The 115,343-nt window shown below is 47.1% G+C and carries 114 protein-coding genes, 2 pseudogenes and 2 other annotated features (2 of these 118 running past the window's edge); of the genes and pseudogenes, 82 read left to right on the top strand and 34 right to left on the bottom strand.

The genetic code is table 11. The annotated features are described in order from the left end of the window. The 5 genes from HAP68_RS14040 to HAP68_RS14020 all read left to right on the top strand — a co-directional run. A protein-coding gene (locus tag HAP68_RS14040; protein ID WP_024085706.1) for a sensor histidine kinase crosses the window boundary here: on the top strand, positions 1-247 show its end. It extends 758 nt beyond the left edge of the window; 247 of the gene's 1,005 nt are visible here — the last part of the coding sequence; its start codon lies beyond the left edge, outside the window; its stop codon occupies positions 245-247. Between the two features lie 102 nt (positions 248-349). Continuing rightward, complete coding sequence (locus HAP68_RS14035) at positions 350-1,105, top strand: ABC transporter ATP-binding protein (RefSeq protein ID WP_015387828.1); 756 nt, start codon at positions 350-352, stop codon at positions 1,103-1,105. Further along, the gene (locus HAP68_RS14030; RefSeq protein ID WP_003152291.1) at positions 1,102-3,042 is read left to right on the top strand and encodes an FtsX-like permease family protein; all 1,941 of its coding nucleotides are present in this window, start codon (positions 1,102-1,104) and stop codon (positions 3,040-3,042) included. The genes HAP68_RS14035 and HAP68_RS14030 overlap by 4 nt, the downstream gene beginning before the upstream one ends. 106 nt (positions 3,043-3,148) lie before the next feature. Further along, positions 3,149-3,859 (top strand): YwaF family protein, encoded by a 711-nt coding sequence (locus tag HAP68_RS14025; RefSeq protein ID WP_015387829.1) that lies wholly within the window; start codon positions 3,149-3,151, stop codon positions 3,857-3,859. Positions 3,860-4,054: 195 nt separating this feature from the next. Continuing rightward, complete coding sequence (locus HAP68_RS14020; RefSeq protein ID WP_014305612.1) at positions 4,055-5,239, top strand: MDR family MFS transporter; 1,185 nt, start codon at positions 4,055-4,057, stop codon at positions 5,237-5,239. 40 nt (positions 5,240-5,279) lie between these two features. On the opposite strand, the gene ytvA is transcribed toward HAP68_RS14020, so the two are convergent. After that, positions 5,280-6,065: a YtvA family blue-light photoreceptor gene (gene ytvA / locus HAP68_RS14015; RefSeq protein ID WP_003152294.1), complete on the bottom strand. Its 786-nt coding sequence runs from the start codon at positions 6,063-6,065 to the stop codon at positions 5,280-5,282. A 389-nt stretch (positions 6,066-6,454) separates the two neighbouring features. Between ytvA and HAP68_RS14010 the strand changes: the two genes are divergently transcribed. From HAP68_RS14010 to HAP68_RS13995, 4 genes are all read left to right on the top strand, one after another. Beyond that, positions 6,455-6,790: a DUF4257 domain-containing protein gene (locus tag HAP68_RS14010; RefSeq protein WP_015418038.1), complete on the top strand. Its 336-nt coding sequence runs from the start codon at positions 6,455-6,457 to the stop codon at positions 6,788-6,790. Between the two features lie 102 nt (positions 6,791-6,892). Then, positions 6,893-7,106: a binding site (T-box leader), on the top strand. 109 nt (positions 7,107-7,215) lie between these two features. After that, positions 7,216-9,630 (top strand): leucine--tRNA ligase, encoded by a 2,415-nt coding sequence (leuS, locus tag HAP68_RS14005; protein ID WP_003152297.1) that lies wholly within the window; start codon positions 7,216-7,218, stop codon positions 9,628-9,630. A 116-nt stretch (positions 9,631-9,746) separates the two neighbouring features. Further along, positions 9,747-10,058, top strand: coding sequence for a rhodanese-like domain-containing protein (locus HAP68_RS14000; RefSeq protein WP_003152299.1), 312 nt, complete (start codon positions 9,747-9,749; stop codon positions 10,056-10,058). Positions 10,059-10,142: 84 nt separating this feature from the next. Further along, positions 10,143-10,619: a GNAT family N-acetyltransferase gene (locus HAP68_RS13995; RefSeq protein ID WP_079005010.1), complete on the top strand. Its 477-nt coding sequence runs from the start codon at positions 10,143-10,145 to the stop codon at positions 10,617-10,619. Between the two features lie 36 nt (positions 10,620-10,655). On the opposite strand, the gene melA is transcribed toward HAP68_RS13995, so the two are convergent. The 5 genes from melA to HAP68_RS13970 are packed head-to-tail and all read right to left on the bottom strand — an operon-like array spanning position 10,656 to position 16,050. After that, complete coding sequence (melA, locus tag HAP68_RS13990) at positions 10,656-11,954, bottom strand: alpha-galactosidase MelA (RefSeq protein ID WP_003152304.1); 1,299 nt, start codon at positions 11,952-11,954, stop codon at positions 10,656-10,658. 22 nt (positions 11,955-11,976) lie between these two features. Then, on the bottom strand, positions 11,977-12,798 hold the full coding sequence (locus HAP68_RS13985; protein WP_003152305.1) for a carbohydrate ABC transporter permease: 822 nt from the start codon (positions 12,796-12,798) through the stop codon (positions 11,977-11,979). Then, entirely contained in the window at positions 12,795-13,709 is a 915-nt protein-coding gene (locus HAP68_RS13980) for a carbohydrate ABC transporter permease (protein WP_003152306.1), read from the bottom strand. Before HAP68_RS13980 ends, HAP68_RS13985 begins: the two co-directional genes overlap by 4 nt. Next, the gene (locus tag HAP68_RS13975; RefSeq protein WP_024085704.1) at positions 13,706-14,983 is read right to left on the bottom strand and encodes an ABC transporter substrate-binding protein; all 1,278 of its coding nucleotides are present in this window, start codon (positions 14,981-14,983) and stop codon (positions 13,706-13,708) included. The genes HAP68_RS13980 and HAP68_RS13975 overlap by 4 nt, the downstream gene beginning before the upstream one ends. Before the next feature lie 41 nt (positions 14,984-15,024). Beyond that, positions 15,025-16,050: a LacI family DNA-binding transcriptional regulator gene (locus HAP68_RS13970; RefSeq protein WP_024085703.1), complete on the bottom strand. Its 1,026-nt coding sequence runs from the start codon at positions 16,048-16,050 to the stop codon at positions 15,025-15,027. Between the two features lie 200 nt (positions 16,051-16,250). On the opposite strand from HAP68_RS13970, the gene HAP68_RS13965 reads away from it, so the two are divergent. Then, positions 16,251-16,433, top strand: a complete 183-nt coding sequence (locus tag HAP68_RS13965; protein ID WP_003152309.1) for a sporulation protein Cse60 — start codon at positions 16,251-16,253, stop codon at positions 16,431-16,433. A 35-nt stretch (positions 16,434-16,468) separates the two neighbouring features. Here the strand turns inward: HAP68_RS13965 and opuD are convergent, their stop codons facing one another. Together opuD and HAP68_RS13955 are read right to left on the bottom strand one after the other, a co-directional pair. Then, positions 16,469-18,004: a glycine betaine transporter OpuD gene (opuD, locus tag HAP68_RS13960; protein ID WP_003152310.1), complete on the bottom strand. Its 1,536-nt coding sequence runs from the start codon at positions 18,002-18,004 to the stop codon at positions 16,469-16,471. Between the two features lie 177 nt (positions 18,005-18,181). Continuing rightward, positions 18,182-19,447 carry a BaiN/RdsA family NAD(P)/FAD-dependent oxidoreductase gene (locus HAP68_RS13955; RefSeq protein WP_003152311.1) on the bottom strand — a complete coding sequence of 422 codons (1,266 nt, stop codon included), beginning with the start codon at positions 19,445-19,447 and terminating at the stop codon, positions 18,182-18,184. A 205-nt stretch (positions 19,448-19,652) separates the two neighbouring features. Here HAP68_RS13955 and HAP68_RS13950 point away from each other — a divergent pair, with 205 nt between their 5' ends. After that, positions 19,653-21,290, top strand: coding sequence for a putative polysaccharide biosynthesis protein (locus tag HAP68_RS13950; protein WP_003152313.1), 1,638 nt, complete (start codon positions 19,653-19,655; stop codon positions 21,288-21,290). A gap of 56 nt (positions 21,291-21,346) precedes the next feature. Continuing rightward, on the top strand, positions 21,347-22,066 hold the full coding sequence (locus HAP68_RS13945) for a pseudouridine synthase (protein WP_024085702.1): 720 nt from the start codon (positions 21,347-21,349) through the stop codon (positions 22,064-22,066). Between the two features lie 127 nt (positions 22,067-22,193). On the opposite strand, the gene HAP68_RS13940 is transcribed toward HAP68_RS13945, so the two are convergent. Next, positions 22,194-22,415, bottom strand: coding sequence for a DeoR family transcriptional regulator (locus tag HAP68_RS13940; protein WP_003152337.1), 222 nt, complete (start codon positions 22,413-22,415; stop codon positions 22,194-22,196). Positions 22,416-22,697: 282 nt separating this feature from the next. Between HAP68_RS13940 and HAP68_RS13935 the strand changes: the two genes are divergently transcribed. Together HAP68_RS13935 and HAP68_RS13930 are read left to right on the top strand one after the other, a co-directional pair. Continuing rightward, on the top strand, positions 22,698-23,402 hold the full coding sequence (locus tag HAP68_RS13935) for an ABC transporter ATP-binding protein (protein ID WP_024085701.1): 705 nt from the start codon (positions 22,698-22,700) through the stop codon (positions 23,400-23,402). Further along, complete coding sequence (locus HAP68_RS13930; protein ID WP_015387835.1) at positions 23,399-24,559, top strand: ABC transporter permease; 1,161 nt, start codon at positions 23,399-23,401, stop codon at positions 24,557-24,559. The genes HAP68_RS13935 and HAP68_RS13930 overlap by 4 nt, the downstream gene beginning before the upstream one ends. A gap of 32 nt (positions 24,560-24,591) precedes the next feature. On the opposite strand, the gene HAP68_RS13925 is transcribed toward HAP68_RS13930, so the two are convergent. After that, positions 24,592-25,896 (bottom strand): NCS2 family permease, encoded by a 1,305-nt coding sequence (locus tag HAP68_RS13925; protein WP_014305604.1) that lies wholly within the window; start codon positions 25,894-25,896, stop codon positions 24,592-24,594. A 95-nt stretch (positions 25,897-25,991) separates the two neighbouring features. On the opposite strand from HAP68_RS13925, the gene pepV reads away from it, so the two are divergent. Next, positions 25,992-27,383, top strand: a complete 1,392-nt coding sequence (gene pepV, locus HAP68_RS13920; protein WP_015387836.1) for a dipeptidase PepV — start codon at positions 25,992-25,994, stop codon at positions 27,381-27,383. 37 nt (positions 27,384-27,420) lie between these two features. Here the strand turns inward: pepV and cysK are convergent, their stop codons facing one another. Further along, complete coding sequence (gene cysK / locus HAP68_RS13915; protein ID WP_020954278.1) at positions 27,421-28,392, bottom strand: cysteine synthase A; 972 nt, start codon at positions 28,390-28,392, stop codon at positions 27,421-27,423. 89 nt (positions 28,393-28,481) lie between these two features. On the opposite strand from cysK, the gene thpR reads away from it, so the two are divergent. The 4 genes from thpR (at position 28,482) to HAP68_RS13895 (ending at position 32,037) form a co-directional block, all read left to right on the top strand. Beyond that, a complete protein-coding gene (gene thpR, locus HAP68_RS13910) occupies positions 28,482-29,033 on the top strand; it encodes an RNA 2',3'-cyclic phosphodiesterase (protein ID WP_003152349.1) in 552 nt (183 codons plus the stop codon). Between the two features lie 26 nt (positions 29,034-29,059). After that, positions 29,060-29,986 carry a hypothetical protein gene (locus tag HAP68_RS13905; protein ID WP_024085700.1) on the top strand — a complete coding sequence of 309 codons (927 nt, stop codon included), beginning with the start codon at positions 29,060-29,062 and terminating at the stop codon, positions 29,984-29,986. 52 nt (positions 29,987-30,038) lie between these two features. Further along, positions 30,039-30,968 (top strand): YegS/Rv2252/BmrU family lipid kinase, encoded by a 930-nt coding sequence (locus tag HAP68_RS13900; protein WP_024085699.1) that lies wholly within the window; start codon positions 30,039-30,041, stop codon positions 30,966-30,968. Positions 30,969-31,239: 271 nt separating this feature from the next. Next, positions 31,240-32,037 carry a phosphotransferase family protein gene (locus HAP68_RS13895; RefSeq protein ID WP_003152355.1) on the top strand — a complete coding sequence of 266 codons (798 nt, stop codon included), beginning with the start codon at positions 31,240-31,242 and terminating at the stop codon, positions 32,035-32,037. Here the strand turns inward: HAP68_RS13895 and HAP68_RS13890 are convergent, their stop codons facing one another. Continuing rightward, positions 32,038-32,316, bottom strand: a complete 279-nt coding sequence (locus HAP68_RS13890) for a YtzH-like family protein (RefSeq protein WP_003152357.1) — start codon at positions 32,314-32,316, stop codon at positions 32,038-32,040. Positions 32,317-32,501: 185 nt separating this feature from the next. Here HAP68_RS13890 and trmB point away from each other — a divergent pair, with 185 nt between their 5' ends. The 3 genes from trmB to HAP68_RS13875 all read left to right on the top strand — a co-directional run bounded on the left by trmB (position 32,502) and on the right by HAP68_RS13875 (position 35,835). Further along, positions 32,502-33,155 carry a tRNA (guanosine(46)-N7)-methyltransferase TrmB gene (gene trmB, locus HAP68_RS13885; protein WP_003152359.1) on the top strand — a complete coding sequence of 218 codons (654 nt, stop codon included), beginning with the start codon at positions 32,502-32,504 and terminating at the stop codon, positions 33,153-33,155. A gap of 58 nt (positions 33,156-33,213) precedes the next feature. After that, the gene (locus tag HAP68_RS13880) at positions 33,214-34,059 is read left to right on the top strand and encodes a YtnP family quorum-quenching lactonase (protein WP_003152361.1); all 846 of its coding nucleotides are present in this window, start codon (positions 33,214-33,216) and stop codon (positions 34,057-34,059) included. A 78-nt stretch (positions 34,060-34,137) separates the two neighbouring features. Next, positions 34,138-35,835 carry an NAD-dependent malic enzyme gene (locus HAP68_RS13875; RefSeq protein WP_024085698.1) on the top strand — a complete coding sequence of 566 codons (1,698 nt, stop codon included), beginning with the start codon at positions 34,138-34,140 and terminating at the stop codon, positions 35,833-35,835. A 55-nt stretch (positions 35,836-35,890) separates the two neighbouring features. Here HAP68_RS13875 and HAP68_RS13870 read toward each other — a convergent pair whose 3' ends face one another. Next, a complete protein-coding gene (locus HAP68_RS13870; RefSeq protein ID WP_003152366.1) occupies positions 35,891-36,208 on the bottom strand; it encodes a PepSY domain-containing protein in 318 nt (105 codons plus the stop codon). A 158-nt stretch (positions 36,209-36,366) separates the two neighbouring features. On the opposite strand from HAP68_RS13870, the gene HAP68_RS13865 reads away from it, so the two are divergent. After that, on the top strand, positions 36,367-37,440 hold the full coding sequence (locus HAP68_RS13865) for a M42 family metallopeptidase (protein WP_003152370.1): 1,074 nt from the start codon (positions 36,367-36,369) through the stop codon (positions 37,438-37,440). Between the two features lie 407 nt (positions 37,441-37,847). Here HAP68_RS13865 and HAP68_RS13860 read toward each other — a convergent pair whose 3' ends face one another. Next, positions 37,848-38,294: a YtoQ family protein gene (locus tag HAP68_RS13860; protein ID WP_003152372.1), complete on the bottom strand. Its 447-nt coding sequence runs from the start codon at positions 38,292-38,294 to the stop codon at positions 37,848-37,850. Positions 38,295-38,490: 196 nt separating this feature from the next. Between HAP68_RS13860 and HAP68_RS13855 the strand changes: the two genes are divergently transcribed. From HAP68_RS13855 to motS, 12 genes are all read left to right on the top strand, one after another. Continuing rightward, complete coding sequence (locus HAP68_RS13855; RefSeq protein ID WP_003152373.1) at positions 38,491-38,814, top strand: thioredoxin family protein; 324 nt, start codon at positions 38,491-38,493, stop codon at positions 38,812-38,814. Between the two features lie 15 nt (positions 38,815-38,829). Continuing rightward, entirely contained in the window at positions 38,830-39,639 is an 810-nt protein-coding gene (locus HAP68_RS13850) for a DUF1444 domain-containing protein (protein ID WP_024085697.1), read from the top strand. A 14-nt stretch (positions 39,640-39,653) separates the two neighbouring features. Next, complete coding sequence (ytpR, locus tag HAP68_RS13845) at positions 39,654-40,259, top strand: YtpR family tRNA-binding protein (RefSeq protein ID WP_024085696.1); 606 nt, start codon at positions 39,654-39,656, stop codon at positions 40,257-40,259. Positions 40,260-40,426: 167 nt separating this feature from the next. Beyond that, on the top strand, positions 40,427-43,027 hold the full coding sequence (locus HAP68_RS13840) for a DNA translocase FtsK (RefSeq protein ID WP_024085695.1): 2,601 nt from the start codon (positions 40,427-40,429) through the stop codon (positions 43,025-43,027). Between the two features lie 240 nt (positions 43,028-43,267). Further along, a complete protein-coding gene (gene murC, locus HAP68_RS13835; RefSeq protein WP_003152377.1) occupies positions 43,268-44,566 on the top strand; it encodes a UDP-N-acetylmuramate--L-alanine ligase in 1,299 nt (432 codons plus the stop codon). Positions 44,567-44,721: 155 nt separating this feature from the next. Continuing rightward, positions 44,722-45,144, top strand: a complete 423-nt coding sequence (locus HAP68_RS13830; protein WP_003152378.1) for a DUF948 domain-containing protein — start codon at positions 44,722-44,724, stop codon at positions 45,142-45,144. A 32-nt stretch (positions 45,145-45,176) separates the two neighbouring features. Beyond that, positions 45,177-45,590 carry a YtxH domain-containing protein gene (locus tag HAP68_RS13825; protein WP_003152380.1) on the top strand — a complete coding sequence of 138 codons (414 nt, stop codon included), beginning with the start codon at positions 45,177-45,179 and terminating at the stop codon, positions 45,588-45,590. Between the two features lie 25 nt (positions 45,591-45,615). After that, positions 45,616-45,942, top strand: a complete 327-nt coding sequence (ytxJ, locus tag HAP68_RS13820) for a bacillithiol system redox-active protein YtxJ (protein WP_003152382.1) — start codon at positions 45,616-45,618, stop codon at positions 45,940-45,942. A gap of 235 nt (positions 45,943-46,177) precedes the next feature. Then, entirely contained in the window at positions 46,178-47,254 is a 1,077-nt protein-coding gene (locus tag HAP68_RS13815; RefSeq protein ID WP_003152383.1) for a bifunctional 3-deoxy-7-phosphoheptulonate synthase/chorismate mutase, read from the top strand. 279 nt (positions 47,255-47,533) lie between these two features. Further along, on the top strand, positions 47,534-48,538 hold the full coding sequence (ccpA, locus tag HAP68_RS13810; RefSeq protein ID WP_003152385.1) for a catabolite control protein A: 1,005 nt from the start codon (positions 47,534-47,536) through the stop codon (positions 48,536-48,538). Between the two features lie 68 nt (positions 48,539-48,606). Then, complete coding sequence (gene motP / locus HAP68_RS13805) at positions 48,607-49,422, top strand: flagellar motor protein MotP (protein WP_003152386.1); 816 nt, start codon at positions 48,607-48,609, stop codon at positions 49,420-49,422. Continuing rightward, complete coding sequence (gene motS / locus HAP68_RS13800) at positions 49,412-50,101, top strand: flagellar motor protein MotS (RefSeq protein ID WP_003152387.1); 690 nt, start codon at positions 49,412-49,414, stop codon at positions 50,099-50,101. Before motP ends, motS begins: the two co-directional genes overlap by 11 nt. A 9-nt stretch (positions 50,102-50,110) precedes the next feature. On the opposite strand, the gene HAP68_RS13795 is transcribed toward motS, so the two are convergent. From HAP68_RS13795 to HAP68_RS13785, 3 genes are read right to left on the bottom strand one after another with little or no spacing between them, the layout of a single operon-like run. Continuing rightward, a complete protein-coding gene (locus HAP68_RS13795; RefSeq protein ID WP_014305595.1) occupies positions 50,111-51,277 on the bottom strand; it encodes an acetoin utilization protein AcuC in 1,167 nt (388 codons plus the stop codon). Further along, positions 51,274-51,918 carry an acetoin utilization AcuB family protein gene (locus tag HAP68_RS13790; protein ID WP_003152389.1) on the bottom strand — a complete coding sequence of 215 codons (645 nt, stop codon included), beginning with the start codon at positions 51,916-51,918 and terminating at the stop codon, positions 51,274-51,276. Before HAP68_RS13790 ends, HAP68_RS13795 begins: the two co-directional genes overlap by 4 nt. 24 nt (positions 51,919-51,942) lie before the next feature. Continuing rightward, positions 51,943-52,575: a GNAT family N-acetyltransferase gene (locus HAP68_RS13785; RefSeq protein WP_003152390.1), complete on the bottom strand. Its 633-nt coding sequence runs from the start codon at positions 52,573-52,575 to the stop codon at positions 51,943-51,945. A gap of 158 nt (positions 52,576-52,733) precedes the next feature. Between HAP68_RS13785 and acsA the strand changes: the two genes are divergently transcribed. From acsA to sr7p, 3 genes are all read left to right on the top strand, one after another. Further along, complete coding sequence (gene acsA / locus HAP68_RS13780) at positions 52,734-54,452, top strand: acetate--CoA ligase (protein WP_003152391.1); 1,719 nt, start codon at positions 52,734-52,736, stop codon at positions 54,450-54,452. Between the two features lie 53 nt (positions 54,453-54,505). After that, positions 54,506-54,738, top strand: a binding site (T-box leader). Between the two features lie 50 nt (positions 54,739-54,788). Then, entirely contained in the window at positions 54,789-56,054 is a 1,266-nt protein-coding gene (gene tyrS, locus HAP68_RS13775; RefSeq protein WP_003152392.1) for a tyrosine--tRNA ligase, read from the top strand. A gap of 119 nt (positions 56,055-56,173) precedes the next feature. Then, positions 56,174-56,293 (top strand): small protein SR7P, encoded by a 120-nt coding sequence (gene sr7p, locus HAP68_RS19825; RefSeq protein WP_003152393.1) that lies wholly within the window; start codon positions 56,174-56,176, stop codon positions 56,291-56,293. Between the two features lie 40 nt (positions 56,294-56,333). Here sr7p and HAP68_RS13770 read toward each other — a convergent pair whose 3' ends face one another. The 3 genes from HAP68_RS13770 to HAP68_RS13760 form a co-directional block, all read right to left on the bottom strand. After that, positions 56,334-56,657 carry an AzlD domain-containing protein gene (locus tag HAP68_RS13770; protein ID WP_003152394.1) on the bottom strand — a complete coding sequence of 108 codons (324 nt, stop codon included), beginning with the start codon at positions 56,655-56,657 and terminating at the stop codon, positions 56,334-56,336. Further along, complete coding sequence (locus tag HAP68_RS13765) at positions 56,654-57,385, bottom strand: AzlC family ABC transporter permease (protein ID WP_003152395.1); 732 nt, start codon at positions 57,383-57,385, stop codon at positions 56,654-56,656. Before HAP68_RS13765 ends, HAP68_RS13770 begins: the two co-directional genes overlap by 4 nt. Before the next feature lie 72 nt (positions 57,386-57,457). After that, positions 57,458-58,264, bottom strand: coding sequence for a TrmB family transcriptional regulator (locus tag HAP68_RS13760; protein WP_024085694.1), 807 nt, complete (start codon positions 58,262-58,264; stop codon positions 57,458-57,460). 222 nt (positions 58,265-58,486) lie between these two features. Between HAP68_RS13760 and HAP68_RS13755 the strand changes: the two genes are divergently transcribed. From HAP68_RS13755 to HAP68_RS13745, 4 genes and pseudogenes are all read left to right on the top strand, one after another. After that, positions 58,487-59,356 carry a cation diffusion facilitator family transporter gene (locus tag HAP68_RS13755; RefSeq protein ID WP_024085693.1) on the top strand — a complete coding sequence of 290 codons (870 nt, stop codon included), beginning with the start codon at positions 58,487-58,489 and terminating at the stop codon, positions 59,354-59,356. A gap of 170 nt (positions 59,357-59,526) precedes the next feature. Beyond that, a pseudogene (locus HAP68_RS19820) lies at positions 59,527-59,577 on the top strand (hypothetical protein); the annotation flags it as partial. 47 nt (positions 59,578-59,624) lie between these two features. Beyond that, positions 59,625-59,870, top strand: a complete 246-nt coding sequence (locus HAP68_RS13750; RefSeq protein ID WP_046341395.1) for a hypothetical protein — start codon at positions 59,625-59,627, stop codon at positions 59,868-59,870. 178 nt (positions 59,871-60,048) lie between these two features. Next, the gene (locus HAP68_RS13745) at positions 60,049-60,801 is read left to right on the top strand and encodes an SGNH/GDSL hydrolase family protein (RefSeq protein WP_024085691.1); all 753 of its coding nucleotides are present in this window, start codon (positions 60,049-60,051) and stop codon (positions 60,799-60,801) included. 15 nt (positions 60,802-60,816) lie between these two features. On the opposite strand, the gene HAP68_RS19660 is transcribed toward HAP68_RS13745, so the two are convergent. From HAP68_RS19660 to HAP68_RS13735, 3 genes are all read right to left on the bottom strand, one after another. Further along, positions 60,817-60,945 (bottom strand): hypothetical protein, encoded by a 129-nt coding sequence (locus HAP68_RS19660; RefSeq protein ID WP_003152400.1) that lies wholly within the window; start codon positions 60,943-60,945, stop codon positions 60,817-60,819. Between the two features lie 146 nt (positions 60,946-61,091). Then, entirely contained in the window at positions 61,092-61,601 is a 510-nt protein-coding gene (locus HAP68_RS13740) for a type 1 glutamine amidotransferase domain-containing protein (RefSeq protein WP_003152401.1), read from the bottom strand. Between the two features lie 154 nt (positions 61,602-61,755). Then, positions 61,756-61,983, bottom strand: a complete 228-nt coding sequence (locus HAP68_RS13735; protein ID WP_003152402.1) for a hypothetical protein — start codon at positions 61,981-61,983, stop codon at positions 61,756-61,758. 236 nt (positions 61,984-62,219) lie between these two features. Here HAP68_RS13735 and hmpA point away from each other — a divergent pair, with 236 nt between their 5' ends. Both hmpA and HAP68_RS13725 read left to right on the top strand, forming a co-directional pair. Beyond that, positions 62,220-63,410 (top strand): NO-inducible flavohemoprotein, encoded by a 1,191-nt coding sequence (hmpA, locus tag HAP68_RS13730; RefSeq protein ID WP_015387849.1) that lies wholly within the window; start codon positions 62,220-62,222, stop codon positions 63,408-63,410. A gap of 255 nt (positions 63,411-63,665) precedes the next feature. Further along, entirely contained in the window at positions 63,666-64,223 is a 558-nt protein-coding gene (locus HAP68_RS13725) for an SMI1/KNR4 family protein (RefSeq protein ID WP_024085690.1), read from the top strand. A 137-nt stretch (positions 64,224-64,360) separates the two neighbouring features. Here HAP68_RS13725 and HAP68_RS13720 read toward each other — a convergent pair whose 3' ends face one another. Further along, complete coding sequence (locus HAP68_RS13720; protein WP_024085689.1) at positions 64,361-65,731, bottom strand: aldehyde dehydrogenase; 1,371 nt, start codon at positions 65,729-65,731, stop codon at positions 64,361-64,363. Positions 65,732-66,070: 339 nt separating this feature from the next. Next, positions 66,071-66,673: a 30S ribosomal protein S4 gene (gene rpsD / locus HAP68_RS13715; RefSeq protein WP_003152406.1), complete on the bottom strand. Its 603-nt coding sequence runs from the start codon at positions 66,671-66,673 to the stop codon at positions 66,071-66,073. Positions 66,674-66,963: 290 nt separating this feature from the next. On the opposite strand from rpsD, the gene HAP68_RS13710 reads away from it, so the two are divergent. Beyond that, on the top strand, positions 66,964-68,712 hold the full coding sequence (locus HAP68_RS13710; RefSeq protein WP_003152407.1) for a sensor domain-containing diguanylate cyclase: 1,749 nt from the start codon (positions 66,964-66,966) through the stop codon (positions 68,710-68,712). 34 nt (positions 68,713-68,746) lie between these two features. On the opposite strand, the gene HAP68_RS13705 is transcribed toward HAP68_RS13710, so the two are convergent. Further along, positions 68,747-69,229 (bottom strand): GAF domain-containing protein, encoded by a 483-nt coding sequence (locus HAP68_RS13705; protein ID WP_003152408.1) that lies wholly within the window; start codon positions 69,227-69,229, stop codon positions 68,747-68,749. 125 nt (positions 69,230-69,354) lie between these two features. Here HAP68_RS13705 and refZ point away from each other — a divergent pair, with 125 nt between their 5' ends. Further along, entirely contained in the window at positions 69,355-69,978 is a 624-nt protein-coding gene (gene refZ, locus HAP68_RS13700; protein ID WP_015387852.1) for a forespore capture DNA-binding protein RefZ, read from the top strand. Here refZ and hisJ read toward each other — a convergent pair. Further along, positions 69,968-70,780 carry a histidinol-phosphatase HisJ gene (hisJ, locus tag HAP68_RS13695; protein WP_014305577.1) on the bottom strand — a complete coding sequence of 271 codons (813 nt, stop codon included), beginning with the start codon at positions 70,778-70,780 and terminating at the stop codon, positions 69,968-69,970. The two genes, refZ and hisJ, sit on opposite strands and share 11 nt — an antisense overlap. A gap of 195 nt (positions 70,781-70,975) precedes the next feature. Here hisJ and ezrA point away from each other — a divergent pair, with 195 nt between their 5' ends. After that, complete coding sequence (gene ezrA, locus HAP68_RS13690) at positions 70,976-72,667, top strand: septation ring formation regulator EzrA (protein WP_003152411.1); 1,692 nt, start codon at positions 70,976-70,978, stop codon at positions 72,665-72,667. 113 nt (positions 72,668-72,780) lie between these two features. Here the strand turns inward: ezrA and brnQ are convergent, their stop codons facing one another. Beyond that, positions 72,781-74,121, bottom strand: coding sequence for a branched-chain amino acid transport system II carrier protein (gene brnQ / locus HAP68_RS13685; protein ID WP_024085687.1), 1,341 nt, complete (start codon positions 74,119-74,121; stop codon positions 72,781-72,783). 194 nt (positions 74,122-74,315) lie between these two features. Here brnQ and HAP68_RS13680 point away from each other — a divergent pair, with 194 nt between their 5' ends. The 5 genes from HAP68_RS13680 (at position 74,316) to HAP68_RS13660 (ending at position 80,326) form a co-directional block, all read left to right on the top strand. Continuing rightward, positions 74,316-75,461 carry a cysteine desulfurase family protein gene (locus HAP68_RS13680; protein WP_024085686.1) on the top strand — a complete coding sequence of 382 codons (1,146 nt, stop codon included), beginning with the start codon at positions 74,316-74,318 and terminating at the stop codon, positions 75,459-75,461. Positions 75,462-75,464: 3 nt separating this feature from the next. Then, the gene (thiI, locus tag HAP68_RS13675; RefSeq protein ID WP_014305575.1) at positions 75,465-76,670 is read left to right on the top strand and encodes a tRNA uracil 4-sulfurtransferase ThiI; all 1,206 of its coding nucleotides are present in this window, start codon (positions 75,465-75,467) and stop codon (positions 76,668-76,670) included. 80 nt (positions 76,671-76,750) lie between these two features. Further along, a complete protein-coding gene (locus HAP68_RS13670; RefSeq protein ID WP_007408043.1) occupies positions 76,751-76,972 on the top strand; it encodes an alpha/beta-type small acid-soluble spore protein in 222 nt (73 codons plus the stop codon). Positions 76,973-77,120: 148 nt separating this feature from the next. After that, positions 77,121-78,707, top strand: coding sequence for an acyl-CoA synthetase MbcS (mbcS, locus tag HAP68_RS13665; RefSeq protein ID WP_015387856.1), 1,587 nt, complete (start codon positions 77,121-77,123; stop codon positions 78,705-78,707). Positions 78,708-78,730: 23 nt separating this feature from the next. After that, the gene (locus HAP68_RS13660; protein WP_024085685.1) at positions 78,731-80,326 is read left to right on the top strand and encodes an amidohydrolase; all 1,596 of its coding nucleotides are present in this window, start codon (positions 78,731-78,733) and stop codon (positions 80,324-80,326) included. Between the two features lie 16 nt (positions 80,327-80,342). On the opposite strand, the gene HAP68_RS13655 is transcribed toward HAP68_RS13660, so the two are convergent. Beyond that, positions 80,343-81,149, bottom strand: coding sequence for an NAD kinase (locus HAP68_RS13655; protein ID WP_003152418.1), 807 nt, complete (start codon positions 81,147-81,149; stop codon positions 80,343-80,345). Between the two features lie 181 nt (positions 81,150-81,330). On the opposite strand from HAP68_RS13655, the gene sppA reads away from it, so the two are divergent. The 14 genes from sppA to HAP68_RS13590 all read left to right on the top strand — a co-directional run bounded on the left by sppA (position 81,331) and on the right by HAP68_RS13590 (position 93,888). Further along, positions 81,331-82,338: a signal peptide peptidase SppA gene (gene sppA / locus HAP68_RS13650; protein ID WP_003152419.1), complete on the top strand. Its 1,008-nt coding sequence runs from the start codon at positions 81,331-81,333 to the stop codon at positions 82,336-82,338. A gap of 13 nt (positions 82,339-82,351) precedes the next feature. Further along, entirely contained in the window at positions 82,352-82,843 is a 492-nt protein-coding gene (locus tag HAP68_RS13645; RefSeq protein ID WP_007408048.1) for an RDD family protein, read from the top strand. 77 nt (positions 82,844-82,920) lie between these two features. Beyond that, positions 82,921-83,610: a DUF2953 domain-containing protein gene (locus tag HAP68_RS13640; RefSeq protein WP_003152422.1), complete on the top strand. Its 690-nt coding sequence runs from the start codon at positions 82,921-82,923 to the stop codon at positions 83,608-83,610. 12 nt (positions 83,611-83,622) lie between these two features. Next, positions 83,623-84,063 (top strand): GerW family sporulation protein, encoded by a 441-nt coding sequence (ytfJ, locus tag HAP68_RS13635; protein WP_003152423.1) that lies wholly within the window; start codon positions 83,623-83,625, stop codon positions 84,061-84,063. A gap of 115 nt (positions 84,064-84,178) precedes the next feature. After that, positions 84,179-84,682, top strand: a complete 504-nt coding sequence (gene tpx, locus HAP68_RS13630) for a thiol peroxidase (protein WP_007408050.1) — start codon at positions 84,179-84,181, stop codon at positions 84,680-84,682. Positions 84,683-84,743: 61 nt separating this feature from the next. After that, positions 84,744-85,718 carry a class I SAM-dependent methyltransferase gene (locus HAP68_RS13625; protein WP_041482378.1) on the top strand — a complete coding sequence of 325 codons (975 nt, stop codon included), beginning with the start codon at positions 84,744-84,746 and terminating at the stop codon, positions 85,716-85,718. Positions 85,719-86,041: 323 nt separating this feature from the next. Then, the gene (locus HAP68_RS13620) at positions 86,042-87,229 is read left to right on the top strand and encodes an acetate kinase (RefSeq protein WP_003152426.1); all 1,188 of its coding nucleotides are present in this window, start codon (positions 86,042-86,044) and stop codon (positions 87,227-87,229) included. Between the two features lie 99 nt (positions 87,230-87,328). Then, on the top strand, positions 87,329-87,841 hold the full coding sequence (locus tag HAP68_RS13615) for a MogA/MoaB family molybdenum cofactor biosynthesis protein (RefSeq protein WP_003152427.1): 513 nt from the start codon (positions 87,329-87,331) through the stop codon (positions 87,839-87,841). A 151-nt stretch (positions 87,842-87,992) separates the two neighbouring features. Further along, positions 87,993-89,204 carry an argininosuccinate synthase gene (locus HAP68_RS13610; RefSeq protein ID WP_003152428.1) on the top strand — a complete coding sequence of 404 codons (1,212 nt, stop codon included), beginning with the start codon at positions 87,993-87,995 and terminating at the stop codon, positions 89,202-89,204. After that, positions 89,201-90,577 (top strand): argininosuccinate lyase, encoded by a 1,377-nt coding sequence (gene argH, locus HAP68_RS13605; RefSeq protein WP_003152429.1) that lies wholly within the window; start codon positions 89,201-89,203, stop codon positions 90,575-90,577. Before HAP68_RS13610 ends, argH begins: the two co-directional genes overlap by 4 nt. 74 nt (positions 90,578-90,651) lie before the next feature. Beyond that, positions 90,652-90,780 carry a hypothetical protein gene (locus tag HAP68_RS19655; RefSeq protein ID WP_003152430.1) on the top strand — a complete coding sequence of 43 codons (129 nt, stop codon included), beginning with the start codon at positions 90,652-90,654 and terminating at the stop codon, positions 90,778-90,780. Positions 90,781-90,917: 137 nt separating this feature from the next. Continuing rightward, complete coding sequence (locus tag HAP68_RS13600; RefSeq protein WP_003152431.1) at positions 90,918-91,685, top strand: SDR family oxidoreductase; 768 nt, start codon at positions 90,918-90,920, stop codon at positions 91,683-91,685. Between the two features lie 60 nt (positions 91,686-91,745). Then, on the top strand, positions 91,746-92,432 hold the full coding sequence (locus HAP68_RS13595) for a metal-dependent hydrolase (RefSeq protein ID WP_003152432.1): 687 nt from the start codon (positions 91,746-91,748) through the stop codon (positions 92,430-92,432). 139 nt (positions 92,433-92,571) lie between these two features. Beyond that, entirely contained in the window at positions 92,572-93,888 is a 1,317-nt protein-coding gene (locus HAP68_RS13590; protein WP_003152433.1) for a CBS domain-containing protein, read from the top strand. Between the two features lie 28 nt (positions 93,889-93,916). On the opposite strand, the gene HAP68_RS13585 is transcribed toward HAP68_RS13590, so the two are convergent. Next, on the bottom strand, positions 93,917-94,219 hold the full coding sequence (locus HAP68_RS13585) for a YtpI family protein (RefSeq protein WP_003152434.1): 303 nt from the start codon (positions 94,217-94,219) through the stop codon (positions 93,917-93,919). 116 nt (positions 94,220-94,335) lie between these two features. On the opposite strand from HAP68_RS13585, the gene HAP68_RS13580 reads away from it, so the two are divergent. Beyond that, positions 94,336-95,277: a DHH family phosphoesterase gene (locus HAP68_RS13580; RefSeq protein ID WP_003152435.1), complete on the top strand. Its 942-nt coding sequence runs from the start codon at positions 94,336-94,338 to the stop codon at positions 95,275-95,277. 17 nt (positions 95,278-95,294) lie between these two features. Here the strand turns inward: HAP68_RS13580 and HAP68_RS13575 are convergent, their stop codons facing one another. The 3 genes from HAP68_RS13575 to ytrH all read right to left on the bottom strand — a co-directional run bounded on the left by HAP68_RS13575 (position 95,295) and on the right by ytrH (position 96,433). Then, a complete protein-coding gene (locus tag HAP68_RS13575; protein WP_003152436.1) occupies positions 95,295-95,486 on the bottom strand; it encodes a YtzJ family protein in 192 nt (63 codons plus the stop codon). Between the two features lie 105 nt (positions 95,487-95,591). Continuing rightward, complete coding sequence (gene ytrI / locus HAP68_RS13570; protein ID WP_003152437.1) at positions 95,592-96,095, bottom strand: sporulation membrane protein YtrI; 504 nt, start codon at positions 96,093-96,095, stop codon at positions 95,592-95,594. Next, on the bottom strand, positions 96,092-96,433 hold the full coding sequence (gene ytrH, locus HAP68_RS13565) for a sporulation membrane protein YtrH (RefSeq protein WP_003152438.1): 342 nt from the start codon (positions 96,431-96,433) through the stop codon (positions 96,092-96,094). Before ytrH ends, ytrI begins: the two co-directional genes overlap by 4 nt. A 142-nt stretch (positions 96,434-96,575) precedes the next feature. On the opposite strand from ytrH, the gene dnaE reads away from it, so the two are divergent. From dnaE to HAP68_RS13530, 7 genes are all read left to right on the top strand, one after another. Then, entirely contained in the window at positions 96,576-99,914 is a 3,339-nt protein-coding gene (dnaE, locus tag HAP68_RS13560; RefSeq protein ID WP_024085684.1) for a DNA polymerase III subunit alpha, read from the top strand. A 138-nt stretch (positions 99,915-100,052) separates the two neighbouring features. Then, the gene (ystJ, locus tag HAP68_RS13555) at positions 100,053-101,285 is read left to right on the top strand and encodes an NADP-dependent malic enzyme (protein ID WP_003152440.1); all 1,233 of its coding nucleotides are present in this window, start codon (positions 100,053-100,055) and stop codon (positions 101,283-101,285) included. 328 nt (positions 101,286-101,613) lie between these two features. Then, positions 101,614-102,486: an acetyl-CoA carboxylase, carboxyltransferase subunit beta gene (accD, locus tag HAP68_RS13550; RefSeq protein WP_003152441.1), complete on the top strand. Its 873-nt coding sequence runs from the start codon at positions 101,614-101,616 to the stop codon at positions 102,484-102,486. After that, positions 102,471-103,448, top strand: coding sequence for an acetyl-CoA carboxylase carboxyl transferase subunit alpha (gene accA, locus HAP68_RS13545; protein WP_003152442.1), 978 nt, complete (start codon positions 102,471-102,473; stop codon positions 103,446-103,448). The genes accD and accA overlap by 16 nt, the downstream gene beginning before the upstream one ends. A 190-nt stretch (positions 103,449-103,638) precedes the next feature. Continuing rightward, positions 103,639-104,598, top strand: coding sequence for a 6-phosphofructokinase (gene pfkA, locus HAP68_RS13540; protein ID WP_003152443.1), 960 nt, complete (start codon positions 103,639-103,641; stop codon positions 104,596-104,598). Between the two features lie 39 nt (positions 104,599-104,637). Beyond that, positions 104,638-106,395, top strand: coding sequence for a pyruvate kinase (gene pyk / locus HAP68_RS13535; protein ID WP_014305569.1), 1,758 nt, complete (start codon positions 104,638-104,640; stop codon positions 106,393-106,395). Between the two features lie 110 nt (positions 106,396-106,505). Continuing rightward, positions 106,506-106,889: an FxsA family protein gene (locus HAP68_RS13530; RefSeq protein WP_012118168.1), complete on the top strand. Its 384-nt coding sequence runs from the start codon at positions 106,506-106,508 to the stop codon at positions 106,887-106,889. Between the two features lie 32 nt (positions 106,890-106,921). On the opposite strand, the gene ytvI is transcribed toward HAP68_RS13530, so the two are convergent. Continuing rightward, positions 106,922-108,037, bottom strand: a complete 1,116-nt coding sequence (gene ytvI / locus HAP68_RS13525) for a sporulation integral membrane protein YtvI (RefSeq protein WP_024085683.1) — start codon at positions 108,035-108,037, stop codon at positions 106,922-106,924. 97 nt (positions 108,038-108,134) lie between these two features. Between ytvI and HAP68_RS13520 the strand changes: the two genes are divergently transcribed. The 8 genes and pseudogenes from HAP68_RS13520 to pnpS all read left to right on the top strand — a co-directional run. Then, the gene (locus HAP68_RS13520) at positions 108,135-108,599 is read left to right on the top strand and encodes a DUF441 domain-containing protein (protein WP_003152447.1); all 465 of its coding nucleotides are present in this window, start codon (positions 108,135-108,137) and stop codon (positions 108,597-108,599) included. Positions 108,600-108,723: 124 nt separating this feature from the next. After that, a pseudogene (locus HAP68_RS19815) lies at positions 108,724-108,860 on the top strand (peptidoglycan-binding domain-containing protein); the annotation flags it as partial. 162 nt (positions 108,861-109,022) lie between these two features. Next, the gene (locus tag HAP68_RS13510; RefSeq protein WP_015387862.1) at positions 109,023-109,433 is read left to right on the top strand and encodes a YjdF family protein; all 411 of its coding nucleotides are present in this window, start codon (positions 109,023-109,025) and stop codon (positions 109,431-109,433) included. Positions 109,434-110,167: 734 nt separating this feature from the next. After that, positions 110,168-111,286: a citrate synthase gene (citZ, locus tag HAP68_RS13505; protein WP_003152453.1), complete on the top strand. Its 1,119-nt coding sequence runs from the start codon at positions 110,168-110,170 to the stop codon at positions 111,284-111,286. A 160-nt stretch (positions 111,287-111,446) separates the two neighbouring features. Next, the gene (gene icd, locus HAP68_RS13500) at positions 111,447-112,718 is read left to right on the top strand and encodes an NADP-dependent isocitrate dehydrogenase (RefSeq protein WP_003152454.1); all 1,272 of its coding nucleotides are present in this window, start codon (positions 111,447-111,449) and stop codon (positions 112,716-112,718) included. 45 nt (positions 112,719-112,763) lie between these two features. Then, on the top strand, positions 112,764-113,702 hold the full coding sequence (gene mdh / locus HAP68_RS13495; RefSeq protein ID WP_003152455.1) for a malate dehydrogenase: 939 nt from the start codon (positions 112,764-112,766) through the stop codon (positions 113,700-113,702). Between the two features lie 215 nt (positions 113,703-113,917). Continuing rightward, a complete protein-coding gene (locus tag HAP68_RS13490; RefSeq protein WP_003152457.1) occupies positions 113,918-114,637 on the top strand; it encodes a response regulator transcription factor in 720 nt (239 codons plus the stop codon). Next, a protein-coding gene (gene pnpS, locus HAP68_RS13485) for a two-component system histidine kinase PnpS (protein ID WP_015387864.1) crosses the window boundary here: on the top strand, positions 114,630-115,343 show its start. It continues 1,026 nt past the right edge of the window; 714 of the gene's 1,740 nt are visible here — the first part of the coding sequence; it begins with the start codon at positions 114,630-114,632; the stop codon falls past the right edge of the window. The genes HAP68_RS13490 and pnpS overlap by 8 nt, the downstream gene beginning before the upstream one ends.

Genomic DNA, 115,343 nt, shown 5'->3' with positions numbered 1-115,343 from the left:
TGTCGATATCGAAGACCGCGGCATCGGCATCGAGCCCAAAGATCTTCCGCGCATTTTTGAAAAAGGATTTACCTCGACGCGAATGAGGCGAGATCACGCGTCAACGGGGATGGGCCTGTATTTGGCTCAAAAAGCCGCGGCTCCGCTTCTCATCCAGATCAGCGTGCGCTCTGAGCCGGAAAGCGGCACGGTTTTTACCTTGGTGTTTCCAAAACAGAACGATGCCGTCAGCATGTTCAGCGTGTGACAAAAGTGTCACATGCTTTTCTCTTTTGTTCGCTTAATCAAACGAAAAAAACGGCTTCTGTTTTTAAAATAAAGATAACCAATGTAAAAGGAGAATCATAACGTGATGATTTTAGAAGCAGGCAATATCCAAAAAAGCTACGGAAACAAGCTGAATAAACAAGAGGTGCTGAAAGGAATTGATCTTCAGATTCACAAAGGGGAATTCGTCAGCATTATGGGCCCGTCAGGATCAGGGAAAACGACCCTTTTGAATGTGCTTTCCTCCATTGATAAAGTGAGCGCGGGCACCATTAAACTGAACGAGACGGAGATTACATCCATGAAAGAAAAACAGCTTGCCGAATTCAGAAAACGGCATCTCGGCTTTATTTTTCAGGATTATAATTTATTGGACACGCTGACCGTGAAGGAAAACATACTCCTGCCGTTATCCATTACGAAAATGTCTAAGAAAGAGGCGGACCTGCGATTTGCCGAGACGGCAGAGGAGCTTGGGATCTATGATTTGAGACATAAGTATCCGAGTGAAATTTCCGGCGGACAAAAACAGCGGACGTCTGCCGCAAGAGCTGTTATTCACGAGCCGGGCATTATTTTTGCTGATGAGCCGACCGGAGCGCTCGATTCAAAGGCTGCCACGGATTTATTGAATAAACTCAGCCGCCTGAATCAAAAACGCCGCGCCACCATTGTGATGGTGACGCATGATCCGGTTGCCGCCAGCTATTCCGGACGTGTGGTTTTCATTAAAGACGGCCGTGTGTATACGCAGCTGAATAAAGGCGGTCAGGATAGACCGGACTTTTTTCAGGATATTATGAAAACGCAAAGTGTATTGGGCGGGGTTCAGGCATGAGTATTCATCATTTGATCTTCCAGAACCTGAAAAAGAATATGAAAAACTATTATCTTTACGTTTTTGCGCTGGTGTTCAGCGCCGCCCTTTATTTCGCGTTTGTCACGATGCAATACGATCCTGCGCTTGATGAAATGAAAAGCTCCATAAAAGGAGCGGCGGCAATCCGGGCCGCCTCTGTACTGCTTGTGGCGATCGTGTCGGTATTTCTTTTATATGCCAACACCATTTTTATTAAACGGCGCGGCCGGGAAATCGGCTTATTCCGATTAATCGGGATGACGAAAATGCACATTTTCCGCATACTCAGCGCAGAAAATTTCATTTTGTATTTCGGATCGATTTGGATCGGTATTTTCGCCGGCTTTTCCCTCTCGAAATTATGTATGATGATGCTGTTTCATACAGTCGGTGTGAAAGCCTCTGTCTCACTGTTTTTTTCAAGCAAGGCGCTCGTTCAGACGTTAATTGTGTTCGGGGCAATTTACGTGCTGATTATGATGATGAATTACTTATTTATTAAACGGCAAAGCATTTTGTCTTTATTTAAAACCGCGTCATCGTCAGAAAGCGGCATAAGACGGCTTTCTTGGGTGCAGATGTTGATCGGCGTTGTCGGTATTGCGGCCATTATCGCCGGCTATGCCGTGTCCGCGGATTTATTCGGAGGCAGTTTTACGAGCATGAATGAACTGTTTTCGGCCATGGTGTTTATTCTCGGCTCGGTCATTATCGGAACCTATCTGTTTTATAAAGGTTCGGTCAGCTTTCTGGCAAATCTCATCCGGAAATCAAAAGGCGGGTATCTGAATGTCAGTGAAGTGCTGTCTTTGTCATCCATCATGTTCCGGATGAAGTCAAACGCCGTATTGCTGACGATTATTACGACTCTTTCGGCGCTGGCAATCGGTTTGCTGTCTTTAAGCTATATCTCGTACTACTCCGCGGAAAAATCGGCTGAGCAAAATACAGCCGCGGACTTTGCGTTTGATAACCAAAAGGAGACTGACTCTTTTACCGCTTTATTGAAGAAAAACGGAATTGAACACAAAGTAAAAACAATCAAGACCATTCAAGCCGGTGTCAATATGAAGAACATTATAAACGGCGACATGAAAAGCTTTCAACAAGACCCGTCCAGCCTGGCGCTGCCGATTATAAGCGAGAAAGATGCAGAAGGGACGGAGCTTTCTGACGGAGAAGCCGTGTTTACCGGATATAATGATATGATGAAAAGATTCCTCGACCTGAAAACGTCGGGTTCCATTGATATAAACGGCAAAACGGATAAAATACCGCTGGCGTATAAGGGCTTGAAGAACGACTTCCTCCTGTCATATACATTTACAAGCGGAGGGTTGCCGACCGTTATCGTCACGCAGCAGGTATTCGACCGGATCGAGAAAGATATCGACCCGTCCATCCAGGGAAAATCAAATCGGTTTTTCGGCATTACACTCAAACGAGAAGAGGACATCCAAAAAGCTGATGGTCTGTTTCAGGCGCAGCACTATTCAGACGGTGCGCTTTCACAATTTGAAACGGCTGACACGCAAAAGAAAAACATGGGGCTGATCATGTTTATTGTCGGCTTTTTGGGATTAACCTTTTTGATCACCTCAGGCTGTATCCTTTATTTTAAACAAATGGGCGAGTGTGAGGATGAGAAGGCTGATTATACGATATTGCGGAAGCTCGGCTTCACAACGGGAGATCTGCTGAAAGGCATCCGCCGGAAGCAGGCGTATCATTTCGGGATTCCGCTCGTTCTCGGGCTGTTCCACAGCTATTTTGCCGTTCAGTCAGGATGGTTTTTATTCGGAACGGAAGTGTGGACGCCGATGATCATCGTCATGGCGCTGTATACGCTGCTGTACTCCATCTTCGGCATGCTGTCGGTGCTGTATTATAAAAAGGTCATTCAATCCGCCTTGTAAAACAATTGAGGAGCCTCCGCATAAGCGGAGGCTTTTTTTGTATGAATAGAAGAAAGCGATTTTTAAAAGAATAGACATACGTCATTTTTTCGCGCGGGGGAGCCTTATGCAGAAGTATTTTCAATTGAAATCTGAAACAGGGGCCTTTCATCTTTTTTCCAAGGAACACATTTTCACATTGTTGATCATCGGATTGCTGGGGGCGGGCGTGATCGTATTCCGGAAAAAGCTCAACCAGAGCCGTATGATCCGCTATGTACTATTCATTCTCCTTGCCGTGTCGCAGATCAGCTATCATATATGGCTGCTTTGTCATCATGCCTGGTCGCTGAAAACAGCTCTGCCGCTGCAGCTGAGCGACCTTTCCGTCTATTTGGCGATGCTGATGGTCATGACAAAAAGCAAAAAGCTATTCGCCTTCCTCTATTTTGCCGGTTTGGGCAGCGCCGTACAGGCGATGGCAACACCTGATTTAGGGGCGTATTCTTTCCCGCATTTTCGGTACATCGTGTTTTTCGTCTCCCACGGCTGTGTTTTTCTTACCTGTCTATTCATGGCCGCTTCAGAAAGGTACAGGCCGTCGGCGCGCGGGCTGTGGGTGTCGGTGCTGATCGTAAATCTGTACGGGGCGTGTGTCTTTTTTATTGATCGTGTGCTGAATGCAAATTATCTATATTTAATGAAAAAACCGAAGACCGCTTCGCTTCTGAATGTTTTCGGACCTTGGCCGTGGTATCTTCTATCAATGGAAGCGGCGGTGATATTGAGCTTCTTCATTCTGTATATTCCGTTTTGGCTGCTGAGGAAAAGAGCATGAAGCCGGCCTGTTTTTGCGAATCCAATCATTTGTAATTTTTTCAACATTCCGGCATTATTTTTTTCAGATTCTGATGTTGAAAAAAGACGTCCGCGGCGATAGAATGAATGTGCTATGATAACGTGATCGATACGGAGCCGCGGCTTGCGGTTTCCGTTTTTTCATGGGGTTTTTTATAGAGAGAGGGGGATCGGTATGCCGCGCGCTTTGAAGATATTAATCATCGGAATGTTTATCAATGTGACGGGCGCATCTTTTTTGTGGCCGCTGAATACGATCTATATTCATAATCATTTAGGGAAATCGCTGACTGTTGCGGGGATTGTTCTGATGCTGAATTCCGGGGCCAGTGTGGCGGGGAATTTATGCGGCGGATTTTTGTTTGATAAAATCGGCGGATTCAAATCCATTATGCTGGGCATTATGATCACATTGGCAAGTCTTCTCGGACTCGTTCTGTTTCACCAATGGCCCGTTTATATTTGGCTGCTCATCATTGTCGGCTTCGGTTCCGGTATCGTGTTTCCGGCCAGTTACGCCATGGCGGGAGCGGTATGGAAAGAAGGCGGGCGGAGAGCTTTTAATGCGATTTATGTAGCTCAGAACGCAGGTGTCGCCGTGGGCTCGGCACTCGGCGGGATGGTTGCGGCGTACTCGTTTACGTACGTGTTTTTAGCCAATGCTTTGCTGTATGTGCTGTTTTTCCTTATCGTATTTTTCGGGTTTCGAAATATCAAAACCGGAAATGCGAGCCAGGTTTCTGTTCTGGACTACGAGCCTGTCAGCAGCAGAACGAAATTTACGGCGCTTCTCATATTGAGCGGCGGGTATGTTCTCGGGTGGATTGCCTATTCGCAGTGGTCCACAACCGTTGCGTCACATACTCAAAGCATCGGTATGCCGCTTTCATTATACAGTGTGCTCTGGACCGTAAACGGAATATTAATTGTCGCCGGACAGCCTCTCATAGGAGCTGTTCTGAAAAAATGGTCAGGCGCGTTAAAAACGCAGATGGTCATCGGCTTTTGTATTTTTATCGTTTCGTTCGGCGTGCTTCTTAGCGCCAAGCAATTTCCGATGTACCTCACCGCAATGGTGATTTTAACCGTCGGAGAAATGCTTGTCTGGCCTGCCGTTCCTACCATTGCCAATCAGCTTGCGCCTAAGGGGAAAGAAGGGTTTTACCAAGGATTCGTCAACAGTGCGGCGACGGGCGGCAGAATGATCGGGCCGCTCCTTGGCGGCGTGCTGGTTGATCAGTACGGCATGAGCGTGCTGCTGTTGATCCTGATGGTGCTTCTTGTTGTCAGCATCGCAGCGACGGTGCTGTACGACAAACGCCTGAAAACCGTTAATAAACAAAACGTCCAAGTGCGATGACGACATAAAAAATCCCGCTGTTTCGGCGGGATTTTTTTGTTTATACGACCGGAAGCACGTTGACGGCGTCCTTAACGTTTAAATACGTCTTTAATGAAGAAAAGCTGGCATCAAGCTGATTCATTCTCATGGCGAGGGAAGGCTTGATCCCGGTGATAATCAGTTCTGTGCCGATTAATTTAAGCAGGTGGTGCAATTTGAAAATCTGGTCTGCCGTCTGTTCGTTTACCTCGGCCAAACCTGATAAGTCTATAATTAAGTAATCATCTTTAGATGCGGTTAATATGTCCGTCAAAGTTGTCACAATTGAATCAAATCGTTCTTCCGTTAAGTTTCCCACTAACGGCAAGGCGGAGATGCCGTTTCGGATCGGAACAATCGGTGTTGACAGCGTCGTGATTTCTGTGAGGGAATCCTCCAGGAGCTTTTCGTATTCTTTCTGCTCTGTAATGTCTTTTTGAAAACCGACAAAATAGAGCTTGTCTTCAACATACAGAGGATCAATGTTGAGTTCATTCCAAAACGGGGTGCCGTCTTTTTTGACATTTTTCAGCCGCACCGTGATCTTTTCTTTCTGGTTTAAGCTCTTTCTTATTTTCGCGACTTGTTGACGGTCGGTTTCTTTGCTTTGCAGAAATCTGCAGTTCTTTCCTAATATCTCTTCGGAAGCGTAGCCTGTCATATCCATAAATCCCTGATTTGTATATATGATGGGATTGTCCTCAAGAGAGGGGTCTGTAATCACCACGCCGATGCGTGCGTGATCAAGCGCCTTTTTGATAAGCTCCAGCTGCTCCAGTTTTCCGGATACATTTGAGTCAGCCATGTAAAACCCCCTTTTGGCCGTAAAGCTGCACGCTTTTTTCAGCCGTTGTTTCTCCCCTTTTTAAATGAATCTACAGTAACCGTAGCATAACATATGTTCTGATTCAAGCAGCCGAAGTTTGCAATTTGTCATTCGGGCTTGTCCTCATATACACTGAATATATAAGGGGAAGGCACATCATCGCTAAGTAAGTGACTAGGTCATTGTCACTGGGTGAAAAATGAATCTAATGCATCAAGCTTACCGATCATGTGTTCACATATAATGGAAGAAACAAGCTTTTTACTTTCCTGCTCAATCGCCGGTATGTAGATATCGAAAATCATCGTATTCGTAAGGGGGCTGGATGGCCTGAAGTCGCTTTACTAAATAAGGGCTTTAGGAAGGTGATGAAGATGCTGCATCAGGTAATAATTGCTTGTGTAATTGGAGGCATCATGGGGGTTCTCGGTCATGTGAAAAAGAGAGGCAGGCTGGAGAAACCCAGAATGACAAAGCGGTTTATCTATCTCGGTTTTTTGGAAGATGGTTTTATCGGAATGGCTGCTTCCATCTTACTTGTCTTATCCGCTGACCCCGATTCAGGAATTCAACTCGTCATCTTATCCATAATCGCAGGCTACGGCGGAGAAGCTGTTCTCAGGAGCTTTGATTTTGTCAGAGAACAAAACAGTGATTCGGCCGAAGCAAAACCACACCAGCAAAAAAATCCTCCATCAAAATAATATCCCCGCTCACGACCCGTTCCGGGTACATTCCCATTGTATACAAACCTGCTTGCACTTATGAACAGAATTCTATAAAATACAGGTAAGATTACGGTAGCGATAAGAACAGTGAAGAGGAGCAGTAAGAAGCAGATTTCGCACTCAGAGAATTGACGGCCGGTGCAAGTCAATCAAGTCTGTTTCCGAACTCGCCTCAGAGTTGCAGCGGCAAAACCGCTGACGCATAACTGCGTTAAAAGTATCAAGTGAGTGCGGCTTAAAACCGCGCTAACGAGGGTGGTACCGCGGGAAACAAAAATCTCTCGTCCCTTTTAGGGATGAGGGAGTTTTTTTTAGTTTTAGAATAATCTGAATATAATCTTCCTCATCCCGTCAATACTTGGACTACATACGCCGTATTCAATCAGAAGGAGGTTTTTACGTTGAGTTTTCAGCACGAAAAAATAGAAAAGAAATGGCAGAATTACTGGTTGGATCATAAAACGTTCGCCGTCAGTGAAGAGAATGACAAGCCGAAGTTTTACGCGCTTGACATGTTTCCGTATCCTTCAGGAGCCGGCCTTCATGTCGGACATCCGGAAGGCTATACGGCAACCGATATCCTTTCTCGCATGAGACGCATGCAAGGGTACAATGTGCTTCATCCGATGGGATGGGACGCGTTCGGGCTTCCTGCCGAGCAATACGCGCTTGACACGGGGAATGATCCGGCTGAGTTCACAAAACAAAATATAGATAATTTCCGCCGCCAGATCCAATCACTCGGATTTTCTTATGATTGGGATCGTGAAATCAATACGACTGATCCGGACTATTACAAGTGGACGCAGTGGATCTTCACCAAGCTGTACGAAAAAGGGCTCGCATACGTAGACGAAGTGCCGGTCAACTGGTGCCCGGCGCTCGGAACGGTGCTTGCGAACGAAGAAGTCATTGACGGCAAAAGCGAGCGGGGCGGCCATCCGGTTGAACGCCGCCCGATGAGACAATGGATGCTGAAAATCACCGCTTATGCAGACAGGCTTCTTGAAGATTTAGAAGAACTTGACTGGCCGGAAAGCATTAAAGACATGCAGCGCAACTGGATCGGACGCTCAGAAGGCGCAAACGTGCATTTCGCGATCGACGGCACTGATGACACGTTTACGGTGTTTACGACAAGACCGGACACGCTGTTCGGCGCGGCTTATGCCGTACTGGCTCCTGAGCATGAGCTTGTGGAGGCCATCACGACGCCTGAACAAAAAGAAGCGGTAGACGCTTATGTTAAAGAAGTTCAGGCGAAAAGTGACCTGGAACGGACGGATCTTGCGAAAACAAAAACGGGCGTCTTCACAGGTGCATATGCCGTAAACCCTGCAAACGGGGAAAAGCTGCCGATCTGGATAGCGGATTATGTCCTCGCCTCTTACGGAACGGGCGCTGTAATGGCCGTGCCGGCGCATGACGAACGTGATTTTGAATTCGCCAAAGTGTTCAGCCTGCCTGTCAAAGAAGTCGTAAAAGGCGGAAACACGGAAGAAGAAGCGTACACGGGAGACGGAGAACATGTCAATTCCGGCTTTCTGAACGGACTGAATAAAGCGGAAGCGATTGAAAAAATGATCGCCTGGCTTGAAGAAACGAAAAACGGTGAGAAAAAAGTGACATACCGTCTGCGTGATTGGCTGTTCAGCCGCCAGCGCTATTGGGGCGAGCCGATTCCGGTCATTCATTGGGAAGACGGCACGTCAACAGCCGTTCCGGCGGAAGAGCTGCCGCTGATTCTGCCGAAAACCGATGAGATCAAACCGAGCGGAACAGGTGAATCACCGCTTGCCAACATTAAAGAGTGGGTGGAAGTCACTGATCCTGAAACGGGCAGAAAAGGCAGAAGAGAAACGAACACGATGCCGCAATGGGCGGGAAGCTGCTGGTATTTCCTCCGCTTTATCGACCCGAAAAATCCGGATCAGCTCGCTTCACCTGAGAAACTGGATAAATGGCTGCCCGTTGATATTTACATCGGAGGAGCGGAGCATGCCGTGCTTCACCTTCTGTACGCTCGTTTCTGGCATAAATTCCTCTATGATATCGGTGTCGTGCCGACGAAAGAACCGTTCCAAAAGCTGTATAACCAAGGGATGATTCTCGGGGAAAACAATGAAAAAATGAGTAAATCCCGCGGAAACGTCGTCAATCCGGATGAAATTGTGGCGTCTCACGGAGCAGATACGCTTCGCCTGTACGAAATGTTTATGGGGCCGCTTGACGCATCTATCGCCTGGTCTGAATCAGGCCTTGACGGAGCGCGCCGCTTCCTTGACCGCGTATGGCGTTTGTTTATCGAGGAAAACGGCGAACTGACGGGTAAAGTGACAGAAGGCGCGGGCGAAACTCTTGAGCGCGTCTATCATGAAACGGTCATGAAAGTGACAGAAAACTTCGAAGCCCTTCGTTTTAACACGGGCATTTCTCAGCTGATGGTGTTCATTAATGAAGCTTACAAAGCGAATGAACTGCCGAGAGAATATATCGAAGGTTTTGTGAAGCTGCTTTCTCCTGTTGCGCCGCATTTGGCGGAAGAACTGTGGGAAAAACTCGGCCACGAAGGTTCGATTGCATACGAGGCTTGGCCTGCTTATGACGAATCAAAACTGGTGGACGATGAAGTGGAAATCGTCGTCCAGCTGAACGGAAAAGTAAAAGCGAAATTAATGGTTCCGGCTGATGCTGATAAAGCAGCGTTAGAACAGCTCGCACAAGCTGACGAAAAAGTAAAAGAGCAGCTTGAAGGAAAAACGATCCGAAAAATTATTGCCGTACCGGGCAAGCTTGTCAATATCGTGGCAAACTGACCGGACGAAGCCCCTCTCCTACAGAGAGGGGCTTTTTTATCAGGCCTCTATCATAGAAATTGCACCGCGGGCTTTGGTATACTTAACACCATAAAGATGAATGGGAGTGTCACACATTGAAAATAAATGAAATCAGCACAGCCGCACTGGAAGAAAAATTAAAAGCGGGAGAAGAGCTGTATCTGATTGATGTCAGAGAAGACGAAGAAGTTGCCGAAGGAATGATTCCGGAGGCCGTTCATATCCGCATGGGGGACATCCCTGAGAAGATGGATGCGTTAGACAAGGACAAGGAATATGTATTTATCTGCCGTTCCGGAAAAAGAAGCATGAACGTTTGTATGTATTTACATGAGCAGGGCTTCCGTACAGTTAATGTTGAAGGCGGCATGCTGGAGTGGGAAGGCGAAACAAAGCCGAAGAAATAACGCTTTGAAGTGAAAGAAGAAAAGGGACGTGCGTCTTTTTCTTCTTTTTTTATAAAAAAACGGGAGGCGAATCAGGTGAAACCGATGATCCGCGCGATGAAAACAAACGATATCAAACAGGTCCGGCAAGTCGCAGAACGCAGCTGGCATCATACGTATGAAGGGATTATTCCCAGACACATTCAGGATCAGTTTCTCGAATCCGCCTATCAGGATGAGATGATGGAACGCCGGCTCTTGCATTCTTTATTCTTTGTGGCGGAAGAAGAGGGGCGAGTGCTCGGTTTTGCAAATGCCACCCCGGTTCAAAAAGACGGAAATGCGGAGCTGACCGCCATCTATATTGATCCGGATTGCCAGGGAAGCGGGATAGGCACGGCACTTCTTAAAGAATGCATCAGGCAGTCCGGCGGGGTAAAAAAGCTTTATGTCCATGCAGAAAAAGAGAACCGCATCGCCTTATCCTTTTATCAAGCGAAAGGGTTTCAAAGGGTATGTGAATTTGAAGAGGATTTTAAAGGACACACCTTACAGACGGTCAAACTGGTGCTGAACATATAAAAGCGTCCGGCCCGCCCGGGACCGGATCGCGAATGATCAGTGATAAGCCGGAAGCCGGTCTTTGTGCGCTTCAAATAAGTCATCGCACAAAGAGATGATGTCATTCATGGAAAGCTCGGCGCTCGTATGCGGATCAAGCATGGCCGCTTGATATACGGCTTCCTTTTTTAGTGTAACGGCCGCTTCGATGGTTAAAAGCTGTGTGTTGATGTTTGTTCTGTTGAGCGCCGCGAGCTGCTCCGGAAGTTCGCCGGAATAGCACGGCATAATTTGGTTTTTAACGGCGGCGCACGGCACTTCAACGACCGCTTTCGCCGGCAGATTCGGTATCAGCCCGGTATTCAGCACATTGCCGCCGAATGTGAACGGACGGCCCGTCTCCATCGCTTCTATAATTCTCGAACCGTATTCTTTCGAGCGTTCATGCGTCAGGTTTTGGTTGTTGATGATCCCGTCTCTCATCGTTTCCCAGTTTTTGATTTGTTCCGCGCATCTCCTCGGATATTCATCAAGCGGAATTTGGAGTTCATCTATCAGCTCCGGATACCGGCTTTTTATAAAATACGGGTGATATTCGGCATTATGCTCAGATGATTCCGTCACGTAGCAGCCGAATTTATCCATCAGCTCAAACCGCACCATGTCCTTATGTTTCGTCTTTTGTTTTTCCCGTGCCCGTCTTTTAATTTCCGGATATAAATCAATTCCGTCTTTTTTAATCTCCAAAAGCCAAGCCATATGGTTGATGCCGGCAATGCGTTCTTCCGTACCTTCGTGATCCATGCCGAGTGAGTCGAACAGATCTTTGGTACAGACCTGGACGCTGTGGCACAGGCCGACCGTTTTGACATTTGTATGTCTGAGCATCGCTCCGGTCAGAGAGGCCATCGGATTTGTATAGTTTAACAGCCACGCATCCGGGCAGACCTCTTCCATGTCTTTTGCGATGTCAAATAAAACGGGGATGGTGCGGAGGGAACGGAAAATGCCGCCTATTCCGACGGTATCGGCAATCGTCTGGCGGAGACCGTACCGTTTCGGGATGTCAAAGTCAATGACCGTCGCGGGTTTATAGCCTCCGACCTGAATGGCGTTTATCACATAGCCGGCGTGTGTAAGCGCCTGTTTTCGGTCATCGTAGGAGATGATGGATATACTCGGATTGTAGCGGTCTCTCATGTTTTCCAGCATGAGCTGAGATTCTTTCAGCCGTACAGCGTCAATATCATAAAGCGCGAATTCAAATCCGTTTAATGCTTCAGTCAGTAAACAGTCCCCCAGTACATTTTTTGCGAAAATCGTGCTCCCCGCTCCGATAAACGTAATTTTCTTCAACAGAAATTCCTCCCTTTTCTTCTCAGCCTTTGACCGCCCCGGAGGACAGCCCTGAGATAAAATATTTTTGAAGCGCCAAAAACAATACGACCATTGGCAGCATCGCCATAATTGCGGCTGCGGCGACTAAGTGAAGATTGTTCGCGTTTTCGCCGAAGAACCCCGCCATGGCCACGGTCAATGTCTGCACCTTTTGATCTTGTAAAAAGAAAATCGCAAATTGGTAATCGTTCCAGATAAACACGCAGGAAATAATGCAGACCGTTGCGGTAATCGGTTTCAACAAAGGAAACACGATTGTATAAAAAGTCCTGATCAATCCCGCGCCGTCCATCCTGGCGGCTTCCTCAAGTTCTTTCGGAATGGAAGAGCGGATAAACCCTGAATATAAGAAAACGGTCAGCGGCATATATGCAGCCGTATTAATGAGAATGGCTGCGGCATGCGTATTGACCAGCCCCGCATCAGCGACCATTTTGTATAAAGGAACCATGGAAGTCAAAGGCGGGATAATCATGATGGAAATCAAAAGGCCGAAGACGATTTTGTTCAGCTTTGTATTTCTTCTAGCGAGCGGGTATGCGGCAAGCGAACCCATGAAAATTAGCAAGGCGGCGGAAACGGCTGTAATAATGATCGTGTTCAGAAAGGATTGCCCGAGAGAGGCACGCTCCCATGCTTCACGAAAATTCTGAAATGAAAAGGCGGAGGGCAGCGACCATTTTGAACTGTAGTCTCCTTTTGCTTTTAATGACGTGGTCAGCAAAATATAAAAGGGGACAATATGAACGCACGAGATAACGGCGGCCAACAGCGTAAAAATCCGCATTCGGGCTGTTTTCATGACATTTCCGTCTCCTTTCGCTTGAAATACACGAGAGCCGAAAAGCTGATGACAAGAATAATGACGGACATAAATACGCCTTGGGCGGCGGCATATCCCGCATCCTGCCGTTTAAAATATAAATCATACATAAACGTCGACATCGATTGAGAGGAATTGCCCGGCCCGCCTGCGGTCAGAGCGAAAATGACATCAAACAGCTTCAGCCCGCCGATGATATTGATGACCATGTTGATGGTGACAGCCGGCATCAATAATGGCAGGGTGATGGTGAAAAACGGCTGAAGACCTCCCGCGCCATCCATTTTTGCGGCTTCATAATAATCTTTCGGAATGCTTTGCAGCCCCGCCAAATATACAATCATCGCAATGCCTGCGTATTGATACGTGTTAATCATGACGATAATCCACGGGTTTGCCGCAGGGCTTGCCAAGGCGTTGACAGGACCGATTCCCAGTGCGCCCAGTACATCATTCAGCGCACCCCCGTCATATGAGAAAATAAAATACCAAATGTATCCCATAATCAGAGGACTGATAATGACGGGCAGGTAGACGATCGTTCTTGTGAGCGCCTTCATTTTTAAGCTCTGATTCAAAAGCAGCGCATATAAAAGTCCGAGCATATTCTGAAAAAAAGTGCTTCCGATGCCGTAAAGCAAAGTGTTTTTCACAATAAGCCACGTGTCCGGATCTGTAAAAAGCCTTTTATATTGAGTGACCCCCACCCATTGATACGTCTGTGAGAAGCCGTTCCAGTTTGTGAATGTGATAAAAGCGCCTTTGACAAAGGGAAAAATCATGAAAATAAAAACCGTGGCAAGAGCGGGAACGTACATCCACCACAGTGACGCGGGTTTTACCGGCTTTTGATGCTGAAATCCTTGGGTTTCTCTTGCAAGATCACTCATTCTTTTTCAGCTCCTTGTGAATCAGATTGAAGACGGAGCCGCTTATATTCCCTGCCGAGTTTCGCCGAAACTTCCGCGGGGGTTAAGATATCGGCCGTCAGCTCCTGCCCGGCTGTCCCCATCACATCCCACATTCCGTTCGGCAAATAAAGGCGGTCAAAATAAGGCTGCACCTTAATATGCTGATAGCGCTTATAGTCATTTGCGTAGAAAATGTCCGTTTGCACATTCACTAATCCGGCCGGAAGCGAGGTCGCTTCGGCAATTGATTTCGCATGCTCGGGACGGGCCATAAATGCGATGAACTGTTTCGCTTCTTCAAGCCGCGGGGAATCCTTGAATGCCGCCAGCGTGTAACGTTCGCCTCCGATCCAAACCGGCGCGTCTCCCTTGTGGACGGCCGGGGTCGGTATGATGCCGACTTTTACCTTCGGATTGATTTGGGCGACGTCTTGGCCGAGGGTGCCGCCCTGCAGCGTAAAGGCGATTTTGTTTTGCGCCATCAGTTCAATGAGCTGGGACCGTTTTGCCGTCACGGCATCTATATTGAGCAGGTTTTCCTTTTGCATCTCTTTCAGTTTGTCAGATAAATAGGTGAAGTGTGTCCAGCGGAAGGTTCCGTTTAACAGCTGTTTTTTGTAACGGTGTGCGGGATCTGTGATGAGAAGCGGTGCGGCGAATTGATCGTAATATTGGGCAAATGAGCTTTTCTCATAGCCGGCAAACCAGAAGGGGGTGACTGTTCCGCCGCTTTTTTCTTTAATCTGTCTCAGTGCCTTCATAAAATCATCCATTGTTTCCGGCGGTTTGATTCTGTATTTTTCCAACATTGTGCGGTTGTAGGCCAGTCCGTCCTTTGCCTGATTCAGAGGGAAGGCGTATATTCTGCCTTTGGCGTCTTTGAGCATGCTGTTTAAATTCGGATCGAGCCGCTTCGTCCAAGACATGCCGCTGAGGTCGGCGGTATATTCTCCGTAGCGGATTTTGGCCCAGCCGTGTGTGTCGAAAAGATCGGGCATGTCACCGGCTGCCATTCTGACCCTCATCATATTTTCGTAGTCATTGCCTGGGAAATGAACGTTTACTTGAATGTCCGGGTGTTCTTTTTGGAATGAATCAGCCAACTTTCTGAATACGGCGCGTTCGCTGTCTGAGGATATTGTGGAATAGACTGTCAATGTTTTCTGCTTTTCTCCGGCGCCGCTCTGTTCTGCCGAGCAGCCGGGTAGTATCATGCAAGTAAAAGAAAGAAACAAAGCCAGTAAGCGTTTCATCTTTTCCTCCTTTAAATATGATATAAACGCTGGGGGACATGTCACCTCCTTTCTTGTGAGCCGCAGCTTTGTCTGACAATCAATGAAGTGGGGAGCGTCACGGCCAGCGGGACGGTTCTGCCGTTTAAACGGTCGAGAAGCAATTTGACACCCGTCCGGCCCATCTCTTCCGTGTATACTTTTACCGTTGATAACGGCGTGCTGGCGTATTCTGCCTCATCAATTCCGTTGAAGCTGACAATTGCCGTATCGCGCGGGACTTGAAGGCCGGCTTCCTGCAAGGCTTTTAAAGCGCCGACAGCCATCGAATCACTTGCGATAAAAAAGGCATCGGGGAGACTTCCGCCTTTGATGGCTTCATTCATCAGCCGGAACCCTTCGTGCATGCTGTATTCGCCGATCAGTACATGCTCCGGCCCGGCGCCGGCCATTTGTAAGAAAGCGGTCAAACGCTTATCCTCAATCGTTTTATTGCTGTTTACACCGTCTATGACGGTATGCTCCCGCTCCCGGCCGCCGATATAACCGAGCCGCTGATAACCGAGCGACAGAAGATGTTCGATCGCCTTTTGCGCTGCGGCATAAAAATCCACGCTGACGGAATCGTAGCGGGCGGGATCGGGGGTGCCGTTAACAAATACCGCGTGCCTGAAAGCGGCGCTGATATTCGTAAGCGCCTCGTCTTGCAGGCTGCCGATTACGATCACGCCGTCCAGATCGTGAAACATATGCTCTTGAAAAGACCCGAGATGGATAGAAGATGTGATAAAAACTTTTTGCCGAAAGCATTCTTCCTCAATGCCTTTTCGGATCGCTGAAAAATAAGGATCCTGCCGTTCTTCTTCCGGTGACAGGCAGCTGACAATGCCGATCAGGGGGGCTGAATCGCTGCGGCTGCGGTTCTTCCGTTTTTTTGCCGACGGCTGATAGCCCAGCTCATCGGCGATCCTCAGAACTTTTTCTCTTGTTTCATCAGTCACGGCCAAAGAGTCATCCTTATTCAAAATTCTCGATACTGTCGCGCTGGATACAGATGCCTGTAAGGCAATATCTTTGAGACGGACCATTTCGCATCTCCTTTTTACTAAATATTTACTAAACAGAAATGACCTGGTTATTGTTAAAATGATATTATCATATGTTAGTAAGCGTTTTCAACACCTATTTTTGGTTACTTTTAGTAAAAATCAGTAAAAAAGAAAATCTGTTTTTCTCTATCATATTTCAATTGAACCGGAATAAATTGATAGAGAAAGGAGAGGGTGATGTGCTGAAGATAGCTGTTTTTGATGAGGAGCATGAAAAGGATCTGCAGACTGAAGTCAATACATTTTTAAAGGGGATTTCTGATGAACAGCTCGTTGATATTAAATATACGGTAGCGGCGGCCTGTGATCCTGAAGGTGAGCAGCTTTATTGTTTTTCCGCTCTCATTTTATACCGAAAATAAAAAAGCCCGGATGAAATACCGGGCTTTTTTATGCATTATGCTTTTTTGACGCGGGGACTTCTCGGTTTTTGGTATTTCTCCGCTTGTTTGATTCCTTTTCTTTCGCTCGCTAATGACTTGTACAGAGACACGATCATCAGAAGGATCACGACTGAAAACGGAACCGCGGCGAGAATGGCCGTGTTTTGCAGTGCGGCCAGACCGCCGGAATATAATAATACAGCTGCCACGGCGGACTGGATGACGCCCCAGATGATTTTCACCCGGTTTGACGGGTCCAAAGAGCCGTAAGACGTTTGCATTCCAAGCACAAATGTCGCTGAATCCGCTGATGTAATAAAAAATACAGCAATCAGAATAAGCGTTAATACGGATGTCACCATTGTCAGCGGATAGTGGCTGAGTGCGCCGAACAGCATCGTATCCGTTGACATTCCCGCGACATTGAATACGCCTTTCTGCTGAAGATCCATCGCGGATACACCGAAAATCGCAAACCATAAGAAAGCCAATATACAAGGTGTCACCAACACCCCGATTAAAAATTCCCGGATCGTCCGGCCCCTTGATACACGGGCGATAAAAATGCCGACAAACGGCGACCAGGATATCCACCAGGCCCAATAGAAAATGGTCCAGCTGTTAATCCATTCGCGTTTTTGGGGATCATTCGGAGACAAGCGAAAGCTCATCTGCACGATATTTTGGATGTATTGGCCGATAGAATCGGTAAATGAGTTCATAATCAGCACTGTCGGGCCTGCAATGAGCATAAAGATCATTAAAATACCCGCGAGCGCCATGTTGGTATTGCTTAAGTATTTAATCCCTTTGCCGATTCCGCTCCACGCAGAAATCAAAAATAACACGGTCACGACAGCGATCAGGATCAGCTGAATGGAAAATGTTTTCGGAATGCCGAATAAATAATGCAGACCGCCGTTGATCTGAGTCGCTCCGAGCCCTAAGCTTGTCGCCACACCGACAACGGTCGCAAACACCGCGATACAGTCAATTGCTTTGCCGATCGGGCCGTTTACTTTATCGCCCAAAAGCGGTGTCAGTGTGCTGCTGATCAAACCGGGCGCGTCTTTTCTGAATTGAAAATAAGCGATACATAAAGCGACGACCGCATAGATGGCCCAAGCGTGCAGCCCCCAGTGGAAAAACGTGTACCGGAGCGCATCACGAAATGCTTGGGGTGTTTCTGTTTCACCTGAGGGAGAGCTGATGGCGTAATGACTGATCGGTTCCGCAGCCCCGTAAAATACCAAACCGATTCCCATGCCCGCGCTGAAAAGCATGGCAAACCATGATAATAAGCCGAATTCCGGTTTTTCCCCGGGTTTTCCGAGTTTTATTGTGCCGATCGGACTCACAATGAGAAAGAGACAGAAACCGACAAATATAGAAACGACCAGCAGATAATACCAGCCGAAAGAATCCGTAATAAATTTTTGTGCCGTATCAGTGACTTGCTGCAGGCTGTCAGGAGAAATGGCCCCCCATAAAACCGCAGCTGCTGTGATGACAATCACAATCCAAAAAACACTGGAGATGTTCTTCTTCAAACGTTCTCACCCTCTGACTATTTTTTTCAATACGCCATTTTTTTAGTATGGTCGCACGATTGCAGATCATTCCTTTCTTCCTGTTCCCTCAATCAGGTGAAACAAAACGCAGAAAACTGTATCATGTTTTTGGTCAATTATCAACGGGGACGCTCAGGTAAATGCGCTTTAAACCATTTACAGCGAGCGTGAGAAACGTCCTGCATTCAAACCGGCGAGACGCCCCGTGACAAAGGCTGAAGTGATATTGTAGCCCCCGGTATAACCGTGAATGTCGAGTATTTCTCCGCAAAAATATAAGCCTTCCATTTTTTTAGACGCCATTTGTTTCGGCTCAATCTCTTTTACGGAAACACCTCCGCCTGTGACAAACGCTTTGTCCAAAGAAAGCGTTCCGTCAGCGGCAACCGTAAATTGTTTGCAGTCTTTGACAAAAGCCCTGAATTGATCCTTCGGCAGTTCCGTAAAGCTTGTCTGCGGATCAAGACCGTTCCGTTCCAGAAGAAAAAGCAGATACCGTTCCTGCATCCACGGCTTCAGTGCGTTTTTGAGCGCTTTTTTCGGTGCGTCTTTCAGTTCCTTGTGCATCTTTTGAAATAACTCTTCCTCGTTGATGCCGGGAAACAGATCGATGCGTAATTTGACATCGGGCTGCTTTTTCAGTTCTTTGACGACAAACTGGCTGCAGCGGAGAATGGCGGGGCCTGACAAGCCGAAATGGGTAAACAGCATGTCCATCACGTGTGTGACAATAGGTTTGCCTTTTTTATTCAGGACGCTGACGGCCGCGTTTCTAAGGGACAGCCCCTGAAGTGTTTTTTGTTTAATAAACGGTTCTGACGACGTAACCGGCACTTCCGTCGGAAAGAGTTCGGTCACGGTATGACCGGCCGCTTCCGCCCATGCATAGCCGTCTCCGGTGCTGCCGGTATGCGGGACTGATTTTCCGCCGACCGCGATAATGACGGCGTCTGCGTTAATGTGTTCGTCATTGTTTGTCGTAATGCCCGCTGTCCTGCCGTTCTCGTACCGCACCTCTTTGATTTTTTCATTTGTGCGGATGGTGACATTCAGTTGTTTTAATCGGTTCAAAAGCGCATCGACAACGCTTTGCGCTTTGTCCGTCACCGGGAACATGCGCCCGTGGTCTTCTTCTTTCAGCTGAATGCCGAGTTTTTCAAAAAAGGCGATGATATCTTCATTATTAAATTCGGAAAACGCGCTGTATAAAAAGCGGCCGTTGCCGGGGATGTGTTTAATGATTTCTTCAACGGGGAGGCGGTTGGTCACGTTGCAGCGCCCGCCGCCGGAAATCGCCAGCTTCCGTCCCAGCTTGTTTCCTTTATCGATTAATAATACGTCCGCCCCTTCTTCGCCTGCCGCAATCGCAGCCATTAAACCGGACGGGCCGCCGCCGATTACAATTACGTCATAATGTTTCATATTTCATCAACAACTTTCTTTTTCACGTATAATAGGCGGAAATGTCCGCTTCCTGCTATTATAGCGAAAGAAGGGGATTCCTTAAACGTATTTTGTTTTTAAGAGCTTTCCCAAAAAGTTTCCCGCTGTAATTATTACCGTCTAATTGCCCAGTTGTGTTAAAATAGAAAAGTTGAATCTTCGTAGAAAATGGTGATGAGGAAACATGTCAAGCAAATTGTTAAGGGGCACGTTCGTGCTGACGCTCGGCACCTATATATCGCGGATTTTAGGGATGATTTATCTGATCCCGTTCGGAGCGATGGTCGGAGCGACGGGCGGAGCTTTGTTTCAATACGGATATAATCAATATACACTGTTTTTAAACATTGCCACGATGGGATTTCCCGCCGCGGTTTCAAAATTTGTCTCGAAATATAACTCCAAAGGAGACTATGAGACGAGCAGGCGGATGCTGAGAGCGGGAATGTCGGTTATGCTCGTAACCGGGATGATCGCTTTTTCAATTCTTTATATTTCGGCGCCGTTTTTTGCGGAAACATCTCTCGGCGGCACGAGTAACAACGGACTTACGATTGACCACGTCGTTTATGTCATCCGGATGGTCAGTCTGGCACTTTTGGTCGTGCCGATTATGAGCCTTGTGCGCGGTTTTTTCCAAGGTCATCAGATGATGGGGCCCACAGCCGTTTCACAGGTTGTGGAGCAGCTTGCCCGGATCATCTTTTTATTGGGCGCAACGTATTTGATTTTAAGAGTGATCAACGGCGGCCTTGTCATCGCAGTCGGATACGCGACTTTCGCGGCGCTGATCGGATCATTCGGAGGGCTTGTCGTCCTTTATATTTACTGGAATAAGCGGAAGGGCGATCTTCTGGCGATGAAGCCGAATCTCGTCCCGTCTGCGAACTTAAGTTATAAAAAAATGTTCATTGAGCTTTTCAGTTATGCCGCTCCTTACGTATTTGTCGGACTGGCGATTCCTTTGTATTCATATATCGATACGAATACGTTTAATAAAGCGATGATTGCGGCGGGCCATAAGGATATCAGCCAGGACATGCTTGCGATTGTCACCCTTTATGTGCCGAAGCTTGTGATGATCCCGGTTTCTCTGGCGACCGCTTTCGGTCTGACGCTGATTCCGACGATTACTGAATCGTTTACGAGCAGGAATTATAAGCTTTTGAATCAGCAGATTAACCAGACGATGCAAATTATTCTGTTTTTGGTTATTCCCGCCGTTGTCGGGATGTCCGTGTTATCGGGTCCGGCCTATACGTTCTTCTACGGCTCTGAAAGTCTTCGCCCGGATATCGGACAGGATATATTGTTCTGGTACGCGCCTGTCGCGATTCTGTTTTCTCTGTTTACCGTAAACGCCGCGATCCTGCAAGGGATTAATAAGCAGAAATTTGCTGTCGTGAGCCTTTTCATCGGCGTCATTATAAAAGTGGTGCTGAACGTGCCGCTGATCAAGCTGTTTCAGGGAGACGGGGCCATCTTGGCAACGGCGCTCGGTTATATCGCTTCTCTTCTGTACGGTTTTATCATGATTAAGCGCCATGCGGGCTATTCGTATACGGTACTTATAAAACGGGTCATTTTAATCGCAGTCCTGTCCGTCGTGATGGGAGTCGCGGTCAAGCTGACTCAATGGCTGCTCAGTTTCTTTGTAACATACCAAAGCGGCCAGGTGCATGCGGCGATTGTCGTCTTTGTCTGCGCCGCTGTCGGCGGTGCGGTGTACATGTTTGCCGCGTACCGAATCGGATTTTTACAGAAAATGTTTGGAAACCGTCTGCCCCGCGTTTTGAGGAGAGGCAGGCATTCCGCCCATTGAGAAATAATGAATAGTCCGCTTATCGCGGGCTTTTCTTTTTAAAGGAGAGGATCAGGATGAGACTTGATAAGCTGCTTGCCAACAGCGGATTCGGCTCAAGAAAAGATGTGAAAAAAATCGTCAAGGCCGGGGCTGTCATGATTGACGGAGAGCCGGCGAAAGATGTGAAAACCCATGTCGATCCGGAAAAACAGGACATCACGGTATACGGAGAGCCGGCAGACTATCGTGAATTTATTTATGTCATGATGAATAAGCCGCAAGGAGTGCTGTCCGCTACAGAAGACAGCCGCCAGCAAACGGTGGTTGATCTGCTGACGCCTGAAGAACAGCGATTTGAACCGTTTCCGGCGGGACGTCTTGATAAGGATACGGAAGGCTTTTTGCTTCTCACCAATGACGGGCAGCTCGCTCATCGCCTGCTTTCTCCGAAAAAGCATGTGCCTAAAACATATGAGGTCCGGTTAAATTCACCTCTGTCACCGGAAGACATCGTTCATCTGGAAAGAGGCGTCGTCATTGAAGGAGGCTATAAGACGAAGCCGGCAGCCGTTGAAATCATTACAGAAAGCCCGGATGAAACGGTGATTCACTTGACCATTACAGAAGGCAAATATCACCAGGTGAAGCTGATGGCAAAGGCTGTCGGAAATGAAGTGGCTTATTTGAAGCGGCTTTCGATGGGGGCTGTTTCTCTTGACCCGGATCTTAAACCGGGAGAATTCCGCGAGCTGACTGAAGAGGAGCTCGAAACGCTGAGAGGCGCTGAAGTGTAATCGATATCAGAAAAGCCCAAAACAGATTTGTTTTGGGCTTTTTATATAGAGGAACAAAAAACAAGGCAAAGACGCTGCTTTGCCTTGCAGCATGTCAGGCCGAAAAGGACCTTATGTAATTGTTCGCTTAAGATGTAATTTTCACTTTTTTTCGTGTTGTCTCCCACTTGCCTCGGCTAGGACTATGAACAAGATCATTGTATGCTAACACATTTAAGTCTCGCTGAATGGTTCTAGGTGTAATGCCGAATTCATCAACCAGTTCCTGTGTTGTCACAAGGCCTTTTTCCTGGATGAACATGTAAACTGATTTAATCCGAGTCAGCATACGATTTGTTGAAGGTTTCAAAAAACCACTCCCTATCATAAGATCGGATGGACTTGATATACCACAACTTTCGACTCTAAAACTTCGTACGAATAAGCAACAAAGGATGACATTCTGTTTTTTTTCTCTTTTAACTGCCTCCATTATACACGATATGGACGACATGAATCTAGGAATAAGCGCAGATAATTTTTTCCAAATGGGTGCAGCCTTGGTGCATTACTATGTCCGGCCCGCTTTTAATATTATGGAAACTGAAACTTTTTTTATACATGTCCGTATGAAAGCGGGGGAGTGAGAAGTTTGGGAGAATTATTGAATGCAAACATTGTCTGCGCCGGTTATGCTGACAGGCCGAAGGTGATTTCTGATGTATCTCTGTCAGTCAACGCTGGTGAAATTGCCGGTTTAATCGGAGCGAACGGCGCGGGGAAAAGTACAGTGATAAAGGCGGTTCTCGGGCTGTCCCGGGATATTGAAGGCGGTATTGAGTGGCATGATTCGTCTTATGCTTACATACCGGAGCGTCCGAGTTTTTACGATGAACTGACGCTTTGGGAGCACCTCGAGCTGACCGGATCATTGCGGGGTATAGAAGGGGAAGAGTGCCGTGAGCGGGCAGGGCGGCTGCTTGAAGAGTTTTCGCTGACGTCTGTAAAACATGATTTGCCTTCCGGTTTTTCAAAAGGGATGCAGCAAAAGCTGATGCTCATACAGGCATTTTTGGCGAAGCCGGATATTTACATCATTGATGAGCCTTTTATCGGACTTGATCCGATCTCAACGAAGCTGTTTACCGACATGCTGATTGCTGAGAAAGAAAGGGGCGCGGGAATTTTGATGTGCACGCATGTTCTGGATACGGCGGAAAAAATCTGCGACCGGTTTTATTTGCTGGATCAGGGCGCTCTGCTTCTTCAAGGCACGTTAGAGGAGCTTCAGGAAAAAACGGGGAGCCGTTCACTGCTGGATTGCTTTTATTCAGCGGTTCGGAGCAGTCAGCGATGACCGGGCGGGCTTTGTTTTTTCAAAGGCTGTTTCATTATTGGCGGTATCAATGGAAGGTGTTTCAGACGGTCATTGATTGGACGGTCGCGCTGTATATCGTTCTTCCCGCTGCCGCATTTGCCGTTTATCAATATGCTGAATGGCTGAACGGCAGGGGGCTTCTTAATGGAGCGGCAGGAGTATTAGGATGGGGCTGGCTGTATGTATTCAGTGCCTTGCTGTTGTGCACGGGTTTTATTCATACCTTTTTGCTGGAAGCGGATCACGTGTTTTTGGTGCATGCAAAACATCTGATGCAAAAGCTGAAACGGTACGCGCTTTTGTATTCGATGTTCCTTTCCCTTATCAAATGGGGTGCGCTTGCCGTATTGTTATTTCCCTTATGGCGCCAGTACGGTGACTGTACCTTACCGGCATATTCAGGTATGTTTTGCTGTCTGTTCGGCTTCCATACCGCGATATTAGCGGTGCACCGGCACAGAAAAAACAGCAGGCGGACATTCGGGAATCAGGCGGCGGGATGGCTGAAAGTGATGGTTCTGACGGCGGGTGCGTTTTTTATGATCACCTTTGCCGCCGAATGGTATTGGCTTTGGCCGGCGGGATGTATATTGTTCATCTGTTCCGCTTTTTTGACTTGGAAAGGGACGGAGACATTATCAGCCTTTGAGGAAGAAGTGCTTGAGGAGAACAGGCGGAAGCTTTCACTCGCCGCCTCAGTTTTGATGCTCAGCCATGATGTGCAGCTCCCGAATGGTAAAAATAAAGGGCGGAGCAAGCCGTTTTTATATCCCGGCTCAAAGCACATCTTTACAAAACGGTCGGCGTATACGGCGTGGAAAGAATTGTTTTTTAAAGTGCTGATCCGAAACGGCGGGTATCTCCGGCAGCTTTACCTTTTAACCGCGGCTTTTACGGCTCTTATTCTCGTTCTTCCGCTCTTAGTGAAGCCGGCAGTCCTTATTTTATTTGCGATCGTCAGCCGCTATGCCGCGTCACTTTTATTTGACCGGATCACGGATAAACCGGTTTTAAGCGGTATCAAGAGAGACAGTGATGACTATTTCCGGGCGCGAAACAGTGCATTAACCGTCATTCAAATCATCTGTTCCGCCTGGTGTCTCATTGCCGCGATTCTTTCCGTTCTTTATATGTAAAAATCCCTTTCCGAAAAGGAAAGGGATTTTTCTTAATGTCCGTTCAAAATAAAAAGCTGAATAAAAAACAGCACGGCGAAGATGAGGACTAGAGGATGGATTTCGCGCCATTTTTTCTTAGCTGCTTTAACAAGCGGATATGAAATGAAGCCGAGTGCGATTCCGGTTGAAATACTGGACGTTAAAGGCATCGCCAAAATGACGAGAAAGGCCGGGAACGCTTCGTCAAGCTCATTCCAGCGGATATTCGACACAGCACCCATCATCAGGCTGCCGACAATAATCAGAGCCGGTGACGTAATCGCGGACACTTCCGATAAGACGCTGACAAGCGGGCTGAAAAACATGGAAACGGCAAACATAACGGCAATCGTCAGCGCCGTCAGACCTGTTCTTCCGCCGGCGGCCACACCTGCTGAAGATTCAACGAACGCGGTCGTCGGGCTGGTGCCGAAGATGCTTCCCACCGTCGTAGCCGTTGAATCAGCCAACAGCGCTCTTCTGGCATTCGGCAGCTGATTGTTTTTGATCAATCCCGCCTGTTCGGCGACACCGATCATGGTGCCGGTCGTGTCAAAAATCGTAACGAGAAGAAAAGAAAACACAACGGCGTACAGACCGTGATGCACGACATCCCCGAGGGCACCGAACGGATTTGTGATCAAAAGACCCTCCGGCAGGCGCGGGAATGAAATGAACCCTTTCGCAAAATGGATCTGTCCGGTCAAAAAGGCAATGACGGCGGTCAGCGCCATTCCGATGAACAGAGCGCCGTTTACATTCAGCACCATCAGCACGATACTGATGATAAGTCCGATAAGCGTTAAAATGACGGCGGGCGAATGAAGATCGCCGAGTGCGACCAGATTGGATTTATCAGCCGTGATGATTCCGGATTGGCGTAAGCCGATAAAAGCGATAAATAAGCCGATGCCGGTCGTAATTCCGTATTTTAAATTGTCCGGAATCGCTTCTATAAGTTGTTTTCTTAAAGGCGTTAACGATAAAATAATAAAGATGACTCCCGCGATAAAAACGGCGCTGAAAGCCGTCTGATACGTAATGCCGCTGCCTGTGCCGACAACGTGAAAGGCGAGATACGCGTTTAAGCCCATGCCGGGGGCAATGGCGATCGGAAAATTCGCAGCGAGAGCCATCCATAAAGTTCCGACAATGGAAGCGATAATCGTCGCGGTGAACACCTGGTCAAACGGAATTCCCGCATTGGAAAGGATCACCGGATTGACGACAATGATATACACCATTGTGAAAAAGGTGGTCAATCCCGCGGTAATTTCTCTTTTTATTGTCGTTTGATGCTTGTCGAGATGAAACATAAGTACCTCCAATGACGAACATTTTTTCAAAACATCATCTATATTATTCGTTTTATCGACATTTTGCAAGTCTTTATCAAGAAAGGGGATTTGTGATGAATTGGGAAGTTGAAGTCATCAGAAACAAAGAAGATCTGATCCGTGACACGCAGAAGTTTTTGCAGATCAACAGCGTAATGGACGAATCAACAGCCGGTCCCGGCCGGCCGTTTGGAGAAGGCGTCAATGCCAGCCTGACGTCACTGCTGGAATTCGGTAAAAAAGAAGGCTTCACCGTAAAGAATCTTGACGGCTATGCGGGCCATATTGAATGGGGAACGGGTGACGAAATCGTCGGCGTTTTGTGCCACGTCGATGTCGTTCCGCCCGGAGACGGCTGGACGAGTGATCCGTTTTCAGCCGATATCAGGGACGGCCGGATATATGCCAGAGGCGCCATTGATGATAAAGGGCCGACAATGGCCGCGTTTTATGCGCTGAAAATCGTCAAAGACATGCAGCTCCCTTTATCCAAACGCGTGAGAATCATCATCGGAACGGATGAAGAAAGTGATTGGAGATGCGTGGATCACTACTTCAAACACGAAAAAATGCCTGACATCGGCTTTGCTCCTGACGCAGATTTTCCGATCATTAACGCGGAAAAAGGAATTATAGATGCGTCACTGCGCATTGTAAAAAACGCTTCTGACAAAGACGCAAAAAACGTGCTTCTGTCATTCCGTTCAGGACTGCGCTTGAACATGGTGCCGGATGCGGCTGAAGCGGTTATTGAAGGGAACGGTATTGATGCCGTGCACGCATATTTCAGCAAATGGCTTGAGCAGTCAAAAACACAAGGTGAAGCAGTTTCGGAAAATGGAAAACTGACGCTTCGGGTATACGGGAAATCATGCCACGGGATGGAACCGGATAATGGTATCAATGCCGGCTTAAAGCTTGCTGAATGCCTTAACGGAACAGAGCTGGATGGAGCCGGAAAGCACTTTGTCAAAACCGTCAGTGACTATTTTTTAAATGATACACGAGGCAAAAAGCTGAAAATTGATTGCAGGGATGACATCAGCGGAGAGCTTACATTGAATGTCGGCACCTTTACATACAGAAAGGGTGAGGATGGAGAACTCGGCATCAACATCCGTTATCCCGTCACTTCAGACAGCAAAGTTATCCGTGATGCTTTTACGTCTGCTGAAGAATTCCGGCTTGAAGAATTTAAAGACAGCAAACCGCACCACGTTTCTGCCGATCATCCGCTCGTAAAGACGCTTCAAAAGGTTTACGAAGGACAGACGGGAAAGAAAGCGGATCTGATTTCAATCGGCGGAGGAACGTATGCGAGATCCCTTTCGGCGGGCGTCGCGTTCGGGCCGCTGTTCCCCGGCCGGCCTGACAGCGCGCATCAAAAGGATGAGTACATTGAAATCGATGACCTTCTCAGGTCAACGGCTTTATATGCCGAAGCCATTTATGAACTTGCCAAGTGATAATAAAAAGGGACGCCGAAAGCGGCATCCCTTTTTATCATTCAAATGACCATAAATCCGTTGATAAATAACGTTCTCCCGTATCGGCCGTCATACAGATGACGATCTGTTCGGAAGGGAGGCGTTTGGCGGTTTCAATGGCGGCGAAGCAGGCGGCGCCTGAAGACGGGCCGACGAGTATGCCTTCTTCCCGGGCCAGACGACGTGTTGTCGTATACGCATCTTCATCAGATATTTTCATGATTTCATCGTAAACGTCCTGATTCAGTATGCCGGGAATAAATCCGGGGCTTGTCCCGACAAGCTTATGAGCGCCGGGTTTTCCGCCAGACAGGACGGGAGATCCGGCAGGCTCGGCGACATGAACAATCATATCCGGGAAAAGCTCTTTCAGCGTTTCTCCGGTTCCGGTAATGGTTCCGCCCGTTCCCGCCGTTGCCACAAAAGCACCGAGCGGTCTGTTGAGCTGCTGAACGGCCTGATAGATTTCAATGGCGGTCGTTTTTCGGTGGGCATCTGGATTTGCGCCGTTATCGAATTGCATCGGGATAAAACTTCCCGGAATCTGTTCGGCGAGTTCTTTCGCTTTTTTGATGCTGCCGGGCATTCTTTCCGCCCCCGGTGTTAACACAACCTCCGCGCCATACGCTTTCAGGAGGTTGATGCGTTCTTTCGTCATCGTGTCAGGCATGACGAGGATTGCCTTGTAGCCGCGCGCCGCCGCGTTCATCGCCAGGCCGATGCCTGTGTTGCCGCTTGTCGGTTCGATGATGACAGAGCCGGGTTTTAAATGCCCGCTGTTTTCCGCTTCAATGATCATATTGTAAGCCGCTCTGTCTTTGACACTGCCGCTCGGGTTAAACGATTCTAATTTTAAATAGACCTGTGCTGCATGTTCTGGCTGAAGGCGATTGAGCTTTACGATCGGTGTGCCGCCGATCAGCTCCGCCGTGCTGTTTACGATTTTCAAGGCCGGCTCATTCCTTTCTGTATAAAACGTTCGGTACATAATATCCTATCATAATGAGCGGACAGGGTTCTCCTCTCCGCTTATCCGTTTTATAATAACACCATAACCAAAGAGGGGGAGATCCTCGTATGAAAGCTTCATTGCCGCATTATTTTATCGGCATTCCGATTCCGGCTGACATTGCTGAACCGATTTGGGAAGCAGCCAAAAAGGAGCCGGCGTTATCATTCAAAAAATGGGTGCACCCGCATGACTATCATATTACGCTCATTTTTCTCGGAGCCGCGGATGAAGAACGGCTTGCGAAATTATCGTCTCTGCTCGCAGATGCTGCGTCGGCAGCGCAGCCGTTTACCGTACAGTTTCAGCATCTGGATATTTTCGGCGACCGCAGACAGCCGAGAGTGCTTCACCTTGAGCCCGAACGGAATGAACTGCTCTTTGATTTGCGGGAAAAAACAAAACAGGCTGTTTTGAAAGCCGGTTTTCAAGTGGAAAAACGGCCGTATCACCCTCATATGACGATGGCGCGGAAGTGGGCGGGAGACCGGCCGTTTTCTGACGATGTGCCGTTTGAAAGCGGCAGGGTGCAAAGTGCCGTCAGCAGGTTTTCCCTGTTTCAGACCCATCTTGACCGGTCGCCTAAATACGAAGAAATCGCACAGTTTCAATTGACATAAACAAATATTCGGAGTGGAGAAATCACATGGCACAGATCATCAAAATTCACGACTGCATATCCAGATATGAACTTGATCCATACCATTATATGAACCAGTTTATCCGGCTGAAGAAAGAACGCTGGGAGGCGCTTCTTGAAGCGTTTGACCGGATAACGGAAGAAACGGAAACGGCTGCCGGCGGGGAAACCGATCAAGCGCCGGCCAGGAAAAAATTTTCCTTAAAAAAGAGAAAAGAAGAAAATACGGCCGATATAAATGAAAAGAGGCACCAATGGTTTGATGAACCGGAGGGAGAAGAGGCGCTGTTCGGGAATCTTCCGTCTCAAAAGTCTGAGCTCGCGCCTTTTTTCAAAGATCAGCTGTATGACTTTCAATTAAAATGGGCGAGCTCCACGCTTTCTCAAAAGTCTGAGCTTTCGCAGGCGGTCAAAAGGGACAGGATGTTAAAAATGCTGGCTCAAAAACTGCCCGATTCCTATTTTGTGATGTATCATCCGGTTCTGCAAATTCAGCAGGCGTCCGTCGAACTGAGCATTATCATCATCTCGCCGCTGGAGATTTTCTGCGCCGCTTTTATGGAAGCGGAAGAGGACAGTGTATATATCGGATCAAAACACCGTTTTTGGGAAGAAAGAGGCTCCGGCAGCACGCGCCAAGTATTGAATCCGTCTCTCAGCCTGCACCGGACGGGCTCGGTCGTTTCGCAAATCGTAAAAGAAAAGCAGGCCGACATTCCCGTGCGGAAGCTTTTGCTCAGCAGAACGTCTTATATTGATTACCCGGAGCCGCCGTACGGGCTGGAAATAGCTGATAAACGGACTGCCGCAGGGTGGCTGGAAAAGCAGCAGAAAAATACGGCGCCGATCAAGCACCATCAGCTGAAGGCGGCGAAGGCTCTTTTGTCTTACGGCTTGAGCGATTCAAGCCGGAGACAGGAATGGCTTGATTAAAGCGGACGTTTGCCGGCTGTCTCTTCATCTATGAAGCAGGTGAAAACAAACGATGAGTCAATGGTTTTTTATTATTAATCCGGTCTCAGGAGGCGGGCGGGGCCGGCGTGTCTGGAAATCAGTTCAAAAAGAGCTGACCAGGCGCGGGGTCAGCCACCGCTCTTTTTTGACCGGGCATCCCGGACATGCGGAGGTGCTGGCAAGACAGATTTCAATGATGCAGGATCATAAGCTTAAGCGGCTGTTCGTCATCGGCGGTGACGGGACGATGCATGAAGTCATTAACGGACTGAAAGGAACGGATCAGATTGAGCTGACCTTTGTGCCCGCAGGTTCGTACAATGACTTTTCCAAAGGGCTCGGTATTAAGAAGTCGGCGCTCCTCCAAGAAATCAAAAGTCTGCACCGCCCGCTTACACGGAAATTTTTTGCGGGAAACATCAACTTTTTTCATGACAAAGCGCAATCACTCTATTTTATTAACCACCTGTCTGTCGGCTTCGATGCCTCAGTTTTGAAGGCAGCCGCGAATTTTCCGTTTTCGCGCGTTCTTCGGTTTTTGCGTCTCGGCTTTGTGATTTACCCGCTCGCGCATTTACATACGGCCTCGGGGTTTCAGCCGTTCAGATTTGTTTGCACGGCAGACGGCCAGAAGCGTGAATTCCGCAATGTCTGGTTTGTCATTGCGGCTAATCACCCTTATTACGGAGGCGGCATGAAAGCGGCGCCTTCAGCAAATCCCCGTCAAAACTATTTTGATATTGTCATTGCAGAAAACCTGTCCTTTTTTTCGCTGTATCGTTTTTTATGGGCGATGAGCTTCGGCCGGCATATCAAAATGGACGGAGTGACGATGATAAAGGGGAAGGAATTCGTTTTTGAAACAGATGGGAAAATTCCGTTTCACGCTGACGGCGAGCTGATCGGAACGACGCCGTTTCGGCTTATGCCGGGCGGTGCGCCATTGAAAATAAAAACATAATAAACAAATGAAACCCGTCAATTGTTTCACGGCAACAGAGCGGTTCGCGGCATAAATCTTCAGAATTCACAGGTGTTCTTGCTAGTTTTGCTTGACGAAGTTTGTGCTGTAGCGCTAAAATTTATAGGACGGCTATTGATTAGCATATGAGACTCTCAATAGCTGTCTTTTTTATTCTCATGAAATTGTTTATGACAGGCCGCTCCGCCAATAGAGAAAGGCTGGAGGCCTATTCTAAAATATTTTAAGAAATGATGGGTTGAACATTGATATGAACTGGTTGGGACAATTACTAGGTAGCGATTGGGAGATCTTCCCCGCCGGAGGAGCTACAGGAGATGCATATTATGCGAAACATAACGGCCAACAGCTTTTTTTAAAACGTAATAGCTCGCCCTTTTTAGCCGTGTTATCCGCCGAAGGCATTGTTCCGAAGCTGGTTTGGACAAAACGGATGGAAAACGGAGACGTCATTACGGCTCAGCATTGGATGGCGGGCAGGGAGCTGAAGGCAAAGGATATGAGCGGACGCCCGGTGGCTGAGCTGCTCCGCAAAATCCACACATCAAAAGCTTTGCTCGACATGCTGAAAAGATTGGGAAAAGAACCGCTTGATCCGGGCGCCCTTTTGTCGCAGCTGAAGCAGGCCGTCTTTGCCGTGCGGCAATTTTCGCCTCTTATTCAGGAAGGCCTTGCTTATTTGGAAGCTCATGTGGATCAGGTGCAATTCGGTGAAAAAGTCGTTTGCCATTGTGATGTGAATCATAATAACTGGCTTCTGTCTGAAGACAACCAGCTGTATTTAATAGATTGGGACGGCGCCATGATAGCCGATCCGGCCATGGATCTCGGCCCTTTATTGTATCATTACGTCGAAGAGCCAGCGTGGGACAGCTGGCTTGGGATGTACGGCATGAAGCTCACGGAAGGGCTTCGGCTGCGGATGGCGTGGTACATGTTATCGGAGACCATCACCTTCATCGCCTGGCACAAATCAAAAGGAAACGACAAAGCGTATCATGATGCCATGGAAGAGCTTCATGCCCTGATGAAGCGGATTGTCAAGTAGTCAGGAGTACGAATCCATCTGCTCCACCCATTGGGACAAATGGTTTTGGTGCTCCTGAATATGCGTGTCGATGGAATCGGCCGTGATGCCGGACTGGCTGTAGCGGTAGACATCCTCGAGCACGTTTTTTATATTTGAATCAAGCCCGGTGTTGGCCATCAGTGATTTGATGACGCGCTCCAGCTGTTCATACTCGGCAACCGTGCCGCAGCAATCCAATTGATGGTCGGCCAATATGTCCTTTAATAACCGGACCTGATGTTCGCTTGTTAAGCCCATGATTCATATACACATCCTTTCTGTGTCATACATTGTGCAAAGCGGTGCGGTTTTATGCATCACATGAGTGTTCCGGACCGGGGAGCCTCTTTTTTTATGCGGCCGGCGCCTTTAAAAGGCGCTTGCGGCTCTTTATGTTTCATGGTATGTTGTTACTCGAAATTATAGATAGAGGTGTCAATCATATGAGAATGCGCCATAAACCTTGGGCGAATGATTTTCTGGCAGAAAACGCTGACATCGCCATCAGTGATCCGGCCCAGTATAAAGGGCGGTGGAATACGGTCTTTGGCAATGACAACCCGATCCATATTGAAGTCGGTACGGGAAAAGGGCAGTTCATTTCAGGAATGGCCAAGCAGAATCCGGATATCAACTATATCGGAATTGAGCTGTTTAAAAGCGTCATCGTCACTGCCGTCCAAAAAGTAAAGGACAGCGGGGCTCATAATGTCCGTTTGTTAAATATAGACGCGGAAACACTGAATGACGTATTTGAACGGGGAGAAATCAAGCGCGTTTATTTAAACTTTTCTGACCCGTGGCCGAAAAACCGTCACGAAAAGCGCCGTTTAACATTTAAAACGTTCTTGAAAAAATACGAAGAAGTGATGGGCGAAACAGGTGAGATTCATTTCAAAACCGATAACCGCGGTTTATTCGAATACTCTCTGAAAAGCTTTTCCGAATACGGCCTGCTTCTGACAGAAGTCAGCCTAGATCTGCACAACAGCGATCCGAAGGGCAATATTATGACAGAATACGAAGAAAAATTCTCCGCACTCGGCCAGCCGATTTACCGGGCCGAAGTTGAATGGAGAACAAAAGACAGACTCTGATGCGGGAGTCTGTTTTTTTATGCCGCCATTTGCTACCATTATATCAGGAGGGATCAAGATGGAGACATTGAATATTGGGAATATTTCATTAACATGGCTGGACGGCGGTGTAACACATATGGACGGCGGAGCGATGTTCGGCGTTGTCCCGAAGCCTTTATGGTCGAGAAAATACCCCGTAAATGACAAAAACCAGATTGAATTAAGAACAGACCCGATTCTGATCAGAACAAACGGCCTGAATATATTGGTTGACGCGGGTATCGGCAGAGGGAAATTTTCTGATAAACAAAAAAGGAATTACGGTGTAACACAGGAATCCAATTTAAAACACTCTCTTCGTGAACTCGGGCTTTCCTGTGAGGACATTCATATTGCGGCGATGACCCATCTTCATTTTGACCATGCATGCGGCTTGACGGAATACAGCGGAGAGGAGCTTGTCTCTGTTTTCCCGAATGCCCGCATTATCACTTCTGCAACAGAGTGGCGCGAAATGAGAAACCCTAATATCAGATCGAAAAATACATATTGGAGAGAAAATTGGGAGGCGGTACAAGATCAGGTCGAAACCTTTGAGAACGAGTATCAGCTGACAGAAGGCATTACGATGCACCACACCGGAGGCCACAGCGACGGCCACAGTGTCATCGTCTTAGAAGACGGCGGGGAGACGGCTGTGCATTTTGCCGACCTGATGCCGACGAATGCGCATAAAAATCCGTTATGGGTGCTGGCCTATGATGATTATCCGATGACCTCCATTCCGCAAAAGCAGAAATGGCAGACGTTCGCGGCAGAAAAAGGCGCCTGGCTGATTTTCTATCACGACGCGATTTACAGAGCGGTAAAATGGGGAGAAGACGGCGAAGTGGCTGCATCTGTCAAACGGGAGAGAAAATAAGCGGATCGATGATTTACCTGTATGAATTTCGGGAATAAAAGCAAACCTAAGACAAATTGCTTTGAAAGGAAGAGACAGGTGAATCAATTTCAAGTGACGAAAGATGGAGAAATCAAAACAACTCTGCGCGGATTAGAAGTGCTTTCTACGCCTTTTTTAAATAAAGGGGTGGCCTTTACACAGGAGGAAAGAAAGGAACTCGGGCTCGAGGGATTTCTGCCGCCGAAAGTATTGACAATCGAAGAGCAGGCGAGGCGGGCCTACGAACAATTCAGTTCGCAGCCTGATGAGCTGAGCAAAAATGTGTACTTGACCGCTCTCCATGATCGGAATGAAACATTATTTTACAGGCTGTTAAATGATCATTTAGGCGAAATGCTGCCGATCGTATATACGCCGACCGTCGGCACCGCGATCCAGCGTTACAGCCACGAGTACAGAAAACCCCGCGGTCTGTATTTGTCAATAGATGACCCTGAAGGAATGCGCGCCGCATTTCAGCAGTTCGGAAAAAATGAAAACATTGACTTGATCGTTGCGACAGATGCGGAGGGCATTCTGGGAATCGGTGACTGGGGCGTCGGCGGCATCGCCATTTCTGTCGGAAAACTCGCGGTGTATACGGCGGCCGCCGGAATTGATCCGTCACGAGTGCTTGCGGTCGTTTTGGACGCGGGGACAAATCAAGAAAGCCTCTTAAATGACCCGCTGTATGTCGGAAACCAGCATTCAAGAGTGCGCGGCGAGAAATATGACCGCTTTATTGATGAGTATGTCTCGCTTGCCCGGGAAACATTCCCGAATGCGCTGCTTCATTGGGAGGATTTCGGCACGGCTAACGCCCGCGGCATATTAAAACGGTATAAAGATAAAGTCTGTACGTTTAACGATGACATTCAAGGAACGGGCGCGGTGTCGCTTGCAGCTGTTTTAGCGTGTGCGAAAGCATCAAAAGTGCCTTTAAAAGAGCATAAAGTCGTCGTCTTCGGCGCGGGAACGGCCGGTATCGGAATTGCTGAGCAGCTGCGTGAAGCTATGGTGCATGACGGATTAAGCGAAGAAGAATCGTACAGCCGCTTTTGGTGTATCGACAGAAACGGATTGTTGACGGATGATATGAAGGACTTGCGTGATTTTCAGGTTCCGTACGCCCGCCCTGCTGATGAAGTGAAAGAGTACGGCCGCAGCGGTGAAGGCGGATCAATTGATCTGGCGGAGACGGTGCGTCAGGCCAAGCCGACGATCCTGATCGGCACATCCACCGTCTCAGGCGCATTTACGGAAGAAATCGTCAAAGAAATGGCTTCACATGTCAAACGGCCGGCTATTTTGCCTATGTCAAATCCGACGACATTATCAGAAGCAAAACCTGAAGATTTAATTAAATGGACGGAAGGCCGCGCGCTTGTCACAACGGGAAGTCCGTTCCCGCCTGTTGCGTATAACGGCGTTACCTACCATATCGGACAGGCGAACAACGCGCTCGTATTCCCGGGACTCGGGCTCGGAACGATTGTGACAAAAGCAAGGCTCATTACGGACAATATGTTCGTTGCCTGCGCGAATGCCATCGCCGGTATGGTGGACGTCGGCAAGCCGGGCGCGCCGATGCTTCCGAAAGTGGAGGATCTCAGGACGGTATCGGCAACCGTGGCGGTAGCTGTAGCTAAAGCTGCGATTCAGGACGGTGTAGCTGAAACGGAACCTGAGGATCTGATCCAAGCGGTTCAGGACGCGATGTGGAACCCCGTATATAAACGAATTCGGCCGATGTAACCGAATAAAGCCCAAAACGCTGATGGTTTTGGGCTTTATTTTTTGCTTGTCCGAATTATGAGGCGACAGAATCAATGACATCGACAATCTGGCCTGTTTTTGCATTGACCATAACTTCATATTGCTCCAGTTCGCCGAATGCCGAACGTGTCACGCCGGTTTTGTATACCTGGATGGTTTCTCCGTTTACCTGGTAGGGCTCCGGCTCTGTGTAAATCCATGATCCGTCTATCGGCCCGCGCTGTTTAAAAGCCGCTTTCACGATACGGAGCGCTTTTTCTGAAGAGATATAAGGTTTCATCGCATACTTTTTCACTGCGATGGCAGCGCATAATCCGACTCCTGCACCTAAGAGAAAATGACGTAATTTCAATATGAAGCACCTCCAATTATGTCGTAGTTTTTATTATACAGAAGATGCCAGACGGTGTTAAGTAAAGCGGCGGTTTTACAGCCCATTCAATCTGAGCGCTTGGAAAACGGTTGTTTTTCTAATAAAATAAAAGCATTACATAGAAATGAGGGGAAAATATGAATGAGGAAACGAAAACGCTTTTCCGGACGCTGACGCAGCTTCCCGGCGCACCGGGAAATGAACATCAGGTCCGCTCCTTTATGAAACGGGAGCTTGCGAAATATGCGGATGACATCGTGCAGGACAGACTCGGAAGTGTTTTCGGAGTAAGGCGCGGCGCTGAAGATGCGCCGACCGTTATGGTAGCCGGGCATATGGATGAAGTCGGGTTTATGGTGACACAGATTACGGATAACGGCATGCTGAGATTTCAGACGCTCGGCGGCTGGTGGAGCCAGGTGCTGCTTGCCCAGCGCGTCGAGGTGCAGACGGATAACGGACCGATTATCGGCGTCATCTCAAGCATCCCGCCCCACATTTTAACGGATGCCCAGCGCGCAAAGCCGATGGAGATCAAAAATATGATGATTGATATCGGTGCCGATGACAGAGAGGACGCGGTCAAAATGGGGATCAGACCGGGACAGCAGGTCGTGCCGGTCTGCCCGTTCACCCCGATGGCCAACGAGAAGAAAATATTGTCCAAAGCGTGGGATAACCGCTACGGCTGCGGGTTAAGCATTGAACTATTAAAAGAGCTGCACGGAAAAGACCTGCCGAACAATCTGTACGCCGGGGCCACCGTTCAGGAGGAAGTCGGCTTAAGAGGGGCGCAGACAGCCGCCAACATGATTCAGCCTGATCTTTTCTTCGCGCTTGATGCCAGCCCGGCAAATGATATGAGCGGCGATAAGGAGCTGTTCGGCCGTCTCGGCGAGGGGGTGCTGCTCCGCATTCTCGACAGAACGACGGTCATGCACCGCGGGATGAGAGAGTTCGTCCTTGATATGGCGGAAACGCACAATATCCCTTATCAATATTTCGCTTCAGGCGGAGGAACGGATGCCGGACGCGTCCACATATCAAACAGCGGGGTTCCGTCTGCCGTCATCGGCATTTGTTCAAGATACATTCATACAAATGCCGCTATCATCCATGTCGATGATTATGCCGCGGCGAAAGAAATGCTCATTAAGCTGGTCATGGCGAGTGACAAACAGACGGTCGAAACGATCAGAGAAAATGTGTAAAAAAATAAGCAGTCAATAAGTCCCTTTGAATACTTATTGACTGCTGTTTTTACATTCTGTTTTAAGCCGCATGATCGAGACAGTTCTTTGTTGTGAATATAAGTGTAAAGCGTATTGTAAATAGAATTAGGTAACATATATTATTTTTCAATATTATTATCAAAATGGTTCCGATCCAGATAAACAACCTTCGAACCTTTATTGCAATGATAAACGTTTTTAAATCAAAAACATGCTGCAAGCATTGAGATGAGCAGCGATTTCACAAAGTCGAGTCATTTGCATTTTTATTTGTTCTGCAAGAAGGTATGATTATGACAAAAAAGACAAATATAAACTTTCCTCTTGAACTGATTAATACTGAAGTGGTGAGTGTAGGTAAGCAGGACCGCATAAAGGCGGCCTGCTTATTCTGTTTCAAATAAATAAGAGAGTGCTTTCATCGCTTGATTTACGGTTTCGACCGTGATATTCGCTTTTCCGGAAAGCTCTTTCAGCGGATGATGAAGTTCTTTCGGACGGATGAGAATGAGCGGCTTTCCTTTTGCGATGGCATAAGAAGCATCCATCGCGGTATTCCACTGTTTATATTTCTCGCCAAACAGGGCGATCACAAAATCGGCTTTTTCCATCAGCACCTCTGTACGGAAATTGTTGATATCAGAAGCTCTGGCGTCTTTTAAAACAGAATCGGGCTGCACGCCCATAATCTCTTCTCCGATATTGTCTGAGCGTTCATGGTTTTCCATCGGACCGACAAACGTAATCGGCAGGTTCAGCGCTTTTGCTTTTTGTTTGATTTCATCCCGCCAATCACTGTGGATTTCACCCGCTAAATACACGACAAACTGCATCTTTAGCCCCTCCTTATGTACATATTCAGATTTTCGTACGGCTACAAGCAAAATGGTAAACGAAACTTGCTTGATAATGCAAATGAAATATGATAATGATATTGCATATAGTTGGTCTTGCCGTAAACAGTCTGGTATGATCCAATTGGACAAACATCAGCATATAAAAACTCATAATCCAGATGGAGGAATGACAATGAAAAAGATTGAAAGCACGGAAGAATTGCAAAAAGCGGTACAAGACGATTGGGCGGTATTTATGTTTTCAGCGGATTGGTGCCCGGACTGCCGCTTTGTGGAGCCGTTTCTCCCTGAGCTGGAAGCGGACTTTCCTGAATTCACTTATTACTACGTAGACCGCGATCAATTTATTGATACATGCGCGGAATGGGAAATTTACGGCATTCCGAGCTTTGTTGTGTTTAACGGAGGAAAAGAAGTGAACCGCTTCGTCAGCAAAGACCGTAAAACAAAAGAAGAAATTGAGCAATTTTTAACCGATTCCCTTGCTAAAGCATAAAGGAGGCCACGGGCTTTGAAAATGACGTCAAGGAAGCTGGCGGATTTATTAAAACAGCGCCTGCAGCACGAGAACCGATCCTTCTTTTTTGACAGAGAAAAAGACAACCTCCGTGTTGAGGATCAAACGACCAAAAAAGGCATCACATTGGAGCTCCCGCCGATCATTGCGAAGTGGGAGACGAAAAAAGAAGAAGCGATCGACGAAATCGTCTACTATGTGTCAGAAGCGATGGAGGCGATGGAAGGAAGCGGACAGGAGATGTCCGGAAAGGAAGCCGGAATCTATCCGGTCATCCGCTCCACGTCATTTCCCGATCAAACGAGCGACGGCATTCCGCTCGTGTATGATGACCATACGGCCGAAACGAGAATTTACTACGCGCTTGACCTCGGCAAGACGTACCGCTTAATTGACAGCCGTATGCTCGAGAAAGAAAACTGGACAAAAGAACGGATCAGGGAGACGGCGTCATTCAATCTCCGCTCTCTTCCTTCGGTCGTGAAACAGGATACGGTTGCGGATAATTATTTTTATTTTTTCAGGGCGAATGACGGCTATGACGCCAGCCGGATTCTCAATGATTCGATTCTTCATGAATATAAGCAGGCCGCTGAAGGCGAATTGGCGATTTCCGTCCCGCATCAGGATGTATTAATACTTGCTGACATTCGAAATGAATCGGGTTATGATATTTTAGGGCAAATGTCCATGAGCTTCTTTGCAAGCGGCACGGTGCCGATTACGGCCCTTTCATTTCTGTATAATGAAGGCAGACTGGAACCTGTGTTTATCATGGCGAAAAGCCGGCCGAAAAAGGATTAGAAAGGATTTTTCTTATGAACGCTTTTTACAATAAAGAAGGTGTGGGAGATACGCTTCTGATCTCTCTTAAAGATGCAGCACGCGAAGAAATCGGCTATGAAAGAGAAGGCGATGTCGTCAGAATCTTTAACAAAGAAACAAAAGAAACGACGGGCTTTAACATTTTTAACGTGTCTTCTTACTTACAGATTGAAGACAACGGCCCCGTCGCTTTGTCTGAGACTTTCGTACAGGATGTGAATGAAATACTGAACAGAAACGGCGTTTCAGAAACGCTGACGGTTGACCTTTCTCCGAAATTTGTTGTCGGTCACGTTGAATCGAAAGAAAAACATCCGAATGCGGATAAACTGAATATCTGCCAAGTGAATGTCGGAGAGGAAACCCTTCAAATCGTTTGCGGCGCGCCGAACGTGGACAAAGGGCAAAAAGTCGTCGTCGCTAAAGTCGGTTCGGTAATGCCGAGCGGACTTGTGATTAAAGACGCTGAATTAAGAGGCGTTCCGTCAAGCGGCATGATCTGCTCCGCGAAAGAACTCGCTTTGCCGGATGCGCCGGCGGAAAAAGGGATTCTTGTTCTTGAAGACAGCCGCGAGGCCGGCGAAGCATTTCAATTCTAACTCCCATAAATAAGCGCACAGAATCGAATGATGTGAGAGAAAGCCGTTAAGCAGGCCTGCTTAACGGCTTTCTTCAGTTGGGAGCTTAATCTTTTCTGAGCCGCCCGGCAATGGTATACTAAATATCGTCCCAGACTACTAAAAAGGGAGTTAGAGAGTGATTAAACATGAGTTGGCTGAATAAATTTTTTGACTTATTTTTAGGTGAAAAAGAAGAAGAGCATGAACGTGAACCGAACACGCATGCCCAAATCCAGAAACAGCAAATACCGGATCAGCCAGAAGGCAAATTAACGCGCATGGAAGATCCTAAAATATATTACGAATATCCGAAAGGGAATTTCCGCTTCCCGGTCGTTCCGGACGGCTATAAGCGAACGGAGCAAAACCAAAGACAGCGGGAAAGGCACGAACGCCGCCAGCCGTCCCGGGGTTATGCCGCCGGGAAGGAGCAAACGGAGCGGAAACAGCATACACATAAAGAGCCTGATACGGTGAAAAAGCCCTTTAAACCGTCATCCATTCCTTCACCGGTTTACGGCTTTCAATCTCAGCACAGCATCAAAAAAGCGCCTATTTCCGAAAAGCGGCGTGAAGAGAACGTAACATTGCTGTCAGAGGAGCAATTTGTTCCGCCAAAATCCGGTCAGGAAACGGAAAAAGAGCCCGTCTTCACAACATCCGGTATAACAAAACAGACGAATGACCGGCCAGAACCGTTTGCGAAACAAGAAACGGAAGAAATTCCGGCCGTTAAAAAAGAGGAGCTTCACACGGAGGCTGAGAATGCAAAAGAGCAAGTGTTTGCAGCACCAGAACCGCAGCAGGCTGAAGAGCTGGAGCACACCGAAAGCGCGGAGTCTGCCGGCTTTACAGAAGAACAAGAGCATGAACAAACCCGCCCGCAGCCTATAAGAGAGCCTGAGTCTGAAGCATCCCGAACGGCTGAAAACACAGAGGAACAAGCGGCGCCGGAGGGGGAACATCAGGAGCCTGAGCCGGAAAAAGCACCGCCTTTTGAAACCGCAGAAGAACCGGTGTATACATACACAGAACCCGGATACGAGGAAATTCAGCCGCAGTCTGAAGACAAGCCCGAATCAGCTGAACCCGACGCGAAACAGGAAGCAGACTCTCAGCCTGAGTACAATGAAGCAGAGCGGCATTCAGACCCCGAGCCTGAACCTGTAAGCATTGAGACGGCCGATGCCCCATCCCGGCCTGCCGAAGAAAAAACGGAGCATCACGGACAGCCTCAGACTGTGAGAAAAGCGGAGCAGCCGAAAGAGCGCAATGTTCCGTTTAACGTCATGATGCTTAAAAGCGATAAACACAAGCAGACGAAGACGCCAGAGGGCGGAGCGAGCTATGTCTTTCCGAATCTGTCGCTTCTGGACGTACCGCCGGCGCAAAGACATGACGACCAATCGTGGATTGAAGAACAGCGCGAGCTTTTAAACGTTACACTGAAAAACTTTAATGTGCGCGCCCAAGTCGTTCATGTCACACAAGGCCCGTCCGTCACACGTTTTGAAGTGCATCCTGAGCCCGGAGTGAAAGTAAACAAAATTACAAACTTAGCAGATGATATTAAACTGAGCCTGTCTGCCAAGGATATTCGGATTGAGGCGCCGATCCCCGGTAAAAACACGATCGGCATTGAAGTTCCGAACCGCGTAAGCAAAGTCGTCGATTTAAGGCAGATGATCAGAAGCGCCGCTTTCAGGACGAATCCGTCTCCGCTTACAGCCGCGCTCGGTGTCGATATTTCCGGAAACCCGGTCGTCATTGATTTGAAAAAGATGCCGCACGGGTTGATAGCGGGTGCGACAGGATCGGGAAAAAGCGTCTGCATCAATACCATTTTGGTCAGTCTGCTTTATAAGGCGGATCCGAGTGATGTCAAAATGCTTCTGATTGATCCGAAAATGGTCGAGCTTGCGCCTTATAACCAAATTCCGCATTTGGTCAGCCCCGTCATCACGGACGCCAAAGCCGCGACCGCCGCGTTAAAATGGGTTGTGGAAGAGATGGAACGGCGGTATGAACTGTTTGCCCATTCGGGTGTGAGAGATATCGGACGCTTTAATGAATTAACGGCCGATCATAAGACAGGCGAAAAGCTCCCTTACCTCGTAGTGGTCATTGATGAGCTTGCCGATTTAATGATGGTCGCGCCGAACGATGTGGAAGAAAGCATCGCCAGAATCGCGCAGAAAGCGAGAGCCTGCGGCATTCATCTGCTTGTCGCGACACAGCGTCCGTCTGTCGATGTCATTACCGGAATGATCAAGGCGAACATACCGACGAGGATTGCATTCTCCGTCTCAAGCCAGGTAGATTCCAGAACGATCATCGACATGGCGGGAGCGGAAAAGCTGCTCGGAAAAGGCGACATGCTGTACTGGGAAAACGGTACCGGAAAACCGGTGCGCCTGCAGGGCAACTTTGTATCCGACAGAGAGATTGACCGCGTCGTCTCTCATGTCAGAAAGCAGCTGCCGCCTTCTTATTTGTTTGAACAGGAAGAACTGATCAGGCAGGGAACCGCCCTTAAGGAAGAAGACGAACTGTTTCCTGAGGCGTGCCAATTCGTCGTGGAGCAAAACAGCGCCAGCACCTCAAGCCTTCAAAGAAGGTTCAGAATCGGTTATAACCGCGCCGCGAGGCTGATTGACATGATGGAAGCCGAAGGCATGATCTCAGAAGCGAAGGGCAGCAAACCGCGTGAAGTGCTGATTACGGCCGCTGACATTTCTCAAGAATAAGAATATCGTTCATTTTTCTCACAAACATGGTATGATAGTGGATGGACCATCAAAACTGCATCACTGTCACGCGCTGAAATATCATGCGGCAGGTTTAATCAAAAAGAAAGTTACAGATACTGACGATAACGTAAAAATAAATGGAAGCGCCGCTGTGCGGGCTTTTCGCCCGCTGCGGTCGCAAAATGAAATGAGCGTCATATACTGGGGAACAGATAGACGTTTGTTGGAGGTACGATTATGACTGTTTATCATTTTGTTGGAATAAAAGGGACAGGTATGAGCCCGCTTGCTCAAATCCTGCATGATACGGGGTATCAGGTGCAGGGATCGGATATCGAGAAGCAGATTTTCACTCAGGCTGCCCTTGAAAAAAGAAATATCCCGATCTATCCGTTCAGCGCCGATAACATCAAACCCGGCTTAACGGTAATCGCCGGAAACGCATTCCCTGATTCTCATCCGGAAATTGCAAAGGCGCTCGATGAAGGGATTCCTGTCATCAGATATCATAAATTTTTAGCTGAATATATGAAAAAATACACAAGTGTCGCGGTAACGGGCGCACACGGCAAGACGTCCACAACGGGCCTCTTGGCACACGTGATGCAGCAGGCGAAGCCGACTTCGTTTCTTATCGGGGACGGAACGGGCAGAGGAAATGAAAGCAGCGAATACTTTGTATTTGAAGCTTGCGAGTACCGCCGTCATTTCTTAAGCTATCAGCCTGATTATGCGATTATGACGAATATTGATTTTGACCACCCTGATTATTTCGCCAACATTGACGATGTGTTTGATGCTTTCCAAAACATGGCGCTTCAAGTCAACAAAGGCATCATTGCCTGCGGTGATGACGAGTACCTGCCGAAAATTCACGCCAATGTGCCTGTCGTTTATTACGGCACGGGAGAAGAAAACGATTTTCAAGCGAGAAACATCGTAAAAAATACGGAAGGCACGACATTTGACGTCTTTGTCCGCAATACGTTTTACGATACGTTCTACATCCCGGCATACGGCCATCATAATGTCCTCAATTCCTTAGCGGTCATTGCGCTCTGCCACTATGAAGAGATAGACGTGAACATGATTAAGCTCGGACTTGAATCATTCGGCGGCGTCAAACGCAGATTCAATGAAAAAGTGATCGGCAGCCAGGTACTGATCGACGACTACGCCCACCATCCGACTGAAATCAAAGTCACGATTGAGGCGGCGCGCCAAAAATATCCCGAACGTGAAATCATCGCGGTATTTCAGCCGCATACGTTTACACGGACGCAATCATTCCTGGATGAATTCGCAGAAAGCTTAAGCGCGGCCGACCGCGTGTATCTGTGCGACATTTTCGGCTCTGCCCGTGAGAACGTCGGCAAGCTCACGATCACGGATCTTCAGGAAAAAATCGATAACGCAGAACTCATTGAAGAAAATGACACTTCCGTGTTAAAAGCGCATGAAGGCGCAGTACTGATCTTCATGGGCGCCGGAGACATTCAAAAATATATGAGGGCCTATGAAAACGTCATAGCGTAACGAAAAAGCAGTGGGGCTCTCACTGCTTTTTTGCGCGTGCTGCAAAGGGATTTACCGATAAACGGAGAAATAGTATACATACAGACCTTTCATATATGTTTATCATTTTAAGAATTGGGTATATACCACTATATCCTGCATTAAGGAGGTATTAGATGATCATCATTCTTTACTTAAGCGTCGCACTCATTGCCGTTGCATTTCTCATCCTCGTCATCTATCTGTCCAAAACATTAAAGTCCGTGCAGATGACTTTAACAAACGTAGCCTCGACTTTAGACGGCCTTGAAGGGCAGATGAAAGGCATTACCGCAGAGACAGCCGAGCTGTTACATAAGACAAACCGTCTCGCGGAAGACATTCAGGAAAAATCAGAGAAATTAAATACGGTTGTCCATGCTGTCCAGGAAGTGGGAACTTCCGTCCAGCAGTTTAATACATCCATAAAGCAGGCAGCAGGTTCCGTTACGGCCTCTGTAAGAGAGAATCAGGACAAGATCAGTCAGGTTGTCACCTGGAGCCAGGCCGCTATGGAAATATGGGACAAGTGGAAGCAAAAGAAAAAAACATCGCTTTAATCATAAGAAAAATCCACTAAGGAGGAATCATAATGAGCAAAGATGGAATCAATAGTAAGGATTTTTTAATCGGAACGCTGATCGGGGGAATTATCGGCGCGACAACGGCGCTGTTTCTGGCGCCTAAATCAGGTAAGGAGCTGCGCGACGATCTCGGCAGTCAGGCTTCTGCGTTAAAGGATAAGACGGACAGAATGACGGCCGACGCGAAAGAAAAAGGCTCTCAATATGTCAGCATCGCCAAGGACAAAACATCTAATATCACCCAGCTGGTAGCTGATCAGTCAGGTCAGATTATGAATAAAGTGAAGGATTTAAAAGACCGTTCTAAGAGCACACTAACCGAGAAAGCCGAAGAGACGAGAAGCGAAATGCAGGACACGGCCCAAAGCATCAAGGCCGAAGCGGAAGACGCCGGGGAAAAAGCCGGTCAGGCAAATCGCTGATCTTCAATAAGGAGAGATAACCGACATGACAAAACAGCTGATATCGTCTGAAGAAGAGTTCAAAAATGCCGCTGAGAAAGAAAACACGCTCGTGTTTTTAAAACACAGCACAACCTGCCCGATCAGCCAAGCCGCGTTTCAGGAGTTTGACGCCTTTGCATCGGAGCATTCAGAAGTACCTTCTTATTACCTGCATGTGCAGGACAGCCGGCCGCTTTCAAACTATATCGCCGAGGCATACGGCGTGAAACATGAAAGCCCGCAAGTATTCGTTATTACAAACGGCGAAGTGAAATGGCACGCGTCTCATTCACAAATCACAAAAAACGCAATAGAGCAGCACCTTTCATAATTGCTGGCCGCCGGTTGATACCGGCGGTTTTTTTTTGAAAAAAACTATTGATCATTTCAGCCGGATCATGTAGGATATCAATATATACTGCTTCAACGCATAAAAGCTTAAAAGCGTTTTTGTGATAAAGTCGAATGTGAAAAAATTTATTATTTCATATTCCTATTTTCGCATAACTGTAGTAAGATGCATGTTAACCATTAAAATAAAACATAGCATAGAAGGGATGAAAAAGATGAGCAACAAGGAATTAGAGAGTCTAAGACAGCAGGCAGACGCACTAAACTTAGAAATCCTTAAATTAATCAATGAACGCGGAGCCGTTGTAAAAGAAATCGGTAAAGCAAAGGAAGCACAGGGTGTCAACCGATTTGACCCTGTCAGAGAGCGTACAATGCTTAACCGCATTATTGAAAGCAATGACGGCCCATTTGAAAACTCAACGATCCAGCATATTTTCAAAGAAATTTTCAAAGCCGGACTTGAACTTCAAGAAGAGGATCACAGCAAAGCGTTGCTCGTCTCCCGGAAGAAAAAAGCAGAAGATACGATCGTTGACATTAAAGGTGAAAAAATCGGTGACGGCGATCAGAGATTCATCGTCGGACCTTGTGCCGTAGAAAGCTATGAGCAGGTTGCCGAAGTCGCGGCCGCAGCGAAAAAACAAGGCATTAAAATCCTGCGCGGGGGCGCGTTTAAACCCCGCACAAGTCCGTATGATTTCCAAGGTCTCGGCGTAGAAGGCCTGCAAATTCTTAAACGCGTCGCTGATGAATATGACCTCGCGGTGATCAGTGAAATCGTAACGCCCGCCCACATTGAGCAAGCGATTGATTACATTGACGTCATTCAGATCGGCGCGCGGAACATGCAAAACTTTGAATTGCTGAAAGCCGCCGGTTCCGTTAAAAAGCCGGTATTGTTAAAACGCGGTCTTGCCGCAACAATTTCAGAGTTCATCAATGCAGCTGAATACATCATGTCACAAGGAAACGACCAAATCATTCTTTGTGAGCGCGGAATCAGAACGTACGAAACGGCAACGAGAAACACACTCGACATTTCTGCCGTGCCGATTTTGAAACAGGAAACTCACTTGCCGGTGTTTGTTGACGTCACACACTCAACAGGCCGCCGCGATCTCCTGCTTCCGACAGCAAAAGCGGCGCTTGCGATCGGCGCTGACGGCGTGATGGCCGAAGTACACCCTGATCCTTCCGTTGCCCTTTCAGACTCTGCGCAGCAGATGGATATCCCTGAATTCGAGAAATGGCTGAACGAATTAAAGCCGATGCTGAAAGTAAAAGCATAATACAACGTTCCGCTCTTTAAAGGCCGCCTCGCGCGGCTTTTTTTTCGTATCTTCATTTTATTTAATTATAAAATGAAAGTGAACGTTTTCATCATTGGGAAAAACGTGTATAATTTCATGAGAGATATTTAAATTTGATGAATAATGAAAAATAATGTACACTACTGACTTACGCTTACAATCATAAACGACAGAATGCGAAATCGTACGACATTTCTTTACATAAAGTGTTTATGCTATAGATAAGGATAAGTGTATCCAGTAAAAGGAGTGGTTTCAGTGAGCAACATTACGATATACGATGTGGCCAGAGAAGCAAATGTCAGTATGGCGACTGTTTCCCGCGTCGTGAACGGCAACCCGAATGTAAAACCGACGACCAGAAAAAAAGTATTGGAAGCCATTGACCGGCTCGGCTACCGCCCGAACGCGGTGGCAAGAGGGCTTGCAAGCAAAAAAACGACAACGGTCGGCGTCATCATCCCTGATATCTCAAGCATTTTCTACTCGGAACTTGCGCGTGGAATTGAAGATATCGCGACGATGTACAAATATAATATTATCTTAAGCAACTCGGATCAAAATCTTGAGAAAGAACTGCATCTGTTAAATACGATGCTCGGCAAACAAGTGGACGGTATCGTATTTATGGGCGGCAACATTACGGACGAGCATGTCGAAGAATTTAAGCGCTCTCCTGTGCCGATCGTCTTGGCTGCATCAGTGGAAGAACAGGGCGAGACGCCTTCTGTCGCCATTGATTATGAACAGGCGATTTATGATGCCGTTAAGCTTTTCATTGATAAAGGGCATCGCGATATTGCATTCGTCTCCGGACCGATGCAAGAGCCGATCAACCGTTCGAAAAAACTGCAAGGGTACAAACGGGCGCTTGAAGAAGCGGCGATTCCGTTTAACGAGCAATTCGTAGCGGAAGGCGATTACACTTATGATTCCGGTATGGAGGCGCTTCAAAGCTTGATGGGCCTTGACCGGAAACCGACGGCGATTCTTTCTGCGACGGATGAAATGGCCCTCGGCATTATCCATGCGGCCCAAGATCAAGGTCTTTCGATACCTGATGATCTTGATATTATCGGTTTTGACAATACGAGATTGAGCCTGATGGTCCGCCCTCAGCTTTCAACAGTCGTGCAGCCTACGTACGATATCGGCGCCGTGGCGATGAGACTTTTGACAAAACTGATGAACAAAGAGCCGGTTGAAGAGCATATCGTCGAATTGCCTCACCGCATCGAATTAAGACAATCAACCAAGTCATAAAAAAACGGAAAAGCAAGCTTCACTCTGAGGGGTGGAATCTTGCTTTTTTACTTGAGTAAGGAGAAGATATGAAACGTTTTGATTATCTGACGCCCGTTGGCTTTATGTTAGGCTGTATTATTGTCGCAATCGGTATTCTGTCAGGGACGGGACTGGCGGGAATCAGTTCATTTTTGGATCTGACTTCTTTTTTAATCGTCACAGGCGGCCTTGCCGCGGCGGTCTTTATCAGCTTTCCGCCGAGGGATTTAAAGAAAACCCCTTCTGTTCTGAAACAGGTATTCTCCCGTCAGGATGACAATGTGAAAGAGCTTGTCAGAGTATTTGTCAGCCTTTCGGAGCAGGCGCGCAGGCAGGGGCTGCTGTCTCTGGATGACCAGGCGCGGGAGATCAAGGATCCGTTTTTAAAAAAAGGGCTTTTGCTTGCGATTGACGGCTGGGACGAGGAAACGATCCGGCTGGTGATGGATTCTGAGATCGCCGCAATGGAAGAAAGACACAGAAAAGGAAGACGCGTTTTTGAAAAAGCCGGTGATTTCGCACCCGCCTGGGGAATGATCGGGACGCTCGTCGGACTCGTTCTCATGCTCAAAAACTTAAATGACCCGCATACCCTCGGACCGAACATGGCCGTTGCGCTATTGACGACGCTGTACGGAGCGCTGCTTGCCAATTTGGTGTTTATCCCAATCGCGGCAAAGCTTGAAGAAAAAACGGAAAGTGAAATTTTCATCAAACAGGTCATGATCGAAGGGGTTGTCGGCATCCAATCGGGCAAAAATCCCCGCAACCTCGAAAGTCAGCTCGTCGTCTTCAGCTCAAGAGAAGACTGGCGTAAAGGACAGCCTGCGAACAAGAAAAAGGGCGCTGTCCATGAAGCTTAGAAAAGAGCGTTTTGAAAGAAGAAACAAACCGGAACATTCCGGCGGTTCACCGAGATGGATGGTGACGTTCGCTGACTTGATCACGCTCATTCTCGTGTTCTTTATCTTGCTTTTTTCGATGTCGCAAATAGACGCGGAAAAATTTCAATCTGCCGTTTCATCGATTCATACAAACGGCAGCGGAGGTGAACCGGCGTCATCAGACAAAGCAAACGAAAATAAAGAACAGGATTTGCTGTTACAAAACGTGAAGACATACATAAAAGCGCATCATTTGAGTTCCAAATTGACGGCGAAGCGCGATGAGCGCGGAGTGGTTCTTGTGCTGCAGGAGGCCGTTCTGTTTCAGACGGGAAAAGCGGATGTGCTGAAAAACGCCGAGCCGGTTCTGCATCAGATCGCGGTGCTTTTAAAAACAATTCCGAATGACATACAGGTAGAAGGCCATACGGACAGCCGCCGGATTTCCACCTATCAATTCCCGTCGAACTGGGAGCTGTCGTCTGCAAGAGCGGCGAGTGTGATCCGGTATTTTACCGCGAATGAAGACTTTTCCGCCAAACGGTTTATCTCTGCCGGGTATGCGGATACGAAACCTGTGAAGGACAACAAAAGTCCCGGACATATGAAAGAAAACCGCCGTGTAGAAATCGTGATCAAAAAAACGACCTCCTCATAAGGTCGTTTTTTATTTTGTTTTATACCGCTGCTCAGACCGGATGGCAAAAAGTGCTTTTTCCACGGTTTGGGCATTTTTTTCTGAAATTTCTTCTTTGCGTGGAATCGGAGGATATAATTGTTCAGGATCACTCCAAAAAGCGGGCAGCGTGCAGGGGGAATGCTTCTGCCATTTATCAATCCATTTCTGCGGTATGCGCTCCCCGGGATCAATCCCTTTCATCTCAAGCCAAATGCGGCTCCATGCTCTCGGGACGACTCTCCAAATATCGTATCCGCCGCCGCCGACCGCGATCCATCTGCCGCTGCAATATTGATGGGCTAATGAATGAGCGAGCCGCGGGATCTCCTGATAAATGGAGATTGTATTGGACAGGTGTGTCAATGGGTCGTAATAATGGGCGTCCGCACCGTTTTGGGTAAGAATCACATCCGGCTTAAAAAAAGCCGCAATTTCAGAGGCGGCCGTTTTGTAAGCGTGGAGAAAGGAATCGTCCTCTGTGAAAGCGTCCAGCGGAATGTTAAAAGAATAGCCGTAGCCTTGCCCGCTTCCTTTTTCCAGTACTTGTCCCGTCCCGGGAAATAAATAACGCCCGGTCTCGTGAAAAGAAACAGTGCAGACATCAGACCTGTCGTAAAACGTAAATTGAACGCCGTCGCCGTGGTGGGCGTCTGTATCAATGTATAACACTTTTGCCCCGTAGTTCTTCTGGATGTATTGGATGGCCACGGCGCTGTCATTATAGATACAAAAGCCTGACGCCCTGCCGCGGAAGCCGTGGTGAAGGCCTCCTCCTAAATTGCAGGCATGCCTGGCTTGTCCCGTCATGACATAATCTGCCGCCGTTAAGGTGCCGCCCACCAGAAGCGACGCAGCTTCATGCATGCCGGCAAAAACGGGGGTGTCTTCCGTTCCGAGACCGTAGCTTTCTCCTTCTGCGGCAGGGAGCCGGCCCGCACCCGCAAGTTCCACCGCCTGTATATAATCCTCCGTATGAACGAGAGCCAGCTCTTCTTTAGTGGCCGTGCGCGGTGTGACGATGTCTCCATCGTCAAACGCGTCCGCCGCCTGAAGCAGATCGTATGTTAAAAGCACGCGCTGCTGATTGAACGGATGATCCTGATGAAATTGATACGTCTGATAAGAAGGCGAGTAAACAAAAACGCTGTCTCTCATGGCTGATCCCTCAAATGTTTCGGCCATAAGACATTGTATCCGGCTTCATGAACGGCACGGATAAAAGGGAGCGGATTCATCGTCTTCACCCGGAAGACGAGAATGTTCGACCCGGCGGAATCATGGGGATAGACGAGCACACTCAGGATTTGCAGCTGAAGATCACGGCACATGCAGCTGAGATCAGCAAGGCTTTTTGTCATATCCGTCACCAGGATTTCCACCTGTGATCCCGGCTGGGCCGCGCCTGTCAGGCTGACGAAAGTCCGGAGCACGTCGGTTTTCGTTAAAATGCCCGTCAGCTTATGATTTACCGTAATCGGCAGACAGCCGATGCCGTGCTCATAAAAGGAAGCGGATATTTCTTCCACAAAGTCAAGCGGATGGGCGCAGATGACATTCCGCTTCATAATGGTCTCCACTTTGTTTGTCAGAAATGCGCCGCGTTCCTTTTGTTCGAAGCTGCCGGGGCCGGCCTGTTTAATGTCTCTGTCTGTGACAATACCGGTGACGTGCAGCTCGTCGTCGATGACAGGGAGATGGCGGATATGATATACCTTCATTTTACGGACGGCTGTTTCAATGGAGTCGTGTTTTGAGACGGTGATGACGTCCCGTTTCATGATTTGTTCTGCAATCATCTTTTTATCCCCTTTGTATGTCAGTCAATACATAAACCGCTGATAAAAACGAAGCCTGTCGAACTGTTCAATTGACTCCTGACTGACGTGCCTGCCGATGCGGGCCATCAGACAATTGGCCGGATGAGAGCTGATTTCCGGTTCATCCGTTGCAAACCAGACAAGACCTCCGGCATTCATCATCTTTTCCATGATCTTTCTGTATTCCCACACATCTTTTTTCATTCCTTTTAAATCCCAATGCCAGTAATATTCCGTCGTCATGATGATGTAGCGTTCCATCTGTTCATCCATCATGCTGACTGTCAGCAACGTTTTTCCGACAGAACAGCCCCTGTAGCCGGGAGCGACCTCGATCGCCCCGAGCTCAAGGAGATCTTCCATATTGCCGTCAGACCACCGTTCAAGCGGATCTGGATATAAATACGTCACATAGCCGATAATCGTCTGTCCGTCCCTGGCGATAATGATCCGACCTTCAGGAAGCCCGGCGATCTCGATTAACGCTTTGTGCTGTTCATGAGGAAGGCGAAAGGCTGTCAGGCCTTCATGAAACTCATACTGTGCTAGGTCCTTTGGAGGAACGGGCCCTTCTACCAATAGAGGGCCGGCTGCTGTCTGAATTGATGAAGAATGGTACGTTTTATGATGTTTCACTGATTCACCGCCTGTCGGTTCTTAATAAAAACACATCTCTCTTAAGCATAACAAAATATAAAGCGTTTTCAATAGTGTTGTAATTTATATTTTAAAAATTGAGAAAACTGTGAACATCTACTATAATTAGTCTATAGATAAGCAAAGGGGGATGTTGCATGAATTTGAAAGCGTTGCCGGCGGAAAAGGGGAATTATCATCTGCGAAATTATGAGGAAACGTACCGCAGCTTCGATTGGAAAGAGGTCGAAGCGGAGTTTTCCTGGCATCAGACGGGGAAGCTGAATGCGGCGTACGAAGCAATTGACCGTCATGCCGAATCATTTCGAAAAAACAAAGTAGCGCTGTATTACAAGGACGCAAATCGGAATGAAAAATACACATTTAAAGAAATGATGGAGGAATCGAACCGGGCGGGAAATGTACTGAGACGGTATGGAAACGTGGAAAAAGGGGACCGCGTTTTTATTTTCATGCCGCGTTCGCCGGAGCTGTACTTTATCATGCTCGGCGCAATTAAAATCGGTGCGATCGCCGGCCCTTTATTTGAAGCGTTTATGGAAGGCGCCGTCAAAGACCGCCTGTTGAACAGCCAGGCAAAGGTTGTCGTGACGACACCTGAACTGGCCGAACGGATTCCGGCGGACAGCCTGCCCGACCTCGAGCATATTTTCATTGTCGGCGGCAGCAAAGAAGCGGGAGATAAAATCATTCATTATGATAAAGCGGCTGAGGGAGAAAGCACGAGACTTGATATTGAATGGATGGACAGAAGAGACGGCTACCTGCTTCACTACACATCAGGATCTACCGGAACGCCAAAAGGTGTGCTCCACGTTCATGAAGCCATGATTCAGCAATACCAGACCGGCAAGTGGGTGCTTGATCTTAAAGAAGACGATATTTATTGGTGCACTGCGGACCCGGGCTGGGTGACCGGGACGGTGTACGGGATATTTGCGCCGTGGCTGAACGGAGCGGCGAATGTGATCGTCGGCGGCAGATTCAGTCCGGAAAACTGGTACGGCACGATTGAGAAGCTTGGTGTCAGCGTCTGGTACAGCGCTCCGACGGCTTTCAGAATGCTTATGGGCGCCGGAGATGAAATGGCATCCAAATTTGACCTTACTTCACTTCGTCACGTCCTGAGTGTCGGAGAACCTTTGAACCCCGAGGTCATCAAGTGGGGACATAAAGTATTCGGCAAGCGCATCCACGACACGTGGTGGATGACAGAAACGGGCGGACAGCTCATCTGCAATTATCCTTGCATGGAGATCAAGCCGGGCTCAATGGGGAAACCGATTCCGGGAGTGGAAGCGGCGATCGTTGACAATCAGGGAAATGAGCTTCCGCCGTACCGAATGGGAAATCTCGCCATTAAAAAGGGCTGGCCGTCGATGATGGATTCCATTTGGAACAACAAAGAGAAATATGATTCTTATTTTATGCCGGGCGGCTGGTATGTTTCCGGAGATTCTGCTTATATGGATGAAGACGGTTATTTTTGGTTCCAAGGCAGAGTCGATGATGTCATCATGACATCCGGCGAGCGCGTCGGCCCGTTTGAAGTCGAAAGCAAACTTGTTGAACATCCGGCGATTGCCGAAGCCGGCGTCATCGGAAAGCCGGACCCTGTCCGGGGAGAAATTATTAAAGCGTTTATCGCGCTCAGAGAAGGGCATGAGCCATCTGATCAGCTGAAGGAGGACATTCGCCTCTTTGTAAAACAGGGGCTTGCCGCGCATGCCGCACCGCGGGAAATTGAATTCAAAGATAAACTTCCGAAAACACGGAGCGGAAAAATCATGAGACGTGTGCTGAAGGCATGGGAGCTGAACCTGCCGGCAGGCGACCTGTCAACAATGGAAGATTAAAGACGGCGTTGACATCGTATTTTATTTATGTTAAAAATGAGTAAGCTTCATAAGAAAAGGTTTTGATTGAGACAAGTAGGATATCTGATTGTTCCAGAGAGCTGATGGCCGGTGAAAATCAGCACATAAGATATGCCGAATACACTCATGAACCGCTTTTGCGAACAAAGCTATTCCAAGGCTTTCAGTAGTGAAAGAACGGACACGGTCCGTTATCAAAAAGAGTGATAAAAGCTTTTTTATGTTTTTATTAGTAGGGTGGTACCGCGATTATATCGTCCCTTCGTTTTAAACGAAGGGGCGTTTTTTATTTTCATAAACAAAGGAGCAGACAAAATGACTAACTTATTAGAGGATTTATCATTCCGCGGCTTAATCCAGCAAATGACGGATGAAGAAGGACTGAATAAACAGCTGAGCGAAGAAAAAATCCGTTTATACTCAGGGTTTGACCCGACGGCGGACAGCCTGCACATCGGACACCTTCTGCCGATATTGACACTGCGCCGTTTCCAGCTTGCAGGCCACCATCCGATTGCGCTTGTAGGCGGCGCGACGGGACTGATCGGCGATCCGAGCGGCAAAAAAGCGGAGCGTACGTTAAATACTCAGGATATCGTTGTCGAATGGTCGCAAAAAATTAAAAATCAGCTTTCCCGATTTTTAGATTTCGAGGCGGGAGAAAACCCCGCTGTCATAGCAAACAACTTTGATTGGATCGGAAAGCTGAGCATCATTGAATTTCTCCGCGACGTCGGAAAGAACTTCGGAATTAACTACATGCTTGCGAAAGATACTGTAAGCTCAAGAATTGAAACCGGAATTTCTTACACGGAATTCAGCTACATGATCCTGCAATCCTACGATTTTCTGAATCTGTACAGAGAAAAGAACTGCAAACTCCAAATCGGAGGCAGTGACCAGTGGGGCAACATCACGGCCGGTCTTGAACTGATCAGAAAATCAGAAGAAGAAGGGGCGAAAGCTTTCGGTCTTACCATTCCGCTCGTCACAAAAGCTGACGGCACGAAATTCGGCAAAACGGAAGGCGGCGCCATTTGGCTTGATAAAGAAAAAACATCGCCGTACGAATTCTACCAGTTCTGGATCAATACTGATGACCGCGACGTCGTCAAATACTTAAAATACTTTACTTTCTTGTCAAAAGAGGAAATTGAAGCTTATGCTGAAAAAACGGAGACAGCTCCTGAGAAAAGAGAAGCGCAGAAACGTCTCGCTGAAGAGGTGACGGTTCTTGTACACGGCCGTGAAGCGCTTGAGCAGGCCGTTCATATCTCCCAGGCGCTGTTCAGCGGCAATATTAAAGAGCTTTCCGCTCAAGACGTCAAGGTAGGATTTAAAGATGTACCTTCGTTTGAAAAAGACCGCTCTGAAGAACTGTCTTTAGTAGACGTGCTAGTGGAATCTAAATTGTCGCCTTCAAAACGGCAGGCCCGCGAAGACATTCAAAACGGAGCTGTTTACATTAACGGCGAGCGCCGGACGGACATCGGGCATCTTCTGACTGCGGAAGACCGCATTGAAGATCAATTTACCGTATTGCGCCGCGGAAAGAAAAAATACTTCCTGATCACGTACTGAAAATAAAAAGCAGTCCGGCCGCTCAATGCGGCAGGCTGCTTTTTTATGTTTTGTGAATACTGCACGGGGAAATGAGTACAGTACATAGTATAAGCAAAACAGGGAAGGGGTGCTGCGCCGTGAATTTCATGTTTACCATCGCCAAAGAAAGATTGCAGCGGGATCATTGGGAACAGCAGCAAAGCATAAACGCCGAAGCCGAGGAATCAGAGACGGAAGAAGAAAATCCGACATCATAAAGGTAAAGCCTCCATTCTATGGAATGGAGGCTTTTGATTGTCACCATATCAGCCTGACGGCGGCCATCAGCACGACTCCCGTGATGACCGTGATGGATAAGCTTTTTGTCAGCATCGCGCAAAGCAATGTCGGAATGAGAACGATCATTGCTTTCCAATCAAAGGTCAAAGCGCTGTTTGTTTTCACAATCATGCTTTCCGTTACCAGAGCCGTCAAAATGCAAAGCGGAATAAAGGAGAGCCATTTTAAAGCCAATTCAGGCATCTGAATGTTCCGGACAAATATAAACGGAACAATGCGCGGCACAAGTGTAACAATCATGCAGCCGAGTATAATCCAGATCATTTGTGTGCTGATGCTCATTTGTCCGTCACCACCCCGATCGTTGCCACAATCACGGTTGAGACGATGACCGCGATGTGTGACGGGACGAAATACGATAACAAGACCATAAAAATGATCATATAGAGAATTAAGGAGAGGCTGTGCTTCAGCTTTTCCGAAGCGGACGACTGCAATTGCAGCACAAGCAGCGCCGCAAACATAGCAGGCAAAGCAAAGTCCAGGCCGAGAGCGTAAGGATCAGATATCCATTGTCCGAGAAGCCCGCCCATCACGCAGGAAATAACCCAGCACATGTAAGCGGTTATATTGAGGCCGTTCATCCACTTATCGTATAACCTGCCGTTCTGAGCCGCTTTGTTCACCGCTACTCCGAAAGATTCGTCAGTAAGCAGAGCCCCGAAGCCGATATTTTTCGCCAGAGAGTATTTCGTGAAATACGGCGCGATGGTCAGGCTCAGCAGAAGGTGACGCAGATTGACGATAAACGTCGTTAAAATAATGGCGGAAATCGGACTCCCGGAAACAAGGAGCGAGCAAATAATAAATTGGGCGGCGCCGGCATAGACACACAAGGATAACAAACAGATTTCAAGAATGCTTAGATGAGAGGCAACCCCGACGATGCCGAAAGCAAAACCGATGCTCATATAGCCCAGCAGCGTAGGCACACAATCCCGCACCCCCTGTAAAAACGTATCGTTCATTTCCCGGGAAACGGCGGTTTTTTGCACTTCTGTGTTAATCATTTTTTATACTCCTTTCATAGAGATTATAATGATAACGACTAATGAAAAAATCAAAGAAAATACGGTTCACATTTATATGAACCGATTTCCGGTGACGACATGAAATAACGAATGGTTTTGTGTCATCAGGCCTTCAACTTTTTCAGCCCCGACTTCTTTCACAAGCTCCGCGAACATCAGATCGTGCCTCATATATTCCATGGCCACGAGAACGAGAGCGGGATCTTCTGATTTAATGGCCCAGGCATTCGTCTGCGGAGAAAAATTGGCGATTAAGACTTCTTTATTATCTCGGGCAGCTATCGTTAATCTTCCGCCCATCCGTTTCTCCGCCACTTCAGGAGACATATTATGATTTGTCGTATTTCCGAGCTTCACTTCCGGAGGGCCGAACACAATCGAAAAGACGGGCAATTGTTCGGCGGCGCGTTTATTAGCGGCTTCTTGAATAAAGGGAATCTGCTGTTCCCAGACAGACAGCCACAACTCTTCCTCGGCTTTTTCAATCATTTCCTTCATCTCATTGATGACATGATCATTCGTGCTGATGCGGCGGATGACATTCATCTCCTGCTCGCTTTCCAGCGCCAATAACTTTTCCTCAAGATAGCCGAATGAGCTCTCGAAATCGTGCCGGAGCCGATCGATTAATTCCTTTCCGGCCAGCGGGGCATATGTAACCGGATCAGACGGCACAATATGGACAGCGCCTTTATCAACTAATTTCCCCAATACCTCATAGATCATTGAGCGGGGGACGCCTGACCTTTTGCTGATTTCATATCCGGTAACAGGCGAGTGTTTCAACAAGCCGATATATGCTTTACATTCATATTGAGAAAATCCAAACTTCTGTAATTCTTTCAGAACATCGTCCATAAACATCCTCCGTAGTGGTTATTCATGAAACTACTATAATGTAAGCGGTTATATCTTGTCAATGGGACTTGAGTGCTGAAAGAAAGGTTCGCCTGTTTTGTCGCTTTCCAACTTAGTTTATGATGAGTTACATGTATGGCTTTTGTGAAAAACGTTGCCGTAGACCCACACGAATGCCGTTTGATACGATAAATACAAGAAGTCAAAAAGAGGAGGATCACGGTGGAAAACACCTCTAAAATCGCTTTTTTATCGGTTATAAGCAATTCCCTGGTCGTCATGCTCAAAATAGTGGTGGGGATAATAACCGGATCTGTCGCGATACTTTCAGAAGCCATTCATTCTTTTTTAGATTTGATCGCCGCCTTCATCGCCTTTATCTCCGTCAGGATTTCAAAAAAGCCGGCTGATACAGGGCATCCGTACGGTCATGGAAAAGTCGAGAATCTGTCGGGGACCATCGAGACGATGCTGATTTTTGCGGCAGGGATTTGGATGATATATGAATGCGTTCAAAAACTGGTCAACCCGGCTCCGGTTCATCTGCCCGTATTGGGAATCGCTGTGATGCTTGCGGGGGCTCTCATTAATTTGATCGTTTCGAAGTTCGTAAAAAGAGAAGCCGAAAAGGTTAATTCCGTGGCAATGAAATCGAATGCCCTGCATTTACTGACTGACGTGTACACATCATTAGGCGTAGCGGCAAGCCTTTTGGTCGTTACCTTAACGGAGTGGTACATACTTGATCCCATTATAGGTATGGTGCTGGCGGTCTATATCATATATGAAGCGTTTAAGTTAATGAAAGAAGCATTCCCGCCGCTGATTGATACCCGTTTGTCGGAAGAGGAAGAAAAAACAATTTTAAAGATTATCGAAACATTTCAACAGGAATTTATTGAAATTCACGATTTTCGTACAAGACGCTCCGGCCCCCAGGAGTATATTGATTTTCACCTGGTCGTAGCCTCTCACGTGACGATTAAAGACGTGCATGACCTGTGTGACCGCATTGAAAGAGCTATTACGAATGAATTCAAACAAGCACAGGTAATGATTCACCCCGAGCCGGAGAGCGAGAGGAAGAAATAATCGATCTTATGTTTGCGTTTGTTCCCTGCAAAATGCCTGCAAAAGGCCCGTTTCCACGGGTCTTTTTGTTGTATAAATGACTATTTCTCGCTCATATGAGAGAGAAGCTTATACACGTGAGGGGTACATTTCATACGTTATGTTGTAAAGAAAAAGGGAGGTGAACAGAATTGAACGCTATTTCTGTTAAAGAAATTGAACATGGAGTTGCCGTTGCGGAAAGAGAAGGTTTAGGGGAGTATTTATACCAAGAACCGGTTTCCAAAAAATGTTCGCGCCGTTCCCGCAGCAGAAAACGGACACACCGTTCCCGCAGCAGAAAACGGACGCATCATCGGACACACCGTTCCCGCAGCAGAAGACGGACGCATCACCGGACACACCGTTCCCGCAGCAGAAGACGGACGCATCACCGGACACACCGTTCCCGCAGCAGAAGACGGACGCATCGCCGGACACACCGTTCCCGCAGCAGACGGTCACATCAAAAACGTACCCGCAAGCGCTGTTTTAAATGCTGAAGCAGACTCTATTACAAGTAATGGAGATCTGCTATAATGGCAAGAGAACTGCATAAAAGATCCGGTATCATCATCTGCGGACACTGAACTGACAACATGGCGCTGTTTGTTCGTGTCCGTTTTTTATGTCAAAAAAGATGCCGGAGGATAAAAAGGAAGGGATGACGCCGAATGAAGCTGAATGAGGAATTTTATGACTCTGAAGGAAAGACAGTCTCTTCGCAAAACATAAGCAGCAAGCTTTTGCATATCACGGACAGCGGGCATATCAGCATTGACTTCATCAGCATAAGCAGGCTGCGGAAGGCTTCAAAAATCGCGATCTTAGGTGACAGCGTCGCCCGGGGGCTGCGCGCGGAATACGGCTTTGGTGACATTCTGAAAGACCGGACAGACGCTGAAATAACCAATCTGTCTGTCAGCGGCGTTAATATGAGCAACCACGGAAGCGATAACATTTATCAGCAAGCGCTTAAAACAAAGGGACATGATGTCATCATTGTCCAGGGAACAGATGATGATTGGTGCAACCACATTCCCATCGGCACAGATGAAAAGGATATCACCACATTTTACGGAGGCTTCTGTCAAGTGATTCAGCAGCTGCGAAGCGGAAATAAAGGCGCGAGCATCATTGTGGTGACCCCAACGAGACAAGCAAAAATATCAAAAGGAAAAATCGTCCGCCGTGATACTGATAAAAATAAACTGGGCCTGAAGCTGGCTGACTATGTGAAAGCCCAAAAAGAAGCCTGCACACTCCTCTCTGTACCGTATGCCGACCTGTTTGATACAGATCTCATCGACCCGTATAATCCCGCTTTCCGCAGCATGTGCATGTCAGAAGGTCTTCATCCGAACGAGAAAGGGCATCAAATCATTTTTCAGGAAATCTGCCGGAATTATTATTACTATTACGGGTAACACAGCGCTAACAGATTATTTTCGGCCTTGCTTTTCTAAAAGCTCAATTATTCTTTGAGATGCGTGTTTTTGCGCTCTCAAAAGCGAAATGATATTACCGGTAAAACCGATTAAAATGATCAGCAGCAAAATGATCATCCACATAAGTGAACCTCCCGTCGAGTGTTGAAAAACCCACTCTTTATTTTACTTATTATGGATGGGGAAGAGAATAGGTCTAACTATTGGTGTTTCTTTATCAATCCATAAAAAAATGCACAGACTGAACGGGTCTGTGCATTTTTATTCGCTTATTTCAGCAGGTTCAATGATTCACGATTAAAGGCTTCCAAATCGTCAGGCGTTCTGCTCGTTACGATGTTATGGCTCACGACGACTTCTTCATCTTTATAATGTGCGCCGGCATTGATTAAGTCTTTGCGGATGCTGCGGAATCCCGTGATATCTTTTCCTTTAAGAAGGTCGGTATCAATCAGCAGCTGCGGGCCGTGGCAGATCGCGAAAACGGGTTTCTGATTTTCCACGAATGATTTAGTGAATTCACCCGGGCGGTCATCTCCCCGCAGAAGATCTGGTGAAAAGCCTCCGGGAATCAATAACGCATCGAATTCCTTGGGGTCTGCGTCTGAGATCGCTTGATCGATCTTTACTTTCTCACCGTGCTTGCCCGTCACTTCTTTCCCTGCTTCTAAATCTATTGTCACCACACTGTGGCCCGCTTCTTTAAATGCTTCCGCCGGGCTTGTATATTCAATATCCTCAAATTGATCTGTCATCAGAACTGCGATTTTTTTGCTCATCATCATGCCTCCTGTGAATTTGTATATGACAAGAATATCAGGCGGATTGCCGCCTCACAACGTATTTGCTTGAAGATACGGCATGAAAAAAGACCCCTCTGAAAAAGAGGAGCCAAAAGGTACGGAGGTCTGCTGAGGCAAGAAATCGAACCAATTACTTTTTGCGTCTTTTTTTATCCTTTTTACACCCGCATTTCCCCGGATCGCCCGGATCAATGACTTCGTGAATTGTTTCTTCCTGATAAACGTGGCGGGGAACATAACGGATATGTTCTCTGTTAATGTGTTTGATGGGATGGACGTAAACCACTTCTTTGTCAGTATACTTGTCAGTCACAATATACTTAGGGTCACAGTAATACACTTTCGATTTTTTACCCATTCATCTCACCTCCCGTACTTTATTAAATGCTGAAAAGGAGGATTTTGCATCGGACAAGTACACTATGGCAAGTCCACAATTTTCCATATGCAATTTCGTTTATCTGGTTTTTCCTGAATCCGTCTCAAATTGGAATGGCTAACCCTTTTTGAACGGGGAAATCTATAAAAAAGAATTCAAAAACGATTCTTTTCTCAGGTCAATCGAGATGCATACATCTTTAGGGGGATTTCAGAATGCTCGATGAAAAAACGATTGAAATCATTAAAAGCACAGTGCCGGTCTTAGAAGAGCATGGTGAAGAAATCACAGGCCGATTTTATGACCTGCTTTTTCAGCATCACCCTGAGCTGCTGAATATCTTTAATCAGACGAATCAAAAGAAAAAAACACAGCGTACGGCCTTGTCGAATGCTGTGATTGCGGCCGCATCCAATATTGACCGGCTGGAAAACATAGTCCCCGTCGTCAAACAAATCAGCCATAAGCACCGGAGTATCGGTGTTAAGCCCGAGCATTATCCAATCGTTGGAAAGTACTTGTTAATCGCGATAAAGGATGTGCTAAAAGACGGGGCTGCTCCTGAGGTCATTCAGGCATGGGAAAAAGCATACGGCGTCATTGCAGACGCTTTTATCGGAATTGAGAAGGACATGTATGAACAAGCGGAAACGCAAAAAGGCGGCTGGAAAGACGATAAGGCGTTTAAAATTGATAAAAAGGTAAAAGAAAGCAAAGAGATAACGTCGTTTTATTTAAAACCGGAAGACGGACAAGTTCTCCCCGAATTCAAAGCGGGACAGTATATCAGTGTAAAAGTATACATTCCGGACACGGGTTATACGCATATCCGCCAGTACAGTTTGTCGGATGTATCCGGTAAGGATTATTACCGGATTTCCGTGAAAAAAGACGGAATTGTTTCTTCATATCTGCATGACCAATTACACGAAAAGGATTCAATTGAGATCAGCGCTCCGGCCGGGGATTTCGTATTAGACCCTGATTCCAAAAAGAATCTGGTTCTCATCAGTGCCGGTGTCGGAATTACCCCGATGATCAGCATGTTAAAGACGGTTGCCAAAACCCAGCCGCAGCGAAACGTTCTCTTTATCCATGCGGCAAGGAGCGGAGAGTATCATGCGCTGCGGCATGAAGCTGAAGAAGCCGCGGAACACTCATCCGCTGACACCGTCTTTATTTACAGTGAACCGTCCGAACAAGACCGTTCAGAAAATATTCGTTTTCGGGAAGGCCGGATTGACAAACAGCTGTTAGAAGAAGTGATGACAGATAAAGATGCTGATTTTTACCTGTGCGGATCCCCGTCGTTCATTAAAGAAATGAAAAAGCTGATTTCTGAATTCAATACACCGCCGGAATCCATTCACTATGAATTATTCGAACCGCAGCTGAGTATGGTGTGATGTAACAACATCTTAGACAGTCTGTTTAACAGACTGTCTTTATATGTTTAATACGAAAGGTTTCCCCATAACATAGAATTTTCAAGCAGGTAAATCATATTCAAAGTCGTATTATCCTAAAAAGACAAAGTTTTTTATGTCCCAACATACTTCAGTAGCCGGATGGAAAGGTTCTCTTCCTGATACTTCAACTGGAACATTGGCTCCTGCTCTTGTGAATAAAATAGCAATGCTCTAATAATAAGAGGTGGCTCAATGGCAGTTTTTGTTGAAAAAACGCTCCAAGGTCTAAAAGAATTAATTGATGAAAAAGGCCGCTTGAACATTTTAGGGAATGAAGGAACGCTTTTAGAAACAGAATGTACTTTCTTTAAAGGTGCAACAGATCTGGAGATTGAGAGTTTTGAGAAGAAAATAAAAGTCTCACTTCCTGAAGATTATAAAACCTTTTTAAAATTGCATAACGGAGCCAGAATATTTGATTTGTTGATTTACGGTGAGAATGTAGGTGGGGGTTTGCATATTCTTGATTTAGAAGAGATTGAAAAGTATATGCAAAATGGTTTTTTAGAGCCTCAGTTTATTCCTGTGGCACATCTGTTAGACGGATGTTATTTGTTAATTGACAAAACCAAAATTTCTACAGATCCAAACTATTTATGGTTCCGCGGATTTATTGAGTATGAACCAATGAAACTTAATTTTGAGATATTTTTAGATCGGTATATTTTGTCTCAAGGAGCAAATTTTTGGGAGTGGAATATCTATACCGCTGAAAATTATTATAGGACTCACCAGGGTGATGAGAATTAACCTTTCCTACAGTTGGGTTGGTTCATTTTTACTGTTAGACTTCGATTTGAACTTTTAAAAAAAGGTTTAATTTGGGAGACGAACCGATTAATTGGTGTATAGAGGATTTATAAAAAGCGCAGATACTCTGCGCTTTTTTATTTAAGTATTTTCCGGATCATTCGCAGCCCGTTTTTGGAAGAAGGATAACGGAAAGCGAAGTCGAAGCGGTTCGTTTGTTTGACGACGCTTTTTTTGTGCGTAAATGCGTTAAAGCTGTCAAATCCGTGATAGCTGCCGATGCCGCTTTCTCCGACGCCGCCGAATGGCAAATACGGTGTCGCGACGTGCATTAACGTATCATTGACACAGCCGCCGCCAAATGACAGATTCTCTAAAACAGTTCGCTCGATTCCTTTGTTTGTTGTGAAGACATAAAGAGCGAGCGGCTTTGGGCGTGATTGGACTTTCTCGATGACTTCATCGATATCGCCGTATGTAAACAGCGGAAGAATCGGCCCGAAAATCTCCTCCTGCATTACTGGAGAGTCATCCTTCACTTGATCTAGAATCGTCGGCGCTATTTTGTGGTGTTCAGGATTAAATTGTCCGCCTGTAAGCGGGACGCCATCATTCAGAAAGCTGAGCAGCCGCTGATAGTGGCGTTCACTGACGATTTTGCCGTACTGCGGATTTTGTTCAGGCTGAGGGCCGTAAAATTCACTGATCGCATGCTTCATTTCTTCTATGAGCTTCGTTTTGATATCTTGGTGGACAAATAAATAATCCGGTGCGATGCAGGTTTGCCCTGCATTTGTAAATTTCCCGAAGACGATGCGTTTGGCGGCAAGCTGTATATCAGCATCCTTATGGACAATGCAGGGACTTTTGCCGCCGAGCTCCAAGGTAACGGGAATTAATTGTTTGGAGGCGGCCTCCATAACGATTTTTCCCACGGCAACGCTTCCTGTGAAGAAAATATAGTCAAAGGGCTGCTGTAATAAAACAGTGCTGACGTCGGGCCCGCCCTCCGCCATAGCGACATAATCACTCGGAAAAACGCTGCTGATAAGTTTAGAAAGAACAGCGGAAACCGCAGGCGTATATTCTGACGGTTTGAGAACGACTGTGTTTCCGGCCGCAATGGCTCCAATCAAGGGTGAAAGCGCCAGCTGCAAGGGATAATTCCAAGGCGCAATCACCAAAACGGTTCCATATGGCTCAGGGATAATCATGCTTTTCGAGCCCAGGTGAGTCAGAGGCGTTTTGACTCGCTTCGGTTTGACCCATTTTCTCAGCCGCTTCATCACAAAACTGATTTCTTCCAGAACAATTCCGATTTCTGTCGTGTACGCCTCCTGTTCGGATTTGTGGAGATCCTGATAGAGAGCGGCTGCTATATCGGCTTCTTGTGTTTTGATGGCTTGTTTCAGCTTTTGCAATATGTTCAGCCTTGATTCTAGCGGTCTCGTATGCCCCGCCGCAAAATAGGCTTTGTGCTTGCTGACGATAGAGGGGATGCTGTTCATTCCGTCTCTCCTTTTTGTAAGGTATGATGATTCATTATGTAAAAAATCGCTTCTGCCTGTCAAATGATTAAGGTGAGTCAGAAAAAATAACAAACTCATTTCTGCGTTTCGGCAGGAATTTGATGAAAAAGAGAATTCTTTTTGCGGCATTATCTGTTGCAGGCATTATGGGGTTTTCTAATGTACATGTAGCTGAAAAGCCGGTTGGCACATAAAAAAAAGCCCCGGACAGGGGCTTTTTTAATAAAGAGAGGGAACAGCCCAAAAGAAAAACCCCGGAAACATTGTCATCACAACATGTCCGGGGTTTAATCCAATGCTCTTTAAAGAGCGTTTTACTTAACGGGAGTAGAACTCAACGATAAGCGCTTCGTTAATTTCCGGAGCAAGCTCAGAGCGCTCTGGAAGACGAGTGAATGTACCTTCAAGCTTTTCAGCGTCGAAAGTAAGGTACTCAGGAACGAAGTTGTTTACTTCTACAGATTCTTTGATGATAGAAAGGTTTCTTGATTTTTCGCGAACACCGATTGTTTGACCAGGTTTTACTTGGTAAGACGGAATGTCAACGCGGCTTCCGTCAACAAGGATGTGACCGTGGTTAACTAATTGGCGAGCTTGACGGCGAGTGCGTGCAAGACCGAGCTTGTACACAACGTTATCAAGACGTGCATCTAAAAGAATCATGAAGTTTTCGCCGTGTTTACCAGTCATTTTTGCAGCTTTGTCAAACAATGTGCGGAATTGACGTTCGTTTACACCGTACATGTGACGAAGTTTTTGCTTTTCTTGCAATTGCAAACCGTATTCTGATAGTTTTTTACGCTGTCCCGGACCGTGGGGACCTGGTGCGTAAGGGCGTTTTTCTAATTCTTTACCTGTACCGCTAAGAGAGATTCCTAAACGGCGGGACAGTTTCCAAGATGGACCTGTATAGCGAGCCATAATGTGACTCCTCCTTTGGTTTTATTTTGTGGAAAATAAAAACCGTCTGTTCGATCCGACCGTGCACATTTTGTTTTCATGTATCCTCGCTCCAGCAGCAGAGAGTTACACGATACACCTTACAGCTAAGGAACAAAATGCAAACACAGAAGCTGAACAAAAAGGCTGCAATATTTCACACAAAGAACATTATATGATTTTTCCCCGCCGCCGTCAACCATTTCTCCATGAAGAGTGCCGGTTTATGATATAATGTACAAAAATGAGTAGTACATGTTTAGGTGATAAAAATGAAAAAACAAACAATTGATGAAGTGACGGCCTTTCATCAGAAAATGCTTTCTTTTTTCTTAACGAAATCTGAATCCGTCTCATTATCCGACTCGCTGTTATGGCTGGCCTCAGCTCTAGAATCCTGCTTTACATCTCTTTCATTGACCCTTTCACCGGCAGAATCAACACGTTTCACCATAAAAACAGAAGATGAACCGCATTATGCTCCGCTGAAAGAGAGTGACGGCCGTTTTATGATCAGGAATCAGACGTCCGGCAGATCCTTTTATCTGCGCTCGGAAGGCGGGCTGCCGATCCCGGAATCATTGCCTGAGATCGTTACTCAGTTTATCAATCAATCTGTGAGACAAAGCGGGCTGTTTGACAAAACGAAGCATCAGCGGAAAATTCACAGAATGACAGAAATGTTCCATTCGCTTTTGGATCAAAATGAGGTTTTGGAAAAACTGCAGGCAAGTTTGAGTACGGCTTTCCGGTCTTTCCGCTTTTCACTGTTTATCACGCAGGATCAGGATACGGACAGACAGCTTCCCGCAAAAGAATTACATATGGATGGAAAAGATGCCGATCCGTCTGCCCTGAAGGTTTATTTATCGGGGAGACTGCTCAGAAAAGGCAGGTCATCTGCTTACCTGCCGATCAAAGGCCAGCAGGGGACTTACGGGGTTCTGAAGACGGAGGGGCTGCAGGATGCCGTTCTTTCGTGCAGTACTCTCAGTGAAATGCTGCTGCTTGCGGGCGCGGCGGGAAAAGCATTTGAAAATGCGCAGCTCTATGAGCAATCGAAAAAAAGCATTGCGAATCTGGAGCTCATTAATGAAACATCGCGCCAGCTGAATCAGCGCCTCAGACTCACTGACACGATGCGGGAACTCGCCGCCATTATGACCCAATCATTTCATGCGGAAGAAGTGGCTTTTTTTCATATTGATCATTTTGAGACGCAAAATCTGCTTCCGGGACATACCGCTTTTTTTAAGACAGAACGTGCGAACCCCTATATCAGCATTGTGAAAGAAAAGCTGTTCGAGGGAGAAAAGGGCGTGTTTATCGGCAGCGGAAAGACTGTATTCGGCGAAAACGGCTTCGGCTCGCTGATGGCGGTGCCGATGATCGAAAATGACACCGTCTTCGGGTTCGCGATTTTATTGAAAAAGGATTTGTATGCTTTTACGTTTGAAATGTATAAGCTTTTTCAAGCGCTCATTCACCATGCGACATTGGCGGTCACGAACTCCATGCTGCGCGACAGGCTTGAGCATCTTGTTCAGACAGACCAGCTGACGGAGCTGTATTCAAGAACCTATTTGGATGAGAAAATTCAATACAGCATGAAAATTCATAAACGGGGTGTATTCATCCTCGTTGATATCGATAATTTCAAAACCATTAATGATACATACGGTCATCAAACGGGAGATTCGATCCTGATTCAGGTGGCCTCCGTTATGAAAAACCATATTCGTGAGCATGATGTCGCTGCAAGGTGGGGGGGCGAGGAGCTGGCTGTCTATCTGCCGAATATCAACGTGTCATCCGGAGAACGCATCGCTAAAAGGCTGGTTCGCGCCATCCGGGAAAACACCGAGCCGCGCGTGACGATTTCCTGCGGCGTTTCCTGCTGGTCAAAGACAGGCCCGATGCCGTTGAAAATGCTCGTTCAGCAAGCGGACGAGGCGCTTTATATCGCCAAACGGAACGGCAAAAACCGGCTGATCATCCACCAAAACAGCACGACGACATAAAAAAGGAGCCGGCCTGCCGGCCGGGCTCCTTTTTTTATCCTAATCGTTTTTCAAGCGTTTCAACAAACTTTGCTAAATAGGTTTCGTCCGTTTCATCAAAACGGTTTTTCACAGGGCTGTCAATGTCCAGCACACCGATCACTTCACCGTTTACGCGGATCGGGAGGACGATTTCTGACTGGGAAGCCGCGTCACAGGCGATATGTCCCGGGAACGCATTCACATCGGCAATCCGCTGCACGGCGCCGTTAGAGTAGGCAGTGCCGCATACGCCTCTGCCGAACGGGATGCGCACACAGGCAGGAAGTCCTTGAAACGGTCCGAGCACGAGCTCGCCCTCTTTAGCGAAGTAAAACCCCGCCCAGTTGACTTCATGTAATGAATGGTATAAAAGCGCTGATGCATTCGCGTAATTTGCGATCGCATCCGTTTCATCTTCTGTCATGGCTTCGAGCTGTTTAAGCAGAAGCTGATAACTTTTTTCTTTATCTCCGGATTGTTTTTCGACATGAAACATGGAAAACCCTCACTTTTTCTATAATATCAAACAAAGTTCCGGCCGTTCTGCCGGCATTTGTCGAGAAGTTCTTACAGGAACGGCGCCTTTCAGCTTGAATTGTTACACATAAAGGGGTGAGCCGTATGAAAGTAAGCACCAAAGACAAAATTATTAACGCCGCTGTCCAGCTGTTTAACCAAAAAGGTTATTCCGGCACGTCCGTCCGTGAAATCGCAAAGTCAGCTGATGTAAATGTTGCGCACATCTCCTACTATTTTAAAGGGAAAGGCGGATTAATGGAACATTTAGTTTCCGAGTTTTACGAAGGCTATACTGAAGCGCTGGAAAAAGCCGCTGTCAGTATGAGCGGTGAAGACGCGCAGGAACGCATCCTGCGGGTGATTTTCGATATTTTATCCTATCAGCACGATAACCGTCAATTAACGCGGTTTGTGTACCGGGAAGTGACGATTGATTCCGTGCTTATCAGGGAAATTATGTCTACTTACTTAATGAAAGAAAAATATATTTTCCAGCTGGTGATAGAAGAAGGGCAGTCACGCCACAGACGGCTGACGCTGCCCGTGCCGCATTTTATTCTGCAGTTGAAATCCCTCTTGATGATGCCGTATCTTCAGCCTCAATACATTACAGAGGTGCTCTATATGCAGCCTCATGAGCCGTACTTTTATAAAAGGTATTTTGAAGAGGTGAAGATCTGGATCGAAAGCGTGTTCCGACGGCCTGATGCGGCGCTTATGAAGTAATGATGCTTTTGTACGTTTCATAGGAACTGCCGACATCTTCCGCTTGATGGGCGTCCGACCCGAATATGAGCGGGATTTTTTTTTGCTTCGCCGTCTCAGCCATCCAATCCTCCATGTATACTTCCCCGGCAAACTTCTTTCTGAGCCCGGATGTATTCACATCCAGCTCCATTCCGTGTTCTTTCACGGCGTCAAGACAGCGGGCCGCAAGCTCTCTTATTTGAGGTGACATGCTGTAAGGGAAAAGGCGTGCGAATTTTTTGACGAGCGTGATATGGCCGACCCGTTTTGGCTTAAAGGGGCCGAGCGGTGTTACAATGGAAGAATACACAGTTTCATAGTATTGTTCATATACGGCTTCAACGCTTCCGAAGTGCGCGGCGAGCTGCTGAAAGGCGTGCTCGTCAAAATCGAGGCAGATATAAGACGGACCGGTCTTCAAAAAATGAACGGATAAAATGCCGTCATCCAGTGAGGGGCCGTACGTGTTCAGAAACGCCGCGGTTTCCTCTTCATACCCTGTGATAAAATCAGTTTCTAGCCCGGTCAGAATGCTGATTTGTCCATCGTATTCCTTTTTCAGCTGTGACAGCCGCTCCAAATAAACCTCCATCTGTCTGAGATCCATCGCGCTGTCCTGAAGCGGTACGGGATCTTGAAATGACGGAGGAAGGGGGGCGTGCTCTGTAAATGTGATCGAGTCAAAGCCTCTTTCCAGGGCCTTTTCGACATATTCTTTCAGCGCATCCTTCGAGCCGTGAGGGCAAAAAGGCGTGTGGATATGAGCGTCTCGTTTTTCCATTTGTGTCACTCCATTAAAAAATTGCAGAATCCTGCCGAAATTATGCAAAAAGTTTTTGATTTCTGGTCAAAAAATGTTGGTTACATGGTATCATAATAACAATGAAAACGACAGATTTTCTCAATACATATATTGAAATCTTTCTGAATACATAAAACACCCTGACAGATTAAGAGAACAACAAGGGGGCTCATTATGGAGTTAGTCATCGGATTATTGGTTATACTGCTCGCGCTCTTTGCGGCGGGCTACTTTTTCAGGAAAAAAATTTATACGGAAATTGACCGGCTGGAGTCATGGAAGATTGAAATTTTAAACCGTTCGATAGTGGAAGAAATGTCCAAGATCAAACATCTGAAAATGACCGGAGAGACGGAAGAGTTCTTTGAAAGATGGCGCGAAGAGTGGGATGAAATTGTCACAGCCCATCTGCCGAAAGTAGAAGAGCTCCTTTATGATGCCGAAGAGAACGCCGACAAATACCGGTTTAAAAAAGCGAATCAGGTGCTTGTCCACATCGACGACCTCCTCACTGCAGCCGAATCAAATATAGAAGGCATACTGCGTGAGATCAGCGATCTTGTGACGAGCGAGGAAAAAAGCCGCGGAGAGATTGAACAGGTGCGTGAGCGGTATTCAAAAGCGCGAAAAAACCTTCTGGCGTACAGCCATCTCTACGGAGAGCTATATAACAGCCTGGAGACGGATCTCGACGAAATCTGGAGCGGCATAAAAAAGTTCGAAGAAGAGACGGAAAGCGGCAATTACATCAAAGCGAGAAAAGTGCTGCTTGAACAGGACCGCAGACTGGATCAGCTTCAAACATACATAGATGACGTTCCGAAACTGCTCGCTGATTGTAAACAGACCGTGCCTAACCAAATTGCCAAGCTGAAAGACGGCTACCGGGAAATGACGGAAAAAGGCTACAAATTGGAGCATATTCAAATCGAAAAAGAGCTGGAGACACTCACCAATCAATTGAAACGGGCCGAAAGCGCGCTTTTGGAAGAATTAGATGTCGACGAAGCGTCCGCCATTCTTCAGCTGATTGATGAAACCATTCAATCGATGTATGAACAGCTGGAAGGCGAAGTGGAAGCCGGACAGTCCGTATTAAGCAAAATGCCTGAGCTGATCATCGCGTATGAGAAGCTTGAGGAAGAAAAAGACCGCACAAAAACCGAAACGGAGCTCGTCAAGGAAAGCTATCAGCTGACGGCGGGAGAAATCGGCAGACAGCATGCTTTCGAAAAACAGCTGGAAACGATCGGCCGGCTCCTTGAGCAGGCGAGAGAAAAGCTTGACGGTGAGCATGTCGCTTACTCTCTGCTGATTGAAGAAGTCGAGGCCATCGAAAAGCAGATGGAAGAGGCTCAGAAAGAACATGCCGAATACCGTGAAAATCTGCAGGCGCTCAGAAAAGAAGAACTGCAGGCGCGGGAAACGCTGATGAATCTTCGGAAAACCATTTCTGACACGGCCCGAATGCTGCAAAAAAGCAACGTGCCGGGAATTCCTGAACAAGTCAAGGACAAGCTCGAGACGGCAAATCATCATATAGAAGAGACCGTCAGCCAATTGGAAGAGCTGCCGTTAAACATGGAGGAAGCCGCCAAACATCTGACCGAAGCTGAAAAGGTGGTTGCGGAAGTCAGCGAAGAGGCGGAAGAACTTGTGATTCAGGTGAAGCTGATTGAGCGGATCATCCAGTACGGCAACCGCTTCCGAAGCCAGAATCATATTTTATCCGAACAGCTGAAAGAAGCGGAACGGCTGTTTTACGCTTACAGCTATAATGAAGCTTATGAGATGGCGGCAGATGCTGTTGAAAAAGCAGCTCCCGGCGCCGTGAAAAAAATTAAAGCTGATCAATCTGCTTCATAGACGCACAAGCCAAAACTGCACCCTGATGGAAATCAGAGGTGCAGTTTTTTTGTTTCTCACGGAATATAAAAAGCGCCTATGGCTGATATACATCAAACCGCAGGCGCTGAATGTTACGATTTTGCTTTATTTAATTCGATGGGCGGGCTGATAAAAAACGTGATGATGCAGCCGATGATCGCTCCGGCAATGCCCGGAAGCACCCAGCCGATTCCCATGCTGTAAAGCGGAAGATTTGCGTTTAAGAATGAATCTAATGATCCGAGCGGAATGCCGGCTGCCTTCAAACCGTCCAGGATACTGAACAGCCCCGTTCCGATCAGGCAGGCGATATAGACTTCGCGTCTTTCCTTAAAGATTTTATCAATAAAGGAAAGGACGATAATGACAATCGCCAGCGGGTAAATGGCTGATAAAATAGGAACTGAAAATGCAATAATCTCAGCAAGTCCGACATTTGAAATCGCCAGACTGAACAGCGTGACAATCGTAACCACCATTTTGTATGATAAAGCGGGAATCAATTTTGAAAAATATTCGCCGCAAGATGTGACAAGCCCGATGCTTGTCGTTAAACACGCAACGGTGATGGCGGCACCGAGAACAATGTTTCCCAGTGAACCGAACAGGTAATCAGATGAAGCTGATAAAATCTTTGCGCCTTCGCCGAGCGGCCCGACAGCGTCCGTGCTTGTCGCTCCCAAATAGGCCAAAGATAAATAAATGAATGTCAAACCCGCCGCTGCAATCAGACCCGCTTTAATACAAGCGGCGGCGAGCGCTTTACGCTGGGTGACGCCCCTGCTTTTAACAGCGTTGACGACAACGACGCCGAAGACGATTGAGGCGAGCGCATCCATTGTTTTATAGCCTTCCAAAAATCCTTTGAACACCGGCGTTCCGGAATATGCCTGATGTACGGCGCCCAGCCCGCCCATCGGAGTGACGATGGCTTTTACGACAATGATTAAAATGATACCGAATTTAATGGGGGTCAAAATTTTTCCGACTCTGTCCACGATTTTGGACGGGTTAAGAGCTAAATAATACGTAATAGAAAAAAAGATCAACGTGAAAACAAATAAAGATAATCTTTCCGGAATGCCGCTTAAAAACGGAACTGCACCGATTTCATATGAAACGGTTCCGGTTCTCGGAATCGCGAAAAGCGGCCCGATTGATAAATAAAGCACAACGGTGAAAATAGTGCCGAATACCGGGTGAGCCTTATCGGCAAGTCCTTTCGCGTCTTTACCCGTTAATGCGATGGCGATAATACCTAAAAGCGGCAGTCCTACGCCGGTCAGTAAGAAACCGCCCATCGCTTTCCAGACATAATGCCCCGCCGCTTGCCCAAGCTCCGGCGGATATATCATATTTCCTGCCCCGAAAAAAAGTGCGAAGAGCATGAAACCGATAATAACGGTATCTTTGACAGGTAGTGAGTGTTTCATAAAAGTCCTCCTAAATACTATGTTGAAATATTCTGTCAATTAATTGTCAGATAATATAACAAAACGAACATTACTTATTATATGGCAATGTACAGAGAAGTCAATACTCGATTTATTGCGAATTTCTATTTACTTTTGTTATGGTAGCATAAATATCATACGATGTACCGTTTTCATAAAAGGAGTAAAAAAAAATGATATATTTAGACAACAGCTCAACGACCGAGCCGTATGAAGAGGTTTTGGAAGTGTATAAACAGACGAGCAGCCGTTATTTCGGCAATCCTTCGTCTCTGCACCAGTTAGGAACTGAGACGGAGCAGCTCCTTGAAGCGGCCGCTCAGCAAATAAAAAGAACCTTACGTTTAAAAAATTATGATATTGTATTTACATCAGGCGCGACTGAAGCGAATAACGCTGCGTTAAAGGGAGCGGCCTGGGCAAACATGAGTAAAGGAAGACATATCATTGCTTCGGCGATTGAGCATCCTTCTGTGACGGAGACGCTTGATCAGCTGACAGAGCTGTTCGGCTTTGAAGTCACATATCTTCCGGCCGATCAAAACGGCTTCGTTTCTTTGAAAGACGTCAAATCGGCTATCAGGCCGGATACGATAATCGTCAGCGTCATGCATGTCAATAACGAAGTCGGCTCCATTCAGCCCGTAAAGGAAATCGGCGGGTTTTTGAAGCAGCACCGGAATATTCTGTTTCATGTTGATCATGTGCAGGGCATTCATAAAGTTCCTCTGTCTATAGAAGAAGCGGGCATTGACCTTTGCACTGTTTCAGGGCATAAGTTTCACGGCTTAAAAGGGACCGGAGCGCTTATCGTCAAAAAAGGAACGCGGCTCATTCCGCTTATAACGGGCGGCTCGCAGCAAAAAGGCGTCCGGGCCGGAACAGAACATACGGCAGGCGCCGTTTCCCTTGCGAAAGCGATCAATCTTTCCGCGCGTGACATGAATGAGCGGCTTTCTTCCTTGGAAGCTGCCAAGAATGCGCTCATGGAAAGGCTGAGCGGGGCGGACGGGGTCGTCATCAACACTCCCGCCGAAAACAGCGCTCCGCATATCATTAATTTTTCCGTTCCGGGCGTGAAGGCCGAAGTGCTGCTGCACATGCTTGAGGAAAAAGGAATATATGTCTCCACAACCGCGGCATGTTCGGCAAGAGAGCATAAACCGAGCCGTGTTCTTCTGCAAATGAATAAAGGCGAACAGATTGCATCAAGCAGCATCAGAGTCAGCCTGAACTTCATGCATACGGCTGACATCACGGAGCCGTTTATGGCCGCGCTGGTGCCGGCTGTTCAAAAACTAAAAAAAATGATGAGGTAGCATATGAATTACGATCATATTTTAATCCGTTTTGGTGAAATATCCACAAAAGGAAAAAACAGACGCAGTTTTATTGAAAGATTAAAACAAAATATCCGCCTGGTATTAAAGGATTATAAAAAAGTAAAATACTTTTCAAACCGGGACCGGATGTCAATTACACTTAATGGAGAAAATCCGGAGGAAATTTGTTCCTTATTAAAGAATATATTCGGCATTCAAAGTTTCAGTCTCGCAATTAAATGCGAAAGCAAGCTGGAAGACATTAAAAAAACGGCTTTAGCCGCGATAGAAGACGAATATAAACCGGGGAATACGTTTAAGGTCGAGACCAAACGGGCTTACAAGCAGTTTGAATTAGATACGAATGCGATGAACGCTGAAATCGGCGGCCATATTTTGAAAAACACGGATGGATTAACCGTCGATGTGAAAAATCCCGATATTCCGCTTCGGATTGAAATCAGGGAGGAAGCGACATTCCTGACCATTCGTAACGAAAAAGGCGCCGGAGGCCTTCCTGTCGGTTCCGCGGGTAAAGCGATGCTGATGCTTTCCGGCGGTTTTGACAGTCCGGTCGCCGGTTTTTACGCGATGAAACGGGGATTATCAGTTGAAGCCGTACATTTCTTCAGTCCGCCGTATACGAGCGAACGGGCAAAGCAGAAAGTCATGGATCTCGCGGGATGCCTCGCGAAGTTCGGCGGCAGTATGACGCTTCATATCGTGCCGTTTACAAAGACGCAGGAACTCATCCAAAAACAAATCCCGGAAAACTATACGATGACGGCGACGCGGCGTCTTATGCTGCAAATCGCGGACAGAATCAGAGAAGAACGAAAAGCGCTCGCGATCATTACGGGAGAAAGCCTCGGGCAGGTAGCGAGCCAGACGCTTGAAAGCATGTATGCGATCAATGCCGTGACGGCAACGCCGGTTTTGCGCCCTTTAATCGGAATGGACAAAACAGAAATCATCGAGAAATCAAAAGAAATCGGCACTTATGAAACAAGCATTCAGCCGTTTGAGGATTGCTGCACCATCTTTACGCCGCCAAGTCCGAAAACACGTCCGAAAAAAGAAAAAATCGAGCACTTCGAAAGCTTCGTTGATTTTGAACCGCTGATTGCAGAGGCCGCTGCCGGCATCGAAACCATCACTGTTTACTCAGAGCAGGAAGCTCACGATAAGTTTGCCGGCCTGTTTTAAAACTGTATACAATTACCAAAGTTTTTTTGAATGAAGACATGTGTTTTATCACATTCTATACTCACAAGGAGGTGATACACATGTCACAACAATCAAACAGCGGAAACAGCAACCAGCTTTTAGTGCCAGGCGCTGCTCAAGCTATCGACCAAATGAAGTATGAAATCGCTTCTGAATTCGGTGTAAACCTTGGACCGGAAACAACTTCTCGCGCCAACGGTTCTGTCGGTGGAGAAATCACAAAACGTCTTGTCTCTTTTGCTCAGCAAAGCATGGGCGGAAGCAGCCAGCAGCAGTTTTAATCACAACTTCACATAATGGCTAAGAGAGCGGGGAATTCCCCGCTCTTTTTTCATGAGTATAGATAGAAGGCTGGAAGCAATTTATGCATATTTTTATTGTAATGGCCTATGTTTATGTATAATGGGGAAAGAAAGTGAGGAGTTGTTCGTGTTAAAACGAGAAGATTTAATCGCCCCAAAGAACTATAACCTTGTAAATGAAATCGAAAAGTTCAGCCGTTCCAAAGAGAAGAACGCGCTTATTTGGGAAGATCAAACAGGCGGCAAGAAAGTCTGGACGTATGAAAAATTGATGGAAGAAACGAATAAAATCGGAGCCCGCCTGAAAGGTCTCGGATTTGAAAAAGGCGATAAGCTGATTGTCATGGTTCCGAGAGTGCTTGAAGCGTATGCCGTTTATTTAGCGATCTTAAAAGCGGGGATGGTCGTCATTCCTTGCTCGGAAATGCTGCGCGCCAAAGACCTTGAATACCGGATCAAACACGCCGAAGTGAAAGGCGCTATCGTTTATCCTTCATTTATAAACGCATTTGACGAGGTGAATACCGAGCAGCTGGTGACATTGTCAATCGGTGAAAATGATGCCGGCTGGAAAAACCTCTTAACGATTGAAGCGGACGGAAACAGTTTTCAAACAGCTGATACAACAAGAGAGGACATGGCGTTTTTGTCCTATACTTCAGGGACGACCGGCCAGCCTAAAGGCGTTGTACATACACACGGCTGGGCCTTTGCCCATTTAAAAACATCAGCCGGTGCATGGCTGGATATTTCCGAAGACGATACAGTGTGGGCCACCGCGGCGCCCGGCTGGCAGAAATGGGTGTGGAGCCCGCTGCTCGCCGTTCTGGGAAGCGGCGCGACAGGATTCATTTATCACGGCAGATTCAACGCCAAGACGTATTTAGAGCTGCTGGAGCGCCATCAAGTAAATGTCTTCTGCTGTACCCCGACGGAATACCGCCTGATGGCAAAAGTGGAGGAGTTGGACAAATATGATCTTTCTGCCCTTCACAGCGCAGTTTCTGCGGGTGAGCCATTAAACCGGGAAGTCATTGACGTATTCCGGAAGCATTTCGGTATTAAAGTGAGAGACGGATACGGCCAAACGGAGAGCACCCTGTTAGTCGGCGTCCTGAAGGATATGGATATTAAGCCGGGAAGCATGGGCAAACCGACCCCCGGAAATCAAGTAGAGATTATAAACGATAAGGGCGAAATATGCGAAACAGGCGAAACGGGCGATATCGCCGTGCATTTGAGCACACCGGCCTTATTCAAGGAATATTATAAAGATCCCGAAAGAACGAAAAAGCAGATTCGCGGAGATTATTTTCTTACAGGAGACCGCGCGAAAAAAGACGAGGACGGCTACTTTTGGTTTGAGAGCCGCAATGATGACATTATCGTCAGCTCCGGATATACAATCGGGCCTTTTGAAGTAGAGGACGCGCTCGTGAAGCATCCGGAAGTGAAAGAATGTGCAGTCGTGGCAAGCCCGGATGAAATCAGAGGTTCAATCGTAAAAGCTTATGTCGTTTTACAAGACGATGAAAAGCGCAGTGACGAACTTGTCAAAGAACTGCAAAACCACGTAAAAACGATTACGGCGCCTTACAAATATCCGAGAGAAATTGAATTTGTCGAAAGCCTGCCGAAAACGGCGTCCGCAAAAATCAGACGTGTGGAACTGAGACAGCGTGAAGAACGGCTGAAGGCTGATAAAAAAGCATAATACAGGATAAAGGGTGAGCGGGGATGAAAGCGATTTGGCACGGCGGCACCATCTATACAATGCTTGACAAGAATCATGTCACTGAATCCGTTTATACCGAAGAAGGCGTCGTCAGGCAGACGGGCAGCTATCGGGAGCTCCAAGGAACATACGGTTCGCCTGATACGGAGGAAATCGATTTACATGGAGCTGTCATGTTCCCGGGGTTTACGGACAGTCATATGCATTTAATCGGACATGGGGAAAAACAGCTTCGCCTCGATTTGTCGCAGCTGACGTCAAAAGAAGCGATCCTGCGGGCCGCAAAAGAAGCAGAGCGTGAATTGGAAGATGGCGAATGGCTGATCGGCGAAGGCTGGGATGAAAACCTGTTTGAACGGCCGGATTACGTCACGAAGCATGACCTTGACCCGCTCTTTCCCGACCGCCCCGTCCTGCTGAAGCGGGTATGCCGGCACGCCATTGCGGTTAATTCAGCCGCATTGCGCGCGGCGGGGATTACAAACGAAACACCTGATCCAAACGGCGGGATTATCGTCCGGGACGGCACCGGTCCGACAGGCCTTCTGCTGGATAAAGCCCAAGAGCTTGTGACACAGGCCCTGCCGCCCGTCTCACTTCACTATGTCAAACGCGCGCTTCAAACGGCGATTACGGACTGCTGGTCAAAAGGCCTGACAGGCGGGCATTCAGAAGATCTGGCATACTACGGAGACCCGTCCGTTCCCGTTGCCGCGTACGAGTCTTTAACCGGCAGCGGCCTTTATCCTTTTCGCGCCCATCTGCTCGTTCATCACGAAGCCGTCGACAGCTGGAGCGCTCTGGATAAATCGACCGGACCTTACCTGGAATACGGAGCGATGAAAATTTTTGCTGACGGCGCGCTCGGAGGCAGAACCGCTCTGTTGAAAAAGCCTTATCATGATGATCCGTCAGTTTCCGGCGTTCAGGTGCACGATGACGAGACCCTTGCCGCTCTTGTTTATAAAGCGAGAGAGAAAGGGATGGAGATCGCCGTGCACGCGATTGGCGACCTTGCATTTGAAAAGGTGCTCGATGTTATCGAAAGATACCCGGCAAAGCCCGGACAGCTAGACAGGCTCATTCATGCGCAAGTATTAGATGCCGGATTGATTGAAAGAGCCGCCCGGCTGCCGATCGGACTTGATCTTCAGCCGCATTTTGTGGCCAGTGACTTTCCGTGGGTGATTGACCGGCTCGGAGAAGAGCGGATGAAAACGGCTTTCGCCTGGAAAACACTGCTGTCAAAAGGGCTGCTGTGCGCCGGAGGCTCAGACGCCCCGATTGAGCCGGCCGATCCGCTTCTGGGCATTCAATCGGCTGTGCTCCGTACAAGCAAGCAGCATCCGGAAGGTCCGGCCTATTATGAAAAAGAGTGCCTGACCGTGTACGAAGCCATTCAGCTTTACACGGAGGGAAGCGCGGCCATCATCCATAAAGAACATAGCCGCGGACGGATCGCCCCCGGCTATGATGCCGACTTTACCGTACTCAGCGGTGATCCGTTCGGGACGGATCCGAAAAAGCTTCATGAATTGGAAGCTGTCAAAACCGTCGTCGGCGGCCGTATCGTATATGAAAAAGAGGACAGGCAGTGATGCCCGTCCTCTTTTTTTATGATAAAAATGATCGCTTTACTTTTTCCCAGAAAGAGTTGTCTTTCAGTTTCACCGTTTTGATTTTTTTATCGGATAGTGTAATCTCAACCTTTTTGACATTCCGCGTGCTGAGCGCTTCATTATCAAGCCCGATAATCGGATGCTCATTGCCGTCCTGGACCACCTGCAGTGTCAGCTTCCGGTCTGAGCTTAAAATAAACGGAGATCCGAGTGTACGGTATGTGTTGTTGTTCAACGACGCCAGTTCGGATACCTGCATGCAGGAAATCAAAGGATCAACAACGGCGCCTGAGACAGACTTATTGTAGGCGGTGCTGCCCGTCGGGGTGGAAATGATCATCCCGTCTCCTCTGAACGTCTCAAAATGAAGATCATCAATTAACACATCCATCACAAACGTTTTAATAATGCTTGAACGGATGGAAACCTCGTTTAAACAGTGAAAATGATTGCTGCCGTCCACCGTTACGTGAATGAGCGGGTATTTTCTGACCTCAAGCTGTTCCGCGGTCATGCTGGCCGCCATTTTTTCAGGCTCATCGCTGTGAAAATCACAGTACAAATGGGCTTTCCCTTTTTTAGCGATGCCGACATACAGGCAGTCATCACGGAATCCGGTTTTTCTGACGGCTTGCAGAAATGAGCCGTCGCTGCCGATGCTGGCGATAATACCGGCATCCTCCGGGTGAGCCGCAACTGTAAAACCGTGCGATTCAGCAAGCTGCTTCAAAGAGCTGACTTGTTCTTTTGTTTCGTTGTTTTGTTTGTGAAAAAAATAAACATTGCGGCGAAGATCGGTCATATCCCCATTCCCCTTTGCTGTCATATTTACGTTTTTCTCCCAGCAGGTATTGTGTTAAAATACCTGTGGCAATAGTGTAACATGTTTCCTGTTTATCCGTTAAGAGAAAGCGCTTCATGAAAAAAATGAATCTTTTTTTACGGGGGAACGTACGAATATTGACAGAAAAGGAGGAGAACAAATGAATGCAAAAAGATGGATTGCGCTCGTCATCGCGCTCGGCATTTTCGGCGTATCGGTCATTGCAAGTGTGACCGTCGGGGTGCTGAAGAATATCGGAGATACAGGGTCTGACTTTGCATCACTGACAGATGACACAGAGGAAGTGACGCTGGATAAGGGCAGCCCCGGCAGTAAAATCGCCGTGCTTGAAGTGGACGGCACGATTGAGGATAACGGCGGGTCCGCTGGCCTGCTCAGCTCAGGCGGGTATGATCACAGATCATTTTTAAAACAGGTTGAGCGTGCGAAAGAAGATAAAAGCGTCAAAGGAATTGTACTGAAAATCAATTCCCCGGGCGGAGGCGTGTACGAAAGCGCGGAAATACATAAAAAACTGGAAGAACTAAAGAAAGAAACGAAGAAACCGATTTATGTATCCATGGGCTCCATGGCGGCATCGGGAGGCTACTATATTTCAACGGCCGCCGATAAAATCTATGCTTCACCGGAAACGCTCACGGGTTCACTGGGCGTCATCATGGAAAGCGTCAATTATTCCAAGCTCGCCGATGAACTCGGCATCAAGTTTGAAACCATTAAAAGCGGCGCGCATAAAGACATCATGTCCCCGACCCGCGACATGACGAAGGAAGAAAGAAAGATCATGCAGACAATGGTCAACGATTCTTATGAAGGATTTGTCAATGTCATTTCAAAAGGCCGGCACATGTCAAAAGCGGATGTAAAAAAAATTGCCGACGGCCGTGTTTACGACGGCAGACAAGCGAAAAAAATCGGCCTCGTTGATGAGCTCGGTTTTTACGATGATACGATCAGCGCGATGAAAAAGGACCATAAAAATATGAAAAACGCTTCAGTCATCACATACGAGGAAGGATTCGGATTAGGCTCGCTCTTTTCCATGAGCGCAGCGAAAATGTTTAAAAGCGAAATTGATTTTCTGAATATGAAAGAACTCATTTCGCAATCCGGTTCGCCGCGGATGATGTATCTCTATGCAAAGTAGGGGGGAAGAAAGAATGGACGCGACTTACGAAGGCTTTCACGGCAAAGAAGAGGAAGCCGAACAACAGAGGGCGCCCGAGCAGGCATATGCGGGCTTTTGGATCAGGTTTTGGGCGTTTCTTCTTGATTGGCTGGTGGTCTGGGGACTTAACCATCTCATCGTTTCACCGATTTTCACGCTGATGAAGCTCCCGGCAACAAGCGGAATGTTTACAATCTCAGCTTATTCCGTCACAACCCTGATCGTCTACCTCGCCTATTTTGTGTTCATGACGAAATGGTTTCATCAGACACTCGGCAAGATGGTCTTCGGGTTAAAGGTCACTTCTTTGACGCCCGGAAAGCCGCTGACTTGGAGCACCGTCATTTTCAGAGAAGCGGTGGGGCGTTATATCGATAAAATCTGGATTCTCTATATCGTCATTGCGTTTACGCCCAAAAAGCAGGGCATTCACGATCTGATCGCCGACACAACGGTGATTCACGAAGCGCTGTACCGCAAATAAAAGCAGTAAACCCGGAATAAACGTCCGGGTTTATTTTTTTTGGTTTTGGCGATAATGCTGCTAAGGAAGTGAAGCCTATGGGATATGCCGCAGCAGCTGTTATTCTCATTCTCATTTTGGTCTGGCTGCTCATGAGGATGAAAATCCATCTGACTTTCGAATATCTTCACGATAAAGATAACGACAAACTGACGTTTAAACTCTCGGCCTTATACGGGTTGGTCCGTTTTAAAAAAACGCTGCCCGTCATTAAAGTAAACAGCGAAGACGCGTCTATTGATGTCAAACAGGACACGAAATCAGAAATGAAAGGTCAGAAAAAAGAGAAGAAAAAAATCACATATGAAGATGTCAAACAGAGCATTCACAGAATAGAAATGATTCTGCACCAAGTCTTGCAGATGCGCCAAATCGCCGCCTCATTTCTTGCGGGAGTCCGTGTTACGAAGTTTGAATGGGTGACGGTTATCGGAATAAAGGACGCCGCCGTTACGGGAATCGCCGCCGGCGGATTGTGGGCCGTAAAGGGAGGCCTTACGGCGATGCTGTATGATCATCTGCGTTTCATACATAAACCGGTGTGCGAAGTCATTCCGTCTTTTCAAGTGCCTGCATCCAAGACGCATTTGCAGTGTATATTCTTTTTTCGTTTTGGACATCTTATAGGTGCAGCTTTCAAATTGCTCAAATACGGGCGGAACGGACTTTCTATCATACGAAAGAAACAGCCGGTTCCGGTTGCTTCAAAGAATGATTCATCAGTTTAAGGAGGAGCGCATATGGCAGACCACCCCATTCAAGGTTTAATGAAAACCGCTATGGAAAATTTAAAAGAAATGATTGACGTGAATACAATCATCGGCGACCCTGTTGAAACGCCTGACGGCAGCGTAATCTTAACGGTTTCAAAGGTCGGATTCGGATTTGCGGCGGGCGGAAGCGAGTTTGGAGGAAAGCCGGCTGAAAAAAGAACCGATGATGATGAAAGAAAAGAGCAGAAACTCCCGTTCGGCGGCGGAAGCGGCGGCGGAGTATCCATTACGCCGATTGCGTTTCTGATTGTCGGAACAAACGGCGTGCGTATGCTTCATTTAGACGAAAACACCCATCTGATTGATAAACTGTTAGACTCCGCGCCTCAAACGATTGAACGCATCCAGCATATGTTTAAAAAGAATGAAAAAGGCCGGAACCAAAAAAGAACGGATATCGATTTATAACAGAAAAGTTAACTGCCGCCCGCAGTTAGCTTTTTTTACGATGCGGCATAACCTTTGCAGTTTGCATAAAACTCGACTATGATAGAGCTATACATAGATAAAGGGAGGAATCAGAATGGCTGAAATTACATTTAAAGGCGGAGCCGTGACGCTGATCGGACAAGAAGTGAAACCGGGTGACCAAGCTCCTGACTTCACGGTTTTGACAAACGGATTAGAAGAGAAGACATTAGCAGATATGAAAGGGAAAGTAACGATCATATCCGTTATTCCTTCCATTGACACAGGCGTATGTGATGCGCAGACACGCCGCTTCAACGAAGAAGCCGCAAAACTCGGTGATGTGAACGTTTATACAATCAGCGCCGACCTTCCGTTTGCACAAGCGCGCTGGTGCGGAGCGAACGGAATTGATAAAGTGGAAACATTATCGGATCATAAAGAGATGTCATTTGGTGAAGCATTCGGTGTTTACATCAAAGAACTTCGTCTTTTGGCGCGTTCCGTATTCGTCCTTGATCAGGACGGAAAAGTCGTTTACGCGGAATACGTAAGCGAAGCGACAAACCACCCGAATTATGAAAAGCCTATCGAAGCTGCAAAAGCGTTAATCAAGTAAAGAGGGAAAAAGAGCTCCGGGTGCTGCCGCGGAGCTCTTTTCATGGCAAGGAGGAAACAGCATGCAACACGATCATGTCGGTCAGATTTATGAACTTTTAGATGAAGCCGCCCAAGTGATAGCAGAAGGCCTTGAGATTTCTTATATTGAGGGGCTTGCGGAGGCGGGAGAGATGTATTTTCTTGAAACAACGGACCAGCTTTCGCTTCAGGAAAAACAAACCGGCGAGCTTAAAAGCCTGCTTGCGAAAGCAGACTTCAGAAAATGGGAGCATGAATGGATCCGCAAGGCGTTCCAGCTCGCCATTTTAAAAGGACTGAAAGATAAGTCCCATCCGAACAGACAGATGACGCCTGATACGATCGGCCTTTTCATCAGTTACCTCGTGAATAAATTTACGGGCGGCCGAAAAGGCCTGACGTTGCTGGACCCCGCCTGCGGCACCGGAAATCTTCTGCTGACCGCGGCAAACCAGCTTTCTGACAAAGCGGGAAAAAGCTTCGGCATTGAAATCGACGATGTCCTTCTGAAGATCGCATATGCGCAGGCGAATCTGCAGGAAAAAGAAATGGAGCTGTTCTGCCAGGACAGTCTTCAGCCGTTATTTATCGAACCGGCCGATGCGGTTATCTGCGATTTGCCGGTCGGCTACTATCCCAATGACGAAGGCGCTGAAGCGTTTGAGCTGAAAGCGGATGAAGGCCACTCATTTGCCCACCACTTATTTATTGAGCAGAGCGTCAAACATACAAAACCGGGCGGATACTTATTTTTTATGATTCCGAACCATCTGTTTGACAGCGCGCAAAGCGATAAACTGAAGCGGTTTTTTGCGGAAAAAGTATATATCAACGCCCTGCTTCAGCTGCCGGCTACTATGTTTAAAGATGAAGCGCAGGCAAAGAGCATTTTAATCCTGCAGAAAAAAGGCGAAGACGCAAAGCCGCCGAAACAAGCGCTTTTGGCGAATCTTCCTTCTTTTGCGAACCAGCAGGCGATGCGGGAGATGATGGCAAAATTGGATCAGTGGATTTAAAAAGAAAAATAATGGCGAAAAAGCAGTGTGAGACGCAAAATTCCGCGCTGCTTTTCGCTTTTTAAAATGAATGGAAATCAGGGCGAAAACACAAATTAAGGAAAGAAAATAACATTCCGTAAGGCCGTGCCGTCCATTTGGCACAAATGAGATTTATCAGAAAATATCGACTTCGTATTGTAAGCGGTACCAATGTGGATGTTGACTTGAAATGCTGAGTTGACAATGTTTAAATGGAAAAGTCAGATATTTTTTGGACCGCAGTTATGGTCTGGGAAAAAAGAACGAACAAACGAAGAAGAATTTTGATAGGAGCGTCATTTATGTCTAAAATTATTGCAATTAACGCAGGAAGCTCATCTTTAAAATTTCAGTTATTCGAAATGCCTTCAGAAAAGGTGCTAACAAAAGGTTTAGTAGAACGGATCGGTATCGCCGACAGCGTTTTCACTATCTCTGTTAACGGCGAAAAAAATACAGAAGTGACAGATATTCCGGATCATGCGGTTGCGGTGAAGATGCTGCTTCACAAGCTGACTGAATTCGGTATTATAAAGGATTTAAACGAAATTGACGGAATCGGCCACCGTGTGGTTCACGGCGGAGAAAAATTCAGCGATTCTGTTTTGCTTACGGATGAAACAATCCGTGAGATTGAAGAGATTTCAGAACTTGCGCCGCTTCATAACCCGGCTAACATCGTCGGCATTAAAGCCTTTAAAGAAGTGCTTCCGGATGTGCCTGCGGTTGCAGTGTTTGATACGGCGTTCCACCAAACGATGCCTGAGCAATCTTACCTGTACAGCCTTCCGTACGAATACTACGAGAAATACGGCATCCGCAAATACGGTTTCCACGGCACTTCTCATAAATACGTGACACAGCGCGCAGCTGAGCTTCTCGGCCGCCCGCTTGAAGATTTGCGTCTGATTTCCTGCCACCTCGGTAACGGCGCAAGTATCGCGGCCGTAGAAGGCGGAAAATCCATTGATACGTCAATGGGCTTCACACCGCTTGCGGGTGTTGCGATGGGAACACGTTCAGGAAACATCGACCCTGCATTGATCCCGTACATTATGGAAAAAACGGATCAGACGGCAGATGAAGTATTAAATACATTAAATAAAAAGAGCGGACTGCTTGGCATATCCGGTTTCTCAAGCGACCTCCGCGATATCGTAGAAGCTTCAAAAGAAGGAAACGAAAGAGCGGAAACGGCTCTTGAAGTGTTTGCGAGCAGAATCCATAAATACATCGGTTCTTACGCTGCGAGAATGAGCGGCGTTGACGCGATTATTTTCACTGCGGGTATCGGTGAAAACAGCGTTGAAGTCAGAGAACGCGTGCTTCGCGGCTTAGAATTCATGGGTGTATATTGGGATCCTGCGCTGAACAACGTGCGCGGCGAGGAAGCGTTTATCAGCTACCCTCACTCTCCTGTCAAAGTCATCATCATTCCGACTGACGAAGAGGTCATGATCGCACGTGACGTTGTCCGTCTTGCACAGTAATGATCGAAAAAAGCACATCCTTTAGGGTGTGCTTTTTTATTGAATGCCCCAGAATCAAACGTTACGATATGTTTAATACATAAACGATGAGGTGAAGCAATGAGTGTGCATGAACATAAACAAGAAGCCCCGTCAGCCGTGCGCTGCAAGGTGATAACAGTCAGCGACACGAGAACGAAAGAAACCGACAAAAGCGGGCGCGTCATGATGGATTTCATCAGAGAAGCGGGATTTGAAACGGTCGCTTATGACATTGTAAAAGATGAAAAAGATGAATTGCAGAAAGCCGTTTTATCCGGCTGTATGGATGAATATACAGATGCGGTGCTGTTAAACGGAGGGACGGGCATTGCCGAAAGGGATGTCACAATTGAAGCGGTCACGCCGCTGTTTTCAAAAGAACTCCCGGGGTTCGGCGAGCTGTTCCGCATGCTGAGCTATACGGAGGACATCGGCTCCGCCGCCATTTTGTCCAGAGCGGCAGCGGGTGTGATCCGAAATACCGCAGTCTTCTGCACGCCCGGCTCCTCAGGCGCCGTAAAGCTTGCAATGAGTAAACTGATTATTCCTGAACTGCCTCATGTGCTCCGGGAAATCCGAAAAGATTTATAAATGTATAAAAAGGCTCTGCTCCGCTCAAAAAATTGGGTGGGGTTTTTTTTATAAAAGGCTTGAAAAAACAGAATTTACTTGTTACAGTGTATACATACAAAATGCATTTTTATTAATTAAAACTAATTTTTATACAAAGGGAGCTTTTAACATGGCAGAACAAAAAAAGGTTGTATTGGCATACTCAGGAGGTCTTGATACTTCTGTAGCGATAAAATGGCTGCAAGAACAGGGATACGATGTTGTTGCCTGCTGCTTAGATGTTGGGGAAGGAAAGGATTTGGCATTCGTTCAGCAAAAAGCGCTGGAAGTTGGCGCCGTAAATTCCTATGTGATTGATGCGAAAGAAGAATTCGCCCGGGAGTACGCGCTCATTTCTATGCAGGCCCATACAATGTATGAAGGCAAGTATCCGCTCGTATCTGCACTATCCCGTCCGTTAATCGCGAAAAAACTCGTGGAAGTGGCGGAAAAGGAAAACGCGGTGGCCGTAGCGCACGGCTGCACGGGAAAAGGAAACGATCAGGTTCGTTTCGAAGTATCCATTAAATCATTAAATCCTGATCTGGAGGTCATTGCTCCGGTCCGTGAGTGGCAATGGTCGCGTGAAGAAGAAATTGAATACGCCGCAAGCCGCGGCATACCGATTCCGATCAATCTTGACAGCCCGTATTCCATCGACCAGAACCTATGGGGACGCGCCAATGAATGCGGTATATTAGAAGATCCGTGGGCGGCGCCGCCTGAAGGGGCATATGACCTGACAGCATCTCTTGAAAACACGCCGGACGTTCCGGAAATCATCGAAATCGCATTTGAAGCCGGTGTTCCGGTTTCAATCGACGGCGTAACCTACCCGCTCGCTGATTTAATTCTCAAGCTGAACGAGACTGCCGGAAAACACGGCATCGGCCGGATTGACCATGTGGAAAACCGCCTGGTCGGCATTAAGTCCCGTGAAGTTTATGAGTGCCCGGGCGCCATGACTTTGATTACGGCTCACAAAGAGCTTGAGGATCTGACTTTAGTGAAAGAAGTGGCCCATTTCAAACCGGCAATTGAACAAAAACTGTCTGAAATCATCTATAACGGTTTATGGTTCTCGCCGTTAAAAGACGCGCTGCTTGCATTCCTGAAAGAAACCCAAAAGCATGTCACCGGCGTCGTGCGCGTCAAGCTGTTTAAAGGCCATGCCATTGTAGAAGGACGTAAGTCGGAATATTCACTCTACGATGAAAAACTTGCGACATATACAAAAGACGATGCGTTTGACCATCACGCGGCAATCGGTTTCATTGAGCTTTGGGGGCTGCCGACAAAAGTAAACAGCATTGTGAAAAAGAAGGAGCAGATTGAAGCATGAAGAAGCTTTGGGGAGGCCGTTTTCAAAAAACACCGGAAAAGTGGGTCGATGAGTTCGGCGCATCCATCACATTCGACCAAAACTTAGTCAAAGAGGATATTACAGGGTCTCTCGCTCATGCGGCAATGCTGAAAAAATGCGGCATTCTGACGGAAGAAGAAGAAGGTGCCATCCGTCAAGGGCTGCAGACTCTCCTGCAAAAAGCTGAGGAAGGAACGCTTGAATTCTCTGTTGATTATGAAGATATTCATTTGAACATTGAAAAAATGCTGATTGAAGAAATCGGACCGCTAGGCGGAAAGCTCCATACAGGCAGAAGCCGGAATGACCAGGTGGCGACCGACATGCATCTATATTTGAAAGATCATGTCTCGCATATCATCGTGCTGATTGAACAGTTCCAAAAAGCGCTGATCGAAAAAGCGGAGGCCAATGTCGAGACCATTCTGCCGGGGTACACCCATTTGCAGCGGGCCCAGCCGATTTCTTTCGCCCACCATCTGCTTGCTTATTTTTGGATGCTTGAACGGGATAAAGAGCGTTTTCGGGATGCTATGAAGCGGATTAACATATCGCCGCTCGGATGCGGGGCGCTTGCCGGAACTACGTTTCCGATAGACCGTAACTATTCGGCGGAGCTGCTCGGTTTTGACTCCATTTACGAGAACAGTCTTGACGGAGTCAGTGACAGAGATTTTATTCTCGAGTTTTTAAGCGGCAGCAGCATGCTGATGATGCACCTTTCACGTTTGTCAGAAGAAATCATTCTATGGTGCTCGCAGGAATTCAGATTCATTGAACTGGATGATACGTACGCGACGGGAAGCAGCATGATGCCGCAGAAGAAAAACCCCGACATGGCGGAGCTGATCCGCGGTAAAACCGGACGCGTATACGGTGATATGATGGGTCTTTTCACAATTATGAAAGGACTCCCGCTCGCTTACAACAAAGACCTGCAGGAAGATAAAGAAGGCATGTTTGACACAGTAAAAACCGTTGAAGGAAGCCTTCAGATTTTCACGGGCATGATTGAAACGATGAAAGTAAACAAAGACATCATGAAACAAGCGACAAAACAAGATTTTTCAAACGCGACGGAACTTGCCGATTATTTAGCTAAAAAAGGCATGCCGTTCAGAGAAGCGCATGAAGTGGTCGGCAAGCTTGTGTACAGCTGTATTGAAAAAGGAATCTATTTAAGTGACATGGCATTTGAAGAATTCCTTCAAGCCAGCAGTCTCTTTGAAGAAGATATCTATACCGTGCTCGATCCGCATCATGCGGTTGAAAAAAGAATGAGCGCCGGCGGAACGGGTTTTCAGCAGGTAGAACAGGCGCTCGTAAAAGCAAAAGCCTGCGCCGGCATTTAATTTGCTGAAATTTCCTTCATATTTTCCCGTCATATCAGACACCCTACATCTATAAAAGATGGGAGGTAGAAGGAATGCGCAAAGAACAAGACCGTTACATCTATGATGAAAAAGAAAGTGAAGAAACGGCCAGGCTTATCTCAGAGGCATACCAAAGCGGTTATGTCGGCATGGAGGAAGCCTCTGCTCCTTCAGAAAATTAAGCTGTCTGTAAAGACGGCTTTTTTTTCGTGCGGACGAAGTGCAAAAAAGTGATATTGCCGTTTGTTTATAGTAAAGTAGAGGGAGAAACGTCTTGATTTTATTGAAGCGGCTACGTTGCCTGGGGAGGGTATTCAATGTGCGACATGCTCTAATCACTGCCGGTACAAAGGGATTGGGCCGAAAAGTGACTGAAATGCTTCTGGAAAAAGGCTTTTCTGTCACAGTGAATTACAGACAGGACGAAGAAGCGGTCGCTTGTCTGAAGGCGGATTATCCCGGGTGCCATGACAGATTGCAATTCGTTAAGGGCGATGTAACCCGGAAAGAAGATCTCATGCGGATCGCCGATGCAGCCCTTCAGCGGTTTGGAAGGATTGACATACTGATTAACAATGCCGGGCCGTACATATTTGAGCGCAAAAAGCTTGCCGATTACTCCGATGACGAATGGTATGGCATGCTTGAAGGGAATTTAAGCGCCGTTTTCCATCTGTTTAAAGCGGTTATCCCGGTCATGAGACAGCAGCGCTTCGGCCGGATTATTACATACGGTTTTCAAGGAGCGGACCATGCCCCCGGCTGGCTTCACCGTTCCGCTTTCGGAGCGGCTAAAGTCGGATTGGCTTCGTTAACGAAAACCATTGCGATTGAAGAAGCCGAATCAGGCATTACAGCCAATATGGTCTGCCCGGGTGATATTGTAGGAGATATGAAAGAAGCGTCTATAGAGGAAGCAAGACGGAAAATCGGCAAAGAAAAGACGCCGATCGGCAGGTCCGGAACCGGAGAGGATATTGCGAGAATCATCGCGTTTTTATGTGAAGAAGATTCCGATCTTGTAACCGGAACGGTCATTGAAGCAACAGGCGGGCTGAATGTGATTAACAGGCATCAATCCCTGTAAGTTTTTTCGTTTGTCAAAAAGGGAACTTGATAAATATTAATTTTTTATGAGGTGAAAACGATGAAAGTGACTTATCACGGACATTCTGTCATTCAAGTGGAAACGAAAACCCATAACATTATTTTTGATCCGTTTCTGACCGGAAACAGTCTGACAAATTTGAAACCGGAAGAAGTGAAAGCGGATGTCATCCTGCTTACTCACGGACACAATGACCATGTCGGAGATACAGAGCAGATCGCCAAACAAAACGATGCGCTCGTCATTGCGCCGAACGAGCTGGCCGTTTATCTCGGCTTTAAAGGTTTAAAGGTCCACCCGATGCATATCGGCGGGGCGCACCAATTTGATTTCGGCAAAGTAAAACTGACACAGGCGTTCCACGGATCGGCGGTCACTGATGAAGAAAACAAAACCATCACATACACCGGGATGCCGGCCGGGATTTTATTAACGATTGACGGCAAAACGATTTTCCACGCCGGCGATACGGCGCTGTTCTCAGATATGAAACTGATCGGGGAACTGAATCACATTGACCTGGCGTTTCTGCCGATCGGTGATAACTTCACCATGGGGCCTGAAGATGCGAAACTCGCGGCTGAATGGCTGAGAGCGAAACAGGTCGTTCCCGTTCATTACAATACATTCCCCGTCATTGAACAGGACCCTGACGCTTTCGCTGAAAGTCTGCCCGGAGGCGTCGGCAAAGTCATGGCGGTCGGCGAGACCATTGAGCTTGCCTGACATATGTGTCAAAGACCTTCTGAATCAAGCATTCAGAAGGTCTTTTTTGTGATGCCGCCTTTTTTCGGGCGTCTCATTGCGAATGAATCCCCCGTACCCTTATAATAAAAGCAGAAGACTGTCCTTAGAGGTGAAACGCTTGGCAACAAAGCATGAACAAATCCTATCATACATAGATTCGCTTCCTGTCGGTGAAAAAATTTCGGTCAGAAGAATTGCGAAAGAAATGAAAGTCAGTGAAGGAACGGCTTACAGAGCCATTAAGGAAGCCGAAAACAAAGGATTCGTTTCCACTATTGAACGTGTGGGGACCATCCGGATTGAACAGAAGAAAAAAGAAAATATTGAAAAGCTGACATACGCTGAGGTCGTCAATGTGATCGACGGCCAGGTGCTCGGCGGAAAAGCAGGTCTGCATAAAACGTTGAATAAGTTTGTGATCGGGGCGATGGAGCTTGACGCGATGATGCGTTATACGGCGGCGGGGAACCTGTTAATCGTCGGGAACCGAATCAACGCCCACCGCCAGGCGCTTGAAGCGGGCGCGGCCGTTTTGGTAACAGGAGGGTTTAATACCGACGACAGCATTATCGAGCTGGCCGATATGCTTGAGCTTCCGATTCTCTCCACGAGCTACGATACCTTTACGGTAGCCGCGATGATCAACCGGGCGATCTATGATCAGCTCATAAAAAAAGAGATTGTGCTCGTGGAAGATATTTTGACGCCCGCAGATCGGACAGTGACGCTGTTCCCTAAGGATAAACTGGAGAAATGGTACGAAAAGAACTATGAAACCGGACACGGCCGCTTTCCGGTTATCGATCAGCAGATGAAAATCCACGGAATCCTCACACCGAAAGATATCGCGGGGCATGACCGGTCAGTTCCCATTGAAAAAGTAATGACCAAAAACCCTGTCACGGTGATCGGAAAAACATCTGTCGCCTCAGCGGCTCAAATGATGGTTTGGGAAGGAATTGAAGTGCTTCCGGTGACAGACGGGCATCACAAACTGATCGGAATGATCAGCCGCCAGGATGTCTTAAAAGCGCTTCAAATGGTTCAAAAGCAGCCTCAGGTCGGGGAAAAGCTGGATGATATTGTTTCAAGGGGATTTAAAGAAGAGGAAGATAACAAAACGCCGGCCGTTTATCAATATGAAGTCACGCCGCAAATGACCAATCAGCTCGGCACGATTTCTTACGGGGTGTTTACAACGATTTTAACCCAGGCCGCCAGCCGATTTTTACGCTCCCGCAAACGCGGCGAGCTGGTCATTGAAAGCATTACGATTTTCTTCCTGAAGCCCGTACAGATGGAGTCAGTCATAGAAGTGAAACCGCGCATTTTAGAGGCGGGCCGGAAATTCGGGAAAATGGAAGTGGAAGTGTCAAGCCAAAGCGGCATCGTTTCAAAAGCGATGCTCATGGTGCAGCTGATGGAGAGAAGTTAAGGGACACACCCGGGTCCCTTGGCATTCATTATGCGTGGTCCCTCTCCGCTTCCTTTGCATGGATGGGCTCATAATGCTTATAGGCTTTATACCCGGCCCATGCGCTGCCTGCTCCGATTAAAATGAAGACGCCGCCGATGACCAGGGTCAGGACGGAGTGGAACAGAATCATTTGGTTTACTCCGTACAAAAGCACCAGCGCGCCTAATGCCATACTTGATTTAGCCGAAAAACATTCCTTCTCCAGCGCCCGTTTCGTCTGGATTCCTTTTACTTTGTAATACACGTAAAAGCAGGCAGAAAGCCCGATGAGAAAAACAAAAACCAGCATAAATGAAATCCTCCATTATATGAGTTTGCAAAACCGTTTATACCGTTGCTGAAAGATTTTCCTTTTCCATGGATAAAGAGTATGATTAAATGAATAAAAACGAAAAGGAGAAAACGATGAAATCCGAACTGATCAGAACCATATCATTATATGACACCATTATCTTACATAGACATGTGAGGCCTGACCCGGACGCCTACGGTTCACAGTGCGGCCTTACGGAAATCCTGCGGGAAACGTATCCCGAAAAAAATATTTTTGCCGTCGGACAGCCTGAACCGTCCTTGTCTTTTTTATATTCCCTCGATGAGGTGGATGACGAAACCTATAAAGATGCTCTTGTCATCGTGTGCGACACCGCAAACCAAGGCAGGGTCGACGATCAGCGCTACCATTCCGGCGCAAAGCTCATGAAAATAGACCACCATCCAAATGAAGATCCGTATGGCGATCTGTTATGGGTCGATACGAATGCAAGCTCCGTAAGCGAAATGATCTATGAGCTGTACCTGGAAGGAAAGCAGCACGGCTGGAAACTGAATACGAAAGCAGCTGAGCTGATCTACGCTGGTATCGTCGGTGATACGGGGCGCTTCTTATTCCCGAACACCACAAAAAAGACATTAAAATACGCGGGAGAGCTCATTGAGTTCCCATTTTCATCGTCAGAGCTGTTCAATCAATTGTATGAAACAAAATTAAATGTGGTGAAGCTTAACGGCTTTATTTATCAAAATGTGTCACTGTCTGAAAACGGCGTCGCTTCCGTTTTCATTAAAAAAGACATTTTGGAGACATATGGAACCACTGCTTCTGAAGCGTCGCAGCTTGTCGGAACACTCGGAAATATTTCGGGTATCCGCGCTTGGGTGTTTTTCGTAGAAGAAGACGATCAAATCAGAGTCCGGTTCCGTTCAAAAGGTCCGGTCATCAACGGAATTGCCCGGAAATACAATGGCGGCGGACATCCGCTTGCGGCCGGCGCATCCATCTTCAGCTGGGATGAAACCGATCAGATTCTTGCTGATCTGGAAGAGGTATGTAACGAACACAAGTAGAGGGGAGACCCTCTTTCTTAGTGTTCATCTGTCACGGGGATGAACCAGCAGCCGAATTCAGTCAGGTCTTCGTAGACGCGGAGATTACAGATTTGGAGTTCTTTTTTTATGAGGGAAGCGAGTGTGTCTGTTTCTGCATATGCGGAATAGCCTTGTCTGATTCGGGCTGCATGATCTTTTGCCAAGCGGCGTTCACTAAAAACCTCCATTTTCCCTTCCTCCCTTCAGAATCGTTGAAAATGTCTCATCTACAGTTTATAAAAAAGCGGAGAAAAAAGCGACAGATCTATGGAAAATTTTTAAAAATGACATAATTACGTCGCAAAAGAAATATGAATTTCGACAGACAATCTCGTATAAATCGTCAGTTCCTTTACTTCAGCTTTAAATTCCTTCTCATTTATGGTGTATATTTTGTTTTCAATCGTCCGTTTTAAAAGCTCCTTTGTTTTATACACGCTTTCAATATCCTTTGTGATGACTTCAGAAATATTATCTTTCACCTGTTCCTCAAATTTCATCTTGTCAGGCTGGGCGATTCTGTATTTTTCCCAATTAATCAGCTTCACATCAACACTTTGGATGAGAAGTCTTTGCTTATTATCCTCATTTAATTTATGAAGATCTTTCTGATAGATGGAGATTTGGTTTTTTAAATCCCGCGCGTGCTCCCGCTGCTTTTCAATTAACGTCACCTGTTCTTCCTGAAACGTTCCGTATGTAAACAGAAAGAACAGCCAGCTGATGATGGCTCCGCACATCATTCCCGCAAAAAAACGCTGCCATCCCGGTTTTTTATAATACTCGGGAATTCTCATGATGACATATTCTCCTGGGTCAGCCATGAAATAATCAGCCAGCCGGTCTGCGCGCCGCCCATTGCTGAAATAATTAAAAGAAGCTGTTTGAAGATGTCGCGCGTGTTGCCTTCAAACAGCCCCCGCTCGAAACTGTATACCGCGTCAAATGTTCCCCCGATGGCCGCGACAAGCGCCCAGATCTTCAGCCTGTTCGCCAATTTTGTGATCGCCGTCAGCGGAGGCTCGCCTGATAAATAAGCTCCGAGGCCGCCGATCAGCGCGCCGCCGAGCAACACACCGAGGGCGATAAAATAACTGCTGATGAAATTCGCCATAAAGCCGGCTTCCTGATCCATATATACACCACCTCACTTTTCTATCATATTGAGCGAAACGGACAAGTATGATGATGAGTCAAAAAAGAACATTTGTTTCTTAAGAAAACCCGTCTTATAATGTAGAAAGGCAAAATGAACGTATGGGAAAGGAGTGGCGGCATTGTCTTTTGTTCACCTGCAAGTACATAGCGGCTACAGCCTGTTAAACAGCGCCGCTTCTGTAAAAGAGCTTGTTACACAAGCGAAGGAACTCGGATATTCATCATTGGCGCTGACCGACGAAAATGTGATGTACGGCGCCATTGAGTTTTATAAAGCATGCAAATCAAACGGAATTAAGCCGATTATCGGTCTGACGGCTTCTATATACACGGACGATACGGAGCTTGAAGCACACCCGCTCATTCTTTTAGCGGAGACAAACACCGGTTATCAGAACCTGGTGAAAATCTCAAGTGCGCTGCAATCCATGGCAAAGGGCGGCATGAAGCGAAAATGGATGAAGAGCTATCATGAGGGGCTGATCGCCATTACGCCCGGTGAAAACGGGTACATTGAAAGCCTGCTTCAAGCCGGGAAGTTTGAAGAAGCGGTCCGGGCTGCCGAAGGATTCCGGGAGCTGTTCGGAGACGGCCGTTTTTATTTAGGGTACCAGCCGTTTAAAGGACATGAGACGTTATCAGAAGAGATTCTCCGCCTGTCAGCCGAGACGGAAATCGCTGTCTGCGCTGCGGGGGATGTCCGCTATATCAAGAAAGAAGATCAAGATGCGTACCGCTGTCTGTGCGCTATTAAAGCCGGAGAGAAATGGGAGGATCAGAGCGGGAATCTGCCGGACTTATACTTGAGGACGCCTGAAGAAATGGCAGAGCTTTACACGCGGCATCCGGAAGCGGTTGAAGCAGCCGCCCGTATCGCCCGGCAATGCCGGGTCGATGTCAGCCTCGGACAGACACAGCTTCCGTCTTTTCCGGCGCCGGACGGCAAATCAGCCGATGACTATTTGGCGGAGATCTGTCATGAGGGGCTGCGTCTCCGTTTCGGCACTCCTGATGAGCGGGCTGTCCGCCGGCTTGAATATGAGCTGGACGTCATCAGGCGCATGAAATTCAGTGATTATTTTCTCATCGTATGGGACTTTATGAAGTACGCGCATGAAAAGGGCATTGTGACAGGCCCGGGAAGGGGGTCCGCGGCAGGCTCGCTTGTCGCTTACTCGCTTTTCATTACCGACGTGGATCCGCTTAAACATTCTCTGCTGTTTGAGAGATTTCTTAATCCCGAGCGGATCAGCATGCCGGATATTGATATCGATTTCCCTGATACGAGAAGGGATGAGGTCATTCAGTATGTGCAAAATAAGTACGGGGCCATGCACGTCGCCCAGATTATCACCTTCGGGACATTGGCCGCAAAGGCGGCGTTAAGGGATACCGGGAGAGTGTTCGGAATCAGCCCGAAAGAAGCCGACCAGCTTGCCCGCCTGATCCCGTCGAAACCGGGAATGACGCTTGAGGAGGCAAGGCGGCAGTCCGCTCAGCTGAACAGGCGGCTGTCCGAATCCGCCGTTCTTCATAAAGTGTTTCAGATCGCAAGGAAAATCGAAGGTCTTCCGAGACACACGTCAACACACGCGGCCGGGGTCGTTCTCAGTAAAGAGCCGCTTTCGGAAGTTGTCCCTCTTCAAGAAGGGCATGACGGCGTGTATTTAACGCAGTATGCGATGGATCACCTGGAAGATCTCGGTCTTTTGAAAATGGACTTTTTAGGTTTGCGCAACCTGACGCTTATTGAATCCATTAAAACGATGATTGAAAAAGAGACGAATACGAAAATTGATTTTTCCGAGATTTCTTATCAGGATGAAAAAACGTTCTCGCTATTGTCAAACGGTGATACGACGGGTATTTTCCAGCTGGAATCATCAGGGATGAGAAACGTGCTGAAGCGCCTGAAGCCGTCAAGACTGGAAGACATTGTCGCGGTTAACGCGCTTTACAGGCCGGGACCGATGGAAAATATTCCGTTATTTATCGATCGGAAGCACGGACGGGCGCGTGTGGAAGTGCCGCACGAGGACGTAAGAAATATTCTCAGTGACACTTACGGCGTCATCGTCTATCAAGAACAGATAATGATGATCGCCTCGCGCATGGCAGGGTTTTCATTAGGTGAAGCGGATCTGCTCAGACGGGCTGTCAGCAAAAAGCAAAAGGACATTCTGGACAGAGAGCGAAGCCATTTTGTTGAAGGGTGCTTAAAAAAGGAGTATTCTGTAGTCACTGCAAACGAGGTCTACGATCTGATTGTAAAATTCGCTAACTACGGATTCAACAGAAGCCATGCTGTCGCATACAGCATGATCGGCTATCAGCTCGCCTATTTAAAGGCGCATTATCCGCTATATTTTATGTGCGGGCTGTTGACGAGCGTCATCGGCAATGAGGACAAAATATCGCAATATCTGCATGAAGCGAAGGGGAGCGGGATTCAAGTCCTTCCGCCGTCAATAAACAAAAGCGGTTTTCCGTTTGCGCCGGAAAACGGAGCCGTCAGATACAGTTTGCGGGCCGTTAAAAACGTAGGCGTCTCGGCAGTGAAAGATATTTATAAAGCAAGAACACATAAACCGTTCGAGGATCTTTTCGATTTCTGCTTTCGCGTACCTGCAAAAAGCGTGAATCGGAAAACCATCGAAGCCCTTATATTTTCTGGCGCCATGGACGAATTCAATCAAAATCGCGCCGCCTTGCTGGCCTCCGTTGATGTGGCTTTAGAGCACGCTGAACTTTTTCGTGCAGACGATGACCAAATGGGATTGTTTTTGGAAGAATCGTTTTCCATTAAGCCAAAATATGTAGAGGCTGAGGAATTTCCGCTCGTGGACAAGCTTCGGTTCGAAAAAGAAGCTCTCGGTGTTTATTTCTCAAGCCATCCTTTGTCTGCTTTCAGGGATCTCCTGAAAAAACGGGGGGCGCAAACGATCACAGCAGCGCGGCAGATGCCGAAGGGACAGCTGTCAATCGGCGCTTTGCTCGCGGGCATTAAAACGATTCGGACAAAGACAGGTCAGCATATGGCGTTTCTCACATTAAGCGATGAAACGGGAGAAATGGAAGCCGTCGTGTTTCCTGACCAATATAGAAGGCTGTCTCCGCTGTTAAAAGAAGGCGCGCTTTTATTCGCCGCCGGAAAAATGGAAGAGCGTCAGGAGAAGACACAATTCATCATGTCATCCGCCTCTCTTCTTGAACAGACGGAGGCAGACAGAGCGCCGTCTGTTTACATCAAAATCGAAGGCAGCCGGCACAATCAGGAGTTTTTGGAAAAGATGAAGCGTATTTTACTGGAGCATAAAGGGGAAACCGGCGTTTATCTATATTATGAAAAAGACAAGCAGACGATCAGGCTGCCGGATACTTTTCATATTCAGGCGGACCATCAGGCGTTATACCGTTTAAAAGAGCTGCTGGGCCGCGAAAACGTCGTGTTAAAATAGTGGTAACAATAATCGTTTTGTTATACAATTGAAACAATTGTGCTATCTTATTTAAAGATTCTGAAATTTTTCACCTCCAGCGATTGTACCAGTCTATGCGGCAGAATATGTAACAAAGTACTTAAAGGAGTGTTTAGAATGTCATTAAGAGAAGAAGCGTTACATTTACACAAAGTAAATCAAGGAAAGCTGGAATCAAAAGCAAAGGTAGAAGTCAGAAACGCGGACGACTTAAGCCTTGCCTACTCTCCCGGAGTAGCTGAGCCTTGTAAAGAGATTTATGACGATAAAAATAAAGTATATGATTATACAATGAAGGGGAACATGGTAGCAGTCGTAACAGACGGATCAGCCGTTCTCGGTCTCGGTAATATCGGGCCTGAAGCTTCACTTCCGGTCATGGAAGGGAAAGCGGTGCTGTTTAAAAGTTTCGCGGGCGTGGATGCATTCCCGATCGCGCTTGACACAAACGATGTGGACAAAATCATTGACACTGTGAAGCTGCTTGAACCGACATTCGGAGGTGTCAACCTTGAAGATATTGCGGCGCCGAACTGCTTCATTATCGAAGAGCGCCTGAAAAAAGAAACAAACATTCCGGTTTTCCACGATGATCAGCACGGCACTGCCATCGTAACCGTTGCCGGACTTGTAAACGCCCTGAAATTATCAGGAAAATCCATGTCATCCATTAAAGTTGTGGCAAACGGAGCGGGAGCGGCAGGCATCGCGATCATTAAGCTTCTTTACCATTTCGGCGTACGCGACATCGTGATGTGCGACTCTAAAGGAGCGATTTACGAAGGGCGTCCGGCCGGCATGAACGCGGTGAAAAACGAAGTGGCCAAGTTTACAAACCAAGACCGCAACGACGGTTCGCTGCAGGATGTCATTAAAGATGCAGACGTCTTTATCGGCGTATCAGTCGAAGGCGCGCTGACGAAAGAAATGGTGGAGAGCATGGCGAAAGATCCGATTATCTTCGCAATGGCCAACCCGAATCCGGAAATCATGCCTGAAGACGCGCGCGCAGCCGGCGCTAGCGTAATCGGAACAGGCCGTTCTGATTTCCCGAACCAGGTTAACAACGTGCTGGCATTCCCTGGAATTTTCCGCGGGGCGCTTGACGTTCGCGCGACTCACATCAACGAAGAAATGAAAATTGCTGCGGTTGAAGCGATTGCTTCCCTTGTTTCAGAGGAAGAATTAAGCGCTGATTATGTCATCCCGGCTCCGTTTGACAAACGCGTGGCTCCTGCCGTTGCGAAAGCTGTTGCGAAAGCAGCGATGGAAACGGGCGTCGCCAGAATTACGGTCGATCCTGAAGAAGTGGCTGAAAAAACAAGACAGCTCACAGTCATCGGCGAATAATAACACAAAAATTGAAATGGCAGCGCGTTGGAAAAAACAACGCGCTGCTGTTCAATATACGGACTGCTGGCATTTTTTTAAGGGCAGGTCTTAAAAAAATTTCAGCAGAATCCTTATTTCTTTTGAAAACGCTGACAGATAAGGCTGAACAACGCTTTTTACGGTATGAAATCCGTCCGTTTCCGTCTGTTTTGCAGCAAAAAATGTCGAATGGAGGATGACACCGTTTGACAAAAAAAGTACAATAGTTTCGGTAAAGTTATTATTAAGTCTATCTAATCGGAAGACATGCAGTGAAGAGAACCCTTCACAAAAGGGAGGTAATCATTTGTTAAAGGATATATTCACAAAAAAGAAAAAATATGCTTCCGTGCCGTCTGAGCAGGCAAAACATGATGTTCCGGAAGGCATTATGACAAAGTGCCCCAAATGTAAAAAAATCATGCTCACAAAAGAGTTAGATAAAAACCTGCGCGTCTGCATGAACTGCGGGCACCATTTCCCGATGAATGCAAAGCAGCGCATTGAAAGCCTCCTGGATGAAGATTCATTCGAAGAATTCAACCAGGGAATGATATCTGAAAACCCGCTCGGTTTCCCGGAATACTTAGAAAAAATCGAAAAAGACCGTGAGAAAACATCGCTGAATGAAGCGGTGGTTACCGGCAAAGGAACCATCAGCGGATTCCCTGCCGTGATCGCGATCATGGATTCAACATTCCGAATGGGCAGCATGGGTTCGGTTGTCGGCGAAAAAATCACGCTTGCAATTGAAAAAGCAAAAGAGGAAAAAGTCCCGTTTATCATCTTTACCGCTTCCGGCGGCGCACGTATGCAGGAAGGGGTCTTAAGTCTTATGCAAATGGCAAAGACAAGCTCTGCATTAAAACTGTTCAGTGAGGAGCAGGGACTGATTATTTCTGTCATGACCCACCCGACGACAGGCGGCGTATCGGCCAGTTTCGCGTCTCTCGGTGATTATAATTTCGCTGAACCGGGCGCCTTGATCGGATTTGCAGGAAGACGTATTATTGAACAGACGATCGGGGAAAAACTGCCGGAAGATTTCCAGACGGCGGAATTTTTATTAAAGCACGGCCAGCTTGATGCGGTGATTCACCGAAACGACATGAAAGACAAACTCGCATTTCTGCTGGACATGCACCAAACAGGAGGTGAGCATGAGTGGCTGCAAGATTAGAATTTGAAAAACCGGTGATTGAACTGCAGACGAAAATTGCCGAACTGAAAAAATTCACCCAAGATTCGGAGATGGATTTAAGCGCTGAAATCGCAAGGCTTGAAGACCGGCTCAGCAAGCTCCAGGATGAGATTTATAAAAACCTGAAGCCGTGGGACAGAGTGCAGATCGCACGCCTTCCCGACCGGCCGACGACGCTTGATTACATTCAATACCTGTTTACCGACTTTTTTGAGTGCCACGGAGACAGAACATACGGAGATGATGCTGCGATTGTCGGCGGAGTCGCCAAATATCACGGCATGCCGGTCACCGTCATCGGACATCAGCGCGGAAAAGACACGAAAGAAAACCTTGTCCGCAATTTCGGGATGCCTCACCCTGAGGGCTACCGCAAAGCGCTTCGTCTCATGAAGCAGGCGGATAAGTTCAACCGCCCGATTATCTGCTTCATCGACACGAAAGGAGCGTACCCGGGTAAAGCGGCGGAGGAACGGGGACAAAGTGAAGCCATCGCCAAGAACCTGTTCGAGATGGCCGGCCTGACAGTGCCTGTCGTTTGTATCGTCATCGGGGAAGGCGGCAGCGGAGGCGCGCTTGCGTTAGGTGTGGGCAACCGCATGCTGATGCTTGAGAACTCGACGTATTCCGTTATTTCTCCTGAAGGAGCCGCGTCCATTTTGTGGAAAGACTCCAGCCTTGCGAAAAAAGCGGCCGAAACCATGAAGATTACTGCGCCCGATTTATTAGAATTAGGAATTATTGATGATATGATTAAAGAAGTGAAGGGCGGAGCTCACCATGATATCAAGCAGCAGGCGGGCTACATTGACGGTATTCTTAAAGAAACGTTAAAATCTCTTCTTCGATTGAACGCCGAAGAGTTGATCTCACAGCGCTATGAAAAATATAAAGCAATCGGGAAAGTTTCGGTTGAGGATCAATATATCGGGGTAAACTGAATAGACGTGAAGCCTATGGCTCACGTTTATTTTTTGTGATTTTTGTGATATTCCTTAAATTTTATTTAAAAACAATTTATTTAATTGTATAATAGGTAAGGTTTCATGGGAGCTCAGGCGTCCCTTTTCATTGTTTTAGGGCAATGATCATGATATGTTTAACATATATAGTTGCTGAGGTGAATAGGAAATGAAGCGTATAGGAGTTTTAACGAGCGGCGGGGATTCCCCGGGTATGAACGCTGCGGTGCGCGCGGTTGTGCGGAAAGCTATCTACCACGACGTCGAAGTGTACGGAATTTATAACGGTTATTCAGGATTAATCAGCGGGAAAATAGAAAAACTGGAGCTGGGTTCGGTCGGTGACATCATCCACCGCGGCGGAACAAAGCTGTATACGGCCAGATGTCCTGAATTCAAAACAGTTGAAGGCCGTGAAAAAGGAATCGAAAATTTAAAGAAACTCGGCATTGAAGGTCTTGTCGTCATCGGCGGAGACGGTTCATACATGGGTGCGAAAAAATTAACGGAACACGGGTTTCCGTGTGTAGGTGTACCGGGTACGATAGATAATGACATCCCGGGAACTGATTTTACGATCGGATTTGATACGGCGTTAAACACCGTAATTGATGCGATTGATAAAATCCGTGACACCGCTACGTCTCATGAGCGTACATACGTTATTGAAGTGATGGGGCGCCATGCGGGCGACATTGCTTTATGGGCAGGTCTTGCAGGCGGAGCGGAATCAATTTTAATTCCTGAAGCGGACTACGATATGGAGGAAATTATCGGCCGTTTGAAGAGAGGGCACGACCGCGGCAAAAAACACAGTATCATCATCGTTGCAGAAGGGGTAGGCAGCGGGGTTGAATTCGGAAAACGCATCGAAGAAGAAACGAACCTTGAAACACGGGTATCCGTTTTAGGGCACATCCAGCGCGGCGGATCTCCAAGCGCTTCTGACCGGGTTCTTGCAAGCCGCCTCGGCGCTTACGCGGTTGAGCTTCTGCTTAAAGGAAAAGGCGGACGCTGCGTAGGTATACAAAACAACAAGCTTGTAGACCATGATATTATAGAAATTTTAGAATCAAAACATACTGTTGAACCAAACATGTATCAGCTTTCAAAAGAACTGTCTATTTAAGGCGGAAGAAGCTGAAGATTTCAGAAGGAAGTGAACGAGTTGAAAAAAACAAAAATCGTTTGTACAATCGGTCCGGCCAGTGAAAGTGTAGAAATGCTGACAAAATTGATGGAAGCGGGTATGAACGTTGCTCGTCTGAATTTTTCACACGGTGATTTCGAAGAGCACGGCGCAAGAATCAAAAACATCAGAGAAGCCAGCAAAAAGCTCGGCAAAAACGTGGGGATTCTCCTCGATACGAAAGGTCCGGAAATCCGCACGCACGATATGGAAAACGGCGCGCTTGAGCTTCAGGCGGGAAATGAAATTATCGTTTCTACGAAACAGGTGCTGGGAACGCTTGAAAAATTCTCAGTTTCTTATGAAGGCCTGGCAGACGACGTGTCAGCAGGGTCTATCATCCTGCTGGATGACGGTTTAATCGGATTGGAAGTGCTGGAATCAAATCCGGAAAAACACGAAATCAAAACAAAAATCTTAAACAGCGGCACGCTGAAAAATAAAAAAGGCGTAAACGTTCCCGGCGTCAGCGTCAACCTTCCCGGAATTACTGAAAAAGACGCCAAAGACATCATATTCGGTATCGAGCAAGGCGTTGATTTCATCGCTGCGTCATTTGTACGCCGTTCTACGGATGTCCTGGAAATCCGCGAACTGCTTGAAGAGCATAACGCGTCTGACATTCAAATCATTCCTAAGATCGAGAACCAGGAAGGCGTGGACAACCTGGATGCGATCCTGGAAGTATCTGACGGCCTAATGGTAGCGCGCGGAGACCTCGGCGTAGAGATTCCGGCCGAAGAAGTGCCGCTCGTGCAAAAAGAAATGATCAAAAAATGCAACGCGCTGGGCAAACCGGTTATTACTGCGACACAAATGCTAGACAGCATGCAGCGCAACCCTCGTCCGACACGTGCTGAAGCAAGTGACGTTGCCAACGCCATTTTCGACGGCACAGATGCGATCATGCTTTCCGGTGAGACGGCTGCGGGACAATATCCTGTTGAGGCGGTTCAAACAATGTTTAACATCGCCACACGCACGGAAGAATCTCTGAACTATAAAGAAATTCTGTCTAAACGCAGAGATCAGGTCGGCATGACGATTACCGATGCGATCGGCCAATCAGTTGCGCACACGGCGATCAATCTGAGTGCGGCAGCTATCGTGACGCCTACAGAAAGCGGCCATACGGCGCGTATGATCGCGAAATACCGTCCGCAGGCTCCGATTGTAGCCGTTACGGTTAATGAGTCTGTATCACGCAAACTCGGCCTTGTATTCGGTGTATTCCCGTCAAGCGGCCAAAACGCGAATTCTACAGATGAAATGCTTGAAGACGCGGTTCAAAAATCACTTGACAGCGGCATCGTGAAACGCGGTGATCTGATTGTCATTACAGCAGGTTCTGTCGGTGAATCAGGCACGACGAATCTGATGAAAGTCCACACTGTCGGCAGCATTATCGCGAAAGGGCAAGGCATCGGACGCAAATCTGCATTCGGTCCGGTCGTTGTTGCAAAAAATGCGAAAGAAGCTGAACAAAAAATGACAGACGGCGCAGTATTGGTTGCTTCAAGCACTGACCGCGACATGATCGCTTCACTTGAAAAAGCATCAGCGCTCATCACTGAAGAAGGCGGTCTGACAAGCCATGCAGCCGTTGTCGGTTTAAGCTTGGGCATTCCGGTTATCGTCGGCCTTGAGAACGCAACTTCAGTTTTAACAGAAGGACAGGTTATCACAGTTGACGCTGCCCGCGGCGCTGTGTATGAAGGCCGCGCAAGCGTTCTTTAAACAGCTTTAAAAAAGAGAGGGGGGTTCTCCCTTCTCTTTTGTCTTTAGGTTGATTTTCCTATTCCCATGCGGGCGGTGACGCGCTTTTAGAAGGGCAGGAGGGCAGAAAAATGAGAGTGTTATTCTTACTGTTTATCGTATGTCCGGCAATTGAAATCGGTTTGTTTCTGCTGGCGGGAAAATGGCTCGGTATTTTTCCGACCTTCCTTCTCATCATTTTGACAGGCGTGTTAGGCGCTTTGGTGGCAAAAAGACAGGGAACCGATGTGTATCATCGGGTGATGCGCGACCTGCAGCACGGCAAAATGCCGGGGGAAGCGCTTCTTGACGGAATATGCGTCTTTTTCGGAGGCCTGCTTTTGATGCTTCCGGGTTTTCTGTCCGATATTGCAGGGGCCTGTCTTCTGATTCCGTTCACTCGGAACCGCATGAAGCCGCTTTTGTTCAAATGGCTGAGAGGGATGTCAAAAAACAAGCGGATCATTATCAAATAAAAAACGGCAGCCTTCTTACAGGGCTGCTGTTTTTATTTGGATTGAACAGTAATATAGGCCCATATTTCTTTTAGAGCGCCCGTTGTGATAAAGGCCTGAATGAAAACGAGCAGCGCGGGCCCGGCAGCCAGTCCTAAAAATCCGAACAATTTAAAGCCGGCAAACAGGGCGATTAAGGTCGCAAGCGGATCAAGTCCGATTGACTTGCTTAAAATTTTCGGCTCCGTCAGCTGGCGCTGAATGAGAACCACAATATATAAAACACCGAGACCGATCGCTTGAGGAAGCTGACCGGCAATGGCCAAATACATAATCCAGGGAACAAAGACCGACCCGGCGCCGAGATACGGGAGCAGATCAACCAGGCCGATAAAAAAGGCGATGGTTGCCGCATGCTCAATCCCTAAAAGAAAAAGTCCGATAAAGACAATGATCATCGTGAAAAGTATGAGCACGGCCTGCGCCTTAATGAAACCTGCCATCGCTTTTTTCAGCTCTCCCGATACGGCCTTGGCGTTTGCCGAAACCCGTTCCGGAAAAATGGAATAAAGCAGCGCCTTCAGCTTATGCCAGTCCTTTGTCATAAAAAAAGTCGCCAGCATTGCGAAAATGAAGACGGCAGCTGTATTGGGAAGGAAGGCAATCCATTTCGGCACCAGCTCCAAAAGATGTGAAAGCATGAGCCCCGCATTTTTAGCGGCTGTATCACCGAGGGTCTGAATATGCGTCACGATGGAAGCCTGCTGATTGGTTTCCAGCCCGTTAAATAGGACGGTCAGCTCGTGGTACAATGGCTGAATGCGGGAAGTGAACAGCTCTTCGCAATACGTCATAAAGGCGCTGATATGGGGAGGGAGCGTTTTGGCCAGATAGGCGGTTCCCGAAATGATTTCCGCAACGAGAAATGTTGCCGCGCCGAGAAGAATAAGCAAAAAGAAGACCAGGACAATGACTGTATTGACTGACCGGGGCAGCCCCGTCAGTTTGTCCAGCCAGTCAACAACGGGAATGATCGCTGATGACAGAATAAGGGCGATCAGAAACGGATAAGTTAACGGAAATGAGGCGTAACCGGCCGCTAAAGCGCCGCCGGCCGCAGCGAGTACAAACAGCGCGCGGAAAAAAACAGTTGCATAGTGCGGATTCACATCGATCCTCCTCTCGGTCGGCACGTCCTATTACATTAGTTTATTCGTCAAAAAAAAGGATATGATTACAGATATGATGAAAGAGGGTGCTTTCAGGATGTTTACACAGGCGAATTTATTTTTACTATTATTGCTGGCCATCGCATTGGTAGCCAAAAATCAGTCATTGCTTTTTGCCGTCGGCTTTCTCATTGTGATAAAAGCTGTCGGTCTTGATCAGAAACTATTTCCGGTTATTCAGTCAAAAGGCATCAACTGGGGGGTCACCGTCATTACAATCGCCGTTTTAGTGCCGATTGCCACAGGTGATATCGGTTTTAAACAGCTCGGAGAAGCGATGAAATCATATTATGCGTGGATCGCTCTCGGTGCCGGGATCGCGGTTGCCTTAATCGCCAAAAACGGTCTCACTTTATTGGAAAACGACCCTCATATTACAACGGCGCTGGTCATCGGCACGATACTTGCCGTCGCGCTTTTCGGAGGCGTCGCCGTCGGCCCGTTAATCGGCGCCGGAATCGCCTACTTGGCCATGCAAATCGTTAAAATATTCACTTCATAAAGTAAAAAAGCGGCGTAAAGCTGCTTTTTTTTGCGGGTGAAAATAAGAGTTTGCAGGGCATTTTGTAGTTCAGACAAATGCCATTTGCATTATTCCGAGGAATGAAGTGGCTTACCATGTAACAAAGAACTTCGGAATCGCCGGCGCATATTGTGCGATGACAGCGGATGCAGTAAGGCGGTTCCAATTGATGAATGGATTAAAAGCTGATGGAATTTATGCACTTGAACCAAATTAAAACTTGAAGTGTTGTTAAAATAAGCGGAGACCCTTTCCTTCAATTTGAAAGTTTGTTAAATTTATAATGAGAATGAAAAAACACAATTCGGTTGGTAGTCCGGATGCATTATTTAAAATGTCAGTAACCTTCCCCTCCTCGGGATGTCCATCATTCTTCAGTAAATTTAGGAGGAGGGAATCGTTATGAAATTAACGGTTTACTACGATGGTCAGTTTTGGGTAGGAGTCATTGAAGTTGTGAATGATGGGAAATTAAGAGCAGTTCGTCATTTGTTTGGAAAAGAGCCCAAGGATTCAGAAATCATGCATTTTGTTCATAATCAACTTTTACAGACTCTCTCCCGCACTGAACAAACAGGGGTTTGTGTTAAAGCAAAATCTAAGAAGTTAAACCCAAAAAGATTACAACGGCAAGCTTCTAAAGAGATGAAAAATATCGGGATATCAACTAAGGCGCAAAAAGCGATAAAACAGGAGCTTGAAGCAAGAAAAGAAAAGAAAAAACAACTGAACAGAAAACAAAGAGAAAAAATAAAGGAACAAAAATATTTAATCAGAAAACAAAAAGCAAAAGAAAAGCATAGGGGCAAATAGTTGGAGAACCCGAAGCCCTTCGATTAAAAAGTTGAGCGGCATCAGTTTTTTCTTCGGACTGATTTAGAAAAAAGAAGCAGAAATCGAGCCCTTCTCGAGATGAGGAGGGTTTTTCTGCATTTATTTAACTTCACCTACATCAGTAAATGAGTCAGTTTCAATTGATGAACGGTTTGATGAGGATATTTACGGGCCGACAACAGCGCAAATGCAGTCAAACGATTCCATTCCATGTACGGGGAGCCAACTAAAACCAAGACATGGATTTCCGAAGCTGATCCGAACATTGATTCAGTCGAGTAAACAAAATCCCTCCTTCTCCGGTAAAGAAGGAGGGATTTGCGGTGAAGTTGTTGCGCCTGTCCTTTTAAAGTTTCCCCAAAGCTCCCCCCAAATGAAAACATGAGAATACATGGTTTTACAAAGCATCTGAAAGCAAGCGATTAAATTTATCAACGCCAAGCCTTGATATATAGGGCTTTTAAAACATTTTTAGTTAAAAGTCTACAAATTAATCAGATTATTGTTTATAATAAGAATAGGCTTAAACTTAAATAAGCTTATAAGAATTTGTTATGTTCCTCTATAAGCATACCGGTTATGTAACCGCAACCAGTGAAATGTAAGCATTTTCTTAAAGGGGAAAGGGATTGTTTGCATGACTCATTTTAAGTAAGCCGTATGTTTTATATACTCTTTAAAGGGGAATTTTGATTGAAAAGGAGAGGTTGAATATGACAGCAACACGCGGTCTTGAAGGGGTTGTAGCAACAACATCATCTGTAAGCTCTATTATCGACGATACCCTTACATATGTAGGGTACGATATTGACGACTTGACAGAGAATGCAAGTTTTGAAGAAATCATTTATTTGCTGTGGCATCTGCGCCTGCCGAATAAAACGGAACTTGCTGAACTGAAAAAACAGCTTGCGAAAGAAGCTGCCGTTCCACAAGAAATCATTGAGCACTTCAAATCCTATCCCCTCAATAACGTACATCCAATGGCTGCGCTCCGGACGGCGATTTCATTACTCGGTCTGACTGACAGTGAAGCCGATGTCATGAATCCGGAAGCGAACTACAGAAAAGCCATCCGTCTGCAGGCGAAAGTGCCGGGCATTGTCGCCGCTTTCTCAAGAATCCGCAAAGGACTTGATCCTGTTGAACCGAAGGAAGAGTACGGAATCGCGGAGAACTTCCTTTACACCTTAAACGGTGAAGAGCCTTCTCCGATCGAAGTGGAAGCGTTTAACAAAGCGCTCATTCTTCATGCGGATCATGAGCTGAATGCATCAACATTTACGGCGAGAGTATGTGTCGCCACCTTATCTGATATTTACTCAGGCATCACTGCCGCAATCGGCGCTTTAAAAGGACCGCTTCACGGCGGAGCCAATGAAGCCGTCATGAAAATGCTGACAGAAATCGGCGAAGTGGAAAACGCCGAGCCTTATATCCGCAGCAAAATGGAGAAAAAGGAAAAAGTAATGGGCTTCGGACACCGTGTGTATAAGCATGGAGACCCGCGCGCCAAACACTTAAAAGAAATGAGCAAACGCCTGACGAATCTGACGGGTGAAAGCAAATGGTACGAGATGTCAATCCGTGTCGAAGAAATCGTGACGTCGGAGAAAAAACTTCCGCCTAACGTTGATTTCTATTCCGCATCTGTCTACCACAGTCTCGGCATTGATCACGATCTGTTCACGCCGATCTTTGCGGTCAGCAGAATGTCAGGATGGATCGCCCATATTCTTGAACAATACGATAACAACCGCCTCATCCGCCCGCGCGCTGATTACACGGGTCCGGATAAGCAGACTTTTGTTCCGATTGATGAAAGAGCCTGATCAAACGGGAGGCTGGTGATTTTCATGTCGTTAGCCTCTTGTTAATCAAGCCCGGATTGGTTTACAATTTTGATAGAATCTTGAGAAAAGTCATTTTATTTTTTATACAAGAAAAATAAAATGTTTTCTAAATATGAATTACATACTGGGAGGTAATATTGTGTCACAAGGTGAAAAAATTACAGTCTCTAATGGAGTATTAAACGTACCAAATAATCCGATTATCCCGTTTATTGAAGGCGACGGCACAGGCCCTGATATTTGGAATGCCGCTTCTAAAGTATTGGAAGCCGCTGTTGAAAAAGCATATAAAGGCGAGAAAAAAATCACGTGGAAAGAAGTTTATGCCGGTGAAAAGGCTTATAATAAAACAGGTGAGTGGCTTCCTGCCGAAACACTGGAAGACATCAGAGAGTACTTCATCGCCATCAAAGGTCCTCTGACGACGCCGGTCGGCGGCGGTATCCGTTCTCTGAACGTGGCGCTGAGACAGGAGCTTGATTTGTTTACGTGCCTGCGCCCTGTCAGATATTTCACGGGAGTGCCTTCTCCGGTCAAACGTCCTGAAGATACGGATATGGTCATTTTCCGCGAGAATACGGAAGATATTTACGCCGGAATTGAGTATGCGAAAGGTTCTGAAGAAGTTGAAAAGCTGATCAGCTTCCTGCAAAATGAAATGGGTGTTAACAAAATCCGTTTCCCTGAAACGTCAGGAATCGGGATCAAGCCTGTTTCTGAAGAAGGCACAAGCCGCTTAGTCAGAGCTGCCATTGAGTATGCGATCGAAAACGGCCGTAAGTCTGTCACGCTTGTCCACAAAGGAAACATCATGAAGTTCACTGAAGGGGCATTTAAAAACTGGGGCTACGAGCTTGCCGAAAGAGAATACGGAGATAAAGTATTCACTTGGGCTGAATATGACCGCATTGTCGAAAAAGACGGAAAAGAAGCGGCTGATAAAGCGCAGAGCGAAGCGGAAGCGGCAGGAAAAATCATCGTCAAAGACAGCATCGCTGATATTTTCCTTCAGCAGATCTTGACCCGTCCGAGCGAATTCGACGTCGTGGCGACAATGAACTTAAACGGAGACTATATCTCTGATGCGCTTGCCGCTCAGGTAGGCGGAATCGGAATCGCGCCGGGAGCGAACATCAACTATGAAACAGGGCATGCGATTTTCGAAGCGACTCACGGAACGGCTCCTAAATATGCCGGCCTTGACAAGGTCAACCCGTCATCCGTCATTCTTTCAGGAGTGCTTCTTCTTGAACACCTGAACTGGAATGAGGCTGCTGACTTGATCATTAAATCTATGGAAAAAACGATTGCTTCAAAAGTAGTAACGTACGATTTTGCTAGATTAATGGACGGTGCAACTGAAGTGAAATGTTCAGAGTTCGGTGAAGAGCTCATCAAAAACATGGACTGAACCTAAAGCAGACTTCTAATGAAGCCAAAAAAGGAGAAGAGAATCATGGGAAAAACACGCAGTAAAGTTTCTGTTATCGGAGCAGGATTTACGGGAGCGACAACAGCCTTTCTTACAGCTCAAAAAGAGCTTGCGGACGTTGTGCTCGTTGATATTCCGCAATTAGAAAACCCGACAAAAGGAAAAGCGCTAGACATGCTCGAAGCAAGTCCGGTTCAAGGATTTGACGCGAAAATCACAGGCACGTCCAACTACGAGGACACAGCCGGTTCTGATATCGTCGTCATCACAGCCGGAATTGCGAGAAAACCAGGCATGAGCCGTGATGATCTCGTATCTACAAACGAAAAAATCATGAGAAGCGTCACACGTGAGATCGTGAAATATTCTCCTGACTGCATTATCGTTGTATTGACAAACCCTGTTGATGCGATGACATATGCGGTGTACAAAGAATCAGGCTTCCCGAAAGAACGCGTCATCGGACAATCCGGAGTGCTTGACACTGCGCGATTCAGAACATTCGTCGCTGAAGAATTAAACCTGTCTGTAAAAGATGTGACCGGTTTTGTTCTTGGCGGACACGGTGACGACATGGTTCCTCTCGTCCGTTATTCCTATGCGGGCGGCATTCCGCTTGAAACGCTTATCCCGAAAGACCGTCTTGATGCGATTGTAGAACGCACAAGAAAAGGCGGCGGGGAAATCGTCAACCTTCTCGGAAACGGAAGCGCCTACTACGCGCCTGCTGCATCACTGACTGAAATGGTAGAAGCCATTTTGAAAGATCAGCGCCGCGTGCTTCCGACCATCGCTTACTTAGAAGGCGAATACGGTCATGAAGGCATTTACTTAGGCGTACCGACGATTATCGGAGGAAACGGCCTGGAGCAAATCATCGAGCTTGAACTGACAGACTATGAAAAAGCGCAGCTGAGTAAATCAGTTGAATCTGTCAAAAACGTGATGAAAGTATTGTCATAAGAAAAAAGGGAAGGCTTCCGAATCAGAAGCCTTCCTCTTTTTACAATTAATGAAAGCGTTTTCTTTTTCCCTGAGCGATCCTTTCTCTGAAAATGATCAAAAAGGCGAATTGTCTGAACGGGCAGTATTGGATAAAATGAAATCATAAAGTGATATGCAGCACATAAAATAGAGAAAATTGGATGTCGGGGAAAATAGACAGCGGAGGGCGCAGCATGAACAAAAAAATTTTAGTTGTAGATGATGAACAATCTATCGTTACTCTTTTACAGTATAATCTGGAACGGTCCGGCTATGATGTCATAACCGCATCAGACGGCGAAGAGGCTCTGGAGCTGGCAGAGAATGAAAATCCGGATTTAATCGTACTGGATGTCATGCTGCCGAAAGTGGACGGAATCGACGTCTGTAAACAGCTCAGACAGCAGAAAATGATGGTTCCGATCTTGATGCTGACAGCAAAAGATGAGGAATTTGATAAGGTGCTGGGACTGGAGCTCGGAGCGGATGATTACATGACAAAGCCGTTCAGTCCGCGGGAAGTCACTGCGCGGGTGAAAGCCATTTTAAGAAGGGCTGACATTTCTTCGCTGTCACAAGGCAGAGAAGAGGAAAAGGACGGACAGATCCTCATCGGCGAGCTGAAAATTCTTCCGGAGCATTACGAAGCGTACTTCAAGTCAGAACAGCTGGAATTGACGCCTAAAGAATTTGAACTGCTTCTGTATTTGGGAAAACACAAGGGAAGAGTGCTGACGAGAGATCTTCTGCTGAGCGCGGTCTGGAACTATGATTTTGCCGGGGATACCCGGATTGTTGACGTTCATATCAGCCATCTGCGCGACAAAATCGAATCAAATACCAAAAAACCCATCTATATTAAAACAATCAGAGGTTTGGGGTATAAACTGGAGGAGCCAAAAATGAATGAATAAAGTCCGTGTGCGTCTGTTCGCTTTACTCGTTGTATGTATCATATTGGTTTTCAGTGTTCTCGGCCTTTTTTTACAGCAGCTTATTTCTTCATCCGCTGAAGAAAGAACGGCGGATCAGCTGAAAAAGGAATCGGTATACATAGCGGGCCTTCTTGACACCGGCCGAATCGGCAATAAAAGCAATGAAACGGTAATCCGTGACGCCGGCCGCACCCTCGGTATAAACGTCTCCTTGCTCAACGAGAAGGGTGACGCCGTATATCATTCCGGCAGTCGTGGTGATGATTCAGCCGTAAAGGAGTTCATTTCTCACAATAAAAGCGAGGAAGCCGTACAGTCGAAAAGCAGAGTCATCCGCGGCACTGCCGTAAAAAATGACGCCGGGAAAATTGCGGGGTATGTACTCGTTTCCTCGGATATCAACGGCGGTTCAAGCGTTACCGGAGAAATGTGGGGCATGCTGGCAGCAAGTCTTTGTACCGCTTTTATCATTATCGTTTTCTTTTATACAAACATGACGTCGCGTTACAAAAAATCAATCGACGCCGCGACAAAGGTGGCGACGGAGCTGTCCAAAGGGAATTACGACGCCCGCTCCTACAGCGGTTACGCAAGGCGGTCGGACCGTCTCGGGCGTGCGATGAACAGCCTGGCGGTCGATTTAATGGAAATGACAAGAACGCAGGATATGCAGCGCGATCGTCTG

The sequence above is a fragment of the Bacillus sp. Bvel1 genome (assembly GCF_014872755.1).
GTDB lineage: Bacteria > Bacillota > Bacilli > Bacillales > Bacillaceae > Bacillus > Bacillus velezensis.
Note: the sequence above shows the minus strand (reverse complement) of the source record. Positions and strands in the feature narration are given on the sequence as shown.

What these genes read in the sequence shown, in the direction of transcription:
- ytvA (WP_003152294.1), bottom strand. Translation starts at nt 6,065, where the DNA reads ATGGCTGACTCAAATGTATCCGGAAAACTGGAGCAGCTGGAGCTTATC.
- HAP68_RS13970 (WP_024085703.1), bottom strand. Translation starts at nt 16,050, where the DNA reads ATGGTCCGTCTCAAAGATATTGCCTTACAGGCATCTGTATCCAGCGCG.
- HAP68_RS13880 (WP_003152361.1), top strand. Translation starts at nt 33,214, where the DNA reads ATGGAGACATTGAATATTGGGAATATTTCATTAACATGGCTGGACGGC.
- argH (WP_003152429.1), top strand. Translation starts at nt 89,201, where the DNA reads ATGAAGAAGCTTTGGGGAGGCCGTTTTCAAAAAACACCGGAAAAGTGG.
- HAP68_RS13860 (WP_003152372.1), bottom strand. Translation starts at nt 38,294, where the DNA reads ATGCAGTTTGTCGTGTATTTAGCGGGTGAAATCCACAGTGATTGGCGG.
- HAP68_RS13770 (WP_003152394.1), bottom strand. Translation starts at nt 56,657, where the DNA reads ATGAGCATCAGCACACAAATGATCTGGATTATACTCGGCTGCATGATT.
- HAP68_RS13750 (WP_046341395.1), top strand. Translation starts at nt 59,625, where the DNA reads ATGTTCGCGCCGTTCCCGCAGCAGAAAACGGACACACCGTTCCCGCAG.
- HAP68_RS13620 (WP_003152426.1), top strand. Translation starts at nt 86,042, where the DNA reads ATGTCTAAAATTATTGCAATTAACGCAGGAAGCTCATCTTTAAAATTT.
- HAP68_RS13580 (WP_003152435.1), top strand. Translation starts at nt 94,336, where the DNA reads ATGAAATCCGAACTGATCAGAACCATATCATTATATGACACCATTATC.
- HAP68_RS13625 (WP_041482378.1), top strand. Translation starts at nt 84,744, where the DNA reads ATGCAACACGATCATGTCGGTCAGATTTATGAACTTTTAGATGAAGCC.
- HAP68_RS13640 (WP_003152422.1), top strand. Translation starts at nt 82,921, where the DNA reads ATGGGATATGCCGCAGCAGCTGTTATTCTCATTCTCATTTTGGTCTGG.
- trmB (WP_003152359.1), top strand. Translation starts at nt 32,502, where the DNA reads ATGAGAATGCGCCATAAACCTTGGGCGAATGATTTTCTGGCAGAAAAC.
- HAP68_RS13740 (WP_003152401.1), bottom strand. Translation starts at nt 61,601, where the DNA reads ATGAGCAAAAAAATCGCAGTTCTGATGACAGATCAATTTGAGGATATT.
- HAP68_RS13725 (WP_024085690.1), top strand. Translation starts at nt 63,666, where the DNA reads ATGGCAGTTTTTGTTGAAAAAACGCTCCAAGGTCTAAAAGAATTAATT.
- HAP68_RS13975 (WP_024085704.1), bottom strand. Translation starts at nt 14,983, where the DNA reads ATGAAACGCTTACTGGCTTTGTTTCTTTCTTTTACTTGCATGATACTA.
- HAP68_RS13840 (WP_024085695.1), top strand. Translation starts at nt 40,427, where the DNA reads ATGAGTTGGCTGAATAAATTTTTTGACTTATTTTTAGGTGAAAAAGAA.
- HAP68_RS13995 (WP_079005010.1), top strand. Translation starts at nt 10,143, where the DNA reads ATGATCCGCGCGATGAAAACAAACGATATCAAACAGGTCCGGCAAGTC.
- HAP68_RS13950 (WP_003152313.1), top strand. Translation starts at nt 19,653, where the DNA reads ATGTCAAGCAAATTGTTAAGGGGCACGTTCGTGCTGACGCTCGGCACC.
- tyrS (WP_003152392.1), top strand. Translation starts at nt 54,789, where the DNA reads ATGACTAACTTATTAGAGGATTTATCATTCCGCGGCTTAATCCAGCAA.
- HAP68_RS13930 (WP_015387835.1), top strand. Translation starts at nt 23,399, where the DNA reads ATGACCGGGCGGGCTTTGTTTTTTCAAAGGCTGTTTCATTATTGGCGG.
- citZ (WP_003152453.1), top strand. Translation starts at nt 110,168, where the DNA reads ATGACAGCAACACGCGGTCTTGAAGGGGTTGTAGCAACAACATCATCT.
- HAP68_RS13710 (WP_003152407.1), top strand. Translation starts at nt 66,964, where the DNA reads ATGAAAAAACAAACAATTGATGAAGTGACGGCCTTTCATCAGAAAATG.
- HAP68_RS19655 (WP_003152430.1), top strand. Translation starts at nt 90,652, where the DNA reads ATGCGCAAAGAACAAGACCGTTACATCTATGATGAAAAAGAAAGTGAA.
- HAP68_RS13790 (WP_003152389.1), bottom strand. Translation starts at nt 51,918, where the DNA reads ATGATTGCAGAACAAATCATGAAACGGGACGTCATCACCGTCTCAAAA.
- HAP68_RS13865 (WP_003152370.1), top strand. Translation starts at nt 36,367, where the DNA reads ATGAATGAGGAAACGAAAACGCTTTTCCGGACGCTGACGCAGCTTCCC.
- HAP68_RS13655 (WP_003152418.1), bottom strand. Translation starts at nt 81,149, where the DNA reads ATGACCGATCTTCGCCGCAATGTTTATTTTTTTCACAAACAAAACAAC.
- HAP68_RS13610 (WP_003152428.1), top strand. Translation starts at nt 87,993, where the DNA reads ATGGCAGAACAAAAAAAGGTTGTATTGGCATACTCAGGAGGTCTTGAT.
- ezrA (WP_003152411.1), top strand. Translation starts at nt 70,976, where the DNA reads ATGGAGTTAGTCATCGGATTATTGGTTATACTGCTCGCGCTCTTTGCG.
- HAP68_RS13980 (WP_003152306.1), bottom strand. Translation starts at nt 13,709, where the DNA reads ATGAGTGATCTTGCAAGAGAAACCCAAGGATTTCAGCATCAAAAGCCG.
- HAP68_RS13830 (WP_003152378.1), top strand. Translation starts at nt 44,722, where the DNA reads ATGATCATCATTCTTTACTTAAGCGTCGCACTCATTGCCGTTGCATTT.
- HAP68_RS13905 (WP_024085700.1), top strand. Translation starts at nt 29,060, where the DNA reads ATGGCACAGATCATCAAAATTCACGACTGCATATCCAGATATGAACTT.
- HAP68_RS14025 (WP_015387829.1), top strand. Translation starts at nt 3,149, where the DNA reads ATGCAGAAGTATTTTCAATTGAAATCTGAAACAGGGGCCTTTCATCTT.
- HAP68_RS13945 (WP_024085702.1), top strand. Translation starts at nt 21,347, where the DNA reads ATGAGACTTGATAAGCTGCTTGCCAACAGCGGATTCGGCTCAAGAAAA.
- HAP68_RS14020 (WP_014305612.1), top strand. Translation starts at nt 4,055, where the DNA reads ATGCCGCGCGCTTTGAAGATATTAATCATCGGAATGTTTATCAATGTG.
- pepV (WP_015387836.1), top strand. Translation starts at nt 25,992, where the DNA reads ATGAATTGGGAAGTTGAAGTCATCAGAAACAAAGAAGATCTGATCCGT.
- ytpR (WP_024085696.1), top strand. Translation starts at nt 39,654, where the DNA reads ATGAACGCTTTTTACAATAAAGAAGGTGTGGGAGATACGCTTCTGATC.
- HAP68_RS13735 (WP_003152402.1), bottom strand. Translation starts at nt 61,983, where the DNA reads ATGGGTAAAAAATCGAAAGTGTATTACTGTGACCCTAAGTATATTGTG.
- refZ (WP_015387852.1), top strand. Translation starts at nt 69,355, where the DNA reads ATGAAAGTAAGCACCAAAGACAAAATTATTAACGCCGCTGTCCAGCTG.
- HAP68_RS13760 (WP_024085694.1), bottom strand. Translation starts at nt 58,264, where the DNA reads ATGGACGATGTTCTGAAAGAATTACAGAAGTTTGGATTTTCTCAATAT.
- HAP68_RS13670 (WP_007408043.1), top strand. Translation starts at nt 76,751, where the DNA reads ATGTCACAACAATCAAACAGCGGAAACAGCAACCAGCTTTTAGTGCCA.
- ytrH (WP_003152438.1), bottom strand. Translation starts at nt 96,433, where the DNA reads ATGGATCAGGAAGCCGGCTTTATGGCGAATTTCATCAGCAGTTATTTT.
- pfkA (WP_003152443.1), top strand. Translation starts at nt 103,639, where the DNA reads ATGAAGCGTATAGGAGTTTTAACGAGCGGCGGGGATTCCCCGGGTATG.
- ytrI (WP_003152437.1), bottom strand. Translation starts at nt 96,095, where the DNA reads ATGAGAATTCCCGAGTATTATAAAAAACCGGGATGGCAGCGTTTTTTT.
- HAP68_RS14030 (WP_003152291.1), top strand. Translation starts at nt 1,102, where the DNA reads ATGAGTATTCATCATTTGATCTTCCAGAACCTGAAAAAGAATATGAAA.
- thiI (WP_014305575.1), top strand. Translation starts at nt 75,465, where the DNA reads ATGAATTACGATCATATTTTAATCCGTTTTGGTGAAATATCCACAAAA.
- mdh (WP_003152455.1), top strand. Translation starts at nt 112,764, where the DNA reads ATGGGAAAAACACGCAGTAAAGTTTCTGTTATCGGAGCAGGATTTACG.
- motS (WP_003152387.1), top strand. Translation starts at nt 49,412, where the DNA reads ATGAAGCTTAGAAAAGAGCGTTTTGAAAGAAGAAACAAACCGGAACAT.
- HAP68_RS13720 (WP_024085689.1), bottom strand. Translation starts at nt 65,731, where the DNA reads ATGAACAGCATCCCCTCTATCGTCAGCAAGCACAAAGCCTATTTTGCG.
- motP (WP_003152386.1), top strand. Translation starts at nt 48,607, where the DNA reads ATGAAACGTTTTGATTATCTGACGCCCGTTGGCTTTATGTTAGGCTGT.
- cysK (WP_020954278.1), bottom strand. Translation starts at nt 28,392, where the DNA reads ATGTACCGAACGTTTTATACAGAAAGGAATGAGCCGGCCTTGAAAATC.
- HAP68_RS13895 (WP_003152355.1), top strand. Translation starts at nt 31,240, where the DNA reads ATGAACTGGTTGGGACAATTACTAGGTAGCGATTGGGAGATCTTCCCC.
- HAP68_RS13890 (WP_003152357.1), bottom strand. Translation starts at nt 32,316, where the DNA reads ATGGGCTTAACAAGCGAACATCAGGTCCGGTTATTAAAGGACATATTG.
- HAP68_RS13615 (WP_003152427.1), top strand. Translation starts at nt 87,329, where the DNA reads ATGAGTGTGCATGAACATAAACAAGAAGCCCCGTCAGCCGTGCGCTGC.
- ytxJ (WP_003152382.1), top strand. Translation starts at nt 45,616, where the DNA reads ATGACAAAACAGCTGATATCGTCTGAAGAAGAGTTCAAAAATGCCGCT.
- HAP68_RS13855 (WP_003152373.1), top strand. Translation starts at nt 38,491, where the DNA reads ATGAAAAAGATTGAAAGCACGGAAGAATTGCAAAAAGCGGTACAAGAC.
- HAP68_RS13985 (WP_003152305.1), bottom strand. Translation starts at nt 12,798, where the DNA reads ATGAAAACAGCCCGAATGCGGATTTTTACGCTGTTGGCCGCCGTTATC.
- HAP68_RS13765 (WP_003152395.1), bottom strand. Translation starts at nt 57,385, where the DNA reads ATGATTAACACAGAAGTGCAAAAAACCGCCGTTTCCCGGGAAATGAAC.
- HAP68_RS13520 (WP_003152447.1), top strand. Translation starts at nt 108,135, where the DNA reads ATGTTTACACAGGCGAATTTATTTTTACTATTATTGCTGGCCATCGCA.
- HAP68_RS13795 (WP_014305595.1), bottom strand. Translation starts at nt 51,277, where the DNA reads ATGAGAGACAGCGTTTTTGTTTACTCGCCTTCTTATCAGACGTATCAA.
- HAP68_RS13510 (WP_015387862.1), top strand. Translation starts at nt 109,023, where the DNA reads ATGAAATTAACGGTTTACTACGATGGTCAGTTTTGGGTAGGAGTCATT.
- HAP68_RS19660 (WP_003152400.1), bottom strand. Translation starts at nt 60,945, where the DNA reads ATGTGGATGATCATTTTGCTGCTGATCATTTTAATCGGTTTTACCGGT.
- sppA (WP_003152419.1), top strand. Translation starts at nt 81,331, where the DNA reads ATGAATGCAAAAAGATGGATTGCGCTCGTCATCGCGCTCGGCATTTTC.
- HAP68_RS13705 (WP_003152408.1), bottom strand. Translation starts at nt 69,229, where the DNA reads ATGTTTCATGTCGAAAAACAATCCGGAGATAAAGAAAAAAGTTATCAG.
- hmpA (WP_015387849.1), top strand. Translation starts at nt 62,220, where the DNA reads ATGCTCGATGAAAAAACGATTGAAATCATTAAAAGCACAGTGCCGGTC.
- hisJ (WP_014305577.1), bottom strand. Translation starts at nt 70,780, where the DNA reads ATGGAAAAACGAGACGCTCATATCCACACGCCTTTTTGCCCTCACGGC.
- HAP68_RS13645 (WP_007408048.1), top strand. Translation starts at nt 82,352, where the DNA reads ATGGACGCGACTTACGAAGGCTTTCACGGCAAAGAAGAGGAAGCCGAA.
- thpR (WP_003152349.1), top strand. Translation starts at nt 28,482, where the DNA reads ATGAAAGCTTCATTGCCGCATTATTTTATCGGCATTCCGATTCCGGCT.
- HAP68_RS13925 (WP_014305604.1), bottom strand. Translation starts at nt 25,896, where the DNA reads ATGTTTCATCTCGACAAGCATCAAACGACAATAAAAAGAGAAATTACC.
- HAP68_RS13900 (WP_024085699.1), top strand. Translation starts at nt 30,039, where the DNA reads ATGAGTCAATGGTTTTTTATTATTAATCCGGTCTCAGGAGGCGGGCGG.
- HAP68_RS13815 (WP_003152383.1), top strand. Translation starts at nt 46,178, where the DNA reads ATGAGCAACAAGGAATTAGAGAGTCTAAGACAGCAGGCAGACGCACTA.
- HAP68_RS13745 (WP_024085691.1), top strand. Translation starts at nt 60,049, where the DNA reads ATGAAGCTGAATGAGGAATTTTATGACTCTGAAGGAAAGACAGTCTCT.
- ytfJ (WP_003152423.1), top strand. Translation starts at nt 83,623, where the DNA reads ATGGCAGACCACCCCATTCAAGGTTTAATGAAAACCGCTATGGAAAAT.
- brnQ (WP_024085687.1), bottom strand. Translation starts at nt 74,121, where the DNA reads ATGAAACACTCACTACCTGTCAAAGATACCGTTATTATCGGTTTCATG.
- ystJ (WP_003152440.1), top strand. Translation starts at nt 100,053, where the DNA reads ATGTCATTAAGAGAAGAAGCGTTACATTTACACAAAGTAAATCAAGGA.
- tpx (WP_007408050.1), top strand. Translation starts at nt 84,179, where the DNA reads ATGGCTGAAATTACATTTAAAGGCGGAGCCGTGACGCTGATCGGACAA.
- rpsD (WP_003152406.1), bottom strand. Translation starts at nt 66,673, where the DNA reads ATGGCTCGCTATACAGGTCCATCTTGGAAACTGTCCCGCCGTTTAGGA.
- HAP68_RS13595 (WP_003152432.1), top strand. Translation starts at nt 91,746, where the DNA reads ATGAAAGTGACTTATCACGGACATTCTGTCATTCAAGTGGAAACGAAA.
- HAP68_RS13660 (WP_024085685.1), top strand. Translation starts at nt 78,731, where the DNA reads ATGAAAGCGATTTGGCACGGCGGCACCATCTATACAATGCTTGACAAG.
- HAP68_RS13955 (WP_003152311.1), bottom strand. Translation starts at nt 19,447, where the DNA reads ATGAAACATTATGACGTAATTGTAATCGGCGGCGGCCCGTCCGGTTTA.
- acsA (WP_003152391.1), top strand. Translation starts at nt 52,734, where the DNA reads ATGAATTTGAAAGCGTTGCCGGCGGAAAAGGGGAATTATCATCTGCGA.
- murC (WP_003152377.1), top strand. Translation starts at nt 43,268, where the DNA reads ATGACTGTTTATCATTTTGTTGGAATAAAAGGGACAGGTATGAGCCCG.
- HAP68_RS13530 (WP_012118168.1), top strand. Translation starts at nt 106,506, where the DNA reads ATGAGAGTGTTATTCTTACTGTTTATCGTATGTCCGGCAATTGAAATC.
- HAP68_RS13585 (WP_003152434.1), bottom strand. Translation starts at nt 94,219, where the DNA reads ATGCTGGTTTTTGTTTTTCTCATCGGGCTTTCTGCCTGCTTTTACGTG.
- HAP68_RS13680 (WP_024085686.1), top strand. Translation starts at nt 74,316, where the DNA reads ATGATATATTTAGACAACAGCTCAACGACCGAGCCGTATGAAGAGGTT.
- HAP68_RS13825 (WP_003152380.1), top strand. Translation starts at nt 45,177, where the DNA reads ATGAGCAAAGATGGAATCAATAGTAAGGATTTTTTAATCGGAACGCTG.
- HAP68_RS13490 (WP_003152457.1), top strand. Translation starts at nt 113,918, where the DNA reads ATGAACAAAAAAATTTTAGTTGTAGATGATGAACAATCTATCGTTACT.
- HAP68_RS13575 (WP_003152436.1), bottom strand. Translation starts at nt 95,486, where the DNA reads ATGGAGGTTTTTAGTGAACGCCGCTTGGCAAAAGATCATGCAGCCCGA.
- HAP68_RS14010 (WP_015418038.1), top strand. Translation starts at nt 6,455, where the DNA reads ATGAAGATGCTGCATCAGGTAATAATTGCTTGTGTAATTGGAGGCATC.